This is a genomic window from Azonexus hydrophilus, assembly GCF_038368255.1.
Classification (GTDB): domain Bacteria; phylum Pseudomonadota; class Gammaproteobacteria; order Burkholderiales; family Rhodocyclaceae; genus Azonexus; species Azonexus hydrophilus.
Genome location: NZ_CP151406.1, coordinates 2,938,134 through 3,051,115 on the forward strand (window position 1 = coordinate 2,938,134; position 112,982 = coordinate 3,051,115).

Consider the following 112,982-nt stretch of genomic DNA (forward strand, 5'->3'; position numbering starts at 1 on the left):
TCCAGCTGGTACATGCGGTGCTTGGGGGCAATGCCGGTCGTCTTGAAGGAGCGATCCATCATCGCCTTGAACTCGGCATAGGTATCCCCCTGGTCGGCCCAGGCGCCCGGCAGGGCGAGCAGCAATACAGCCAGTGTGCTGATCTTCTTCATGTTCGCCTCCTTAGCGCTTGATACCGGGGGTCATGACCTTGCCGCCATTGGCCGTCGCAGCCAGATAGACGGACAGGGCGATGGTCACGTCGGAGCCGTAGATCGGCTCGGCCGTGCGTTGCTGCCGGTAGCAGTCGTTGAGACGGTGCTGCATGGTCCAGAACTGGCCATTCGACACCCGGTAGGCAGGCCAGCTTCCCCAGCCGGCGGCAGCGCCTTCCTGGGTGCGCAGATCAGGCAGTTCCTGCATGCGGATGCGCTTGCCCTGGTCACCGTGGCAGGTGGCACAGGAGAAGTCCATGGGACCGGCGCGATGGTAGAAAGCCAGCTTGCCCAGGTCGTACATCTTCTTCATCTCAGGATGACGCATGTCAACCTTGATCTTCTGCCCGTTCGATTCGGTCACGACGTAAGCGACCAGCGCTGCCATCTTTTCCTTTTCGCCCTTCAGCCAGCCAGCATTGACCACGGCCTTGGGATCCAGACCCTGCAGGGTTTCCATGCAGGTCATCAGGCGCGTCTCGAGATCCTGGACCTTGCCGGTATCCTTGAAGAAGCGCGGCAACTGCGCGGATGCGCCCTTGACCACGCCCGGTCCAAGGCCGAGGTCACATTTTTCCAGCGAGGCATTTTTCGGACCGCGCGGGGTTTTCCAGAGCTCTTCGCCTTCGGCGGCGACCAGTTCGGACGGGTTGCCATCGGCCAGGGCCTCGCGATAGGCGTTGATGCCTTCGAGCAGATCGTCGCTGGCTGCGGCGAGCAACGGTGCGCCCGCCAGCCCGACGGCCAGCGCAGCGACAAGATATTTCTGTCGGATTACCATGAACTCCTCCGTTCACTATGTGTGTTTTGCCGGTCACTGGTCTGTCGCCGTTTGACCGGGATGCAGACGGACAGCCGGCCACCCCCGACCGTCCGCCAGGCATTGCGACATCAGGCGATGGCAGCCTCGTCGGTGCGCGACTCGCCCTTGTTGTCCTTCCAGCTGATGGCAATCTTGTCGCCGGCCGCGCCGCCCTTGAAACGGAAGGCCAGATAGGGGTTCTTCGAGACCGCGGTACCGAACTCGGAAACCAGGACCGGCTTGCCGTTGTGCGTGGCGGTCAGTTCGGTGATGAACCAGGCCGGAATCACGGCGCCGTTCGCGTCCTTGCGCTGGCCGGTTTCCATTTCGTGCGCGATCAGCGCCTTGACTTCAGTGACGCCGTCCTTGACGGAGGCGCGAATACGCATGGGTTTCGTAGACATGTTTATCTCCTTGAATGCCTGTTGATCCGATCAGCCGCCGCAGCCGCCGAGGGTGACCTTGATTTCCTTGGTCGCCATGTAGAACTTGTCGCCGGCCTTGACCAGCGCGTAGACGTTCGAGGTCTGGCCCATCTTGACCCGGGTCTGCACGTTGGCTTCGGTCCCTGCCGGGAGCATGAAGCTGGCCGCCAGGGCATTCGGGTTCTTGTCGATCAGGATCGCGACCATGGTCGTGCCGGCGATCTTGGAATCGACACCGACCGGCACCACGGCACCGTTTTCGGCGATATCCGGGCCGGTGACCTGAACATCGCTGCTGTCGGCCGGCTGCACGGCGCCGAGCGCCTTCAGCGTATCGGCCATGCTCTTGGCTTCGAAGGCAGCCTTGTTCCAGGCGGCCAGGGCGACATTCGGGATCATGCCGGCAGCGGCCAGCGCGCCGAGAACGGCGGCACCGGTACCGGTCTTGAGTACATTACGACGTTGATTGTTCATGACTTCTCCTCTCGTTGAATTGGGGATCAATGCCCGGACTTGTGCGCCGGACCATCCACGGTGCGAACACCGCGGACAGGACCGAACGTACGGTTCTGCTCTTCCAGATTGCCGTGTGCCGTACGGGCGTAACCCGGCAGCACCGACCCTACCTTGACTTCCTTCTTGCAGTTCTTCATGCACGCCACGTTGGTCACATCCGGCTTGCCGCCATTGCCGATACCGCCCTTGGCTGCCGGCGCGCCCGGCCACATGCCGTGGTCGGTAGTCATGCCGTAGCGGTTGGGCATCAACTTCTGGACCTCGGCGATGTTCTGGTCGGACAGCACGAAGTTGTCCGGAACGATTTCCGCCAGGTTCAGGAAGTAGGCGAGGATGGCGTACACCTCGTCCGGCTTCAGCGACTTGGGCTCGGTCCAGGGCATGGCGCGGTAGATGTAGTCCCACAGCGTGGAAATGGTCGACACCTTGGTGAAGGTGGTGCGCTGCGGAATGCTGTCGGTCAGGAAACCACCGACCCGGCCGTTCTTGATGTCGTCCTTGGTGGTACCGCCGATCAGCGGGGTGAACACCTCGTTCGACTCGCCGAAGCTGCCGTGACAGGAGGCGCACTTTTCCTCGAACAGATCGTTGCCGACCTGGACGTTACCCGATCCCTTGGGCAGCCCCTTGAAATCGGGGCGGACGTCGATATCCCAGGCCTTGACCTCGGCCGGCGTGGCCTGACGACCGATACCCTTGTAGCTGTCAAAGGCAAAAGCGCTGCTGGCGATGGCCGCCGTGGCCAGAACGAGAATGGACTTAGAGAACCTGGACATTGCTGATCTCCCCGTTTTGCTCGACCTTCCAGGTCTGGATGGCATTGTTGTGATAGATCGACTTCGAACCGCGCACTGCACGCAACTGACCGTAGGTCGGCTGGACGTAACCGGTTTCGTCGATGGCGCGCGACTGCAGCATGGCTTCCTTGCCGTCCCACACCCAGTTGATGTTGAAACGGGTCAGGGCCTTGTTCTGGACCGGACCTTCGATGCGCGCCTGCTGCCAGTTGACGCCACCGTCGAAGGAAACATCGACGCGGGTGATCTTGCCGCGACCCGACCAGGCAACACCGCTGACGTTGTAGAAGCCCTTTTCCAGCAGACGCTGGCCGCCGGACGGCGTGGTGATGACCGACTTGCACTCCTGGATCGACGTGTACTGACGGTGCTTGCCGTCCGGCATCAGGTCGATGTAATGCACCGCCTCGTCCTTGGTCGCGTACGGCTTGTCACCGACTTCGATGCGGCGCAGCCACTTGACCCAGGACACGCCCTGCACGCCCGGCACCACCAGGCGCAGCGGATAGCCGTTTTCCGGCCGCAGCATTTCGCCGTTCATGCCGTAGGCGACGAACACTTCGCCGTTCTCGACCATTTCCATCGGGATGGTCCGGGTCATCGACGAACCGTCGGCCCCCTCGGCCAGCACGTAACGGGCCTTCTTGTAATCGACGCCGCAATCTTCCAGCAGCAGCTTGAGCGGCACGCCGGTGAACTCCGAGCAGGACAGCATGCCGTGCGTGTATTGCACCGTCGGCACGGCGACATTGCCCCATTCGAGACCGGTATTGGCGCCACACTCGATGAAGTGGATGCGCGACACCGACGGCAGGCGCATCAGATCATCCATGGTGTAGACCTTGGGCTTCTTCAGGAAGGCCGGATCGGAACCGTTGATCATCAGACGATGCACGGCGGGATCGACATCGACCCAACCCTGGTGATGGCGCTCGAAATGCAGGCCGGACGGCGTGATGATGCCGAACAGCCCCTGCAGCGGCGTAAACGACACCGAGGCCTGCGGCACCCGGGTCAGACCCGGCGACTCGCGGCGCAGCAACTGGCTCTCATACTTCGACGGCTGACCGTAGGGATTGAGCGCTACCGGCATGCCCAGCTGCTTGCTCCAGTCCGGCAGATTCAGAATTGCCGGATCGCCCTCGGCGGCACGCGCGGCCAGCGGTGCTGCCATCGCGGCCCCCGCCGCCATGAAACTCTTGCGCAGGAAATTGCGACGTCCTGCAGCAACGGCCTTGACCTGATCTTCCGTCAGGAAATTTTCCGGTGCACGTTGCAGGCGCCCCGGTTGTTTTGCTAAATCACCCATAGAGATTTCTCCCCTCCGCTCGATTGACTTCAAGTACTGCAACGCTCGGTCTTTATCCCCAGGTGTTCGCCAATGTCACGGCTGGCTACCGTGACGCTGACGGTCCTGCAGATATCGACAAAATTCGGATCGATGACGCGGTAGAACACGGAATTCCCTTCACGCCGCCTCGCCACCACACCGGCGCGGTAGAGGATGTTCAGATGCCGCGAAATATTGGCCTGCGTCAGACCGACCTGGTCGACCACCTCATGAACGGGGCGCTCCTCGCCGCACAGGCTGGAGAGGATGCGCAGGCGCGTCGGGTCAGCCAGAAGGCTGAAGTAATGCGCTACCTGTTCGAATACCTGGTTTGTCTCGTCCATGTCGTTTTATTGATCTAGGTCAACGGCAATGTATAACTGAGTATTTATATAGTCAACAACTAATATTGTTGCAACGCAGCATGTAATTATTCGAAAACTGCTATACCCTCTCGGTCACGCGGGCGCCAAAACATCCAAAAACCCGGGCATCCACGCTTAAATCGACAACACCCAGAGGAAGGAGAAGTCTCGATGAAACGACTTACCGCAATCGCCGCCGTCTGCCTGTTGGCTTCGGCCGGCGCGCATGCCGCCGACCCCAATCTTGGCCGCAATCTGGCAGCCACCTGCGCCAACTGCCATGGCACCAACGGCAAGGCCGTCCCTGGCGGCGGCATGGATTCGCTGGCCGGCGAAAGCAAGGCCAAGCTGCTGCAGAAGCTCGCTGATTTCAAGAGCGGCGACAAACCCGCCTCGATCATGCACCAGATCACCAAGGGCTACACCGACGAGCAACTGAGCCTGATCGCTGATTACTACGCAGCGCAGAAATAAGGGGGAAATGAAAATGATGCTGATGAAACGACGTGATTTCCTCAAAGCCGGTGCCGCTGCAGGCGCCATGGCTTCCCTTTATGGCTGTGCTGGCGGCAACAAGGCTGGCGGACACGTGGTGGTCGTCGGTGGCGGCTTTGGCGGTGCCACCGTGGCCAAGTATCTGCGCATGTGGAGCGAAGGCTCCGTCCAGGTCACCCTGATCGAACGCAATCCGGCCTTCGTCTCCTGCCCGATCTCCAACCTGGTGATCGCCGGCACCAAGTCGATGGAAGACATCACGGTCAGCTACGACAACCTGAAGAGCAAGTGGGGCGTCCGCGTGCTGCAGGACGACGTGCTCGCCGTCGACACTGCCAAGCGTTCGGTCAAGCTGGCCAAGGGTGGCGAGATGAGCTACGACCGCATCGTGCTGTCGCCGGGCATCGACTTCATGTTCGACCAGATCCCTGGCCTGAACAACGCCGCTGCCCAGGAAAAGATCATGCACGCCTGGAAGGCCGGTCCGCAGACCGTCACCCTGCGTAAGCAGCTCGAAGCCATGAAAGACGGCGGCACTTTTGCCATCGCCATTCCCAAGGCACCGTATCGCTGCCCGCCGGGACCGTACGAGCGCGCCTGCGTGGTCGCCGACTACTTCAAGAAGAACAAGCCCAAGTCCAAGGTCGTCATCCTCGACGCCAACGAGGACGTGCAATCGAAGAAAGGCCTGTTCGTCAAAGCCTGGAACGACCTGTACAAGGACACCATCGAGTACCGTCCGAACAGCGAAGTCAAGGACATCGAGGTGGCCAGCAACACCGCCATCCTCGAATTCGACAAGTTCAAGGCCGACGTGCTCAACGTCATCCCGCCGCACCGCGCCGGCAACATCGCCGCTCAGTCGGGCATCAAGCTGATCAACAACCGCTGGGTCGATGTTGACTGGCTGACGATGGAATCGACCAGCACGCCCGGCGTGCATGTCATCGGTGACGCGATCTTCCCGGCGCCGACCATGCCCAAGTCCGGTCACATGGCCAACCAGCACGGCAAGCTGACGGCAGCCGCGATCATCAACCTGCTCGCCGGCCAGGCGCCGAACCCGACGCCGGTGGTGATGAACACCTGCTACAGCTTCGTCGATGCCAAGAACGCCATCCACGTTGCCTCGATCCACCAGTACGACGCTGCCACCAAGCTGGTGCAGCCGGTCAAGGGCGCCGGCGGCGTCTCCGCTGCCCGCAACGAACTGGAAGGCAAGGCCGCGATGGGCTGGGCGAAGAACATCTGGGCCGACATGCTGGCCTGATCGCTACGCAACAATGAAAAAGGCCACCCGATCGGGTGGCCTTTTTTTGTCCGGCGCTTGCGAAACTCAGTCTAGCGTGGCGATGTAGGCGGCGACCGCGTGCGTCTCCAGCTCCGACAACTTGGACGCGACGGTGTGCATGACCGCGTTGTCGTTGGTCCGCTCACGACGATTGAACAGCTTGATCTGGTCTTCGGTGTAGCGCGGATGCTGGCCAGCCAGACGCGGCAGTTGCGGCGTGCCGTGGCCCTTGACCCCGTGACAGCTGGCACAGCTCGGCAGACCGGTGAATTGATTGCCGCGTTGGAAGATGTACTTGCCGACCGCTACCAGCTCGGCATCCTTGACCTCGCGCCCGGGAACCTGCTTGCTCTCGAAATAGTGACCAATCGCCTTCATCTCGGCAGGCGTCAGGTCTTCCGACTGCGGCTGCATGGTATCGCTCTTGCGCTTGCCCGACTTGAACTCGGCCAGCTGCTTGGCGGTGTATTCCCAGTGCTGCCCCGCCAGGCGCGGGAAGACGGCGCTGGCCGCCTCGCCTTCCATACCGTGGCAGAGAAAGCAGCGGCCGGAAACGATTTCCTCGGCCCGCGCCAGGTCAGCCGCCTGGACCGGCGCGATAACGGCCGCCGCCAGGGCAAAGCCCGCAAAAAACTTGTTCATGATCCCCCCGTTGTCTCGCTTCAAAAGTAGATCATTAAATCGTAATTTGCTTACATCCGGCTTTCAAGCCCCTCAGGCGTGCCCGGTGCTGCCAAACCCACCCTCACCGCGATCGCTGCTGGCGAAATCATCGACCACATTGAAGGCCACCTGCAGGACCGGCACGATGACCAGTTGGGCAATCCGCTCCAGCGGGGAAATGGTGAATGCGGCCGAACCACGATTCCAGACCGAGACCATCAGTTGCCCCTGGTAGTCACTGTCGATCAGACCGACCAGGTTGCCGAGCACGATCCCGTGCTTGTGACCGAGGCCGGAACGCGGCAGGATCATCGCCGCCAGTCCGGGGTCGGCCAGGTGAATGGCCATGCCGGTCGGCACCAGGACAGTCTGCCCGGGCAACAGTTCGAGCGGTGCGTCGAGGCAGGCGCGCAGGTCGAGGCCGGCCGAACCCGGCGTCGCGTAATGCGGCGGATTGTCGTTGAGTCGGGAGTCGAGAATCTTGACGTCGATACGGTGCATCAGTGGCTTCCTGTCAGTTTGGCAATATGGTCAACAAGCTGCGTGGCCAGCGCCGATTTGCTGGCCGGCGTCAGCGGATGGCTGCCCTGGTCGTCGAACAGGACCAGCCGGTTATCGTCACCGCCGAAACCATCCTGGATCAGGTTGCCGACGATCAGTGGAATCTTCTTCTTGTGCCGCTTGGCCTGGGCATAGGCTTCCAGGTTCTGGCTCTCGGCGGCGAAACCGACGCAGAACGGCCCATCGGCCAGCGCCGCAACCTCGGCCAGGATATCCGGGTTCTCGACCAGTTCGATGGCCGGCACACCGCCGTGATCCTTTTTCAGTTTGTGCTCGGCGGCATTGGCCACACGATAGTCGGCAACCGCCGCCACGGCGATGAAAATATCGGCCGTCGTCGCCCGCGCCATCACGGCGGCGTGCATGTCGAGGGCGCTGCGCACATCGATGCGCTCGACACCCGGCGGCGCTGCCAGGGCCACCGGACCGGACACCAGCGTCACCTCGGCACCGGCCTGGCGCGCCGCGCGGGCGATGGCGTAGCCCATGCGCCCGGACGACAGATTGGTGATGCCACGGACCGGATCGATGGCTTCGAAAGTCGGCCCGGCCGTGATCAGCAGCCGACGGCCAGCGAGCACCTTGGGCACGAAGAAATCGACGACGGCCTCAAGCAGCTCTTCGGGTTCAAGCATCCGCCCCGGCCCGGTCTCGCCGCAGGCCTGGACCCCGCTGGCCGGCCCGACCATGGCGATGCCGTCGGTGACGAGTTGGGCGACATTGCGTTGCGTCGCCGGGTTTTCCCACATCTGGCGATTCATCGCCGGCGCCAGCAACAAAGGACAATCGCGCGCCAGCACCATGGTCGCCAGCAGATCGTCGGCCATACCATTGGCGATGCGCGCCATGAAATCGGCCGAAGCCGGCGCAACCACGATCAGGTCGGCCTGCCGCGACAGGTCGATATGCGCCATCGCATTCGGCATCCGCGCATCCCACTGGTCAACGTACACCGGCTTGCCGGACAAGGCCTGGAAAGTCGTCGGCGTCACGAAACGGGTCGCGCCTTCGGTCATCGCCACCTGCACGTCGGCGCCCTGCTTGACCAGCAGACGGAGCAGTTCGGCCGCCTTGTAGGCGGCAATGCCACCCGTCACACCGAGCACGATGCGCTTGCCATTCAATTCCATAGTCATATTCGCTAAAATGATCGCTGCCACATTCTACTGGAGTCGGGCTCATGGCGATCACTGACTGGCCACAACAGGAACGCCCGCGCGAACGGCTGCTGGCCGGCGGCCCGCAGGCGCTGTCGGATGCCGAACTCCTGGCCATCTACCTGCGCGTCGGCGTCCGCGGGAAAAGCGCGGTCGACCTGGCCCGCGACCTGCTCCACCGACACGATGGCAAACTCGGTCGCCTGGTCAGCGCGTCAATCAAGGAACTCGCCTGCGTTCCCGGCATCGGCATCGCCAAGGCGGCCCAGTTGCAAGCCAGTTTTGAACTGGCGCGCCGGGCGCTGAACGAGGAAATGGAAGAGCGCGACAACTTCACCTCGCCAGGCGCCGTCCGCGACTGGTTGCGCCTGAAACTTGCACACAGCCAGCAGGAAATGTTCATGGCGCTGTGGCTCGATGCCCAGAACCGCTTGCTGCACAGTGAGGTATTGTTTACCGGAACGCTGACGCAGACTTCGGTTTACCCCCGCGAAGTGGTCAAACAGGCGCTGGCCCGCAACGCCGCCGCCGTGATCCTGGCGCACAATCATCCGTCAGGCGTTGCCGAACCTTCGGCTGCCGACGAAATGCTCACCCGCAGCCTGCGTGAAGCCTTGACCCTCGTCGACGTCAGGCTGCTCGACCATTTCATCGTTGCCGGCAACGCCCGGCCGCTCTCCTTTGCCGAGCGCGGTTTACTCTAACCAACGAAAAAACACTTGATCCATAAAGATGTTCCGGATAAAATCGCGGGCTTTCTTCTAGCAAATTCTGGAGCACCATCATGGCGCGAGTCTGCCAAGTAACGGGTAAAGGCCCGATGGTTGGGAACAACGTTTCCCACGCCAATAACAAAACGAAGCGCCGCTTCCTGCCGAATCTGCAGTATCGTCGCTTTTGGGTCGAAAGCGAGAACCGCTTTGTTCGCCTGCGCGTTTCCAACGCTGGTCTGCGTCTGATCGACAAGAAGGGCATTGATGCCATCCTGACCGATCTCCGCGCCCGCGGCGAAATCTAATCGAGAGGAATTGAAAAATGGCTAGCAAAGGCGGTCGCGAAAAGATCAAGCTGGAATCCACTGCGGGTACCGGTCACTTCTATACCACTTCCAAGAACAAGCGCACGACGCCTGAAAAACTGGAATTCATGAAGTACGACCCGAAGGCCCGCAAGCATGTGGCCTACAAGGAAGTGAAGCTGAAGTAAGCACTTCACGCTCGACAAAAAACCCGCCGCTGGCGGGTTTTTGTTTTTCTACGTGTTTTTTCTGCGCCTCGATCAACGCCCCGGATGTTTCATCAGGAGCAGCACATAGACGATCATGCCGGCGAAGAAGAGAGCCGACCAGTTGGCCATCGACAGACCGAGAAACACCCATTCCTTGCTGGTACAGAACCCGGTGGCAAGAAACAGCGACGGCCACTGCATGCCCAGCATGTCCACCAGGCGCTCGATCAGGTTGGGGTCGGTAAAGCTGCATTCCGGCGCCAGGTCAGGAAAAGCCTGCATCCAGCTTTGATAGGCGGCGACGCCAAATCCCAGCAGCGCCAGCAGGGCGATGGCGCCCAGCCAGAACAGACCCGCCGCCGGCATCATCAGCCCGAGCAGGGCGAGCACGCCGATCAGCAGGTAGAGCAAGCGCTGGAAGATGCAATAGGGACACGGCGCCAGACTCAACATGGTCTGCAGTTGCAGGCCGGCAAAAGCCACGCCAAGGCAGCCCGCCCCCAGCGCCCCGAACCAGGCCCGCAGCGGATAGCAAGCGACACATTTGCTCAGCAAACGGAACATCAAAACTCTCCAAAATTAACAATTAACACAACAATTCACAAAACATCTTGCAAAACCCGCACATCCGCCGGCAGAATGTTACAAAAAGCTTTCAAGAAACCACTTTCATAGCGGAGACAAGTTTTGCCAACCCCTTCTCACCCGTCTGAGAACCAGCGTCTGCTCGCCCTGCTTGCGGCGAGCAACACGGCGCGCCATCAGACCGGCGACGAAACCGCGATGCTACAGCAGCAATGTCGCCTGCTGGTGGAAACCGGCGGCTTTCGTAGCGCCAGTCTGGACATACAGCCCCGGAACATCGACAAGCCTGGCAAAGCCAAGCTGCAAAGGGCTGCCAGCTATCCGCCCGATGCAACGGTGAAATCAAAAACCAGCGCACTCAAGCTGACCTGGACCGATGCCCACCAGGGCAAAGGCGAACTGCACGTCGAATCCGTCAACGGCAATTTTACCGCCGAAGAGCGACTGGCCCTGCAGATCATTGCCGACAGCATCGGCGAAACCCTGCTGCAGATTCGCCAGGACGAGGCCAGCCAGCAGATGGAATCGCGCCTACGCCAGCTTTCCCGGGCCATGGATTCGAGCCTCAACGGCGTCATGATCACCTCGTCGACCCAGCTCGACCACCCCATCGTTTACGTTAATCCAGCCTTTGAACGGATCACCGGCTACAGCGCCGAAGAAGTGATCGGCCAGAGCGGCCGCTTCCTGGTCCGCGACGACTTCAACCAGCGCGGCCTCGGCACGATCCGCGAGGCCCTGCGTTGCCGCCGCGAGGCCCACGCCATCCTGCGCAATTACCGCAAGGATGGTTCGCTGTTCTGGAACGAGTTGTTCATCGCCCCGGTCCGCGATGAAAGCGGCAGCATGACCACGCATTTCGTCAGCATCCTCAACGACGTCAGCGAACGGATCAGCTACGAACAGCAACTGGAATTCCACGCCAACCACGATGCGCTGACCGGACTGGCCAACCGCAACCTGCTCAACGACCGCATTGCTCAGGCGCTCGCCCAGGCGCGCGCCGACGGGCTGATGGTCGGCGTACTGTTGCTCGACCTCGACCGCTTCAAGCTGATCAACGACGGCTTCGGCCATTCGCCGGCCAACGAATTGCTGAAATCGGTCGCCCACCGACTGAACCAGAGCGTACGCGACACCGACACCGTTGCCCGCCTGGGCGGCGACGAGTTCGTCGTTGTCATCGGCCGCCTGCAGTCGGCTGACGATCTGTCCATCGTCGCCGGCAAGATCCTGCGCTCGCTGAACCAGCCCTTCATCATGGAAGGCAAGGAGATCTTCGTCACCGCCTCGGTCGGCGCCGCGCTTTATCCGCGCGACGGCGATCACGGCGAAATCCTGCTGCGCAACGCCGACGTGGCCATGTACCGGGTCAAGGAACACGGCCGCAACAACTACCGTTTCTATGCGCCGGAAATGACGCACATGGCGATCGATCGCCTGGACATGGAAGGCAACCTGCGGCGGGCGCTCGAACGCGGCGAACTACAGGTGTACTACCAGCCGCTGGTCGATCTGGGCAGCGGCGGCATCGTCGGCGCCGAAGCGCTGGTGCGCTGGCAGCATCCACGCATCGGCATGATCCAGCCCGGTGAATTCATCCCGCTGGCCGAGGACACCGGCCTTATCATCCCGCTCGGGCAACTGGTGCTGCGCCAGGTGTGCGCCGACATCCTCGACTGGCAGGCTGCCGGCCTGCCCCCGGTGAAGATTTCGATCAACCTTTCGGCCCGCCAGTTCCGCCAGGACGACCTCTCAGCGACCATTCGCAACGTGCTCGATGAAACCGGGGTCGAGGGCGGTCGCCTCGCCTTCGAGCTGACCGAGAGCATGGTCATGCACGACGTGGAAAACACCCTGGTCACCTTGCGCGAACTGAAAAAACTGGGCGCAACGATTTCGCTCGACGATTTCGGCACCGGTTACTCCAGTCTGTCCTATCTGAAGCGCTTCCCCATCGACACGCTGAAGATCGACCGCAGTTTCGTGCGCGACATCCATGAGGACAAGGACGACGCGGCCATCGCCCACGCGGTCATCGCCATGGCGCACAAACTGGGCATCAAGGTCATTGCCGAGGGCGTCGAAACCCGCGATCAACTCCGACTGCTCAGTGAATTCAGTTGCGACGAAATCCAGGGCTACCTGTTCAGCCGCCCGGTTCCGGTCGGCGAATTCAGCCTGATGCTCAGCAAGCAGCGCAGCTTGGGCGATCTCGACAAGACATGAAGCAGAAACTGGACTACCGGCACGTAGACCGTGGCGAACTCGCCGACTACCTGGCCCAGCGCGACATCCTGTCGGCCGAAGCCCTGGATGGCAGTCATGTCTATCGCTGCCGGGACCAGCAGAGTGAAACCTTGGTTGTCGCCCTGCCGGGCGGCGACGCGCTGATCGTCAGCGTACCACCGGCACTACCAGTGGACCGTCGCCGCCGGGGTGGTTAAACTTGCGCGCATGACTACGCGCATCCTGCTCGTCGAAGACGACCAACGACTGGCTGAGCTGACAGCCGAATACCTCTCCCGCAACGACCTCGATGTCGCCATCGAGGCGCGTGGCGACGTCGCCGAAACCCGGATCCTGGCCGAACAGCCGGATCTGGTCATCCTCGACGTGATGCTGCCCGGCAAGGACGGCTTCGAAGTCTGCCGCGCCGTGCGCCAGCAATACCGCGGCGTGATCCTGATGCTGACAGCGCGCGACGAGGATTTCGACCAGATTCTCGGTCTCGAGCTCGGTGCCGACGACTACATCGCCAAACCGGTGCAACCCCGCGTCCTGCTCGCCCGTATCAAGGCCCTGCTACGTCGCCTGCCGACGCCCGGCGAAACCGATACCGGCGACAGCCAGGTCTTCGGCCAGTTCCGCATCAGCCAGGCGACCCGTACCGCCACGCTGAACGGCCAGGGCATCGACCTGACCACCGCCGAATTCGACCTGCTCTGGCTGCTCGCCTCGCACGCCGGCAACGTCCTGTCCCGCGACGACCTGCTGCAGGAGCTGCGCGGCATCGGTTTCGACGGACTCGACCGCTCCATCGACGCGCGCATCTCGCGCCTGCGCAAGAAGCTGAACGACGACCCGGAAAACCCGACCCGCATCAAGACCGTCCGCGGCAAGGGTTACCTGTTCAGCAAACATGACTGGAACTGATCCGGACACGCCGGACAACGCCCCCCCGGGGCGCCAGGGCCTGGCCCGATCCCTGTTCCGGGGCAGCTTGCCGCGCTGGCGCGGCGGGCGTTACAGCCTGTCCAAGCTGTTCCTCAACTTCTACCTGCTGGCGATGGGTTCCTTCGTCGCCATCGCCTTCACCGCCGACTTCATCATTTCCACCGCGCAGCAGGGCATTACCGACGACTACGCCCGGCGTTTCATGCGCGGCACGATCACGCTGATCGAAGACGAGCTGTTTCGCCATCCACGCCGGCAATGGGAACAGAAGATCCAGGATATCGACGGCAAGTTTTCCTACAAACTGGGCATCGTCGAACGGCGTACGCTCGACACCCGGCTGACCAGCGCCCAGGTCGCCAAACTGGATGCCGGCGATATCGCCATCGCCCACGATCACGACGTGATGTACCACCGCCTTGGCAACACCAGCAAGGTACTCGTCGTCGGCCCCTTGTCGGCCAGCCGCAACCCCGAGGAACACGCCGGCCTGCCCCTCGACCTGCGCCTGCGCCTGTTGACCTGGAGCCTGATCGGCGTGATCTTCGCCGTCGCCTTGTGGTTCTGGGTCCGCCCGGTCTGGCGCGACCTCGAAACCCTGCGCCAGAGCGCCCGCGATTTCGGCGACGGCAATTTCGACACCGGCAGCACCGTCGTCCAAACACAACTTTTCTCGCCGCTGGCCGACACGCTGAACAGCATGGCGGAACGGGTGCGCCAGTTGCTGGCCACCCATCGCGAACTTTCCTGTGGCATTTCGCACGAATTGCGCACGCCGATCGCGCGCATGCGCTTTGCCCTGGAAATGCTCTCGGAAACCGACGATATCGACGAACGCCGTCGCCTGTGGGCGATGATGGAAGCCGACCTCGACGAACTCGACCAGTTGATCGACACCAGCCTGACCTATGCCCGCTACGAGCGGGAAATCCCGGAAGCCCACTTTTCCAGTGTCCGCTTCGCCGACTGGCTGGCCGACGAGGTCGATTCAGTCCGCCTGCTCGGCCGGCAACTTCAGGTGACCGTCGACACTGAAAGCCTGCCCGAAAACCTGCACATCGACCTCGACCGCAAGGCCATGCCCTACGCCCTGCGCAACCTGCTGCGCAATGCCTTCAAGTACGCCGCCAGGGAAATCCAAGTCAGCGCCGAAATCCTCGGCGAACGCATCGCCATCCACGTCGACGACGACGGCATCGGCATCCCCGAAGAAGACCGGGAACACATCTTTTCTGCCTTCACCCGCCTTGACCGCTCGCGCGACCGTTCGACCGGCGGTTACGGACTGGGGCTGGCCATTGCCCGCCGCGTCCTCGAACTGCATGGCGGCACCGCCTTCGCCAGCAGCAGCCCGCTGGGTGGCGCACGCTTCACGCTGACCTGGCAGGCCCATCAGTAGGCGCGGTTACAGTTCGTCATTGATCAAGCGAGCAAGGTTACCGGTCCGCCACCGAGGCGCAACAGTCGCTACGCATCGCCTTCCTTAGAATGCATTCATGTCTTCAGTGCATGAGCAAACCAAGGAAAAGATGATGATCGAGAACAATATCCGCGAATTTCTGGCCGCCGCCCGCGCCTACCTGCTCGGCCTGGTTCCCAACACGCCGGAGAGCGGGATGCAGCTGGCGACCATCCCCGTCCGTCGCCAGTGATGGCCCTGCCCGACGACCTGCCGATCAGTGAAAGCCTGGCCGTATTCTTCGGCGTTGCCGGCTTTCAGTGGCTGGTTTCGGGCCAAGCCGGGCTGATCGACGCCATCGTGCCGGCGCTGCTGTTCGGCGCCAGCGTCTTCGCCATCCGTCGCTGGCGCGAGCGCAAGCGACGCGAAGACGAATCCTGAATGCCTCCCTCGAACACCCCCGGTTCGAGACTTCCTTCCCGCCCTTGAGGCGGGATTTTTTTAGCAGCGCTCCAGCCAGAACAGCGCCGTAATGGTTTTGGCATCGGTGATCCGGCCGTCGAATACGGCTTGGCGTGCTTCTGCCGGCGACAGTTCGACCACTTCGAGGAATTCGTTGTGGTCGAGTTCCTGCCGGCCCTCGCCCTGCAGATCGCGGGCAACGAAAATTTCGATGCGCTCATCCGAATAGCCGATACAGGGATGCATGACGCCCAGGTGCTCCCAACGGGCAGCCAGATAACCGGTTTCCTCGCGCAATTCGCGGCGGGCGGTTTCGGCCAGGGCTTCACCGGGATCGATCTTGCCGGCAGGCAATTCGAGGAACACCTGGCGCAAGGGGTAACGAAACTGGCGTTCGAACAGCAGCTTGCCATTCGGCAGGAAGGCCAGGATCACCACCGCGCCGGGATGATGGATGTACTCACGTACCGAGGTCGCGCCATTGGGCAGGCGCACGGTGTCCTTGCGTACCTTGAGCAGGCAGCCCTCGAAGACGCTTTCGGAACTCAGTTCTGATTCGATCAAATGCGCATCGGACATGTTCATCTTCCCCAATGGAAAACGCCCCGACTCGGCGGGGCGTTTGGCTGTTGTTACGACATCACAGTGAGCGCAGCAAGGCGTAGGCGCACAGCGACATGATCAGTTGCGGGAACAGGCCAAGCCCGGCCATCGCCAAACCGTTGGCGGAGATCAGGATGCGCATGTCGAGACCGGCCGAAATCGGCGTTTCCTCGACCGGTGCATCGAAATACATCAGCTTGACCACACGCAGGTAGTAGAAGGCGCCGATCAGCGAGAACAGCACGGCAACGACCGCCAGCCATAGGTAACCGGCCGCGACAACCGCCTGCAGCACCGAGAACTTGGCGAAGAAGCCGACGAAGAAGGGAACACCAGCCATCGAGAACATGATCATCAGCATGATCGCGGCAAACCACGGGCTGCGCTTGTTCAGCCCCTTGTAGTCGTCGAGTTCGTCGGCTTCGAAACCGGCGCGGGCCATCAGCAGGATCATGCCGAAAGCGGCTGTCGTGGTCAGCACATAGACGATCACGTAGAACATCGCCGAGCTGTAGGCATTCAGGGCGTAGCGGGGATCGCCGCCGACGACGCCGGTAACGATGCCGAGCAGCATGAAGCCCATGTGCGAGATCGCCGAATAGGCCAGCATGCGCTTGAGGTTGGTCTGGGCAATGGCAGCCAGGTTGCCGACGGCCATCGACAGCACCGACAGGATGATCAGCATGCCCTGCCAGTCTTCGGCCAGGGTGATCAGGCCGCTGACCAGCAGACGCATGACGATGGCGAAGGCGGCCAGCTTGGGGGCCGAACCGATGAGCAGGGTCACCGGGGTCGGCGCGCCGTGATAGACGTCGGGAATCCACATGTGGAAGGGAACGACGCCCAACTTGAAGGCCAGACCGGCGACCAGGAAGACCAGGCCGAAGATCAGCACGGTACGGTTGCTCTCACCCTGATACAGGACTTCGGCCAGTTCGGTGATTTCCAGCGTGCCGGTGGCACCGTAGATCATCGACATGCCGTAGAGCAGCATGCCGGACGCCAGGGCGCCGAGCACGAAGTACTTCATCGCCGCCTCGGTCGAGGCCAGCGAATCGCGGTTCATCGCCACCATCGCGTACAGCGACAGCGACAGCAGTTCGAGACCGACGTACAGGGTGACGAAGTTGTTGGCCGAAATCATGACCAGCATGCCCAGCGTGGCAAACAGCGCCAACACGTAGTACTCGCCCTTGTTCATTTCCGGGCGGTCGAACAGGTAAGCGCGCGAGTAGAACATGACGACGATCATGGTCATGTACAGGAACAGCTTCAGCAGGTCGGCCATCATGTCGTCGACGAACATGTTGCTGAAGGTGTAGGTGACTTCGCCGCTGCTCGTGTAGATCTGGATCGCTGCCGCACCGAGCAGGGTCAGCTGGGTCAGCACGAAGGTCACGGTGCGACGGCTGTCCTTGACGAAGAGATCGATCATCAGGATGGCCATGGCCATCGTCGCCAGGAAGATTTCCGGAGCAGCCGGCAGGAGGTCGGGAATAACGAAATTGTCGAACATGTCGGCTACCGTTTAGTGAATCTTGCTGACGGCCACGTGACGCAGCAGGTCATTGACCGAGGCGTGCATGACTTCGGTGAAAACTTGCGGGTACAGACCCATCCACAGCGTGCAGATGGCCAGCACGGCGAGGATGGCGAACTCGCGCCCGTTGATGTCGGTGAGTTCCTCGACATGCTTGTTGGCCACAGCGCCGAAGATCACCCGCTTGTACATCCACAGCGAGTAGGCGGCACCCATAATCAGCGAACTGGCGGCAAGGACAGCCACCCAGAAGTTGAATTCGACGGCAGCCAGGATGACCATGAATTCGCCGACGAAGCCGGAAGTCGCCGGTAGACCGGCATTGGCCATGGTGAACAGCATGAACAGCGCAGCGAACTTCGGCATGGTGTTGACCACGCCGCCGTAATCGGCGATCTGGCGGCTATGCACGCGGTCGTACATGACGCCGATACAGAAGAACATGGCGCCGGAGACGAAACCGTGGGAGATCATCTGCACCAGCGCGCCTTCGATGGCCAGCGCGCTGAACATGAAGAAACCGAGGGTGACGAAGCCCATGTGGGCGATCGACGAGTAGGCGACCAGTTTCTTCATGTCGGCCTGGATCAGGGCGACGAAACCGATATAGACCACGGCGATCAGCGACAGGACGATGATGAAGCCGGCCAGTTCCTGGGAGGCATCCGGCGCGATCGGCAGCGAGAAGCGCAGGAAACCGTAGGCACCGAGCTTGAGGCCGATGGCCGCCAGCACGATGGAGCCGCCGGTTGGCGCTTCGACGTGGGCATCCGGCAACCAGGTATGCACCGGCCACATCGGCACCTTGACCGCAAAAGCAATCAGGAAGGCAAGGAAGACCCAGATCTGTGGCGTCAGCTCGATCGGCAGCTTGTGCCAGTCGAGGATGGAGAAGCTGCCGCCGGACTGGAAGAACAGGTACATCAGCGCCAGCAGGAAGAGCAGCGAGCCGAACAGCGTGTAGAGGAAGAACTTGAACGCCGCATAGACGCGGTTGGCACCGCCCCAGACACCGATGATCAGGTACAGCGGAATCAGCGAGGCTTCGAAGAAGACGTAGAACAGGATGCCGTCGAGCGAGCTGAAGATGCCGTTCATCAGGCCGGACATGATCAGGAAGGCGGCCATGTACTGGGCGACCTTGTTCTGGATCACTTCCCAGCCGGCAGCGACGACGATGATGGTGATGAAGGCGTTGAGCACCACGAAGAGCATCGAGATGCCATCGACACCGAGGTGGTAGTTGATGTTGAAACGCGGAATCCAGTTGGCCAGTTCGACGAACTGCATGCCGCCCTGGCTGACGTCGAAGCCGAGCCACAAGGGCACGGTGACGAGGAAGCCGGCAACGGCGCCGGCGAGGGCGAGCATTCTGGCCAGCGGCGCATTGCGGTCACCGCCGGTCATCAGGACGAGCAGGCCCGCCCCGATGGGGATCCAGATGGCGAGAGATAGCAGCGGGTAATTCGACATGTTATTCCTTGCTGTTCTGCGTGCGATTCAGACTATGCGCGGTTGAGCCAGAGCGTCATCAGGGCAATCAGGCCGATGATCATCGCGAAGGCGTAGTGATAGACGAAACCGGTCTGGAAGAGGCGGCTGATGGAGGACACCCAGCCGACCAGTCGGGCCGAGCCATTGACGATCAGGCCATCGATCAGACCGACGTCGCCGCCGCGCCACAGGGCCTTGCCCAGCACGCGGGCGCCACCGGCGAAGACGAATTCGTTGATCTTGTCGAAGTAGTACTTGTTCTCGAGCAGCGTGTTGATGCCGGCGAAACGACGCTGGATCGCCGCCGGAATGTCCGGACGCTTCATGTAGAAGAACCACGACAGGGCGACACCGCCGAAGGCCAGGTAGAAGGCCGGGGTGACGAAGGCGTGCATGCCCATCGCGGCCGCGCCATGGAAGTGGCTGAGGAAGGTGGCCAGCGCCGGGTGGGCAGCCTGATCGACGTAGATCACATCCTTGAAGTAGTCACCGGCGAGCATCGGACCAACCGCGATGTAACCGACGATCACCGACGGAATCGCCAGCAGCACCAGCGGCAGCGTCACCACCCAGGGCGTTTCGTGCGGCTTCTGGCCGGGTGCCAGGCCGTGGTGATGATCGTCGCCGTGGTCGTCATGACCGTGACCATGGTCGTCCTTGCCGAAGCGCTCCTCACCGTGGAAGACCAGGAAGTACATGCGGAAGGAGTAGAAGGCGGTGACGAAGACACCAGCCAGCACGGCGAAGTAGGCAAAGCCGGCGCCCGGAATGTCGGAGAACTTGACCGCTTCGATGATCGAGTCCTTGGAGTAGAAACCGGACAGGAAAGGCGTGCCGATCAGGGCCAGCGAACCGATCAACGAGGTGATCCAGGTGATCGGCATGTACTTGCGCAGGCCGCCCATGTTGCGGATGTCCTGGTCGTGGTGCATGCCGATGATCACCGAGCCGGCGGCAAGGAACAGCAGCGCCTTGAAGAAGGCGTGGGTCATCAGGTGGAAGATCGCCACCGAGTAGGCCGAAGCCCCCAGGGCGACGGTCATGTAGCCGAGTTGCGACAGCGTCGAGTAGGCGACGACGCGCTTGATGTCGTTCTGGATGATGCCGAGGAAGCCCATGAACAGCGCGGTGATGGCGCCGATGACGATGACGAAGGACAGCGCCGTGGTCGACAGTTCGAACAGCGGCGAGGTCCGGGCCACCATGAAGATACCGGCGGTCACCATGGTTGCGGCGTGGATCAGTGCCGAGATCGGGGTCGGGCCTTCCATCGAGTCAGGCAGCCAGACGTGCAGCGGCACTTGCGCCGACTTGCCCATGGCGCCGATGAACAGGCAGATGCAGGTGACGGTCATCAGCGACCATTCCTGATCGCCCCAGATGTTGATCGTGGCGCTGGCGAATTCCGGTGCCTTGGCAAACACCGTGGCGTAGTCAAGCGTACCGAAGTGCGCCAGGACCAGGCCGATGCCGAGGATGAAGCCGAAGTCGCCGACACGGTTGACCAGGAAGGCCTTCATGTTGGCGAAGATCGCCGTCGGCCGGGTGTACCAGAAACCGATCAGCAGGTAGGAGACCAGGCCGACCGCTTCCCAGCCGAAGAAGAGCTGCATGAAGTTGTTGGCCATCACCAGCATCAGCATCGAGAAGGTGAACAGCGAGATGTAGCTGAAGAAACGGTTGTAGCCCGGGTCTTCCTTCATGTAGCCGATGGTGTAGATATGCACCATCAGCGACACCGAGGTGACGACCAGCATCATCGTCGCAGTCAGCGTGTCGATCAGGAAACCGACTTCAAAGGTGTAGGTGCCGGAGGTCAGCCAGGTATAGACCGTACCGTTGAAGGTGTTGCCGGCCATCACGTCCATGAAGATCACCACCGAGGCGGCGAAGGCAATGCCAACACCGGCGATGGTCGCGGTATGGGCGACCCAGCGCGGGATGATGCGGCAGAACAGGCCGGCGATGATGGCACCGACCAGCGGCGCCAGCGGTACGAGCAAGTAGAGCGATTTCATGTCCATGTTTAACCCTTCAGGCTGCCCAGGTCATCCACATGGATGCTCTTGAGGTTGCGGAACAGCACGATCAGGATGGCCAGGCCGATGGCGGCCTCGGCCGCCGCGACGGCAAGGATGAAGAAGACGAAGACCTGCCCGGAGAGATCGCCAAGGAAATGCGAAAACGCCACGAAGTTCATGTTGACCGCCAGCAGCATCAGTTCGATGGCCATCAGCAGCACGATCAGGTTCTTCCGGTTGAGGAAGATGCCGACCACGGCGATGGCGAACAGGATCGCGCCGAGGATCAGGAAGTGCGAAAGGGAAAGTGTCAGCATGGTCGCCCCGGTCAGTCCTTTTCAACAGGCATCTGGAGCACGCGCACGCGGTCCTTGGCCTTGACGAACACCTGCGTGTTCGGATTCGAGATCTTCGATGCCTTGCGGCCGCGGAAGGTCAGCACCACGGCAGCGATCATGCCGACCAGCAGGATCACGGCGGCGAGTTCGAAGGGGAAGACGTAGTCGGTCACCAGCAGCGCACCGATTTCCTTGGTGTTGGACACCCCGGCCGGAACCACGACTTCCGAGATCGGTACCTGGAAGTACTTGCTGCCGAGCACCAGACCCATTTCCAGCACCATGACCAGACCGAGCACGGCACCGAGCGGCAGGTAGCGCCAGAAGCCTTCGCGGATGCGGTCGATGTTGATGTCGAGCATCATCACGACGAACAGGAAGAGCACCATCACCGCGCCGACATAGACGACGATCAGCGCGATGGCGAGGAACTCGGCCTGCAGCATCAGCCAGAGACCGCCGGTGGTGAAGAAGGCGAGCATCAGGTGCAAGGCGGCATAGACCGGGTTGCGCGCGGTGATCACACGCAGCGCGGCAAACACCAGGATCGCCGAGAGGAAGAAAAAGACAGCGGTTTGAAAATCCATTACAGGCACCTGTCAGCGGTAGGGCGCATCGAGTGCGCGGTCTTCGGCGATCTGCTGTTCGTAGCGATCACCGTTGGCCAGCAGCATCTGCTTGGTGTAGTAGAGATCACCGCGCTTCTCGCCGTGATATTCGAAAATGCGCGTCTCGACGATGGCATCGACCGGGCAGGCTTCCTCGCAGAAACCGCAGAAGATGCACTTGGTCAGATCGATGTCGTAGCGCGTCGTCCGGCGCGAACCGTCGTCACGCGGCTCGGCCTCGATGGTGATGGCCATGGCCGGGCAGATCGCCTCGCACAACTTGCAGGCAATGCAGCGTTCCTCGCCGTTCTCGTAGCGGCGCAGCGCGTGCAGGCCGCGGAAACGGAAGGACTGCGGCGTCTTTTCTTCCGGATACTGGACGGTGATCTTGCGGGCGAAGAAATACTTGCCCGTCACCGACATGCCTTTCAGCAGCTCCTTGAGGAAGAGGCTGTTGAAGACTTCCTTCATCGAACCCATTCTTCTCTCCTCAATTCCAGATGTTCAGCGGGCTGATCATCCACGCGCCGACGATGATGACCCAGAAGAAACACAGCGGCAGGAAGACCTTCCAGCCAAGGCGCATCAACAGGTCGTAGCGATAACGCGGGAAGGTGGCGCGGAACCACAGGAACAGGAAGAGCACGAAGGACATCTTCGCGAACATCCACCAGATTCCATCCGGCAGGAAACCGACCGGCGACAGCCAGCCACCCAGGAACAGCAGGGAAGTGAGCGCCGCCACCAGGATCATGTTGGCGTACTCGGCGAGGAAGAACAGCGCGAAGGCCATGCCCGAGTATTCAACGTGGAAGCCGGCGACGATTTCCGATTCGCCTTCGGCGATGTCGAACGGTGCGCGGTTCAGTTCGGCGGTGCCGGAGATCAGGTACACCAGGAACATCGGCAGCAACGGCAGCCAGTTCCACGACAGGAAGCCCAGCCCCATGTCGGCGAACATGCCCTTGTTCTGACCATCGACGATATCGACGAAGTTCAGCGTACCGGCAATCATCAGCACGGTGATCAGGGCGAAGCCCATGGCGATTTCATACGACACCATCTGCGCTGCCGAACGCATCGCGCCGAGGAAGGCGTACTTGGAGTTCGACGCCCAGCCGGACAGGATCACGCCATAGACGCCCATCGAGGTGATCGCCAGGATGTAGAGCAGGCTGGCGTCGATATTGGCGAGAACCAGCGTGTCGGTGAAGGGGATCACCGCCCAGGCGGCCAGCGCCGGCGCGATGGCCAGCATCGGGGCGATGACAAAGACTGCCTTGCTCGAACCGCTGGGAACGATGATTTCCTTGAGCAGCAGCTTCAGACCGTCGGCGATCGGCTGGATCAGACCCCAGGGACCGACCCGGTTGGGGCCGATACGTACCTGCATGAAGCCGATGACCTTGCGCTCGAAGTAAGTCAGGTAGGCGACGCCCAGCATCAGCGGGGCGACGATCAGGACGATCTTGATCAGGGTCCACACGGCCGGCCAGGCGCCGCCGAAGATCCCTTGTCCGAAATTCATCAGTGCGTCCATTTATGCACGCTCCACGGTGATGTCGCCGAACATTTCGCCCAGCATCGCAGTCGTCGGATGCGCCGCAGCAACGCGGACGCAGCCGGCCGGCACCTGGTCGTCGAGACGGGCGACCAGCACGGTTTCGCCGTTGCCCTGGCGAACCCGCACCGAAGCGCCGGACTCGACACCGATCGCGGCCAGCGTTGCCGCAGCGGCGCGCAGCGTCGGGGCGACGCCATCGGCCGTCTGCAGCAATGCCGGCGCACGGCGGGCCAGCGGATCGGCAAAGTGAATGGGCACGTCGGCGATGCGTTGCAGACCGCTTGTCGCCGCAGCAGCTGGCAGGGCGATGGCAACGCCGTTAAGGCCGTTATCGAGACCGGCAGCGAATTCGGCACCGGCGCCGAGCACTTCGTCGCGGACCTGCTCGCTGCTGGTGTAAGCAAAGCCATCGAGATTGAGGACGTTGCCGAGCACGCGCAGCACCTTCCAGCCCGGACGGGTTTCGCCGCGCGGTTTGACGACACCGTTGAACGACTGGATGCGGCCTTCGATATTGACGAAGGTGCCCGAGGTTTCGGTGAAGGGTGCCACCGGCAGGATCGCGTCGGCGTATTCAAGCGCCGCCGGCGACTTGAACGGCGACATGACGACGACCATGGCCGCCTGCTTCAGCGCGGCCATGACCGGCTGCGGATTGGCGCAATCGAGTTCCGGTTCGACACCGTAGAGCACGTAGCCGCGACGCGGCTGCTCGAACATCTGGCGGGCGTTGGCCTGATTCGGCAGCGCCCAGGCCAGGTGGGCGCCGACCGTGTTGCCGCTCTCGCCGAGGAAACCGACAGTAGCCCCGGTGATGGCGCCAAGCTGGTTGGCCAGCGCGTGCAGTTGGGTGGCGTCGGCACACTGGGTGGCGACGTTGCCGAGGAAGATCGCGCGCTTCTCGCCTTCAAGCAGGCTGGCGGCAATCTTGCGGCTTTCGTCGCAGACGGCGGCGTTTTCCAGGCCGGCCGGCACGGCCACGCCCTTGGCCTCGGCGGCGGCGCGAACCACTGCGGCCAGCGCCAGCGCCAGTTGCGACGGCGCCACGGTGAGGCTGCCGTAGAGTTTGATCAGTTGATCGTCGCCGGCCACCGACAGCAGGCTGACCTTGGTCCACTTCTTGGCGGCCTGACGCAGGCGCTGTGCGATCAGCGGATGATCCTTGCGCAGGAAGGAACCGACTACCAGCGCGGCGTCGAGATCCTTGATCTCGGCCAGGCGCATGCCCAGCCAGGGCGCACCGGCGCGCTTGAAGTCAGTGCCGAAGTCGGACTGGCGGGCGCGGAAATCGATATTGCCGCTGCCCATGCCCTTCATCAGCTTGCCCAGCAGGAACAGTTCCTCGACCGTGGCATGCTGTGCAGCCAGCGCGGCGACGGCGTCACCGCCGTGATCGCGGACGATGTCCTTGAGGCCGTGAGCGACGTAGTCGAGGGCGACATTCCATTCGACCTCACGCCACTCGCCACCCTGCTTGACCATCGGTTTGGTCAGGCGGGCATCGGAATTCAGTGCCTGGTAGGAGAAGCGTTCCTTGTCGGAAATCCAGCACTCGTTGACCGCTTCGTTCTCGCGCGGCAGAACGCGCATCACGTTGTCGTGCTTGACCTGGACGACCAGGTTGGCGCCGACCGAATCGTGCGGGCTGACCGACTTGCGCCGTTGCAGTTCCCACGAGCGGGCGGTGTAGCGGAACGGCTTCGAGGTCAGCGCGCCAACCGGGCACAGGTCGATCATGTTGCCGGACAGTTCGGAATCGACCGAACGACCGACGAAGGTCATGATCTCGGAGTGCATGTTGCGGTTGGCCATGCCCAGTTCCATGATGCCGGCGACTTCCTGGCCGAAACGGACGCAGCGCGTACAGTGAATGCAACGGCTCATTTCCTGCATCGAGATCAACGGGCCGACCTCCTTGTGGAAGACGACGTGCTTTTCCTCGGTGTAGCGGCTCTGCATCGGGCCGTAACCGACCGACATGTCCTGCAGCTGACATTCACCGCCCTGATCGCAGATCGGGCAGTCGAGCGGGTGGTTGATCAGCAGGAATTCCATCACCCCCTTCTGTGCCTTGACGGCCAGATCGGAGTGGGTGAATACCTTCATCCCGTTGGTCACCGGCGTCGCGCACGCGGGCAGCGGCTTCGGCGCCTTTTCCACCTGGACCAGGCACATCCGGCAGTTGGCCGCGATGGACAATTTCTTGTGGTAGCAGAAGTGCGGGATATAGACACCCAACTGCTGCGCGGCATCCATCACCGTGCTGCCGTCGGGCACTTGCGCTTTCTTGCCGTCGATTTCGATTTCTAGCATGTCGCTACCTTGTAGCCAGTTCTTTCGTAACTAACGCGTAAGCCGTCAGGCCGGGATCTTGTGGAAGCCGCTGCCGGCCCACTGGACATCCTTCGGGACCAGACAGGTCTTGTGCTCGATGTGGTACTCGAATTCGCTGCCAAAATGCTTGAGGAAACTCTGCACCGGGAAGGCCGCTGCGTCGCCGAGCGCGCAGATGGTCCGGCCGGCGATGTTGCCGAGCACGCTGTTGAGCAGGTCGAGGTCTTCCGGCTTGCCCTGCCCGTTCTCGATGCGATGCACGACCTTGTACATCCAGGCCGTACCTTCACGGCAGGGCGTGCATTGGCCACAGGATTCCTCGTGGTAGAAGAAGGACAGACGCTCCAGCGCCTTGACCATGCACACCGTCTCGTCCATGACGATGACCGCGCCGGAACCGAGCATCGACCCGCCCTTGCTGATCGAGTCGTAATCCATGGTGCAGTCCATGATCACGTCGGCCGGCATGACCGGGGCCGACGAACCGCCGGGGATAACCGCTTTCAGCTTGCGCCCGCCGCGCATGCCGCCGCACATTTCGAGCAGGGTCGAGAACGGCGTGCCGAGCGGGATTTCGTAGTTGCCCGGGCGATTGACGTGGCCGGACACCGAGAACAGCTTGGTGCCGCCGTTGTTCGGCTTGCCCAGGTTGAGGAATTCCTCGCCGCCCATCTTCAGGATGAAGGGGATGGAGGCGAAGGTCTCGGTGTTGTTGATCGTCGTCGGCCGGCCGTACAGACCGAAGGACGCCGGGAACGGCGGCTTGAAGCGCGGCTGGCCCTTTTTGCCCTCGATCGATTCAAGCAGCGCGGTTTCCTCGCCGCAGATGTAGGCGCCGTAACCATGATGGGCAAACAGTTCGAAGCTGAACTGGGTGCCGAGGATGTTCTGGCCGAGCAGACCGGCAGCACGGGCTTCGTCGAGCGCTTCCTCGAAGCGCTTGTAGATTTCCCAGATTTCGCCGTGCACGTAGTTGTAGCCACGATTGGCGCCCATCGCGAAACCGGCGATGATCATGCCCTCGATGACCGCATGCGGGTTGTAGCGCATGATGTCGCGGTCCTTGAAGGTCCCCGGTTCGCCTTCGTCGGTATTGCAGACGACGTACTTGTCGCCAGGGAAGGAACGCGGCATGAACGACCACTTCAGACCGGTCGGAAAACCGGCGCCGCCACGGCCGCGCAGGACCGATTTCTTGACTTCGCCGATGACGTCTTCCTGGGTCATGCCGGTCTGCAGGATCCGCTTCAACTGCTCGTAGCCGCCACGGGCGACGTAATCCTTCAGGCGCCAACTGTCATCACCATTCAGGCCGGCCATCAGGACCGGATTGATTGCCCCCAACATGGCCATTATTTGCACTCCTCAAGGAGCTTGTCGATCTGTTCCGGATGCATGTGGCTGCACATCGAGCGGTTATTGACGATGAACACCGGCGCGTCGCCGCAGGCGCCCATGCACTCGCCTTCCTTGAGCGTGAACTTGCCGTCGGCAGTGGTCTCGCCGTAACCGACGCCGAGCTTCTGCTGCAGGTACTCGCCGGCGTGATAACCGCCGGACAGCGCGCACGGCAGGTTGGTACACACCGTGATCTTGTACTTGCCGACCGGCTTCAGGTCGTACATGTTGTAGAAGGAAGCAACCTCGTAGGCAGCGATCGGCGGCATGCCGAGATAATCGGCAACGGCTTCGATGGCCTCGGGCGGCAGCCAGCCCTTTTCTTCCTGGGCGTGGGCCAGACAGGCCATGACGGCCGACTGCTTCTGCTCGGCGGGGTACTTGGCGACCTCGCGGGCGAATTTCTGTAGGGTGTCAGCGGAAAACATCAGCGGTCAATCTCGCCAAAAACAACATCCTGGGAACCGATGATCGTCACGACGTCGGCCAGCATGTGGCCCTTCGCCATTTCGTCCATCGCCGCCAGATGCGCAAAGCCCGGCGCGCGGATCTTCATCCGGTAGGGCTTGTTGGCACCGTCGGAAACGAAATAGATGCCGAACTCGCCCTTCGGATGTTCGATCGCGGCATAGGCCTCGCCCGGCGGCACGTGGATGCCTTCGGTGAACAGCTTGAAGTGGTGGATCAGCTCTTCCATGTTCGACTTCATCGCCTCGCGGTTCGGCGGTGCCACCTTGTGATTGTCGGTGATCACCGGACCCGGGTTGGCGCGCAACCAGGCGATGCACTGCTTGATGATGCGGTTCGACTGGAGCATTTCCTCCATGCGCACCAGGTAGCGGTCATAGCTGTCGCCATTGACGCCGACCGGCACGTCGAAGTCGACCTTGTCGTAGGCCGCGTAGGGCTGCTTCTTGCGCAGGTCCCAGGCAATCCCGGAACCGCGCAGCATGGCGCCGGTGAAGCCGAGTTGCATGGCCCGTTCCGGGCTGACCACGCCGACATGGACCAGACGCTGTTTCCAGATCCGGTTGTCGGTCAGCAGCGTGTGGTACTCGGCATGGTATTTCGGGAAGCGGTCGGTGAAATCCTCGAGGAAGTCGAGCAGCGAACCACTGCGATTGTCGTTGAGTTCCTTGGCCTTCTTGGCGCTGGTCCAGGTGGACTCGCGGTACTGCGGCATGCGGTCCGGCAGGTCGCGATAGACGCCGCCCGGACGGTAGTAGGCCGCGTGCAGACGCGCACCGCAGACCGCCTCGTAGGCATCCATCAGGTCTTCGCGTTCGCGGAAGGTGTACAGCGCCATGGTCATCGCGCCGACGTCGAGGGCGTGACAGCCGATCCACAACAGGTGGTTGAGAATGCGCGTGACTTCGTCGAACATCGTGCGGATGTACTTGCCGCGCTCCGGCACTTCGAGCTGCAGCAGCTTCTCGACGCCGAGGCAGTAGGCGTGCTCGTTGCACATCGTCGAGACATAGTCGAGACGATCCATGTAGGGCACGGACTGGACCCAGGTCCGGGTCTCGGCCAGCTTTTCGGTGGCGCGGTGGAGCAGGCCGATGTGCGGATCGGCACGCTGGACGACTTCGCCGTCCATTTCCAGCACCAGACGCAGCACGCCGTGCGCGGCCGGGTGTTGCGGACCGAAGTTGAGGGTGTAGTTGCGGATATCAGCCATGTGCCGGATCCCCGTAGGTGTCTTCGCGGACGATGCGCGGCGTGTTCTCGCGCGGTTCGATGGTAACGGGCTGGTAGATCACGCGACCCTGATCCGGGTCATAGCGCATCTCGACATGGCCCGAAATCGGGAAATCCTTGCGGAAGGGATGACCGATGAAACCGTAGTCGGTCAGGATGCGGCGCAGATCTTCGTGACCGACGTAGGCGATGCCGTAGAGGTCGAAGGACTCGCGCTCGAACCAGTTGGCACTGGTCCACAGCGAGGTCACCGAATCGACCGCCGGGAAATCGTCGTTGTCGGCGAAGACGCGGACGCGCAGGCGGACGTTGTGGGCAATCGACAGCAGATGCACGGTCGTCGCAAAACGCTTGCCGGTCCAGGCGCCATCGCCCCAGGTCGAGTAATCGACGCCGCAGAGGTCGATCAATTCCTCGAAGGAAAGGCCGGCGTCGTCGCGCAGCGTCTGCATGAAGGCAAAATAATCGTTGGCGGCGACTTCCACGGTCAGCTCACCGAGGGCGAGCTTGGTCGACAGCAGCTTGTCTCCGAAACGATCCTGCAATTTCTGGCTAAGCGTTTCCAGCTTGGCGGACATAGGGATCAGCCTCGAAAGTTAGCGGGCAATGGTATTGGTGCGGCGGATCTTGTTCTGCAGCTGGATCAGCCCGTAAAGCAGGGCTTCAGCCGTCGGCGGACAGCCCGGCACATAGATGTCGACCGGGACGATGCGGTCGCAGCCGCGCACCACCGAGTAGGAATAGTGATAGTAGCCACCGCCATTGGCACAGGAGCCCATGGAAATGACCCAGCGCGGCTCGGCCATCTGGTCATAGACCTTGCGCAGCGCCGGCGCCATCTTGTTGGTCAGCGTGCCGGCGACGATCATCACATCGGACTGGCGCGGACTCGGCCGGAAGACGATGCCGAAGCGGTCCAGGTCATAGCGGGAACAGCCGGCGTGGATCATCTCCACGGCGCAGCAGGCCAGGCCAAAGGTCATCGGCCACATCGAGCCGGTGCGCATGTAGTTGATGAGCTTGTCAGCCGTGGTGGTGACAAAACCCTCTTGCAGAATACCTTCGATTGCCATTTGGCGCCCTCATTCCCACTCAAGCGCACCCTTGGCCCAGGCGTAGATATCGCCCAGTGCCAGAATGCCCATGAAGATCAACATTTCGACGAAGCCGAAAACCTTCAGCGAATCGATTGCCACCATGTCCGAGAAAACGACCGCCCACGGTACAAGGAAGGCGATTTCGAGGTCGAACAGGATGAACAGGATCGCAACCAGGTAGTAGCGCACGTCGAATTTCATGCGCGCGTCTTCGAAGGCCTCGAAGCCGCATTCATAGGGCGAGAGCTTTTCGGGATCCGGGCGACGCGGAGCGAGCACAAAGCCCATCGCCATCGGCAAGACACCGACCGCGACCCCCACGAGCACGAACATCAGGATTGGAAAGTAGGCTTCCATGATCCGCCGCCAAGTTGTAAGTTTTTATTCGGGACGACCGGATTGCAACGGCCAGCCCACTTTATATTTGGTGCCGACGGCGAGACTCGAACTCGCACAGCTTGCGCCACTACCCCCTCAAGATAGCGTGTCTACCAATTTCACCACGTCGGCACGTGTATTTTTCAACCCACCCGACGAGGACTCGTGCCGGGCGAATTTCCTTGCGTTACCTTGAAATTACTTCGGTACTTCCTGCGCCTTCGAACCCGCACCAGCAGGCGCTCCAGCGGCCTCAGCAGCAGCCGGGACCGCCGTCGAAACAGGCTGCGATTGTACAGCCTCTTGCATCAGACTACCAGCCGTTTTTGGCTTGTCGGAGGCAATGTAGGCCAGCGAAAGACTGGTCAGGAAGAACACCGTCGCCAGCACCGCAGTGGTACGACTGAGGAAGTTCGCCGACCCCGAAGCGCCGAACAGGCTGCCCGAGGAACCGCTACCGAAAGCCGCCCCCATGTCGGCGCCCTTGCCGTGCTGCATCAGCACCAGGCCGATGATCGCCAAGGCGACCAGGATATGGACCGTCAAAACCACAGAAAACAACCAGTTCATTTTTATGCCTATCAGTTTGCGGCGCGACAAATCGCCAAGAAATCTTCTGCCACCAAGGAAGCCCCACCGATCAGACCACCATCGATGTCCTGCTGCCCAAACAACTCCTGCGCGTTTTGCGGCTTGACACTGCCGCCGTAGAGGATGCGCACCTCCGCTGCCACTGCCGCATCGTGCGCCGCCAGACAGGCCCGGATATGGGCATGCACCGCTTGCGCCTGCGCCGGCGTCGCCGTCAGCCCCGTACCGATGGCCCACACCGGCTCGTAAGCCAGCACACCCCCCGACAGCGCGGCAACGCCAACACGATCCAGGACCGCCTGCAACTGCCGCGAGACAACCGCTTCCGTCTGCCCGGCCTCACGCTCAGCCAGGGTTTCGCCGAGACACAGCACCGGCACCAGACCGACGGCAAGTGCCGCAGCCAGCTTGGCCGCAACCACGGCATCGGACTCGCCGAACAGGCTGCGTCGCTCGGAATGACCAACCAGCACATAACGGCAGCCGAATTCCCGCAGCATTTCCGCCCCGACTTCACCAGTGAAGGCACCTGCCGGATGTTCGCTCAGCGTCTGCGCCCCCAGCCCGACCGGACTGGCCGAGAGCATGGCCTGCGCCTGCGCCAGATAGGGAAACGGCGGACAGGCCACGACTTCGCAGGTGACATCGCCCAGACCGGCGAGAATATCCGCCAGCAATCCGCCATTGGCGGAAAGGCTGCCGTTCATCTTCCAGTTTCCAGCGACTAGCTTGCGGCGCATGGCTCGGTGATTCCGATGGCTAAAACCTGAGGATTATATCGATTGGCCACCCGGCCGGTCAATGCTCACCCCTCGCCAGCCGCCACCCTGACCGCCGCCGCAATCTCTTCGGCAGCGGCAACAACCGCCTGCGCATCCTCGCCTTCGACCATCACCCGTAGCAGCGGCTCGGTCCCCGAAGGACGCAGCAGGACACGGCCACGACCGTCAAGACGCCGCTCGACGAGATCGCGGGCTGCCGCGATGGCCGGGCTGGCTTGCCAGTCGAAGCCGCGAACGACCGGGACGTTGATCAGTTTCTGCGGATAAAGCGGCAAGGCACCAAGCAGGGTCTTGAGGTCGCCGCCCGACTCGCGCAAGGCGGCCAGCACCTGCAGGCCGGCGATGATGCCGTCGCCGGTCGAATGACGGTCCAGAGCCAGGATGTGTCCGGAATTTTCGCCGCCGAACAGCCAGCCGTTGCGATGCAGCGCCTCGACCACATAGCGATCGCCGACTGCCGCCCGCACGAAGGGAATATTCATCCCGGCCAGCGCCCGCTCCAGCGAAAGATTGCTCATCAGCGTACCGACCACGCCATTGACCGGCCCCTTGGCGGCACGACTGCGAACGATGGCCATCAGTAACTGGTCGCCGTCGTAAAGATTGCCCTCGGCGTCGACCATCATGATGCGGTCGGCGTCACCGTCGAGCGCGATGCCGAGATCGGCGCGATTGACCAGGACCGCATCGCACAGCGCCTTCGGCGCGGTCGCCCCGACCTTCTCGTTGATGTTCAGGCCGTTCGGCTGGCCGCCGATCACCACCACCTCCGCCCCCAGTTCATGGAACACGTCCGGGGCGATGTGATAGGCGGCACCGTGCGCGCAATCGACAACGATCTTCAGTCCGCGCAGGTCGAAGTCGTTGGGAAAAGTGCTCTTGCAGAACTCGATGTAGCGACCGCGCGCATCGTCGATCCGGCGCGCCCGGCCAAGGTCTGGTGAGGGAACGCAGACGATTTCCTGGTCGATGCCGGCCTCGATGGCCTGCTCGACTTCATCGGGTAGCTTGGTGCCCTGCGCCGAGAAAAACTTGATCCCGTTATCGTAATAGGGATTGTGCGACGCCGAAATCACGATCCCGGCCTGCAGGCGCAGCGCCCGGGTCAGGTAGGCGATGGCCGGCGTCGGCATCGGTCCGACCAGGCAGACATCGACACCGGCCGCCGAAAAACCCGCCTCCAGCGCCGATTCCAGCATGTAGCCGGAAACCCGGGTGTCCTTGCCGATGAGCACGGACGGACGTTCGCCAGCGGGCATTTCGCCCTTGGCCAGCAGCACCTTGCCAGCTGAATAGCCGAGGCGCATCACGAAGTCCGGGGTAATCGGGGCCTGCCCCACCCGACCGCGCACGCCGTCGGTACCGAAATATTTTCTTGTCACCGTCACTCTCCCTATTTCAACGCCGACCAGACAGCCAGCGCATCTTTTGTTTCTGCGACATCATGAACCCGCAGGATCGCCGCCCCGCGCTCCGCCGCCAGCACGGCGGCGGTCACGCTGGCCGCCAGCCGTTCCTCAACCGGTCGGCCGGCAATCTGACCGAGCATCGACTTGCGCGACACCCCGACCAGCACCGGCAACGCCGCATCATCGCGGCGCATGGCCCGGAACAGCGCTACATTATGCTCGAGTTTCTTGCCAAAACCGAAGCCGGGATCGACGATCAGCCGCTCGCGCGCGATACCCGCCGCCAGGCAACGCGCCACGGTTGCCGCCAGCCAGTCATCAACCTCGGCAACGACGTCGGTGTAAGCCGGTGCCTGCTGCATCGTTCCGGGAACGCCCTGCATGTGCATCACGCACACCGCGCAGTCACTGCCGGCCACAGCTGACAAGGCCGCGTCACTGGCCATCCCGGCAATGTCATTGATCATGCTCGCGCCAGCTTCGAGCGCAGCACGCATGACCTCGGGCTTGTAGGTATCGACGGAAACCGGCACACCCCAGCGAGTAATCTCGCGCAACACCGGCAGCAGACGGCGCAACTCCTCGTCGACCGGAGTCGGTACGGCACCGGGACGCGACGATTCGGCGCCGATATCGAGAATATCGGCGCCAGCATCAAGCTGCGCTCGCGCATGAGCTATCGCCTGCTCGAGGTCGCCAGTCAGACCGTCGCCGGAAAATGAATCCGGCGTCAGGTTGACAATGCCCATGATCAGCGGGCGTTCACGCCCCAGCCGGTATTTGCCACAGTGGATGCTATTCATGATGAAAAAAGCCGGGAGCACGCTCCCGGCTTGTTCGATAGCTTTCGATCAGGCCGTTGCCGGCGCACTCGGCTCGGCATCCGGCTTTTCATCCGGCGGACTGGCAGGCTTGATGCCCTGCGTCGGCTTGGGCTCGCGCGGCGGCTTGCCGGCCATGATGTCGTCGATCTGGTCGGCATCGATGGTTTCCCATTCGAGCAGCGCCTTGGTCATGGCCTCGACCTTGTCGCGATTGTCTTCGAGCAATTGACGGGCAAGCGCGTATTGCTGGTCGATGATGCGACGAATCTCGGCGTCGACCTTCTGCATCGTCGCTTCAGAAACGTTCTTGTGCTGCGTCACCGAACGGCCCAGGAAGACCTCGCCCTCGTTCTCGCCATAGACCATCACGCCGAGATCGGACATGCCGTAACGGGTGACCATGTCACGCGCCATGGCCGTTGCCCGCTCGAAGTCGTTGGACGCACCGGTGGTCATCTGGTTCATGAACAGTTCCTCGGCGATCCGGCCACCGAACAGCACGGCGATCCGGCTCATCAGGTACTGACGGTCGTAGGCATAACGATCCTGCTCAGGCAACTGCATGGTCAGGCCGAGGGCGCGACCGCGCGGGATGATCGTGACCTTGTGCACCGGGTCCGACTTCGGCACCAGCTTGGCAACCACGGCGTGACCCGACTCGTGGTAGGCCGTGTTCATCTTCTCATCCTCGGTCATGACCATGCTGCGACGCTCGGCGCCCATCATGATCTTGTCCTTGGCCATTTCGAAGTCGTCCATGTCCACCAGACGCTTGTTGCGTCGCGCCGCAAACAGCGCCGCCTCATTGACCAGGTTGGCCAGGTCGGCACCGGAGAATCCCGGGGTACCACGAGCGATCACATCAGCCTTGATATCGCCGGCAATCGGCACCTTGCGCATGTGCACCTTGAGGATTTCCTCACGGCCGCGGATATCCGGCAACGGCACGACGACCTGGCGGTCGAAACGGCCCGGACGCAGCAGCGCCGGGTCAAGGATGTCCGGACGGTTGGTTGCGGCGATGACGATGATGCCCGAATGACCTTCAAAACCATCCATCTCGACCAGCAACTGGTTCAGCGTCTGTTCGCGTTCGTCGTTACCGCCACCCAGGCCAGCGCCGCGATGACGACCGACGGCGTCGATTTCGTCGATGAACAGGATGCACGGTGCGTGCTTCTTGGCGTTTTCGAACATGTCGCGGACCCGGGCCGCGCCCACGCCGACAAACATTTCAACGAAATCGGAGCCGGAGATGCTGAAGAAAGGCACCTTTGCTTCGCCGGCGATGGCCTTGGCCAGCAAGGTCTTGCCGGTACCCGGGTTGCCGACCATCAGCACGCCCTTGGGAATGCGACCGCCGAGCTTCTGGAATTTTGACGGGTCACGCAGGAAATCAACGATCTCCTGCACTTCTTCCTTCGCTTCGTCGCAACCGGCCACATCGGCGAAGGTGATGGCGTTGGTGGACTCGTCCATCATGCGCGCCTTCGACTTGCCGAAGGAGAACGCGCCGCCCTTGCCGCCGCCCTGCATCTGGCGCATGAAGAAGACCCAGACGCCGATCAGCAGCAGCATCGGGAACCAACTGACGAAAATGCTCATCAGGAAAGAGGGCTCTTCTTCCGGCTTGGCTTCGATCTTGACGTCGTATTTCAACAGATCGGAGACCAGCCAAAGATCCGGCGGCGCATAACTGGTGATACGACGGCCTTCGGTCGTCGTCGCCTTCAGCGTGCGGCCCTCCATGACCACCTTGGCGATACGCCCTTGCTTCACTTCCTCGAGGAATTGCGAATACTCGACGGCACCGGTCGCCACCTGACGGCTGTTGAACTGGTTGAACACAGTCATCAGCACCAGGCCGATCACCATCCAGATTGCGAGATTTTTGAACATGTTGTTCAAGCGTGCTCTCCTTCTGCTTCGTCGAGCGATAAAAACACCATTCTAAACAAAACCATCACCGCAATGTGCGGCCGAGCAAGTAAATCTCCGGGCTGCGGTCACGCGAAGCATCCGGTTTACGCACGGCGACGGTGCGGAAAGTCTCACGCATCGCCTTGACGAAAGCCTCGTAATCGCTGCCCTGGAAAACTTTGACCAGAAAAGCGCCATCAGGTTTCAAATGGGCCCGCGAGAACTCAAGCCCCAGTTCCGCCAAGTGCATCACCCGGGCCTGATCGACCAAGGGTACACCTGACATATTGGGGGCCATGTCGGACATTACAAGCCCTACCCGACGATCGCCGAGTTTTTCTTCGAGTTGCTGCAGGACCTCGTCCTCGCGAAAATCGCCCTGGATGAAGTGCACACCGTGGATCGGGTCCATTTCCAGCAGGTCGAGCGCGAACACCAATCCGCCGCCGCCAACCCGCTGCACCGCCACCTGCGACCAGCCGCCCGGCGTTGCGCCGAGGTCAACGACCACCTCGCCATGCCGCAGCAACTTGTCCTTGTCGTCGATCTCCATCAGCTTGAAAGCGGCTCGCGAACGCCAACCCTCCTTCTTGGCGAGCTGGACGTAGGGGTCGTTCACATGCTCGCGCATCCACGCCTTGCTGGTTCTGGTTCGTTTCATTCGGTAAAATGCCGTTTTTGAAAGGTTTTCACATGCAACAACTAAACTCTGCCCAGGTGCGCGAACTGCGCGCCCAGGCCCATGGCCTCAATCCGGTCGTCTCGATCTCCGAAAACGGCCTCACCGACGCCGTCCTCAAGGAAATCGACGTCTGCCTCAAGGCGCACGAACTGATCAAGATCCGCGTCTATGGCGACAGCCGCGAGGATCGCCTGGCCTACTACGAACGTATCTGCCAGGAACTTGCTGCGGCGCCGGTACAGCACATCGGCAAACTGCTGGTCGTCTATCGCGAAAATCCTGAAAGTTCTGCGCCGAAGAATACGGCAAAACCGCGTCCGGCGGCACCGCGCCGCACCAAGCGCAGCTTCCAGGGCTGATTCAGCGCAGGCCTCGCCCGCTCCACAACAGCAGCCACAGGCCGAGCAGGCTCTGGATCAGGTAAACGATGCTGGAGATGCCGTGCCAGGTGGCGAAGCGATCGCGGGTCACGCTTGCCATCGCCTCCTGGGCCACTGCCGCCAGCTTGAGCTGCTCCATCAGTGGCTGAATTCCGAACAACTGGGCGGCCGCCAGCACCGCCATCAGCAGAACCAGCCACAGTCCGGCGCCGCGCAAAGCACGCACGCCGTGCCGCGCCAACAGAAACACCACCAGATAAGCCGCCGCCCCCAGACCGATCCAGCCAATCAGCGCAAACAGCTTGCCGGCCACCATGCCGGCCAACTGTCGGTCACTGAGATTGGCGAACAGGACCGGCGCCACCAGATAGCCAATCACCCACAAACCACCGATCCACAGGGTGATCGCAAACAGATAGAGGGCTTCCGACAGGCGGCGCATGCTTATTCGTAGCGGATGTCGAGAATCTCGAATTCCCGGATACCGCCAGGCGCCTGCACCTGAGCGATATCGCCGGCGTACTTGCCGATCAGCGCCCGGGCCATCGGCGACGCCACCGACAGCTTGCCATTCTTGATATCGGCCTCGTCCTCACCGACGATCTGGTAAGTGAAGACTTCACCGCTGTCCTGATCCTCGATCTCCGCCGTGGCGCCAAACACGCAGCGACCGTCGGCATCAAGCAGTTTGGGATCGATGATCTGGGCGTTCGACAACTTGCCTTCGACTTCCTGGATACGCCCTTCGATGAAACCCTGGCGCTCCTTGGCGGCATCGTACTCGGCGTTTTCGGAGAGATCACCGTGGGCACGCGCTTCGGCGATCGCAGCGATCACCCAGGGGCGATCGACGGTCTTCAGCCGATGCAGCTCCTCGCGGAGTTTTTCGGCGCCAGTTACAGTCAACGGAACTTTGCTCATGTCTTTTCCCTGCAAAAGCAAAACCGCCGGCGCCCGGAAGGGACGACCCGGCGGTGGTTCTGGTTGGTCTCAGTGAAGCTGCGCGTGCAGCGCCTGAATTGGATACACCACGAGTTCGCCAAGGTTGCGGATGCCTTCGGCAGCCGCTTCGGCACCCCAGATCGTCGTATACATCGTCACCCGCGCCTGCAGGCCCGAGGTCCGGATCGAACGCGAATCGTTGATCGCGCCACGCTTTTCCTCGACGGTGTTGATGATCAGCGCAATCTCGTTGTTCTTGATCATGTCGACGATGTGCGGACGACCTTCGGTGACCTTGTTGACCGGCTGCACCGGCAGGCCGGCAGCCTCGATGGCCTGCGCCGTGCCGCGCGTGGCAACCAGCTGGAAGCCGGCCTCGTGCAGATGACGGGCGATCTCGACCGCCTTCGGCTTGTCGCTATCCTTGACCGACAGGAAGACCTTGCCCGACGACGGCAGCTTGACCCCGGCAGCCAGTTGCGACTTGACGAAAGCTTCGGCGAAGCTGACACCAACGCCCATGACCTCACCGGTCGACTTCATTTCCGGGCCGAGGATGGTATCGACGCCCGGGAACTTGACGAAGGGGAAGACAGCTTCCTTGACCGAGAAGTACGGCGGCACGACTTCCCTGGTGATGCCCTGGGCCTTGAGGCTCTTGCCCGACATGCAGCGGGCGGCGATCTTGGCCAACTGCAGACCGGTCGCCTTGGACACGTAGGGCACGGTGCGCGAGGCGCGCGGATTGACTTCGAGCACGTAGACGTCGTTGTCCTTGATTGCAAACTGCACGTTCATCAGGCCGCAGACGTTGAGCGCCTTGGCCATCAGCTTGGTCTGGCGACGCAGTTCGTCCTGGACGGCTGCAGACAGCGAGTACGGCGGCAGCGAGCAAGCCGAGTCACCGGAGTGCACGCCGGCCTGTTCGATGTGTTCCATGACGCCGCCGATGATCACTTCCTCGCCATCGGACAGCGCATCGACGTCGCATTCGACAGCGTCGTTGAGGAAGCGGTCGAGCAGCACCGGCGAATCGTTGGAGACCTTGACCGCTTCGCGCATGTAGCGCTCGAGATCCTTCTGCTCATGGACGATTTCCATGGCTCGACCACCGAGCACGTAGGACGGACGAACGACCAGCGGATAGCCGATTTCCTGCGCCAGACGCAGCGCATCCTCTTCGGTGCGCGCCGTGCGGTTGGGCGGCTGCTTCAGGCCGAGGTCGTGCAGCAGCTTCTGGAAACGCTCGCGGTCTTCGGCGATGTCGATCGATTCCGGCGTCGTGCCGATGATCGGCACGCCGTTGGCTTCCAGCGCCAGCGCCAGCTTGAGCGGGGTCTGGCCACCGTACTGGACGATGACGCCGACCGGCTTCTCGATGGCGCAGATTTCGAGCACGTCTTCCAGCGTCAGCGGCTCGAAGTAGAGGCGATCCGAGGTGTCGTAGTCGGTGGAAACCGTTTCCGGGTTGCAGTTGACCATGATCGTCTCGTAACCGTCTTCGCGCATCGCCATCGCGGCATGCACGCAGCAGTAGTCGAACTCGATGCCCTGACCGATGCGGTTCGGACCACCACCGAGAACCATGATCTTCTTCTTGTCGGTCGGCTGCGCTTCGCACTCTTCGTCGTAGGTCGAGTAGAGGTAAGCGGTGCCGGTGGCGAATTCGGCGGCGCAGGTATCGACGCGCTTGTACACCGGACGCACGCCCAGTTCATGGCGGCGCTTGCGGAACTCGGATTCGCTGGTCTTCAGCAGGTAGGCCAGACGACGGTCGGCAAACCCCTTCTGCTTCAGGAAACGGACTTCGTCGGCGGTCAAGGACGCAAATTCGCGCTTTTCCACTTCCAGTTCGAGATCGACGATCTCCTTGATCTGGGTCAGGAACCACGGATCGATCTTGGTCAGGTCGAAAACGCGCTCGACCGACATGCCGATGCCGAAGGCGTCAGCGACGTACCACAGGCGATCCGGCGTCGGCCGGGCCAGTTGCTCGTCGATGGTTTCCGGATCGACCGTCTTCAGGTTGAAGCCGTCAACACCCACTTCCAGACCGCGCAGGGCCTTCTGCAGCGATTCCTGGAAAGTGCGGCCCATGGCCATGACTTCGCCGACCGACTTCATCTGCGTGGTCAGGGTATTGTCAGCCTGCGGGAATTTTTCGAAGGCAAAACGCGGCACCTTGGTGACGACGTAGTCGATCGACGGTTCGAACGACGCCGGCGTCTTGCCGCCGGTGATGTCGTTGGTCAGTTCGTCGAGCGTGTAGCCGACCGACAGCTTGGCGGCGATCTTGGCGATCGGGAAGCCGGTCGCCTTGGAGGCGAGCGCCGACGAACGCGAAACGCGCGGATTCATTTCGATGACGATGCAGCGACCATCCTTGGGATTGATCGAGAACTGCACGTTGGAACCGCCGGTATCGACGCCGATTTCGCGCAGCACGGCGATCGAGGCATTGCGCAGGAGTTGATACTCCTTGTCGGTCAGCGTCTGGGCCGGGGCAACGGTGATCGAGTCGCCGGTATGCACGCCCATCGGATCAAGGTTTTCAATCGAGCAGACGATGATGCAGTTGTCCGCCTTGTCGCGGACCACTTCCATTTCGTATTCCTTCCAGCCGAGCAGCGACTCTTCGATCAGCAGCTCGTTGGTCGGCGAGGCTTCGAGACCGCGCTTGCAGATGGTCTCGAACTCTTCCATGTTGTAGGCGATGCCGCCGCCGGTGCCGCCGAGCGTGAACGACGGGCGGATGATGGTCGGGAAGCCGATCATCGCCTGCACCTGGTAAGCCTCTTCCATGCTGTGCGCCGTGGCCGAGCGGGCGGAACCGAGACCGATCTTGGTCATCGCGTCCTTGAACTTCTGGCGGTCTTCGGCCTTGTCGATGGCGTCCTTGGAAGCACCGATCAGTTCGACGCCGAACTTGGCCAGCACGCCTTCGCGGTCGAGATCGAGCGCGCAGTTCAGCGCGGTCTGGCCGCCCATGGTCGGCAGCAGCGCGTCCGGACGTTCCTTCTCGATGATCTTGGCGACGACCTGCCAGGTGATCGGTTCGATGTAGGTGACGTCGGCCATTTCCGGGTCGGTCATGATCGTCGCCGGGTTGGAATTCACCAGGATGACCTTGTAACCCTCTTCGCGCAGGGCCTTGCAGGCCTGGGCGCCGGAGTAGTCGAATTCACAGGCCTGGCCGATGATGATCGGGCCGGCACCAATGATCAAAACACTCTTGATGTCTGTACGTTTCGGCATCGTTATCTCTCTCTGTGCCGCTTATTGCGCGTTGTTGAGCGCAGCCACGCCGCGCGTCATGGTGTCGAGGAAGCGATCGAACAGGTAGGCCACGTCGTGCGGGCCGGGGCTGGCTTCCGGGTGCCCCTGGAAGGAGAAGGCCGGCACGTCGGTGCGGGCGATCCCCTGGTTGGAACCGTCGAACAGCGAGACATGGGTGACCCGCAGATTCGCCGGCATCGACGCCGGATCGACCGCGAAACCATGGTTCTGGCTGGTGATCAGCACCTGGCCGGTATCCATGTCCTTGACCGGGTGGTTGGCGCCGTGGTGGCCGAACTTCATCTTCAGCGTCTTGGCGCCGGAGGCCAGCGCCAGCAACTGGTGGCCGAGGCAGATACCGAAGGTCGGCACGCCGGCGGCGAGGATCTCGCGAATGGCGGCGATCGCGTAATCGCAGGGTTCCGGATCGCCCGGGCCGTTGGACAGGAAGACGCCGTCCGGCTGCATCGCCAGCACGTCGGCCGCTGGCGTCTGGGCCGGGACAACCGTCAGCTTGCAGCCGCGCTCGGCGAGCATGCGCAGGATGTTGCTCTTGACGCCGAAGTCGTAGGCAACGACGTGGAAACGCGCTTCGCCACGTTGCTGGTAGCCGTCGAGCGTCCATTCGGCCTCGCTCCAGGTGTAGCGCTCGGTCGCCGAGACGACCTTGGCCAGATCCATGCCGGCCAGCCCCGGGAAGGCGCGAGCGGCAGCCAGCGCCTTGGCTTCATCGACTTCACCGGCGAGGATGCAACCTGCCTGCGCACCCTTTTCGCGCAGGATGCGGGTCAGCTTGCGCGTATCGATACCGGCGATGGCGACGATGCCGTGCTTCTTCAGGTAGGTGCCGAGGTCGTCCTGGCAGCGCCAGTTCGAGGCCAGACGCGGCAGATCCTTGACCACCAGACCGGCAGCAAAATTGGCCCGTGACTCGAAGTCCTCGGCATTGCAGCCGGTATTGCCGATATGCGGATAGGTCAGGGTGACGATCTGGCGCGAATACGACGGATCGGTCAGGATTTCCTGATAACCGGTCATCGCGGTGTTGAACACCACTTCACCGCTGGTTACGCCGTCGGCGCCGATGGATTGGCCCTTGAAAACCGTCCCGTCGGCGAGGGCGAGGATGGCGGGTGTGAATGAGGGCAGCAGCGACACGTCAGCTCTCCTGTAATTTTTCTGCTCGTTCATGTGCCAAGCGGGAAGGCTCGCGCCTCCCCGCTTGTGCTTTTTTAACCTTCCCATTCTAGCCGAAAAGAGCCTTTTCAGGCAAATTCAAGGCATTACACGCGTCTCGACAAAAGCTTCCAGATGCGGACGGATACGTTCCATTTCCGCCGCCAGTGAGGCGAACAATTGCAGGCCAGCAGCCCAGTCGATGACTTCCGCCATCATGTCGTTTTCGATACGTGCAGACAGGCTGCGCGCCTCCTCGGCATGGAACATCGCCACCAGGCTTTTCAGGGTATGGGCATGCATGCGGGCATCGACGGCGTCCTGAGCTTCGATGGCCTGCTTCAACCGCTCCAGGTGCCCCTGCCACTCGGCCAGCAGCATTTCAGCCATGGTTGCCAGCAGGTCAACATCGCCAAGATTATCCAGCGCCGCCTGCAGGTTGATCCCCGACACGTGCGGGCGCACACTCACCGGGCCGATCACCGAGACACGCAGCGGATCGTCACCACTCGCGCGCTCCAGCGCGGCATAAAGCACCTCGGGCCGCAGCGGCTTGGCGACGTAATCGTTCATCCCCGCCGCCAGGCAGCGCTCGCGATCGCTTTCCATGACATTGGCCGTCATCGCGATGATGTAGATCGGCTTCAATTCGTGCGAGATCACCCAGCTCCGGCGCATTTCGTGCGAACGAATGGCCTCGGTTGCCTCGATCCCGCCCATGACCGGCATCTGCATGTCCATCAGGATAATGTCGAAGCTTCCCTGATCGAACATGTCGACCGCTTCCGCCCCGTTGTTCGCCACCTTGACTTGATAGCCTTCGCGCTCAAGCAGGCGCAGGGCCAGTTCCTGGTTGACCGGATTATCTTCGACCAGCAGCACGCGCTGGCTGCGTACCGCCGCCCGCCCCGCCGGCGCATCGACGTCGAAAGGCTCGAGTTCGACGACCGCCTGTGCCGAACCAGAGACTTCGGCCAGCCCCAGCGCCACTTCCACATCGCCGCCACCCACCGGCTTGACCAGGTGCACCGCCACGCCGAGTTCGCGCAGGCGAGCCAGATCCTGGCGCTGGTTCTCAGTCGTCAGCATCACCATCATGCGTTCGCGCTGGCCGCCAAGGCGCCAGTTCTCGACCATGGCCATGCCGGCCGGGGCGGCCATGGCCGCATCGACGAACAGGTAGTCGAAGGGGAAATCCATGGCCCGACTCTTGTTCATGACTGCCGCCGCCTGCACCGGGTCGCTCACCAGCGAAACCTGCATCCCCATGCTCTCGAGCATGCCCTGCAGGCAGCGACCAGCAACCGCGCTATCTTCGACGATCAGGGCACGGCGACCACGATAGGCAGCAACAGGCGCCGATCCGACCACCGGCGCCGCCGGATCGGCGCGCAAGCCGACGGTGAAATGAAAAGTCGAGCCTTGCCCTTCCGCGCTCTCCAGCCAGATGCGCCCGCCCATCAGCTGCACCAGCTTGGCACAGATCGCCAGGCCGAGCCCGGTGCCGCCGTAGCGCCGGGTCGTGGACACGTCGGCCTGCGAGAAAGCATCGAAAATCGCCTGCTGCTTGTCAGCCGGCACACCGATACCGGTATCGCGGACCGACACCAGGATTTCGGTTTCCTTGATCGACGCCTTGCTGACCGACACCGATACCTCGACCTCACCGGCCTCGGTAAACTTGATGGCGTTGCCGACCAGATTGATGATCACCTGGCGCAGGCGGGTCGGGTCGCCGACCATGCGCCCCGGCACCTCCGGGCGGATGTCGACGACCAGTTCCAGGCCCTTGCGATGCGCATTGACGGCAACCACGCGGACCGCTTCGAGAACGACATCGTGCACCAGGAAGGAAACTGCCTCGACTTCCATGCGCCCGGCTTCGATCTTGGAGAAGTCGAGAATGTCGTTAACGATGGTCAGCAGGGATTCCGCCGACGATTTCACGGTTTTCAGGTAATGGCGCTGCTCGGCATCCAGTTCGGTATCGAGCGCCAGTTCGGTCATGCCGATGATGCCGTTCATCGGCGTCCGGATTTCATGACTCATGTTGGCCAGGAAAGCACCGCGGGCCTTGTTGGCCGATTCGGCCGACTCCTTGGCCGCGATCAGGGCCGACTCAGCCGCCTTGATCTGGCTGATGTCGCGTTGCAGGACCAGCATGCGCACCGGCTCGCCATCGGCATCACGGGCGGCGACTGCGCCACGGATCATGAACCAGCGCCAGGCACCATCCTTGGCCTTGAGGCGACATTCCAGCTCGAACCAACGATCCCGGCTGCTTGCATGGCGGGCAATCCTGGACTGCAGGTTGCGCAGATCCTCGGGGTGCAGCAGACGCTGCCACTGGACGATGGAATTATCGAGATCCTCCTGGAGATAACCCAGCATCTCCTTCCATTGCCGACCGGCATCGATGGAGCCGCTGCGCAGGTTCCAGTCCACCAATGCGTCGCCCGACAGGGCGGTGGTCCAGTTGTTCAGACCGGCATAGGCCACGTAGGAAGCATCGACCCGCTCGATCAGCTTCTCGACAGCCTGCGCCAGAACCTGCCCCCCCTGCTGCCGCGCTGACTCAAGCAACTGCCGCAGGGTGGCTTCGCCATCACCCCCGAACAATTCCTCAATCTGGCGCTGCAGCAGTCGGGATTTCATGGCTGTCAGCGGAAGCCGAGCACGTCCTGCATGTCGTAAAGACCGCTCTGACGGCCGAAAATGAAGCGTGCCGCGCGCAGGCTGCCCAGCGCGTAGGGCATGCGGCTACTGGCCTTGTGCGTGACTTCGACGCGCTCGCCGAGACCGCAGAACATGACCGTATGGTCGCCGACGATGTCGCCACCGCGTACCGTGGCAAAACCGATGGTCGACGGATCGCGCTCGCCGGTAACGCCTTCGCGACCATACACCGCGCAATCGTCAAGATCGCGACCCAGTGCGGCAGCAACGACTTCGCCCATGCGTAGCGCCGTACCCGAAGGCGCATCGACCTTCATCCGGTGATGGGCTTCGACGATTTCGATGTCGTAACCTTCATTGAGGATGCGCGCTGCCGTATCGAGCAACTTGAAAACCAGATTGACGCCGATCGCCATGTTCGGCGCAAAAACCACCGGCACATCCTTGGCGGCGGCGGCGATGGTGGCCTTGCCGGCCGCGTCGAAGCCGGTCGTGCCGATGACCATGGCCACACCCGCCTGACGACAGATTTCCAGATGCTCCAGCGTCCCTTCCGGGCGGGTGAAATCGATCAGGCAGTCAATCTGCTTCATGCCCGCAACCAGGTCGCTGATGACCACGACTTCGCTGTCCATGCCAACCAGCGCCCCGGCACTGGCGCCGATCACCGGGCTACCCGGGATATCGAAAGCGGCACCGAGAACCACCGAGTCATCCTTGAGGACGGCCTCGATCAACATGCGGCCCATGCGGCCGCCGGCACCGACGATGCCGATACGTGCTTTGCTCATTGCTTACAATCCAATACGGTTCATCATGCGCCGGAGGAAACCCGGCTCTTCGGGCGGCGGCAGGGGTTCCGCAGCACCATCCTCGCCGATCGAGCCGAGATCGACCATGCGCATTTTCGACACCGGCATCGTCAGCTCTTCGACCGAGGCCAGTTCAACATCGCCGGCGACGCGCTCAAGCTGTCCGTTGGCGTCGAAAAACACGGAAAACTTGCGCGACTGGACCTGGCCGCTACGCCCTTCACGGAAGCGATAGACGTAGTCCCAGCGGTCGCGGTGAAAAATATCGGTAATCAGGGGCGAGCCGAGAATGAAGCGCACCTGCTCCCGGGTCTGTCCGGGTTTCAGCTGGGCCACCATGTCCTGGGTCAGCACATTGCCCTGCTGGACATCGATCTTGTACTCGTTGATGAAACTCGGCTTGTACGAACAGGCTGTCAGCAGCACGCAGGCGGCGACAAGCAACAGGGAGCGGGAACGGCGCATGCGGATTTCCGGAAGTTTCGTATCGACTGTGAAGCGGTATATCATACCCGAAATCCTCACACTCCCAGCCTCGCAAAAAGAACAGGAATCCCCACGATGAGCGACCCGCAGAGCCTCAAGAGCATCGGCCTGAAAGCCACCTTTCCCCGCCTGAAAATTCTTGAGCTGTTCGAAAAGGGCACGATGCGTCACATGACGGCAGAAGACGTCTACCGCATGTTGCTGGCTGAAAACATGGACATCGGCCTGGCCACTGTCTATCGCGTGCTCACCCAGTTCGAACAGGCCGGCCTGCTGGAGCGCCACTTCTTCGAATCCGGCAAGGCCGTTTTTGAAATCAACCGCGGCAAGCACCACGACCACCTGGTCTGCATCGACTGCGGCAAGGTCGAGGAATTCTACGATCCGGAAATCGAACGCCGGCAGAACATGATTGCCGAGGAACGCGGCTTCAAGATCCAGGATCACGCGCTCTACCTCTACGCGCACTGCACCAAGGAAGCCTGCCCGAACCGTACCCAGGTTCCTGCCGACGATACCGCCGACCACTAAGAGTCACCGATGATTGAGGCAATTCCGCCGGGCAGCGGTGCCTGGCTGTCGTCGGTCGGCACCACTTTCCTGGTCATCGGCCTGGCCGAATTCGGCGACAAGAGCCAGCTCGTGTGCATGACCCTGGCCTCGCGCCATCGCGGCCTGCCGGTCGCGCTCGGCGCCATCGCCGCCTTTGCCGTACTCAACCTGCTCGCCGTGCTATTCGGTGCTGCTGTTGCCGCCTGGTTGCCGGGCTGGCTGGTAGCGCTGGCCGTCGCCGTGCTGTTCGCCGTTTTCGGGATCAGCGCCCTGCGCTACCGTGAAGAGGATGAGGACGAGGAAATCGAGGAAAAACCGGGGCACGGCATCTTCGCCACCACCTTCCTGCTGATCTTTCTGGCCGAATTCGGCGACAAGACCCAGATTGCCGTCGCCGGCCTGGGCAGCACCGGCAGCGCCGCCGCCATCTGGACCGGCGCCACGCTGGCGCTGGCCACCACCTCGCTGCTCGGCATCATCGCCGGCCGCCGCCTGCTCAACCGCTTGCCGCTGGTCTGGATTCACCGTGTCAGCGGCGTCTTCTTCCTGTTACTGGCCGCTTTCGCCGCCACCAAGGTGTTCGCCTAAGCGTCCAGGCGCAACAGCTCACGGGCGTGCTGCAGGGTGATATCGGTAATCTCGACGCCGCCCAGCATGCGCGCGATTTCCTGGACCCGGCCATCGTCGTCGAGTGCCTTGATCGCCGACAGCACGACGCCGTCGCGCCCCGCCTTGCTCACCTGCCACTGCCAGTCGGCCTGCGCCGCCACCTGCGCCAGGTGGGTAACGCACAACACCTGCCGCTCACGGCCGAGTTCGCGCAGCAGACGACCGACGATTTCGGCGACACCGCCGCCGATGCCGACATCGACCTCGTCGAAGATCAACGTCGGCACGCTGGCCGAGCGCGAAGTCAGCACCTGGATGGCCAGGCTGATGCGCGACAGCTCGCCGCCGGAAGCGACCTTGGCCAGCGGCCTGGCCTCGTTGCCAGCGAGACCGCCGATCCTGAATTCAACCTGTTCGAGGCCGTAAACCGCACCGCCATCGACCGGCAACAGCGCCACCTCGAAACGGCCTGAGGACAGCGCCAGCTGGCGCATGATCTCGCTGACCCGGGCGCCCATCTCGTCGGCAGCCTGGCGCCGTCCGGCCGACAGCCGCCCGGCGACTTCCAGATAGGCACTGCGCAGCGCATCGACACGCGCCTGCAAGCCTTCGAGATCGGCCGCCGCCGACAGTTCGGCCAGCCGCGCCTGCCAGCCGGCGAGCAGCGCCGGCAACTCGACCGGCGGCACCCGGTGCTTGCGCGCCTGGGTCATGACTGCGTCCATCCGCGCTTCTACTTCGGCCAGCCGCGACGGATCGAGATCGGCGCGATCAGCATAGCGGCGCAGCGTGGACACGGCGTCCGACAACTCGGCCTGGACCGAACCGAGCAGTCCGGCAACCTCGGCCAGCGCCGGATCGTAGTCGGCCAGCCCGGCCAGCCGGGTGGCGACGCGGTCGATCTGGCGCTCGCAGGCGGCGTCGTCCTCGGCGAGCACGGCCAGCGCGTACTGGGCGCCCTCGATCAGGCTGGCCGCATGGCCGAGGCGGCGATGCTCAAGGTCGAGTTCGGCCCACTCGTCGGCGGTGAAGGCCAGCGCTGCCAGTTCGCCAACCTGCCATTCCAGTTGTTCGCGCTCACGCAGTAGCGCTGCCGCCCCTTCGCTCGCGCTCCGCCAGGCCTGCTCGGCATCACGCCAGGCCTTCCAGGCGCCACCGACCTCGCGCGCCAGATCGCCCAGGCCGGCATGACCGTCGAGCAACTGGCGCTGCGCATCGGCGCGCAGCAGTGACTGATGGGCGTGCTGACCGTGAATATCGACCAGCCATTCGCCGACTTCGCGCAACTGCTGGACGGTCGCCGACGAACCATTGATCCAGGCGCGCGAGCGGCCGTTGGCGTCAACTACCCGGCGCAGCAGCAGCTCGTCGCCGACGTCGAGCCCATTTTCATCGAGCCAGGCGGCGACTTCGGGCACGGCGGCAACCTCGAAGGTGGCGGCGATCTCGGCCTTGTCGCAGCCGGCGCGGACGACGCCGGCGTCGCCGCGCTCGCCGAGCGCCAGGGCCAGGGCGTCGATCAGGATCGACTTGCCGGCGCCGGTTTCGCCGGTCAGCGTGCCGAAACCGGCGGAAAATTCGAGTTCGAGGCGGTCGACAATGACAAAGTCGCGCAGAGTCAGGTGGCGAAGCATGCTTATCCCTTGGGCCGCTCGCTCCACTGCAGCTTCTGCCGCAGCATGGCGAAGTAGCTGTAACCCGGTGGATGCAGGAAACAGATGGTGTGTTCGGAACGGCGCAGACGGACGCTGTCGCCGGTCTGCAGGTCGAGCGTCAGCTGACCGTCGAAGTGCACCCGCGGGTCGTCGGCGTGAGTGACGCGCAGTTCGATGTCGGCGTTGTCATTGACGATCACCGGGCGGTTGGTCAGCGCGTGCGGGCACAGCGGCACCAGCGCGATGCCGGTCAGCGTCGGATGCAGGATGGGGCCGCCGGCCGACAGCGAATAGGCGGTCGAACCGGTCGGCGTCGACACGATCAGGCCGTCGGAGCGCAGGTTGTAGATGAACTCGCCGTCGATGAACAGTTCGAATTCGATCATGCGGCCGATCGCGCCCTTGTCGATGACGACATCGTTGAGCGCCATGTTGGTCGCCAGCTCCTTGCCGTCGCGGATCACCTCGGCCGCCAGCAGCATGCGGTTCTCGCGCAGGAAACGGCCGTCGAGCAGGTCGTCCATGCAACTGAGCATGTCCTGGCGGGCGATGTCGGTCATGAAACCGAGCCGGCCCTGGTTGACGCCGACCAGCGGCACGCAGTAGCGGGCCAGTCGGCGCGCCGCGTTGAGCATGGTACCGTCGCCGCCCAGGACGATGGCAACGTCGGCGTGGGCGCCGATGTCGTTGAAGCCGCAGGTGACCCAGCGCGACAGATCGACCAGCTTGCCGATGTGTTCGGCGGTCTCACGCTCGACGAAGACCGAGACGCCGCGCTCGTGCAGGTACTCAGCCAGGCGTCGCAGCGATTCGGCGATTTCCGGGCTGTGGTACTTGCCGACGAGGGCGATGGTTCGGGGTTGGCGCAGGCGGTTCATGGGTGCGAATTCTTGCATAAAAAACGGCTTGCCGTGCCGCCGCCGCTTTTGGGTAGAATCCACGCCATGCTTGATGATCGCTCGCGCACCCTGCTCAAGGCCCTGGTCGAACACTATATTGCCGACGGGCAACCGGTCGGCTCGCGCGCCTTGTCGAAATTTTCCGGCCTCGACCTGTCGCCGGCGACGATCCGCAACGTCATGGCCGACCTCGAGGAAGCCGGCTTCGTCGCCAGCCCCCACACCTCGGCCGGACGGGTGCCGACGGCGCGCGGCTACCGCTTGTTCGTCGACAGCCTGCTCACCATGCAACCGCTGGAGGCCCGCCAACGCGGCGAAATTCAGGAAGCACTGCATGGCCTGCCGTCAAACCAGGTCATTGCCAACGCCTCGCAACTGCTGTCCAGCCTGACCCATTTCGCCGGCGTCGTCATCGCGCCGCGCCGCGCCGCCAACCGCATCCGCCAGATCGAATTCCTCAGCCTGTCGGAAAAACGCATCCTGCTGATCATCGTCACCACCGACGGCGACGTACAGAACCGCATTCTGAGCAGCGACAAGGCCTACACGCCGTCTGAGCTAGTCACCGCCGCCAACTACCTTAACCAGAATTTCGCCGGCCTCGATTTCGAGCAGATCCGCCAGCGCCTGGCCGGCGAAATCCAGCAATTGCGCGAGGACATCAAGCCGCTGATGACGCTGGCGCTGGAAGCAGGCGACGCCGCGCTGTCGGAAAACGCTCAACCCTATGTCATTTCCGGCGAAAAGAACCTGCTCGATGTCGAGGAGTTGTCGTCGAACATGAAGCGCCTGCGCGAACTGTTCGAACTTTTCGAGCAGCGCTCCAGTCTGATGCGGCTACTCGATATTTCCAACCGCGCCGAAGGCGTCAAGATCTTCATTGGCGGCGAATCCGGCATCGCCACCCTTGACGAGTGCAGTGTCATCGCTGCCCCTTACAGCGTCGACGGCCAGATCGTCGGCTCGGTCGGCGTCATCGGACCGACCCGGATGGCCTACGAAAGGGTCATTCCCATCGTCGACATCACCGCCCGACTGCTGTCTTCAGCCCTCTCCTACAAAAACGACAACTGATGCCCCGCTTCCAGCCCGAACCGCCCTACCGCCACGGCACACCTGCCGGCACCGCGATCATCCTGGCCAACCTCGGCACGCCCGAGGCGCCGACCGCGCCCGCCTTGCGCCGTTACCTCAAGCAGTTTCTCTCTGATCCGCGCGTCGTCGAAATCCCCAAGGCGCTGTGGTGGCTGATTCTGAACGGCATCATCCTAAATATCCGGCCAAAGAAATCCGCCGCCAAGTACGCCACCGTGTGGACCGACGAAGGTTCGCCGCTGCGCGTGCACACCGAGCGCCAGGCCAAGCTGCTCAAGGGACTGCTCGGCGAGCGCGGCCACCGGGTCGACGTCGCCTGGGCAATGCGTTACGGCCAGCCCTCGGTCGGCGCCGTACTCGATCGCCTGAAAGCCGCCGGCTACCGGCGCATCCTGATCGTGCCGATGTACCCGCAGTACGCCGCCAGCACCACCGCCACCGTCGTCGACGAAGCCGCCCGCTGGCTGCTGCAGACGCGCAACCAGCCGGAGATGCGTTTCCTGCGCAACTACCACGACGACGCCGGCTATCTGGCGGCGCTCGAAGCCAGCGTTCGTCGCCACTGGCAGCAAGTCGGCCCGCTGGCCGACGGCGACCGGCTGCTCATGAGCTTCCACGGTCTGCCCAAACGCAGCCTCGACCTTGGCGACCCTTACTTCTGTGAATGCCACAAGACCGGCCGCCTGCTCGCCGAACGCCTCGGCCTGCGCGACGATCAGTACCAGATCTGCTTCCAGTCCCGCTTCGGCAAGGCCGAATGGCTGCAGCCCTACACCGCGCCGACCCTGCATGCCTGGGGCCAGGCCGGCGTGCGCCGGGTTGACGTGATCTGCCCGGGCTTCTCCGCTGACTGTCTGGAAACGCTCGAAGAAATCGCCCAGGAAGGCCGCGAAGACTTCCTTGCCGCCGGCGGCAAGGCATATCACTACATCCCGGCGCTCAACGAGGAACCAGACTGGATCGCCGCCCTCGCCGATCTCGCCGAACGCCATCTGGCTGGCTGGGAGACCCGGGCAGCGGATGACCCGCAAGCGCTCGCCAAGAGTCTGAGCGAAGCCAGAAAATACGGAGCAGCATCTTAATTTTCCGGCGCGCCTGCCGTTAACAATGTGTCAGACACATTGCCGGGAGGCCACCATGAAAATCGCCAGCGCCGAACTGCAGTTGGCCTCATCGCACAGCAGCATGCAGCGTCACGAGGTCAGTGAATCGCTGCGCGCCTGGGTTGGGCCCCAGCGCCCAGATTTCGAAGGCCGGGGCACGAACAATCCGACGCCGGCCCGCCCGCAAGTGGTCATCTCCGAGGCCGGCAAGGCCGCAGCGGCGAGCAGCATCGACCAGGACATCGAAGACCGCATCGACGAAGATCCGCGCATGCTGCTGATGCGCCTGATGCTCGAAGCACTGACCGGCAAGTCGACCCGCATCTTCGATGCGCGCGAACTCGCGGACCGCTCCCGTCCGGTCGATGTCCCAGCCTCGCCGGGCAACGCCGGTGGTCAGAATACGAACGCCCCGGCCGGTTTCGGCATCGAATACGACTATCACGAATCCTATACCGAACTTGAAGCCACCAGCTTTACCGCCAGCGGCACCGTCAAGACCGCCGACGGTAAGGAAATCCGCTTCGACGTCACCCTGATGATGTCGCGCGCCTATCACGAGGAAAGTTCGATCAGCCTGCGCCTGGGCGATGCGGCGCGCAAGGTCGATCCCCTGGTTCTCAACTTCTCGGGCAACGCCGCCAGCCTGCTGGATCAACGCTTCTCCTTCGACCTCGACAGCGATGGCAAGGAAGAGCAGATTTCCCGCCTGGCCAGTGGCAGCGTCTACCTGGTCTTCGATCGCAATGGCGACGGCAAGATCAACAACGGCAGTGAAATGTTCGGCCCGAATTCCGGTGACGGCTTTGCCGAACTGGCACAGCTCGACGACGACGGCAACGGCTGGATCGACGAGAACGACGAGGCCTGGCAGAAGCTGAGTCTGTGGCAGCCCGATGAAAAAAATGGTTCAGGCGAGCTGAAATCCTTGAGCGAAAGCGGCGTTGGCGCGATCGCGCTGGCGCGCGTGGCGACGCCATTTGACCTCAAAGGAAACACGAATACGCTTTTTGGACAAATTCGCACTTCAGGAATTTTTTTGCATGAGAATGGCGCTGCTGGCACAATCCAACAAATAGACTTGGCCGTCTGAGACAAACTGACCAAGTCGTCACAACAAGGGTTGATAAAAATGCCGCGCTTTGCCGACTTGAAAATCTGGGTTCGCCTGACTGCCGCCATCTGGGTTGTTCTTGCACTGATCTGGGCCGGAGCCATCGTCTGGATGACCAACGTCAATCGCGAAACCGCGATCAACCAGGCCAAGGATTTCTCGCAGAGCATTCACGAAATGACCATGGCCGGCCTGACCGGCATGATGATTACCGGCACCGTCGATCAGCGTGAGGTCTTCCTTGACCAGATCAAGCAGCTGTCGATCATCAAGGACCTGCACGTCGCCCGCAGCGAAGCCGTGATCAAGCTGTACGGCCCTGACACCAAGAGCAACCGCGAACTCGACGCGCAGGAGCAGAAGGTGATGCGCGAAGGCAAGCCTTACATCGCCGTCGAACATGAAGCCGGCAGCTCCTTCCTGCGTGTGATCAACCCGACCAATGCCTCACCCAACTATCTCGGCAAGGACTGCATCGTTTGCCACCAGGCCCCGGAAGGTACCGTCCTCGGTCTGGTCAGCATGAAGGTTTCGCTCGACTCGGTCGAGGCCGAAGTCGCCAGCTTCCGCCTGAAGATTGCCGGCGCCGCCCTCGGCGCCCTGGGCGCACTGCTGCTGATCATCTACTTCCTGACCCACCATTTCGTCACCGTACCGCTCGACCACCTGCGCAGCGGCCTGCGTGACATCGCCCGCGGCGAAGGCGACCTGACCCGTCGCCTGCCGGTCAAGGGACGGGATGAGGTCGGTCAGTCGGCCCAGGTATTCAACGAAATGATGGGCAACTTCCAGCAACTGGTCAGCCAGGTCCGCGATGCCGCGACTCAGGTTTCGGCCCGGGTTGCCGCGCTATCCGACAGCGCCGACCGGGTTTCCCAGAGCTCGCATCAGCAGAACGAAAAATCCAACGACGCAGCCTCTGCCGTCGAACAACTGGTTTCCAGCATCTCGTCGATCGCCCAGAGCGCCGAGCATGTCCAGCACCAGTCGCAGGAAAGCCTGGCCCGCGCCAACGAAGGCAGCCGCAACCTGCAGACCCTGCTCGGCGAAATGAACGTTGTCGAAGGCGCGGTCAAGGAAATGGCCGACTCGGTGAACAACTTCGTGCGCAACACCGAAGCCATCACCATGATGACCCGCGAGGTCAAGGACATTGCCGAGCAGACCAACCTGCTGGCGCTCAACGCCGCCATCGAGGCCGCCCGCGCCGGCGAACAGGGCCGCGGCTTCGCCGTGGTGGCTGATGAAGTCCGCAAGCTGGCCGAAAAGTCCTCGCGCTCGGCCAGCGAGATCGACACCATCACCGCCAGCCTGAGCGCCCAGTCGGTTGCCGTCCGCCGCAGCATCGAGGCCGGCATCCACCACCTGGAAAGCAGCCAGGCCGCCGTCGCTTCGGTCTCCAGCGTCCTGCAGGCGACCAACGGCTCGGTCAGCGAAGTCGGCCAAGGCCTCGACGCCATCGCTGCCGCCACCGAGCAGCAACGGCGCTTCTCCGGCGATGTCGAAACCAGCATCGAAGCCATTGCCGGCATGGCGCGCAGCAATACCGGCGCCGTCGAGCAAACGGCCGGTGCGGCACACGACCTCAAGCGTCTGGCCGATGGCCTGGCCAATCTGGTTGGCCGTTTCAAGGTCTGATTGTCAGGGCCCCGGCAGCGCCTTCGGCCTGCCGGACTGGATCAGTCGGGCGCCAGTTCGAGGTTGAAACCGCTGCCGTACTGAGAGCTTTTCTCCGGCTCAAGCGCCGCCTGCCCAAGACTGGCGGCAATCTTGTTCACCTCGCGCATGCGCTGGATCATCTTCGCCAGCAAGACGTTACGCATGCGCTCGACCAGCTCCTCCGACGACAGGGCCAGCGCGGCCGCATTGATTTCGAGGAACAGCGTCGGCTCGAGCGAAACCACGGTGGCGTGGCGCAGATCGCTCGACGGATGCAGGAAAGCCACCTCACCGACCGGTTCGCCGGCTGACAGCCGGCACAGGGCCTTGCCGGCGATCGAGATTTCGACGCAACCGGAAATGATGATCCCGAACAGTTTGTTGTTGCTGCCCTCGCGGATCAGCGCAACGTTCGGTGCAATTTCCCGCCACACGGAAACCCGCAACACTTCCCACAGTTCGATGTTCTCGAACTCGGTGAAGAACTGCAGCCGCCGCAACTGCTCGAAGCGACGGTTGTCCTGCTCGGTCTGGTCCTCTTCGAGCATCTGGTAACGAACGGCGGAAAGGTCCTTGGCCATTTCCGCTCCGTTCCGGTAGCGGCTGTAGAGGTCCTTCTCCAGCGCCTTGCGCAGGACGGCGTTGAGTCCTTCGGGCAGGTTCGGATTGAGCGAGGTGACCGCCGGGGCATCGGTGTTGACGATCTTGTACACCAGCGTCGCCTGGTTGTTCGCCCGGAACGGCAAGCGCCCGGTGAGCAACTGGAACAGCACCACGCCCAGCGAGTAGAGATCGGTCTTCTGATTGAGCGGATAGGCCTTGATCTGCTCGGGCGACATGTAAGCGGGCGAGCCGACCCCCATGATGAAGGTCGAGTCGCGGTCCATGTCCTTGTTCATGTTCAGGGCCAGGCCGAAATCGGCGATCTTGGCTTCGTCGTTGGCCGCAACCATGATGTTGGCCGGCTTGATATCGCGATGGATGATGCCCTGCCGATAGGCAGCATCGAGCGCCATGCAGCACTTGAAGATGATGCCGATGACCCGGTGCATGGGCAGCAGCTTGTCGATCCGGCAGTGCTGCTCAAGGCTGAAGCCGTCGACGTATTCCATCGCCAGATAGGCAAAATCGTCCTCGACCACGGCATCGTAGACGCGCACGATGTTCGGATGATCTAGCCGCTTCGAGACCATGCCTTCATTCTGGAACAGCTTGCGCATGCGCCGCGACATGGCGGCACAATCCTGGCCGAAACGGATGACCTTGACGGCCACCTGACGGTCTTCATCCGGGTCGTCACACAGGTAGACCGTGGCGGTCGCGCCCTTGCCCAACTCTCGAATTACGCGGTATTTGCCTATTGTTTCCATGGCCGACAATCTGAGGATGCCCTGCTGCCCGGATGCTAGCACGGGCGCCGCAGCAGCACTGTAAACAAGTGTGATCAAAAAGTTCCCGAAAGACTCTTGAAAACCAGCGAAGGACCCCCAACTGTTTCGACAGTCTTTTTGGAGAAACGTGCATGTCCAATCCGGAAACCCCGCAGGAAAACCAGCCTGACATCGAAGTCAATGACGCAGCACCGCAGGAATCGCATACCGACACCCTGCCCAGCATCGAAGAACAGATTCGCAACCTCGAACTCAAGGTCGCCGAGACCCACGATGCCTGGCTGCGCGCCAAGGCCGAAGGCGAGAACATCCGCCGCCGTGCCCAGGAAGACATCAGCAAGGCGCACAAATTCGCCGTCGAGAAGTTCGCCGGCGAACTGCTGGCCGTCAAGGACAGCCTGGAAGCCGCGCTGGCGGTTCCGGAACAGACCGTCGACAGCTTCCAGTCCGGCGTCGAGCTGACGCTCAAGCAACTGGTTGCCGCCTTTGAAAAGAACGCGCTGATCGAGGTCAATCCGGCTGGCGAGAAGTTCGACCCGCACAAGCACCAGGCGATCGGCATGGTCGATTCCGACCAGGAAGCCAACACCGTCGTCACCGTCCTGCAAAAGGGCTACCTGATCGCCGACCGCGTGCTGCGTCCGGCGCTGGTCATGGTCGCCAAGGGCAAATAATCCACTTGAAATCCGGGGCGACGCCCCCACTTCACGAACATCGGTAATTCACTTTCAGGAAAGAACATCATGGGCAAGATCATCGGTATTGACCTCGGCACCACCAACAGTTGCGTCGCCATCATGGAAGGCGGCACCCCCAAGGTCATCGAAAACGCAGAAGGTGCGCGCACCACGCCGTCGATCATCGGTTACACCGAAGACGGCGAGATCCTGGTCGGCGCCCCGGCCAAGCGCCAGGCGGTGACCAACCCGAAGAACACGCTGTACGCAGTCAAGCGCCTGATCGGGCGCCGCTTCGAAGAAAAGGAAGTGCAGAAGGACATCGCCCTGATGCCGTTCAAGATCACCAAGGCCGACAACGGCGACGCCTGGGTCGAAGCCCGCGACAAGAAGATCGCACCGCCGCAAGTTTCCGCCGAAGTGCTGCGCAAGATGAAGAAGACCGCCGAAGACTACCTCGGCGAGGAAGTCACCGAAGCTGTCATCACCGTGCCGGCCTATTTCAACGACAGCCAGCGCCAGGCCACCAAGGACGCCGGCCGCATCGCCGGTCTGGAAGTCAAGCGCATCATCAACGAACCGACCGCTGCTGCGCTGGCCTTCGGCATGGACAAGGTGTCCGGCAAGGACAAGAAGATTGCCGTCTATGACCTCGGCGGCGGCACCTTCGACATCTCGATCATCGAAATCGCCGACGTCGATGGCGAAAAGCAATTTGAAGTTCTGGCCACCAACGGCGACACCTTCCTCGGCGGCGAAGACTTCGACCAACGCCTGATCGACTACATCATCGATGAATTCAAGAAGGAATCCGGCACCGACCTGAAGAAGGACGTGCTCGCCCTGCAACGCCTCAAGGAAGCCGCCGAAAAGGCCAAGATCGAGCTGTCCTCGAGCCAGCAGACCGAAGTCAACCTGCCCTACATCACCGCCGACGCCTCCGGCCCGAAGCACCTGGCACTGAAGATCACCCGCGCCAAGTTCGAGTCGCTGGTCGACGAACTGATCGAGCGCACCGTCGCCCCGTGCATCACCGCACTCAAGGACGCCGGCTGCAAGATTGGCGACATCGACGACGTGATCCTGGTCGGCGGCCAGTCGCGCATGCCGAAGGTGCAGGAGAAGGTCAAGGAAGTGTTCGGCAAGGAGCCGCGCAAGGACGTCAACCCGGATGAAGCCGTCGCCGTCGGCGCCGCCATCCAGGGCGGCGTGCTGCAAGGCGAAGTCAAGGACGTGCTGCTGCTCGACGTCACCCCGCTGTCGCTCGGCATCGAAACCCTGGGCGGCATCATGACCAAGCTGATCCAGAAGAACACGACGATCCCGACCAAGGCCTCGCAAGTCTTCTCGACCGCCGATGACAACCAGGGCGCGGTGACCATCCACGTCCTCCAGGGCGAACGCGAAGTCGCTTCCGGCAACAAGAGCCTCGGCCAGTTCAACCTGGAAGGCATCCCGCCGGCCCCGCGCGGCACGCCGCAGATCGAGGTCATCTTCGACATCGACGCCAACGGCATCATGCACGTTACCGCCAAGGACAAGGCCACCGGCAAGGAAAACAAGATCACCATCAAGGCCAACTCCGGCCTCAGCGAAGAAGAAATTCAACGCATGGTCAAGGACGCCGAGCTGCACGCCGAAGAGGACAAGAAGGCGCACGAACTGGCCGATGCCCGCAACCAGGCCGACGGCATGGTGCACATGGTCAAGAAGTCGCTGACCGAATACGGTGACAAGCTCGACGCCGCCGAGAAGGAAGCCATCGAAGCCGCGATCAAGGACGTCGAGGACGTGTTGCGCGACGGCGACAAGGACGTCATCACTGCCAAGACCGAAGCCCTGTCGGCCGCCGCCCAGAAGCTGGGGGAGAAGATGTACGCCCAGCAGCAAGCCGAAGGCGCCGCCGCCGGCGCTGCCGGTGGCGAACAACCGAAGGAAAAGACCGTCGAAGGCGATGTCGTCGATGCCGAATTCACGGAAGTGAACAAGGACAAGAAGGCTTAAAACGGACGCCTGCGCGCCGTTTTAAGTGGCCGGATCAAAGCGGACGCCCCGGCGCCGCTTGATCCGGCCTTTGTGCAGTAACTGACGGGAACCAGTCATGTCTAAACGCGATTTTTACGAAATTCTCGGCGTCAACCGCGACGCTGCGGACGACGAAATCAAGAAGGCCTACCGCAAGCTGGCCATGAAGTACCACCCCGACCGCAACCCGGACAATCCGTCGGCCGAGGAAAAATTCAAGGAAGCCAAGGAGGCCTACGAAATCCTGTCGGACGCCCAGAAGCGCGCCGCCTACGACCAGTACGGCCATGCCGGCGTTGACCCTCAGGCGGGCATGGGTGGTTTCGGCGGCGGCGGTGGCGGCGGCTTTTCCGACGCCTTCGGCGGCATCTTCGACGAAATTTTCGGCAATCGGGGCGGCGGCGGTGGCGGCCGTTCGAATATCTATCGCGGCGCCGACCTGCGTTACAACCTGGAAATCACCCTCGAACAAGCCGCCCACGGTACCGAGACCAAGATCCGCATCCCGACCATGGAGGAGTGCGATGTCTGCCACGGTTCCGGCGCCAAACCGGGCACCCAGCCGAAAACCTGCCCGACCTGCGGCGGCTCCGGTCAGGTGCGCCTGCAACAAGGCTTCTTCTCGATCCAGCAGACCTGTCACAAGTGCCACGGCACCGGTCGCTTCATCGCCGACCCTTGCAAGAACTGTGGTGGCGCGGGTCGCATCAAGCAGCACAAGACGCTGGCGGTGAAAATCCCGGCCGGCGTGGATGAGGGCGATCGCATCCGGCTCGCCGGCGAAGGTGAGCACGGCGTCAACGGCGGCCCACCGGGCGACCTCTACGTACAGATCCACCTCAAGCAGCACCCGGTGTTTCAACGCGACCACAACGACCTGCATTGCGAGATGCCGATCTCCTTCACTACCGCTGCGCTCGGTGGCGAAATCGAAATTCCGACACTGGACGGCGCCGCTGCCATCAAGATTCCGCCGGAAACCCAGTCCGGGCGGGTCTTCCGTCTGCGCGGCAAGGGCATCAAGGGCGTGCGCAGCCATACGCATGGCGACCTGATGTGCCATGTCGTCGTCGAAACGCCGGTCAACCTGACCGACCGCCAGAAGGAATTGCTGCGCGAACTGGAAGAGTCCAGCAAGGACACCGACCACAAGCACAACCCCAGGGCCAAGTCGTGGATGGCCAAGGTGCGTGAGTTCTTCGGTGAATAAGTAGTCCGGCAGGACAGTCGCGGCACATTGTGTCGCCGCGACTGTCCTGCTTTGCCTTTCCACTGCTAGAATCACAGCAGGTTTCAGGGAGAGGAACGACAGCATGAGAGTTTTCAAGAAATTTGCCGCGGCCTGTGCCATGGCGCTTTCCACGGTTTGCTGGGCAGACCCCGGCCTGACCGACACCAGCATCACCATCGGCATGTCCGCCCCCTTCTCCGGGCCCAACGGCGCCTACGGCGAGGACATGCGGCAGACCATCCAGTCCTATTTCGAGCAACTGAACAAATCCGGCGGCATCAATGGCCGCAAGCTGCAACTGGTTGCGCTCGACGATGGCTACGAAACGGAACGCACGGTTGCCAACACGCGCAGCCTGATCAACGAAAAGAACGCCTTCGCCCTGCTCTCGTTCTATGGATCGAGCCCGACCACCGAGGCCATGAATTCGGTCTTCGGGCCGGCCAAGGTGCCGCTGGTCGGCACCATTTCCGGCGCCGAGACACTGCGCCAGCCGATCTCGGCCAATCCGAATTCGCGCTACATGTTCCACGTCCGCGCCAGCTATGCGGATGAAACCGAAGCCATCGTCAATCAGATGGTTTCGATCGGCCTGCGCAGCATCGCGGTCTTCTACCAGAACGACGGCTTCGGCAAGGCCGGCCTCGACGGTGTCACTGCCGCGCTGAAAAAGCACAACCTGACGCCCTCGGCGATTGGCACGGTCGAGCGCAATTCGCTCAACGTCAACGCCGCTGTCCAGTCGATTGCCAAGGGCAATCCGCAGGCAGTGGTCATGGTCACGCTGTACAAACCAACTGCAGCTTTTGTCCGGGCCATGAAGCGCGCCGGACAGAATCCAATGTTCATGACCCTGTCGCCGGTCGGCACCGAACAACTGGTCCAGGAACTGGGACCGGAAGCCCGCGGCATCGGCATTTCCCAGGTCGTTCCCTACCCCTGGAACGACATCGTGCCGGTCGTCCGCGATTACCAGAAACTCGGCGCCAAGGGCGGCAACTACTCCTACTACGGACTGGAAGCCTACCTGACCGCGCGCACCATGGTCGAAGGCCTGCGCCGCGCCGGCCGCGACCTGTCGCGCGAAAAACTGGTCACGGCCCTCGAGTCGATGAACGGCACCGATTTCGGCGGTTACCGCGTCAACTATTCGGGTACGGCGCGTCACGGCTCACGCTTTGTCGAACTGACCGTGATCGGCCCGGGCGGCAAAGTCCTGCGCTGAAACAGTCGCAATACCAATGAAAACGGCCCGCATCAGCGGGCCGTTTTCATTTCCGGGACGCTAGTTCAAGCCCGGCGCCAGGTGGTTCCCTGCGGACTGTCGTCGAGAACGATGCCGGCGGCCTTGAGTTCGTCGCGAACCCGGTCGGCAGTGGCGAAATCGCGGGCCTTCTTGGCTTCGGCACGCTGCACGATCAGCGCCTCGATTGCAGCTTCATCCAGGCCACCCGCAGCCGGACCGGCGCGCAGGTAGAGCAGTGGCTCGCGCTCGAGCAGACCGATGACGCCACCGAGCGCCTTGAGCAAGCCGGACAACTCGCCCGACTTCTGGCGATTGGCCTCGGCGGCCAGTTCGAACAGCACCGCAATCGCCCCGTGCGAATCGAAGTCCTCGTTCAGCGCAGCGGCGAAGCGAGCGGCATGCGCCTGCGCCCAATCGATCTCGACCAGCTTGGGCGGCACGTCACGCAACGTGAAGTAGAGGCTGTCGAGCGAACGCTTGGCGTCGTCGAGATGGGCATCGGAGTAGTTCAGCGGACTGCGGTAGTGCGCACGCAGGATGAAGAAACGAACGACTTCAGCATCGTAATTCTCGAGCACGGTGCGGATGGTGAAGAAATTGCCCAGGGATTTGGACATCTTCTCGTTGTCGACCCGCACGAAACCGTTGTGCATCCAGTAATTGACGTAGCTGCAGCAGTTGGCGCCCTCGGACTGGGCAATTTCGTTCTCGTGGTGCGGGAATTGCAGGTCCTGGCCGCCGCCATGGATGTCGAAGTGTTTGCCGAGCAGCGACGAACTCATTGCCGAGCACTCGATGTGCCAACCCGGCCGTCCATCGCCCCAGGGCGATTCCCAGGCCGGCTCGCCCGGCTTGGCATGTTTCCAGAGCACGAAATCGAGCGGGTCCTGTTTGGCATTATCGACCTCGACCCGTTCGCCGGCACGCAGATCGTCGAGCGACTTGCCCGAGAGCTTGCCGTAGCCGGGGAACTTGCGCACCGCGTAATTGACGTCGCCGTCGGCGGCCTGGTAGGCCAGTCCCTTGCTTTCCAGCGCGCGGATAATCTCCTGCATCTGCGGCACGAACTCGGTCGCCCGTGGTTCATGATCGGGACGCAGCACGCCCAGGGCGTCGGCGTCCTCGTGCATGTAGGCAATGAAGCGATCCGTCAATTGCTGGATCGTTTCGCCGTTCTCCAGCGCCCGCTTGATGATCTTGTCGTCGATATCGGTGATGTTGCGGACATAGGTGACGTCGTAGCCCGAGGCTTTCAGCCAGCGATAAACCATGTCGAAAACCACCATCACCCGCGCATGCCCCAGATGACAATAGTCATAAACCGTCATCCCACAGACATACATGCGAACCTTGTTGGCTTCGATCGGTTCGAAAATCTGCTTCTCGCGCTTGAGTGAGTTGAATATCTTTAGCATGACGGAATGAAAAGAAGTGCAGGGATGCCTTTGCAAACCTATGGCATCTCGCGCTTCTTTGATAGAATTGGGCGATTGAAAACCTCGGAAATTATAGCACGGCGATGACCACCAAATCCTTGTTCCAGCCTCGCTTCCGGGCACTTCGCGCCCTGGCATTCGGTCTCTCCATCGGCTTTGCCGCCCCGGTTTTTGCCGACAATCTGCCTGATATCCAGCGCCTGATCCGCCAAGGCCAGCATGCCCAGGCACTGGAAAAGGTCGATCAATACCTGGCCAGCCGCCCCAAGGACGCCCAGGGACGTTTCCTCAAAGGCCTGATCCTGACCGAAATGAACCGCCCGGCCGACGCCATCGGCGTGTTCACCAAGCTGTCCGAAGACTATCCGGAGCTGCCGGAGCCCTACAACAATCTGGCCGTGCTCTACGCCCAGCAGAAGCAGTACGACAAGGCCCGCACGGCGCTGGAAATGGCGATCCGCACGCACCCGTCCTATGCCATCGCCTACGAAAACCTCGGCGATGTTTACGCCAAGCTGGCCAGCCAGGCCTACGACAAGGCCCTGCAACTCGACGGCGCCAATGCCACGACGCAGAACAAACTGGCCTTGATCCGCGACCTGATCAGCACCTCCGGCAAGGGCAATGTCCGTCCGCCGGCCCCCACCCCGGCACCGACGCCGGTGGCAGCCGCCATCGCCCCGCAGCCGAAGCCGGCTGCCCCCGCACCGACGGCGACCGTCGTCGCGACGACACCGGCCGCTTCCAGCCCGGCTCCGGTTGTTAGCGAACCGCGTCCGGCACCGGCCCAGCCGGCACCTGTTCAGGACAGCGCCCGCGACGATGTGGCCAAGGCCATTGCCGCCTGGGCCCGCGCCTGGTCGCGCAAGGACATGAAGGGCTATTTCGCGGCCTACACCAGCGATTTCACCTCGGGCAAGGGCGGTCGCAAAGCCTGGGAAGAGGAACGCCAGCAGCGCATCGGCGACCGCTCGGGCAACATCTCCGTCACCTACGACGAACCGCGCATCACCATTGACGGCGATCGCGCCACCGCACGTTTCCGCCAGCACTACAAGGCACCCGGCCTGAATAGCTCCAGCAACAAGACCCTGGTCTTTGTCCGTACCGGTGGCAAGTGGTTGATCAAGGAAGAAAACGCTCGCTGATGCAGAAGTTGAAGCTGGTCCTGCCCGCCCTTCTGGGGCTGGCAGTCGTTGTTGCGATGGTGTTTTTTTTCCAGGGCGAGGAAGAACCCGATACTGCTGCGGCCGCTCCCGCCAGCCAAACCGGCGAACTGCCGGTGTGGCCGGTGCGCGCCGACACGGGTTCAGAGCCCACCGGTCTGCCACCCACGCTTGGCGACGCCGGACCGGAGTCGCAGCTGGCCCGGATTTTTCGGGAAATCGAGGGACGCAATCTGGGCAACGCGCTGCAGTTGACCGAGTCCCTGCTCCAGCAATACCCCAACTATCGCCTGGCCCACCTGATCAAGGGTGACCTCCTGCTGGCCAGGGCGCGTCCGCTCCAGGGCTTCGGCGCGCTGAACGGACTCCCCGCCGAGCAGGTCAATGATTTGCGCGCAGAGGCCTTGAAGCGCCTGCAAGCCTACCGGGAGAAGCCGCCCGCCGATTACGTTCCGCGCTACCTGCTGCAGATGCGGCCGGATCAACGCTACGCGGTGGTCGTCGATACCGAGCGCTCGCGCCTCTACGTCTACGAAAACGACCTGAGCAGCGGTCGCCCGCGCTTTGTTGCCGATTACTACGTCACCCAGGGCAAGCTTGGCGCCGACAAGTTCGTCGAGGGCGACAAGAAGACCCCGATCGGGGTCTATCACGTCACCGCCGACCTGTCGCGGCAAAAACTGCCTGATCTTTACGGCAACGGTGCCTTCCCGATCAATTACCCGAACGAATGGGACCGGCGCCAGGGGCGTGGCGGCAGCGGCATCTGGCTGCACGGCACGCCGTCCGACACCTTCGCCCGCCCCCCGCTCGCTTCCGACGGCTGCGTGGTGCTGACCAACCAGGACCTGGAAGCCATCCGCGAAAACCTGCAGGTCGGGCTGACGCCGGTCATCATCAGCAACAGTGTCGACTGGCTGTCGCTCGACGACTGGGCGCGGGAACGCGACGAACTGAACCGCAGCATCGAGAACTGGCGCGCCGACTGGGAAAGCCGTGACATCAAGCGCTACCTGTCCCACTACTCCCGCGAGTTCAAGGCCGGCGGTCAGGATTATTCGCAATTTGCCGCACAGAAGCAGCAAGTCAACGCCGGCAAGGAATGGATCAAGCTGGAACTGAAAAACCTGTCGGTTTTCCGCAATCCGGGCAAGGAAGAGGTCGTGGTCGTGACCTTCGACCAGGATTACCGCAGCAACAACCTCAACAACCGGATGAAAAAACGCCAGTACTGGCTGCGTGAAGGCGGCCAGTGGAAAATCATCTACGAAGGAGCCGCCTGAACATGAAGAAACTGATCGGCATCATCACCGCACTGACGCTGTCCAGCGCATCCGCCTGGGCCGCCCCGACGCTGGAACTGCAAACCAGCATGGGCCGCATCGTCGTCGAACTGGACGCTGAAAAGGCCCCCAAGAGCAGCGCCAATTTCCTGCAATATGCGCGCGATGGCTTTTACAACGGCACCATCTTCCACCGCGTCATTCCCGGCTTCATGATCCAGGGCGGCGGCTTCGACGCCAGCATGAACAAGAAATCGACCCGCGAGCCTATCGAGAACGAGGCGAAGAACGGCCTGAAAAACCGTCGCGGCACCATCGCCATGGCCCGCACCATGGACCCGCATTCGGCGACCGCCCAATTCTTCATCAACCACAACGACAACCTGCCGCTCGATTATCCGAGCCGCGACGGCTGGGGCTATGCCGTCTTCGGCAAGGTCACCGAGGGCATGGACGTGGTCGACAAGATTGCCAAGGTGCCGACCGCCAATGTCGGCATGCACGGCGATGTGCCGCGCACGCCAGTCGTTATCCAAAACGTCAAAATCATTTCCGAAAAATAAGGACTCCCCATGATCAAGCTCACCACCAATCACGGTGTCATCACCCTCGAACTCGACGCTGAAAAGGCACCGAAGACCGTCGAGAACTTCATTGCCTACGTCGAGGCCGGCCACTACAACGGCACCATCTTCCACCGCGTGATCAAGAATTTCATGATCCAGGGCGGCGGCATGGAGCCGGGTATGAACCAGAAGGAAACCCGCGACCCGATCGAGAACGAGGCCGCCAACGGCCTGAAGAACGTCCGCGGCAGCATCGCCATGGCGCGTACCAACGACCCGCACTCGGCCACCGCCCAGTTCTTCATCAACACTGTCGATAACGACTTCCTCGACTTCCGGGCACCGTCCGGCCAGGGCTGGGGCTACTGCGTCTTCGGCCAGGTTGTCGAGGGCATGGACGTGGTCGACAAGATCCGCGCCGTCGCCACCGGCAACAAGGGTTTCCACCAGGATGTGCCGAAGGAAGACGTGATCATCGAAAAAGCGGAAGTGGTTTGATCCTTTTCATTTCCGACCTGCACCTGTCGCCCCGGTCACCCGGGGCGACTTGTTTGTTCCTCGACTTTCTTGCCGGCCGCGCCCGCCAGGCCGAGCAGCTCTACATCCTCGGCGATCTTTTCGAAGCCTGGATCGGCGACGATGACATCGACGATCCCTACCACACGCCCATCATCGCCGCCTTGCGTGCCGCCAGCGATGCCGGCCTGGCCATCAGCGTCATGCATGGCAACCGCGACTTCCTGCTCGGCGACGGCTTTGCCGCCCGCGCTGGCGTCCGCCTGATCAGCGAACCTTATATTCTGTCCACCGCCGAATGGCAGTTCGTTCTCGCCCATGGCGACGCCCTCTGCCTCGACGATACCGACTACATGGCCTTCCGTGCCCAGGTCCGCGATCCGGCCTGGCAGGCGGCTCTGCTGGCCAAACCGCTGAGCGAACGCCGGGCCATCGCCGCGCACATGCGCGAAGTCTCCGAAACCAGCCAGCGCGCCAAGGAAAATCCCTACACCGACCTGCAGCCGGCAGCGACCGAGGACTTTCTTCGCCAGCACGGCTACGCCACCTTCATCCACGGCCATACGCACCAGCCGGCAAGGCACGATCACATCGTAGACGGCATCCACGTCGAACGCTGGGTGCTCTCCGACTGGCACGAGGACTGCGGCGAATGCCTGGCCTGGGACGGCGAAGCGCTACACCGCGAAATCCTGCGCCCGCTCGCCCAATGAAGCAGAACGGCAGCGCCCTCGACATCCTGCGCGATGTTTTCGGCTACCCCGCCTTCCGCGGCGAGCAGGCCGAGATCATTGCCCATGTGGCCGGCGGCGGCGACGCCCTGGTGCTGATGCCGACCGGCGGTGGCAAGAGCCTGTGTTACCAGATTCCGGCGCTGCTGCGCCCAGGTTGCGCCATCGTCGTCTCGCCGCTGATCGCACTGATGCAGGACCAGGTCGACGCACTGACCCAGCTCGGCGTGCGCGCTGCCGTGCTCAACTCGACGCTCGACCGGCGTGAAGCGCAAGCTGTCGAACAGGCGATCTTCGCCGGCCAGCTCGACCTCGTCTACATCGCCCCCGAACGGCTGATGCTCGACCGCACCCTGGCCATGTTCGACGCCCTCTGCGAAGCCGGCAAGCTCGCCCTGTTCGCCATCGACGAGGCGCACTGCGTGTCGCAATGGGGGCACGATTTCCGCCCGGAATACCTGCAACTGTCGGCGCTGCACGAACGCTACCCGCGGGTGCCGCGCATCGCGCTCACCGCCACCGCCGACCGGGCGACGCAGAACGAGATGCTGCAGCGCCTGGGCCTGGGCGAAGCGCGCGTCTTCCTGTCCAGCTTCGACCGCCCGAACATCCGCTACACCGTCGTCGAGAAGGACAACGCGCGCCAGCAGCTGCTCGTCTTCCTTGGCGGGCGCAAAGGCCAGGCCGGCATCGTCTATTGCCTGTCGCGCAAGAAGGTCGAGGAAACCGCCGCCTGGCTGTCCACTCAAGGCTACCCGGCACTGCCCTACCACGCCGGCCTGCCGGCCAACGAGCGGGCTGCCAACCAGCGCCGTTTCCTACGCGAAGACGGTCTGGTCATGTGCGCGACGATCGCCTTCGGCATGGGCATCGACAAGCCCGACGTGCGCTTCGTCGCCCACCTGGATCTGCCGAAGAGCATCGAAGCCTACTATCAGGAAACCGGCCGCGCCGGCCGCGACGGCGAGCCGTCGGAAGCCTGGATGGCCTACGGCATGCAGGATGTCGCCCTGCAGCATGCGCGCATCGCCGAATCGGGTGCCGGCGAAGGCCAGAAAATCCTCGAATCGCAACGCCTGACCGCCCTGCTCGCCTATTGCGAGGCGCCGCGCTGCCGACGCCAGGTGCTGCTCAACTATTTCGGCGAAGAGCGCCAGCCCTGCGGTAACTGCGACGTCTGCGCCGAACCGCCGGAACTGTGGGACGGCACCCAGGCCGCGCAGAAGGCCCTGTCGGCAATCTACCGCACCGGCATGCGCTTCGGCGTCAGCCACCTGATCGACGTGCTGCGCGGCAAATCCAGCGACAAGATGCGCCAATGGGGCCACGACCAGTTGCCGACCTTCGGCGTCGGCAGCGAACTCGACGAGCGCGAATGGAAGAGCGTCTTCCGCCAGCTCGCCGCTGCCGGCCTGGTCCATGTCGACATGACCGAACACGGCGCACTGCAACTGACCGAAGCGGCACGCGAAGTGCTCAAGGGCCAGCGCAGCGTGCAACTGCGCCGGCCAACGAAGAGACGCAGCGCACCGAGCAAGAGCAGCCGCGCCCCGCTGGTCGACCTGGCGCCCGCCGACGCCGCGCTGTTCCAGCGCCTGCGCCAGTGGCGCGCCGACACCGCGCGCGAACAGAGTGTGCCGGCCTATGTCATCCTGCACGACAAGACCCTGCGCGAACTCGCCGAATGCCGGCCGTTCAGCCACGGCCTGCTCGCCGGCATCACCGGCATGGGCAGCGCCAAGATCGAGCACTACGGCGAGGAACTGCTGCAACTGATCCGGGCATCGACCTGATTTCAGCAACAGGCCTAGCGCGTTTGCCTTGACGGCCTCCTGAGTTGCCTCGGCGCGGTCAAGGACATATAAATCACCCTGACGCTGAATTTAGTCTTTCAAGCCATATCACCAAATCAAATTCAAGGCAGTCTGCCACCCCTAACCAATCCGAATTTTTGTGACATTTATTCAAATCATTAATCAACACAATAAAATCGCCATCAATTTTTTCAATCAACTCATTTGCCATTACCGGAAGAAAGCCTGTTATTGCAACGCCTGCCTCCAGAGTCATACCCAAACGACACTGGACTGCGATATTACGAGCAGTCGATATCCATTCCGCGATATTATTCATGCAACAAGCTCCGGATGATAGTCTGTTCCCGCTATCCATGCCCCATCACGGCACGTGTTTAAAAAGATAACATCAGGATGCAATGCAACATAATCCTCCAAAGCACAAAGATAATTCCGCAGATTTGTTTGGGTCCCGACTCGTTTACCGTGGCCATTTAACACCCACTCCAATGGCTCCATATCTGGCGCTATTTCCCCAGGATCCCAATCAGCATGAAACTTACCTTCGACGTAGGAAAAATCAGCACCAAAAAGCACCAATCTCCGCACACCCATTTTCACAGCAAGATCAACCGCCGCATGCAATACACTGCCGCCAACAAATAGCTCCCCCTTAGGAACATCCCTCTTCAACTTTGAGTAAAGCGGGTTAGTTGAGTAAGCGGCATATCGAGGCCCCTTCCATGCCTCTAGCAGCGCAGGTTCAAGCAAAGGGAAATACACCAAGGGCAAACCATCCGAAATATCCGGGGGCAGGATATGTGCATTCATAAGCTTATCAATTGAAACCACAATATCCGGCCGAATTCCATGCTTGTGCAAAGGCACCAAAGCACTGTCCACCGCTATCAGAAACGGGGCACTTCCTTGATTACGTGACGCACAAATTTGTTCAAAATGCCGCTCCAAACTAGGGCCCGTGGCGATCACCCATGCTTCGTCACCTGGCCGGGAATTAAAGAATTCCGACACATCTCCATCACTGGCCAACAGCGTGCGATTACTCTCAACTCGCGCCAGAAGATTCAAGTCATTCGGTAAGAAATCCTTGTTCATGAATGGGGCTGTCATTTGACAGACAAGCCGATCACGGATTTTTGCATTTGTGTCACTGGCCAGAGTCAACTCAGGCGGCGAAGCAAAAAATGGCAGGAATATATTTCGATCATCTCCCGCCATTGCCAACGACACTCGAGGACTACCCAGCCAATCTGTCTGATCCACCAAGTGCATGACTAGCGCGAAAATTTTCTCATTTAGAATTCTAACTTCGAGTTTCTGCACATCAGACCTCTTCAGAAAAGCCCGGGGCAATTCACCAAGTCCAGGCCCGTAGAGATAAACAAATGGGCAACTCCCCTGGAGAGATTCAGCCTGTAAACGCGCTTCTCCTATTCTGTCATGGCGACTACTCAACTGGATACCATTAATAGTTATGGTAGATTCAATTCCCTTACGCAAATCCACTGCCAAAGACCCAATATCTTGAGCAAGCACCATCTGAGCCAAACTTGGCCATCGTTTTGCCAAAACCGCCAAGTTTTCACTAAAAATTTTTTCTTCACCTTCCATGTCTTTGCTCCTATTCGCTCAACTTAATCGCAGATGTTAACGGATGCATTTTGGCGGGCTGCTATGCCTCTTATCGAACGGGACCGAAGAAAAGTCATTCGCATAAACACGCCGGCGTTTCAGCCGACACCTCCCCCCCCTCTACACAAGATTGCCGATTGACGTAGGGAACCGGAGTCGAAGATACTAGCCGGAGAAGCGGTAGGCCTGCCAGCACCGCGTTACCAGCAGACAACGCAACAGGGCAAAATCAGCTTTGCACTGCTTTGTCGGGATCGACGAAAAGAATTTGTGCGAACGTATTCCAAGCCTTCTCGATCTGAACGCTTCGATTTTCTACAAATCATAGTCAGGCAGCCATGGCATTCAAGGGAAAAGTAGTAATTGCGCTGATTCCGGCGCGTGCAGGATCCAAGGGGGTCAAGCAGAAAAATTTACGCATGCTCCTCGGCAAACCCTTGTTGGCGCACACAATTCAAGCTGCACATGATGCTGCCCGGATCGACAGAGTCTACGTCTCCTCGGACGATGCCGATGCTCTCCGGCTGGCTCGTGAAATGGGAGCAGACGTCGTCCAAAGGGCAGCCAGTGCTGCCACTGATTCAGCGACTGCCAGCGAGGTTGTCTGGGATTTTGTACGTCAGATTCCAGAAGAGCTAACTGCCGAAAACCCGTATCTCGTTTTCCTGCAACCAACCTCACCATTGCGAACGGGGAATCACATTGACGCAGCTTTTACCGTAATGACGTCGACCGATAGCAACATCTGCCTTAGTGTCACCGAGTTAAAAAAGACGCCGTTCAAGTCCTTCACGTTGACGGCCGACGGGCGACTTCAATCATTGTTCGACGAGCACCTAACCAACGCTAACCGCCAGACTCTGCCTGTAGCTTTCCATCCCAATGGGGCGATTTACATCTTCCCGCTCGCCGAATTTCTCGCACGTACCAGTATCCCATCGAACGGCGGCGCCCCCTACATCATGTCCGAACAGGAAAGCATCGACATTGATACCGAAGAAGATTTTGCCATGGTGGAGAAACTATGTCGCGCGAATTGATCATCAATGGGCGTCGCATCGGCCCAGAACACCCGCCAGTCGTCATCGCCGAGATTGGTATCAACCACGAAGGCTCGCTCGAAACAGCGATCACCATGGCCGATGCTGCCATTGACGCCGGGGCTGAAATCATCAAGCACCAGACGCATATCGTCAATGACGAAATGTCCGAGGAAGCCCGGTGGGTCATTCCGGGCAACGCCGAGGAGTCTATCCATGAGATCATGGCACGCTGCTCGCTCGACGAAACTGACGAACGCGTGCTGATGGATCACATACTCTCGCGCGGCGCCATCTACATCAGCACACCATTTTCGCGTGCGGCGGCGGACCGGCTGATCAGCTTTGACGTGCCGGCCTTCAAGATTGGCTCTGGCGAATGCAACAACTACCCGCTTATCCGCCATATCGCGCAAGCCGGCAAGCCAGTCATCATGAGCACCGGCATGAACACCATCGATTCAATCAGCCCCTCAGTCGAGATACTGCGTGCAGCCAAGGTGCCGTTCGCGCTTCTCCACTGCACAAACGTCTACCCGACGCCACCTGAACTAGTCCGACTCGGCGCCATGCAGATACTTCAGGACGCCTTCCCCGACGCGATTGTCGGCCTGTCGGATCACACCGTCTCGAATTACACCTGTCTCGGCGCAGTTGCGCTCGGCGCATCTATTGTCGAGCGCCACTTTACCGATCACATGAGCAGGCCCGGACCGGACATCGTCTGCTCGATGGACCCCGCAGCGCTGAAAGATCTGATCACCGGAACCCGCGTAATCTGGTCCGCTCGCGGCGGCGAAAAAACCGCTGTCGCGGCGGAAAAGCCAACAATCGCGTTCGCCTTCGCGTCTGTCGTCGCGATTCGCGACATTTCCACCGGCGAGCCACTCAATGAGAATAACATCTGGGTAAAACGCCCCGGTGGCGGCGATTTCACGTCTGCCGACTACGAGTCCCTACTTGGCAGGAGAGCAGCAGCCAATATTCGCGCTGGCTTCCAGTTGAAAAGCACCGACGTTTCGCAATGAGCTCACTGCAGCGCCGCAAGATAATCTTCCTGACAGGAACCCGAGCTGACTTCGGCAAGCTCAAGTCACTCATGCTACGCCTGCAGGCTGACGAGCACTTCGAGGTGCATGTATTCATCACTGGCATGCACATGCTCTCCAAGTACGGATCGACTTGGGATGAGGTACGCAAAGCTGGCCTACTCAACCTCTACCGGTTCATCAATCAGAACGAAAACGATTCGATGGACCAGGTCCTGGCCAAGACCGTCGCTGGCTTATCCGACTACGTCAAGGAAATGCTACCCGAGATGATCGTTGTACACGGCGACCGGATCGAAGCACTGGCCGGCGCGCTTGTTGGTGCACTCAACAATATCCGCGTCGCTCACATCGAGGGAGGCGAGGTTTCGGGAACGATCGACGAAGTGATCCGGCACTCAATCTCGAAAATGTCGCATCTGCATTTCGTCGCCAACGAACAAGCCAGAAAGCGCCTAGTTCAACTCGGAGAGCGTAGCGAAACGATCCACGTCATCGGCTCACCGGACGTCGACGTCATGAACTCGGCGAATCTGCCATCACTTGAAGAGGTGCGAGGCTATTACGGCTTTGATTTCGGCGAGTACGCAATCCTTATGTTTCACCCGGTCACAACCGAAATCAAGCTGATTCGTCAGCAGGTTGCTGTGCTAGTCGACAGTATTCTCGAAACTGGGCAAAACTTTGTCGTTCTCTACCCAAACAACGATCACGGAACCGACATCATACTCAATGAATACACGCGTCTACGTAACAGCAATCGCATCGCCATCTACCCGTCGATGCGCTTCGAGTACTTCCTCACGCTGCTAAAGCACGCCCAGTACATTATCGGCAATTCTAGTGCGGGCATCCGGGAAGCCCCCCATTTCGGCGTACCCACGATCAACCTTGGCTCGCGCCAGCACAAGCGGGTACAGACGCCGTCTGTCATGGAGGTGATGATCACAAAGCGTGACATCCTTGATGCCATCGCACGCGTGCCATCGATCCCACGGACGCCGCGCACACTGTTTGGCGATGGCAACAGCGCCTTGGCTTTCCACCAGATACTGCGCGACATTGCGACTTGGGACAGAGACATACAAAAGTACTTCGTCGACTGCATGTAGGCCTATCCCCAGCGAATCTTCGACACCCAATTTGACCATGCCGAAATGAACTCCTCTCAGGACCGCAACAACCTCAAGCAAGAAGCTCAGGCCTTTGACTCCCAGATCGAGGAGCGAGTATCCAATGGCCACATACCAGACCTCCGCCGCGCGAAACCCTGCGACTATTTTTACAACAACTCCTGGCGCCGCCCAGAATTTGTAAAACTCGATTTCATTGAACAGTACGAACTGATTCGTGACGCCATCAAGCGTCTGACCGGGCGCAGCGCGGCTGAAGTGCGCGTGCTAGAGGTCGGCTGTGGTCCAGGCTATCTGAGCTTGGAACTGGCTCGTAGCGGCTTCGAAGTCGTCGGTTTGGACCTGTCAAGCAGGTGCATAGAGGTCGCCCAGCAGGTCGCCGACAGCGACCCCTGGAGAGGAGAACGCGGGGCACTGCACTACATCGCTGGCGATTATCTCTTCCATCCCGAACTACACACCGAGAGCTTCGATGCAATTGTCTTCCTCGGCGCACTGCATCACTTCACCGATCAGCGAGCCATCCAGCAACGGACGCGCGACCTGCTCAAGCCGGGCGGGCTGATATTGGTGCATGAGCCAGCGCGCGACCGCGTGGCAAAAAGCAACGCAGCATTCTCGTTGCTGCTCTCGACATTGCTCTCGTTAGGTAACAATTTCTACCGAGACATCCCCTTGCGTAGCGAACCCGACGCTATTGCGGCCGAAGTCGAGAAGCTTTACCACGGCCTGCGCTACGAATCAGAAGATGGTGGCAACCTGCAATCGGTAAACGATAACGAAGCAGGCTATACCCAAATGTATCCACTGCTCAACGAACTCTTTGCTCAAGTGCATTTCGAGTGGCGCTATGCATTCTTCCACGAATTCATTGGCGGCCTGCGCTACGACGAGACGACCAACGCGCTCGCCGCTAGCTTCCTCAAGGAAATGGACAGAATCCTTGTCGATACCGGAGCCCTGCCCGCAACCGAATTTTTCTTTGTTGGCCGTAAAAACTGATCATGTCTATTGCGTACTTTGGCTTACCCGAAGAGGTCTTGTTCTGCAAATGCTGCGTCATCTCCAATCAGCGTCCGAGCTCAACGGTTGAGTTCCAGCACAAGCGCGACGAAAAGAAAGCCACCATCGGCTTTGACGCGGACGGTGTGTGCGACGCTTGCCGTTACAACGATGCAAAGGCCTCGACAATTGACTGGGCTCGGCGTGAACAGCAGCTCGTCGCCCTCCTCGACAAGCACCGGAGCAACGGTAGCGGCTACGACGTGATCGTCCCGGGTAGCGGCGGCAAGGACAGTGCTTATACTGCCCACGTTCTCAAGTACCGCTACGGCATGAATCCGCTGACCGTAACCTGGGCACCGCACAAATACACCGAGATCGGCTGGAAGAATTTCGAGAACTGGATGCATATCGGCGGCCTGGATAACATTCTGTTTACGCCGAACGGCCGCCTTCACCGCTACCTGACGCGCATGGCCTTTCTGAACCTGCTGCATCCCTTCCAGCCTTTCATCGTCGGCCAACGCATCATCGGTCCACTGATGGCCACAAAATTCGACGTACCGCTGGTGATGTATGGCGAAAATCAAGCTGAATACGGCAACAACCCGGATGAAAACTACGTGCCGACGATGGACCGAAAGTTTTTTTCGGCGGGTCGCCCAGAAGACATTGTTCTCGGGGGAAAGTCGATTGAAGCAATCATCGCCGAAGGCGAGTTCAAGCCACATGACTTCGCGCCTTATATTCCGCCAAGCGCCGACTATCTGGAAAGCAAGGGCATCGAGGTGCACTATCTCGGCTATTACCTCAAATGGGATCCGCAAGAGTGTTACTACTACGCCGTTGAGAACACTGGCTTTCAGGCGAACACCGAGCGCACCGAAGGGACCTACTCCAAGTACAGTAGCATCGACGACCGAGTCGACATGTTCCACTACTACACAACGCTGATCAAATTCGGGATCGGCCGCGCCACCTACGACGCTGCACAGGAGATTCGTAACGGCAAGATCACGCGCGAAGAGGGTGTCCAGCTCGTACGTCGCTACGATCAGGAATTTCCTCGCAAATACTTCAAAGAGTTTCTCGATTACATCTCAATCAGCGAAGAAGAATTCCACGCCACCGTCGACAAATTTCGTTCCCCGCATCTGTGGGAAAAGCGCGACGACGAATGGCGCCTCAAACACGCAGTATGGAAGTCTGAGTGAGCAATACGCGCAACGTCCGGCTTATCGCGCGCTTGGACATCAAGGGCCCGAACTTGATCAAGGGCATCCACCTTGAGGGCTTGCGCGTGATCGGTTCGCCTCAAGAGTACGCACTCAAATACTACTTGCAGGGTGCCGATGAACTGATCTATATGGACTGTGTCGCCAGCCTCTACGGCCGTAATCACTTGGCCGACCTCATTGGGCTGGCGGCCCGCGACATTTTCATCCCGATGACGGTGGGTGGCGGCATCCGCACTGTCGATGACGCGACCCATGTTCTTCGTGCCGGAGCAGACAAGGTTGCCGTCAATACCGCTGCGTTAGCCAATCCCAGACTGATCTCCGACATCGCCAAACGTTTTGGCAGCCAGTGCATGGTGCTCTCAGTCGAAGCCAAACAAGTCGGGCCCGATCGATGGGAAGCCTACACCGACAACGGCCGCGAGCGGACAGGAAAGGATGTCGTCGACTGGGTCCGCGAAGCCGTTGCACTGGGTGCCGGGGAGATACTGCTGACATCCATTGATCGCGAAGGTACACGCAAGGGCTTAGACGTAGCACTAACCCTCGCCGTATCCTCGACCGTCTCGGTGCCGGTGATTGCAAGCGGCGGACTGGGACAGCCCGCCGACGTGGTGAGCGTCGTATTTGAGGGTGGCGCCGACGCCGTCGCCATGGCCGACATCCTGCACTACAACCGGGCATCTCTCGGAGACATCCGCGAAACGGCGCATCGCGCAGGAATCAATGTGAGGAAATATGCGCCCCCCTGAAGTCACCATCATCGATTACGGCATGGGAAATCTGCTCAGCGTCCAACGCGCCCTTGAGCATGTCGGCGCAAAGGTTCTGGTCAGCGCCGATCCACAGCTCATTCGGCTAGCCGACCGGATAGTACTACCTGGCGTTGGCGCCTTTCCCTACGCAATGGAGGAACTTGCCCGTCGCGGGCTCGTCGCGGTCATTCGCGAAATCGCCAACCGCGGAACACCTCTACTCGGGATTTGCCTAGGTATGCAACTACTCTTCGAGAAAAGCACAGAATTCGGTGAAACCGCCGGCCTTGCCCTGCTCCCCGGTAGCGTTGTGGAAATACCATCTCAGGGGGCCGACGGACAACCGAACAAGCTTCCTCACATCGGGTGGAAGGCGCTGCACCCATTTAATAGCTGCTGTTGGGAGGGAACAGTGTTAGCCGACATCAACCCTGGCGAGGCCGCTTATTTTGTTCATTCGTTCATGGCGCAGCCTAGCCAAGCCCTGCTCCGAATCGCTGATTGCCAATCTAGTGGAGGGGCCATCACGGCGGTAGTCAGCAACAAGAATGTGCTTGGTTGTCAGTTTCATCCCGAAAAAAGCGGGAACGTCGGCCTGAAGATTCTACGTCGATTCCTTATGCTCTAACCCCGAGGAAAACGATTTAAGGAAGCCACCGATCCGCCCAACACGATCGATGCGCACGGAAAAGGTCTCCCATTGCTGGCCAAAGGAAAGGTCACACTGAAGTTATGGCGCAGCCTGCTTCAATGAGACTTAGCCCTACTCAGGGCCGAACAAGCGTAAGCGCCCGGCAAACCCAGGTTGATTTCTGATTCAGGTGGCGGATTCTGGCTTCCAGCGATGCGGGAGCAACTCGCCGATCCGGCTGTTGGGCTGGGTTGGCAGGCGAGACAGGACGTCCTTCAGATAGAGGAAGGGATCATGGTCGTTGAGCTTGGCGGACTGGATCAGGCTCATGATGGCAGCCGCCCGTTTGCCGGCGCGCAGGCTGCCGGCGAATAGCCAGTTCTTCCGGCCCGTAGCAATCGGGCGGATGCGGTTCTCGATCCAGTTGTTGTCGATCGGCACCTGACCGTCGTCGATGTAATGGACGAGTGCCGTCCAGCGTTTGAGGCTGTAATCAATCGCCTTGGCCGTCGATGATCCACTGGGCACCTGCAATCGGTGGCGGGTCAGCCAGCCGTGGAATTCATCCAGAATCGGTTTGGCCTGCGCCTGGCGTATTCGTTGCCGTTCGTCAGGGCTCAGTTCGGCAACTTCCCGCTCCACCTGGTAGAGCTTCTGAATATAGACCAGCGCCTGCTGGGCAATCTGGCTCTGGTTGTTGGCGTGCAGATCGAAGAACTTGCGGCGTGCATGGGCCATGCAACCCGCTTCGGTCACGCCGTCGGCAATCAGCGCCTTGTAGCCTGCATAATCGTCGCAGACGAGTGTGCCGCGCCAGGTGTCGAGGAACTCCTGGGCATGCTTGCCGGCCCGGCTGTCGGCGAAATCGTAGATGACGGCCTTGATCGGTTCGAAAGCGCCGATGCTGTAGGACCACAGGTAGGCCCGATGCGTCTTTCCTTTGCCGGGGTCGAGCATCGCCACCGGTGTTTCATCGGCATGCAGTACCGGATAGCTCAGCATTTCGGTCTTCAGCGCATCCACCAGCGGTTGCAGGGTGACGCCCATCTGACCGACCCACTCGGCCAGGGTCGATTGCGGAATCGGCAGACCAGCCCGGCCAAAGATGCCTTCCTGACGATACAGCGGCAGGTGATCGAGATACTTGGCGATCAACACATGCGCCAGCAGGCCGGTGGTCGGGATGCCCTTGTCGATGACATGGGCGGGCACTGGGGCCTGGACCAGTGTTTCGCAGTGAGCGCAGGCCCATTTGCCACGGATGTGGCGTTCGACTGTAAAGGTGCCGGGCGTGTAATCCAGCTTCTCGGCGACATCTTCGCCGATGCGTTGCATTTGGCAGCCGCAGGTGCAGGTGGTCGACTCCGGTTCGTGGTGAATCTCGGTACGCGGCAGTTCCGGCGGCAGGGGTTTGCGCTTGGCTTGGCCCTTCGGTTTCGATTCGGAAAGCTGTGCCAGTTCTTCGGTGATCGCCGCCATGTCGGCAGCGAGGGTTTCTTCAAACAGTTGCCCTTGTTCAACCGGCAAGCGCTCTGCCTTGATGCCGAAGTAGTGACGCTTGTAGTACGCCACCTCATGCGTCAGCTTGTCGATCTTGATCTTGCGCCAGTTCAGTTCCCGATCATTGCGGGTAATGACCTCGGCTTGCTGACGAACCAGTTCGCGCAGTTCGTCGGCGCTGAGTTGATCGAGGTTGGCGGGCAAGGTCATGGCCGACATCATGCCGCCAGCAAGGCGAACTGGCTATCGTGGACTTCCCCAATAGTGGACGATCAAAGAACTCGAATCACCCCGCCATCGGCCAGACGTTCCCAGGGCAGGCCAAGAATCAGCGCATCAAACTGCCCCCGGGTGAGTCCGGTACGGCCATCGCCGGGGCGAAGCTGAAATCGCCCCTGGTTCAGTCGCCGGTTGGCCAGCCAAACGCCGTAGCCATCATGCACCAGCACCTTCAACCGGGTGCCGCGTCGGTTGGCAAAGAGGTAGGCATGGTGCGGCTGCGCCTCGCCAAATATCCGCACCACCTGAGCCAGGATTGTTTCCGTTCCTGCCCGCATGTCCAGCGGCCGGGTCGACAGCCACAAGGCATCAACCCGGATCATCGCAGCCAGTCGCGCAACCAGGCAGCGCAATCGCCGGACGCTTGGACCGGCCATTCGACCTTGATCGCGGTGTTGCCCCGGCGGACTTCGATCCGGATATCGCCCAATGTCGGCATGGCCGGGGCCATCGGCAATTGCACGAAGGCCGGTGCCGGCGTCGCTTCGAGCACAGGCATCGCTACGCGTCGCGTCGGCGGTTCAATACCGCGCTCACGCATCCAGCGCCGGACCTGATTGGCATTAACGCCATTCGCCATCGCAATGCCGGCGACCGAGGCACCTGGTTCGCAGCACGCCTCAATCACCGCCAGCTTGAATTCCTCCGGGTGATGCCGCCTGCGCCGACTTGGCTTCTGGATTTCCATCGAAAGTGTCCACCATCGTTTTTAAAGGGACACGATCTTCAAGGTCTAACGCGTCAATTTACAGATGGGTTTGCCGGGCGCTTACGAACAAGCAACAAAAACAGGACGCCCACATTGCTGCCCATGGCATGTAGAATCCGTGCATTGGGAATGCAACCATCAAACGCTCAGGAGATTCCACTGCTATTCCGAAGAATGGCTTTACACACGGTTTTTGGGTGTACCAGTCAGAATCAAACCACCTCCAAATGAGTATCACAAATCATCTGCACGACCTTCAAGGCATGGGATTGAAGCCGCGCCGAGTATTTAGCTGATCGACTGACTCTCGATATGAGCAACGCAGCAACCCCCTTCGAAATTGCCCGTGACACGCTCAAACAGCTGGCACAGCGCCGTATTGCGCCGACGCCAGACAATTACCAGACGCTGTATCACGAAATTGCTGGTACGAAACCTATCAGCAAGGACTTTCCGGAGAAGCACCTGCGCACACTCGCCGGCGCTTTGCCAAAAAGCTCCCCGGACCAGATGCGACTGGCACGTCAACTCGACGAAGCAGTCAAGGCACAGGATTGGGAAGCTTACCAAAAGCACCTCACAAGCTTCATAAACGGCCTCATTGACTCCCAAAAACTCGCCTGGGGTGAGCTCATTGGTGAACTGCTACGCCAGTGGGAAAGCAAGCACGCTGGCGTCACCGCTGCTCGTAAAAGGGAGTCACTCGAACATGTACTGAGCGGCAGCGCCAACAATCCAGACAACCTCTTCTCCCGCCTGCAAAGCCTGATGCGTTCTTGGGGACAAGGGCGAGAAGGCGAAAAGCCCACAGATATCGCTCAAGAAGAAAGCGGACCGGGTTCAGAAACTGTTTCCTCTGCCGCAGCATCCAACAATGACCCATTACTGCTCAGCGAATTGCGCGAACTGTTCGCCTTCACGCTGGAAACCGCCATTGCGACGCAACTGATCGAAAATCCCCAGCTCGCTCATGATGCCAAGCTGCTGGCAGAAAGTATCCGGCGTGCTCGTAAAGCCGATGAGCTCAAGGACTTTCTAGGTAGCCTCAAACGATTTGCTTTCAAGCTCGAACTTCTTGCCGAAGATCAGCAAGAACTGCGTAAAAGCCTGCTCGGGCTGCTGAGACTCTTGGTCGAGAACATGACCGAACTGGTGATTGATGATCACTGGCTCAGCGGACAGATTGAAGTCGTCCGCGACATCATCGAGAAGCCTCTCTCGCAACGAGCCATCGACGACGCTGAACGTCGCTTGAAGGAAGTGCTTTTCAAACAAAGTCAGCTCAAGGCCAGCCTGTTCGAAACCCGTGAAGCCATCAAGCAAATGCTGACTGGCTTTGTCGACCATCTAGCAGATTTTGCTGATGCAACCTCTGACTATCACGACAAGATCGAACGTTACGCGGACAAAATCAGCGCAGCTGACAACATCACTGAACTGGAAAACGTCATCGACGAGGTCATGCGGGAAACCCGCAACATCCAGATCAACGCGCAACGTTCCCGCGACGAACTTCGACTCACCCAGGAAAAGGTCAAGACATCCGAAGAGCGCATCCGCGAACTAGAAATGGAACTGGAAAAAACCAGCGACCTTGTGCGCCATGACCAGCTAACCGGTGTCCTTAACCGACACGGTCTGGAAGAAATGTTCAACAAGGAAGTGGCTCGCGCACAACGCCACGACACTGTGCTTTGCGTTGCTCTCCTCGATATCGACAATTTCAAGAAACTGAACGACGCTCTTGGCCATGACGCGGGCGATCAGGCACTCATCCATCTTGCAGCAGTCTGCCGCGAAACCTTGCGACCGCAGGACACGATTGCCCGATTTGGTGGCGAGGAGTTCATCATTCTTTTGCCAGAGACCCAGATTGGCGATGCTTCCCATGTACTGGCAAGACTTCAACGCGAGTTAACCAAACGTTTTTTCCTGCACGACAACGAAAAAATACTGATCACATTCAGCGCAGGTGTAACTCAGATGATAGACCAAGACAATCAGGCAAGCGTAATCAAACGAGCCGATGAAGCAATGTACGAAGCCAAGCAGACCGGGAAAAACCGGGTGGTTAGCAAATGAAGGCGGTCATTCTGGCTGGAGGACTGGGAACCCGCATCAGTGAAGAGTCCCATTTGAAACCCAAGCCCATGATAGAAATTGGCGGCAAGCCAATCATCTGGCACATCATGAAAATCTATTCTGCGCATGGAATCAACGATTTCATTATCTGCCTGGGATACAAGGGATATGTGATCAAGGAGTATTTCGCCAATTATTTTCTCCATACATCAGATGTTACATTTGACATGCAAAACAACCGGATGGAGGTGCATGAAAGGCATGCAGAACCATGGCGGGTGACACTAGTAGACACAGGAGAGAATACGCTCACCGGTGGCCGTCTGAAGCGCATTGCCCAGTACGTCCAAAATGAAGATGCTTTTTGTTTTACTTATGGCGATGGTGTCAGCGACATCGACATTCGGGCGAGCATCGACTTCCATCGCATGCATGGCAAAGATGCAACCATTACCGCGGTTCTTCCTCCCGGACGATATGGAGCACTAGAGTGTAGCGGCCACCGCGTAAACTCATTCGTTGAAAAGCCACGCGGCGATGGCGGCTTGATAAATGGCGGATTTTTCGTACTTTCCCCGAAATGCTTGAACCTGATTAAGAATGACCAGAGCAGCTGGGAGGAAACACCACTAACAAAGCTAGCAACGGACGGGGAGTTGATGGCTTTCGAGCACCACGGATTCTGGCAGCCTATGGATACACTGCGAGACAAGAATTTACTTGAGGAACTATGGGGATCAGGAAACGCCCCCTGGAAAATTTGGGAATGAAGCTTTTTGGTGACATTTATCGAGGCAAACGTGTGCTGGTCACCGGCCATACCGGCTTTAAAGGCAGCTGGCTTGTATTATGGCTTCAAGAACTTGGAGCAGAAGTCACGGGTATTGCGTTGGCTCCGGAAGCACATCCCAACCACTGGGAACTGCTCAATCTTGCGATTAATGATCGACGAATCGACATCCGCGAACCGCTCCCCCTAGAGCAGGCACTAGAAGAAAGCCAACCGGAAATCATTTTCCACCTAGCGGCTCAACCCTTGGTGCGAAGAGCCTACAAGGCCCCTCTGGAAACCTGGACAACCAACGTCATTGGCACGGCCAATTTGCTCGAAGCTTGTCGCGGGCTAGCCGCCCTACGAGCCATCATCGCCATTACCACCGACAAGTGTTACGAAAACCGCGAATGGCCATGGGGATATCGGGAAAATGATCGACTGGGTGGTCACGACCCATACAGCGCGTCCAAAGCCGGGGCAGAACTGGTCGCCGCAAGCTACCGCAGCGCTTTCTTCAATACGTTCTCATCCCCCCTTCTGGCAACAGCCCGAGCTGGCAATGTAATCGGCGGAGGGGACTGGTCAGAGGACCGCCTCATACCAGACCTGATCCGGACCCATGGCGCCGATAGCTCACTTGAAATCCGCTCGCCCCTGGCAACGCGTCCCTGGCAACATGTACTTGAATCCTTGAGCGGCTATTTAGTCCTAGGTCAGAAACTACTTGCTGGAGATATAGCTTTCGCGGAGGCTTGGAACTTCGGCCCAGATATAGAAGGCAACCGAACTGTCGTCGATGTACTTGAAAAGATGCGCCGACAGTGGCCTTCGCTGAAGTGGCATCTCACTGAAAACACGCAGCCGCACGAGTCGATGAGGCTTCATCTCGACAGCACCAAGGCAAGAACAATTCTTCGATGGCAACCTGTCTGGGACCTCGATACCACACTTGTCAAGACTGCGGAATGGTATCGCTCCTGGCTTGAGACAAAAACAATCATCAGTCGCGAACAACTAGGCACCTACATCGCCGATGCCATCCGAGCGAAATATGAATGGGCCCGTCCATGAACATCCAGCCGACGCCCATTCCCGGCTTGATGCTGGTAGAAACCTCACCGCACGAGGATGCGCGTGGAGTATTCACCAGGCTTTATTGTGAGCGCACACTGGCTCATCTGATTGGACAACGGAAAATTGTGCAGGTCAATCATTCGTGCACCTTCCTAACTGGTGCCATAAGAGGCCTACATTTCCAGTACCCACCGCACGCAGAAATTAAACTCGTCCGCTGCCTGAAAGGACGCATCTGGGATGTCGCAGTCGACTTACGGAGAGACTCGGCCACCTTCCTATGCTGGCACGCCACCGAACTAAGCCCATCCAATTCGCGGATGATGCTCATTCCGGAAGGATTCGCCCACGGTTTTCAGGTACTGGAACCGAACAGCGAACTACTCTACCTGCACACGGCATCTTACACCCCTGACGCAGAAGGCGGCCTTCGCTACGACGACCCGAAACTTGGCATTTCCTGGCCACTCAACGTCACCGACCTTTCAGCGCGGGATGCCAAGCACCCTTTGATTGATAGAAATTTCCGGGGACTAAGCCAATGAAGTGCCGCCATTGCGGAACTCAGCTCAAACACACTTTTCTCGATCTTGGATACGCACCTCCATCGAACGCGTATCTGACAGAGGCGGACCTAAGCCGCCCGGAAGTCTATTACCCGTTAAGGATCAAGGTTTGCCATGACTGCTGGCTGGTTCAAACCGAAGACTACGCACGAGCAGACAGCCTGTTCAATGCCGACTATGCATACTTCTCCAGTACATCAACTGGCTGGCTGGCCCACGCTGCACAGTATGCAAAAAAAATTACCCAGGCACTCGCGCTGAACGACAAGAGTTTCGTCATCGAAATAGCCTGCAACGATGGCTACCTGCTCAAGAATTTTATGGCCACTGGCATTCCCTGCTTGGGAATAGAACCAACGGCGAGTACCGCTACAGCGGCAGAAAAATTAGGTATCCCAGTTCTGCGGAATTTTTTTGGAGAAACCCTCGGCAGACAACTGGCCGCGGAGGGAAAACAGGCAGACCTGATTGCAGGCAACAACGTATATGCCCATGTTCCGGACATCAACGACTTCACCCGCGGGTTAAAGGCCGCACTCAAACCTGGAGGCACAATCACGCTGGAGTTCCCACACCTCCTGCAATTAATCCTGCACTCCCAGTTCGACACCGTTTACCACGAGCACTTCTCTTACTTATCGCTGGGAACTGTGCAACGGATTTTTCAGGCCGCCAGACTACGCGTATACGACGCAGAGATACTTGGCACCCACGGCGGAAGCCTGCGGGTATTCGGCTGCCATGCCGACGATACACGCCCCAGTACCACGGCGGTACGCGACATCTTGCAGAATGAGAAATCGCATGGACTACAAGAGCCAAACACATACACAAATTTCCAAGCCAACGCTGATCGCATCAAGAACGACCTGTTGTCGTTCCTAATAACGAAAAAGAAGGCAGGCGCGAAGGTGGCTGCCTACGGCGCTGCAGCAAAAGGGAATACTTTGCTGAACTATGCAGGCATCAAACCAGACCTGCTACCTTTCGTTTGTGACGCAGCACCTGCCAAGCAAGGTAAGTTTATGCCTGGTAGTCACATTCCAATTTTGCCCCCCGATGCGTTGCTCACCAATGTGCCGGACTATTTGCTTATCTTGCCTTGGAATATCGCGGAAGAAATCAGGCAGGAAAACGCTGAGCTGCTTGCCCAGGGAACGCGCTTCATCACCGCAATACCGCATTTGATCCTGCAGGATTAACTCCGATTTCGGGAATATCAATGGCCCATCGCATATCCGTGCCACCTTCACCAAGATGGATTAGGCTACTCAATCGCCACCTGATTAGAAAGATGCTCTGGAGATCAACAAGATCTGCGCCAGGTATCGAACTCTGGGATACGTCGATCTAAGTTATGAGAGTTCTACTGACAGGCGCCAACGGATTCATCGGGCGACATCTTCTCAGCCAGCTCAAAAATGCAGATATTAATACTGTCGTCGTTGGGCGTTCTCGTCCCGATGCTTATAAAGGTGATTATATTGAAGCGGATTTATTGCAGACGCAATGCTGCAATCAGCTCGTTCAATCCGCTGAAGCAACCCACCTCATCCATTTGGCTTGGTACACCGAGCATGGACAGTATTGGAGCTCCCCCTTAAATCTTCGATGGCTGGAAGCCTCAGTGCGCCTGGTAGACTCTTTTTGCGCGGTAGGCGGCAAGAAAGTCATTGCGGCGGGCACGTGCGCTGAATATGACTGGGAATTCGGATTTTGTCGAGAAGACAGCACACCATTGAATCCGGCAACACTGTATGGCACGGCAAAGGATGCGACCCGCCGTTTACTCGAGATGATTTGCAAAAACCACCAAACCCAATTCGTCTGGGCGCGCATGTTCCTGCCTTATGGAAAAGGAGAAGACCGTCATCGTCTGATCCCGGCATTATTTGAGGTTTTTCAGGGGAAACGCCCCCCATTCGGCGTGAATGCAAACGCCTACCGCGATTTTCTCCATGTGAAGGACGTTGCGAATGCCTTCATTCAATTGCTATTGTCAGACGCCGAAGGGAACTACAACATTGCGTCGGGGCAACCAACGCAAATCGCCGAAATAGTGTACGCGATAGCAAATGTCTTTAACAGCAACCCGCATGTCGTCTTAGACTTATCCAGTAATCGGCCTGGCGAGCCAGAAATACTCATTGGAGATAGCCAAAAGCTGAGGATGCTAGGCTGGCACCCCATGCACTCAATCAAGCCGATTTGCCTCAGCCAGGAGCTGCCATTTGAATAACTTTCATGAGCTTTATCGGGTAGCGCAGTTGCCTATCTTCCAGAACCGGATGTATGACACGGCCGAGGAAGCCCGCACTTGCCCCAAGGGTGACATGCTACTGGTGGAAGACTTGAGAACAGGGCTGGTATACAACGCAGCATTCCGTCCCGAACTGATGGTTTATGACAAATGCTACCAGAACGAACAGGCATGCAGCAGGCTCTTTCAGCAGCATCTGGAAAAAGTAGCATGTATTATTGATCAGCGTATTGGTCGAGAACAGATCGTCGAAATCGGGTGCGGCAAAGGACATTTTTTAGAAACGCTATTGGCAAAGGGGTTTGATATAAATGGGTTCGACCCTGCCTACGAAGGATCCAATCCACGAATTCAAAGAGAATACTTTGCACCTGGCGCGATCGAAAAGGCCAAGGGTTTAATTCTTCGCCATGTACTTGAACACATCGAAAACCCGGTGAATTTTCTAGAACAATTAAAAATAGCCAACAACAACACCGGGTTAATATACATTGAAGTACCATGCTTTGACTGGATCTGTAAAAACAAGGCTTGGTTTGACGTATTTTACGAACACGTCAACTATTTCCGAATAACTGATTTTGATCGAATTTTTGGCGAAGTCATTGAAAGCGGTCATTTTTTTGGTGGCCAGTACATTTATGCCATCGCCGAGCTAGCCTCCTTAAGAGCGCCTGTGATAAACAACAATGACCGAGTTAAATTCCCAAAAAATTTCACCAAGGAAATTACAACAAAAAAATGTCAAACAATCTGGGGCGGAGCTTCAAAAGGAGTTATTTTTTCTCTGCTCATGGAGCGTAGCGGATTTCCAGTTGAAATGGTCATTGACATCAATCCAGAAAAACAGGGGAAATTTCTTCCAGGCACTGGTTTGGTGGTCAAATCTCCCGAGCAGGGCCTAGCAGAACTTCAAGATGGCTCTACAATTTGCGTTATGAACCCACTCTATCTTGAAGAAATAAATAATTTATCCGGCAACATTTTTAACTGCGTAGGAATCAATGATGAGTGAATTCCAAGAAGAAGTAGCCGAACGGATTGCAGCGACACTCGACAACACCCAATTATGCGAGGCCGCAGCTAATTTCATGCGAACCTCTACCACACCAAAGTACTCTTACAATTTTAGTTGGCAGGGCCGCCCCATAATACAGTACCCACAAGACATGGTCGCCATGCAGGAAATAATTTGGCAAGTAAAACCTGACCTGATTATTGAAACGGGTATTGCGCACGGAGGGTCGTTGATTTTCAACGCATCAATGCTCGCGATGCTAGATATAGCTGATGCCATCAACGCGGACTGCACTTTCAACCCAAAGCAATCCAAACGGAAGGTGCTGGGCATCGATATTGATATTCGCCCACACAACCGCACCGCCATCGAGTCCCATCCGATGGCCTCGCGCATCCAGATGATCCAGGGTTCAAGCGTTGCCCCAGAAGTCATCAGACAGGTCCAAAGACTGGCACAAGACTACCAGCGCGTACTTGTCTGCCTAGATTCGAACCACACCCACGAGCACGTCCTGGCAGAATTACATGCCTATGCTCCGCTCAGCAGTGTTGGAAGTTACTGCGTGGTGTTTGACACTATTGTCGAAGATCTGCCTAAGGAAGCATTTCCCGACCGTCCTTGGGGGCCCGGCGACAATCCGAAAACAGCGGTGTGGGAATACCTGAGAACGCATCCAGAATTCGAAATTGACAAGCGTATTCAGAATAAATTGCTGATTACTGTCGCCCCAGACGGATATCTGAAGCGGACAAAAGCATGATCTCGCAGAACCAGAATTCATATACATCAGCTAGTACACTCCAATTCGTCGGACAGGGAAAACTTGCCATCCTGATCCCTACCGTGCGCTGGAATCCCAGAGCAAAGGCATTGCTTGCCACTTGTGCGGCAATTGCCAATGATGAAATCAGGGTAATCATCGGTAACAACAGCAATATTCCGGAGAAAAAAGACTTTCTCGAGCAGCTTTGCCTATCAAACCCCTTCGTCACCGCGATTACCCACCCCGAAGACATTGGCGCCAGCGCCAATTTTTTCTTTCTGTATGATCAATCCAAGGGTTTTGAATACTGCGCTCTCATCGGCGACGACGACTGGATGACGCCCTGCTACTTCCCCGCGGCACTAGCATCGCTGAAACATAATCCCGCCGCCAGTTGCTGCGAGACCGGCGCCGCGCTCGCCGATTTTGGTGACGGCAAGTACACCGACATCAGCCAGCCATCAATGACCGGCAAGAACATGCTCGAACGCCTAAGCAGTTGGAGCGCAGTCAACGCACGGGTAACGATGTACAACGCCTCCCGGCGGAATACGGTACAAGCCGCATTGGATTATCTGAATGCTACGCCGGTGCAGGGACTGACCATGACGGAGAATCTCCTGGAGTTAAGCCGGCTGGCGCAGGGAGATTTCGTTCGTATCCCGGCGAGTAGCTATTTCATCCACTACCCAGCCCACGCAGCCAAAACCGGCGACCCTTCCGAGCGTTTTTACAAGCTCTTATGCAGAGATGCCGGCTTATCGCGCGCGGCACTGGATTTCATGGATATGTCTTCCGCTATCCAGTGCGCGATGTTCCTTATGGGAAAGTATTCGCCGATAAAGAACGACGATGAAAAGTATGCATGCGGACAAGCCGCATTCCAGCATATCTATACGCAACAATTCCTGCCAAAATTTCAGACACAGGAAAACAAGGCACAGATTCTGGGCAATATCTCCGATCCAGCATTGATGCGCCGCATGCAGGAATTTATTTCGCCTGCGTTCGCAGCAAAACCAGTAATCCATGACGACCTGATCACCTTATTCACCGACCTGCTCGCACATTTTCAGGCGGACCTCAGCAAGCCCGCAATTGCCCAAAGATTCAAGGACTTCTTCAGGGAGATGCTCCCTCGCGGCATCTCGGGCACGGCTACCGGAGCCATTAAATTTCCTGAGTCTCCTCGCCATAAGCAATCATTGAGCACGGTTAACAAGAACGGGACGTTTGATCTGCCGGACTATGCAAGCTGGTTGGCCAAGCGCACCGTCATCCCGGAGGAAATCCAGGCAATCGAACAGCAAGCGGCACTGTCGAATCCTCATGGTTTCCACATACTCATACGCCTGGCGCCGGGAGAAGAATCCGGACTAGCAGATTCACTCGACAGCATCAGCGGTCAATTCTATCCAGCCTGGCGGCTGGATATCATCACAGAGCTTTCAGCACCGGACGGCCTCGAGAATATCCCCTGCATCGGCTGGCACTCGGTAGGGGAAACACAGCACAAATGCATCATTGACAAACTTGTCGAAACACACGCCCTGGACTGGTGTATTGAAATTCCGGCCGGCGCCAAGCTTGATCCACTTTACCTTTGGCGATTAAGCATTGAAGCTCAGAAGTCTCCTGAGGCACGCTGCTTTTTCGTCGACGACGACTGTTATGATGCCTCCGGGGACACTCGCCACTCCCCTCGCTTTAAGCCAAGCGTCAACCAGCGCGCTTTGGAATCTTCAGATATGGCCGGGCCAATCTGCCTCTCCCGGGAGGCCTGGCAATCGACTGGAGGCGCCTCACCATGCAGCGGCAGCCCATGGTTTGCTCAGCTTTTACAAGTTTCTCGGCATTACGGCTGGCAATCGATCAAGCACGTACCCGACGTACTCATCTCTTATCCGGACTATTTTCCAGCAGATAGCAAATCTTGTACGACGGCACTTTCTGAATATCTCGCTGATAAAAACACGGACGCAGAAATCATCCGGCTGACACCGAGAAGCTGGTCATACCGCAGCATCTTGCATGTCACACCACACGTCACTGTCGCGATCGTCTTCAACGGCAACCGCGACTTTCTGCTCAGGTGCGCCGAGAGCATTCTAGCCAATACTGATTATCCATCCTACGAGCTCATTGTCATCCACAGCTCAGACGAACTCCCCGCGTCAATCAACGTTCTCTCAAAGCTTGTTCCTTGCCATCGCACAACACTGCCCGCAGCCAGTCACGCCTCTCGTTGCAATCTCGCCATGGAAAAAGCAAATGGTGAACTGCTGCTTCTTATCGATGAGGCCGCGCAAGTCGTACAGAATTCATGGCTGACCGAACTGGTTCGCACCGGACTGCAAGACAATATCGTTTGTGTCGTACCCCGGCTGATCCAACCGGGCACAACCCAGATTGAGAGCATTGGCCCAATTATTGGCCTCAACGGTATCGCAGACTCTCCTTATCGGGGTATTGCCAAACTCGGCGACCACGGCTATCTGGACTCTATCGACACGCCCAGGGATCTGAGCGCCATGTCGGCTGCATGTTTTCTCATCACCAAAGCAGCCTGTCAAAAAATGGGCGGGATGGACGCAACGAACTTTGGAGACCACCTAGGGGAGTTGGACCTCAGTCTGAGACTTATCCGCGCAGGCCATCGACTGATTTACCAGCCGCTGTCTAATGTAGTCTACCAAAGCCAAACAACTCCGGATTTCTGGAAAAACCCAGAAGATATTCTCTCGGAGCATCTAAACAGCGTACTTGCGGAAAAGGCCTTCAAGAACAAGTGGTGGCCCTCTCTGGCCGTAGACCCCTTTTGGAACAGCAAGCTTTCGCTTTCCGAGCAGAAGCCCTCGGCAGAGATTGAGTTCATCCCCCCCTGGAACACCCTACCGACATCGCTGCCAAAAATTTTGGCAATTGCCGTCTCCAACGCCCAAGGCGATTATCGGATTACCTCTTATCTCAATGCGGCACGAGTTTCCGGCAAAGCAGCCGGCCTAGTTTATCGAGAGGGTCGTCGCAGGCTCAGCCTTCCGGAAATCATCAGGATCAATCCAGACAGCCTCATCATCCAGAATTTCATTCACGATAGTTCAGTCAAATTCGCCAAAGCTTGGCCCAACCGTGATAGCAGGCCATTTTGTGTTTACGCCCTGGACGACCTGATCACTGGACTGGACAAAACCAACCCATTCAAGCAGAACATTCCGGATGATTCTTGGGGACGCCTGAGCTACATCCTAGGTGCATGCGACAGGCTTGTCGTATCAACCAATTATCTAGCCGAAACCTACCAACACCTAATTAAAGACATCGTCGTTCTACCCAATCGGCTTGAACAGGAAAAATGGCTACCACTGAGAAGCCAGAAACGCACCACGCCCAAACCGAGGATTGGCTGGGCAGGTGGTACGACGCACCAAGGCGATCTACTGCTGCTAGAAGAAATCATCAGGAAGACACGCGACGAAGCAGACTGGGTGTTCTTCGGCATGTGCCCGGCCGAAATTCGTCCGCTGATCAAGGAGTTTCATCCGAGTGTCGGATTCGACATCTACCCAGCTCACCTCGCCTCCCTGAATCTTGATATCGCAGTTGCGCCACTGGCCACCACTGCCTTCAATCGAGGAAAAAGCAACCTGCGACTCCTTGAGTACGGAATTCTCGGCATACCGGTTGTATGCACCGATATCGAGCCGTACCAAGAGAGTCCTGCATGCCGCGTTCCGAATCTTCCGGAGCTTTGGGTTTCGGCACTGCGGGACAGGATCCATAACGCCGACGCTCGGGAGACCGAAGGAAAAATACTGCGCCAGTGGGTATTGGACAATTTCCTGCTGGAAAACCATATTGACGAATGGCTGCGGGCCCATTTGCCATCATGATAGAAAAGAGAGGCTAAAGTTTCCCCAAGATTGGTCGTTAATTAATCTGTACGAGCTATGAAACCGGCGTCCTCAGCTTCCGAGAACACTCGGCAACTGCGCTGACAATCATCATCAAGGAGATTCAAAATGGCACAGATCAACACCAACACCTACTCGCTCAACGCACAACGCAACCTCGCCAAGAATTCCCTTGGCCTGTCGTCCGCCATTGAGCGACTCTCCTCCGGCCTGCGCGTCAACTCCGCCAAGGACGACGCCTCCGGTCTGGCTTCCGGCATGCAGAAGGAAGCTTCGGCACGCGTCACCGCTGTCGAAATCCGTCAGGCTCAGGATGCAATCTCCGCCGCACAGATCGCTGATGGCGCTCTCTCTGTCGTTGGCGACATCGTCACCCGCATCATCGAGTTGAACAAGATGGGTGGCGGCACCGCCGAAATCAACCTGCTGACCGCTCAAGCCTCGACAATCCAGACGGATGCTATTGCCAAGGGCGCTGCACTGACGGCCGTAGCCGTTACCTCTGCCGCAGACACCACCACCCTGACCAATGTCTCTGACGCCCGCGCCACCGCCGGTGCGACGATGAACAATCAGGAATATGCCATCCAGGCATTGCGCGTCAGCTACGAAAACCAGCAAGCCGCCCGTAGCCGTATCATGGACGCCGACTTCGCCGAAGAAACCTCGCGATTGTCTCGCTTCCAGGTTCTGCAACAAGCCGGTACCGCGATGATCGCCCAGGCCAACGCCATCCCGCAGAACGTGCTGAGCCTGCTGCGCTAACTCGCACCAATGACACCATGAACATGCAGCCATTAACGGCTGCATGTTTTTTTGGAAAAACCCAAGCCCCCCTCTAAAGCTTTCTGTTAGCGTGCCGTTATTCAACCTGTCACAGGAAGCCTGATAGACCTGAGGTCTTCCAGAAACACCGCGATTGCGCCGATAATCATCATCAAGGAGATTCAAAATGGCACAGATCAACACCAACACTTACTCGCTCAACGCGCAGCGCAACCTAGCCAAGAATTCGCTTGGTCTGTCCTCCGCCATTGAGCGACTCTCCTCCGGCTTACGTGTCAACTCCGCCAAGGACGACGCCTCCGGTCTGGCAACGGGTATGCAGAAAGAAGCCTCTGCACGCGTCACTGCCGTCGAAATCCGTCAGGCTCAGGATGCTATCTCCGCCGCACAGATCGGCGACGGCGCTCTCTCCGTCGTTGGCGACATCGTCACCCGCATTATCGAACTGAACAAGATGGGTGGCGGCACTGCTGAGATCAATCTACTGACCGCACAAGCCGCTACGATCCAGACTGACGCTGCTGCGAAGGGCGGGGTTTTCACCTCGGTCAACGTAACGGATGCCGCAACATCTGCCACGCTCACAGAAGTATCAAACTCTCGGGCCACCGCCGGTGCGACGATGAACAATCAGGAATATGCCATCCAGGCATTGCGCGTCAGCTACGAAAACCAGCAAGCCGCCCGTAGCCGCATCATGGACGCCGACTTCGCCGAAGAAACCTCGCGACTGTCCCGCTTCCAGGTTCTGCAACAAGCCGGTACCGCGATGATCGCCCAGGCCAACGCCATCCCGCAGAACGTGCTGAGCCTGCTGCGCTAATCGTTCAAAATCCATTGGAACATGGTGCAGCAGCTCGCCTAGGAGCGCTGCACCTTTGTTCATGAGGAGTCGGAAATGAACATTGATTCTGTAAATACTGGCACGGTATCACCTCCGCCCGCTCGCAGCGAAATGCCTCAGGGTTCACCTCGAAACGCGGTCCCTGCTGCCTCAACCAGCACCAATAACGAACGAGCGATCACGACGCGTAACGAACAGGACCAGCGAACCGACAACGGGCAAAATGCCCCGTCCAGAGACGAGGTCGAGGGAGCTGTATCGCGCTTATCCAAGTTTGTGGCACCAAATCAATCGGAAATCAATTTCTCGGTTGACGAATCGTCGGGCATTCGTGTGGTCAAGATCATTGACCGGAATTCAAACGAAGTCATCCGGCAAATGCCCTCCGAGGAAGCCGTAGCTCTGGCCCGTGCTCTAGACAAACTGCAGGGTTTGTTGATCAAGGACAAGGCTTAGTCATAACTGCCTGGAGGAAACATCATGGCAAGCGTCAGCTCACTCGGGATCGGCACAGGTGTCGATCTGCAAACCATGCTCACCAAGATTCTGGCGGCTGAACGTGCGCCGATCACACGTATCGACGCCCAGATATCCTCCGCCAAGAGCAAGATTTCGGTTTACGGCACGCTGAATTCCAAACTGGACAGCCTAAAAACCGCTGCCGAAACCTGGCAGTTTCCCTCGCGCCTGTCCGCCATGGGTGCAACCTCCAGCGACACCAAGGTACTCACCGCGTCCGCCAGTTTCAATGCGGCAGGAGGTTCCTACACGATGGAAGTCACGCAACTGGCCAGCGCACAAAAAAGCTATTCCGACACCTACGCTGCAGGAACAACGTTTTCCGCCGGCAACATCGAGATCAGTGTAGGCGGAGAATCACCTGTCAACGTTGCCATTGACGCAGGTTCGACGCTGGCGCAGGTCAGCGCCCAGATCAATAGCGCCAAGGCGGGTATTACAGCAACAGTCGTCACCACTGGCGACGGTAGCCAGCGCATGATTCTTACCGGAGACAAACCCGGTGCGTCGAATAGTTTCACCCTGACATCGACTGCTGTACCTTCTTCCGGGCAGCCGCTTGCAGTCACGGTCATGAACGATGCGGACATAGCAATTGCCAATGCCGCTGACGGGCTGATGCGTAGCTCTGCAAAGGATGCCACGATGAAGATCGACGGCATTGAAGTGACTTCGAGCACCAACACCTTCAGCACTGCAATTCAGGGCCTAACGCTGACCGCTACATCGGTCGGCACCTCGAACATTACAGTCAAAACAGACACCGCCAAGATTACTGCTGCAGCCCAAGCCTTTGTGGATGGCTATAACGAGGTGGCAAAGCTCATTAAGTCGAACAGCAGTTATGATGCTGCCACAAAAACGGGCCAAGTCCTGAGCGGCGATAGCGCAGCGCGCTCGGTCATGTCTGTCCTTGGCTCAGTCCGAACCACCGTTCCTGCTGAGCTTTCAGGCGCAACACTGACAGCCCTCCATCAAATCGGCATCACCATCCAGCAGTCCGGAGAACTCAAGCTCGATACCGCAAAGTTGGAAAAGGTTGTCGGCGAAACGCCAACCGATGTAACAAACGTGATGCAGGCTTTCGGCAAGGAATTTGCAAACACCATCACCAACCTGCAAAGCAACAGCGGAACAATTGGCAATAGAATCAGTAGCCTGAACGACTCCGTCTCGCGTTTCAACATCAGCAAGGAAAACATGGAAGCACGAATTTCGCTTGTCGAGAAGCGCTACCGTGCTCAATTCACGGCGCTCGACAAATATGTGAACTCCATGCAGACTACCAGCGGTTACTTGGGGCAGCAACTTGCCATGTTTACTAAGTGACTTATTGTTCGCCTGCCTGAGTTTTCACTTTTTCCGAATGCACCACCATGTTTTCAAGCCCCATTGCTGCTTACAAGCAGATTGATCTTGAGTCCGAAATCCGTGGCGCAGACCCGCACCGGTTGATCATATTGTTGTTTGATGGCGCTGAAAGCGCCATGCACCAGGCGCTGGCTTGCATTGAAGCCAATGATATTCCTGGCCGCTCGAACGCGCTGATGAAAGCCATCGACATCATCCTCAGCGGCCTCTCGGCCAGTCTGAACGTCGAGGAAGGCGGAGAGTTGGCCCAGAATCTCAAGGCGCTGTACGACTATATGGTCTCCCGCTTGATTCATGCCAATGTTCACCAAGATCCCAATGCCATCCGCGAGGTGCAGAAGCTGCTTGGCGAAATTTCGGGTGCTTGGCGTGAGATGGGTGAAAATCTGCGTAAAGGCGCCGCTTGACCAATATCGGGGAAACAGCCGTGCCCACGCCCACAGACGCTCTTTCCTCGCTGGACAAGCAACTGGACACCTTGATGAGCATGCTCAACAACGGTGAATGGGAGAGGCTGCCAGACCTCGAGCCTGCCTTGCTCGGTGCCCTGACCGCTGCCAACCGCCCCTTGCCTTCGGGAAGCGTCACACGTCAGCAACTGGAATCCCTGCAAGTCAAGTTGACACAGGCAATTGAGGCCTGCATTACGCGCAAGGAACAAATCGCTCCGCTGGTTAACGCGCTGAGCAAACCAAAAATCCAGCCATGATTCCGCCGGATGTAGCCAGCGCCCTGCGCCCCACCCTGGCCGATTCGAGTAGCACGCAGCAATCTCAGCAGACTCAGCCGGTTGCCCCGGCACAACGAATTGCGGATGTCCTCAGCAATCTCGTTCCCGGCCAGCGCATATTTGCCGAAATACAGGCGCTGTTACCCAATGGCAGTTACCGCGCTCTGGTCGCCCAGCGCGACGTCACGTTGGCGCTGCCCTTTGCCGCAAAACCCGGGGATAGCCTGGAACTCGAGGTCGCGGAGTCCAATGGCAAACTGACACTGGCTTTTGTAGCCAACCGCACGGATGCCCAGGCCAAGACAGCAGACCCTTCCGTTGCCACCTACCTGAGCCGTGCCGGCAAACTGATTGGCGACCTGATGCAAGGCATTGACGGCGAAGGCAAGCGAGCACCGGCCGCCCCCCTGAACGGCAACCAGGCGCTGGTGTCGACCATGCCAAGGGATGGCGCCACGCTCGCCCCCCTGCTCAAGCAGGCCCTGAGCCAGAGCGGCGTATTTTACGAAGCCCACCAGGCACGCTGGATCAGCGGCAAGTTGCCCGCCGAACAGTTGCAGATGGAGCCTCAGGGTAAACTCTCTCCGGCAATCAATTCAGGACAGCCCACGGCAACCACAAGCAATCCGGCATCAACCGCCAACCCGCGTGCCGAATCGACTGCGGGACAGACCGCGCTCACCGGTGGCGTCCCCCGGGAAATCGCCCCCATCGTCCAGCAACAACTTGACGGCCTGGCCAACCAGAGTTTTGCCTGGCAAGGACAGGTCTGGCCAGGCCAGAAAATGTGGTGGGAAATTGGTGAAAACCCGGAAGATCGTCAGATGACCGGCGAGGAAGCCAGCGCCCGCTGGCATACCCGCCTGAAACTGCAATTGCCCCTGTTGGGCGATATCGACGCCCGGCTGCATCTGCAGCCCGGTGGAGAGCTCGGCATCCGCATCCTGTCCACCTCGAGCGATGGCGAATCCCGCCTGCGCGATTCCCTGCCTGCATTGCAGAAACAACTTGAAGCGGCCGGCCTGACGGTCCGCCAACTCCTCGTCGACCATGGCACAGATCAATCCGAACGACCCGGTACGTGAGGCCATCGCCCTGGCCTACCGGCAAACCGACGCGGCGCCTCGCGTCGTTGCCAAGGGCAAGGGACTGGTTGCCGAGGAAATCATCGCCAAGGCCAAGGAGCACGGCGTATTCGTTCATGAATCGCCCGAGCTTGTCGCCTTGCTAACCCAAGTGGATATTGACGAACACATCCCCCCGCAGTTATACATGGCGGTAGCCGAGCTGCTGGCTTGGCTGTATCGTGTTGAACAGGGTGAGACCCTGGAACCACCGACAGTGTGATCAATTGGATAGCCTCGGGCAAATGATGCCAGTCTCTGAAGAAACCTCCGTTCCAGTTTTCGAAATCGACCAACCGGAAAATTACGGTCAGTACATTCTCGGCAACCCGCTGGAAATCTTGCGCCACCTGCGCACCCTCCAGGAGCAGCGCCACTTCATCACGCTCTATCTGGATAACGGCCAGCGCTTTTTCCTGACCACCATCCTGGCTATCGACGAAGACGGGCAACGGCTGGTGCTTGACCCACCCGGCCAGGCAACACTCCTGCAGCCAGCACTGGACGCCACCCAGAGCACGACGATGACCCTGGTCGACCGGGTCAAGATACAGTGGCGTCAGGCCCCACTAAAGATGACGCAACACGAGGGGCGGCCGGCACTGACGGCGCCACTGCCGACCCGGATATTGCGTCTGCAGCGCCGGGAGTTTTTCCGCATCGAGACGCCCAAGCTGTCGCCTCTGCACTGCAAATTCGCGCGGGTACACTCCGATGGACGCGCCGAAGCCTTCGACTTTCCCTTGTTTGACATCAGCGGTGGCGGCATGTGCCTGACCGGACCGATCAGTCACGCCGACAAGTTCTCCCTCGGCGAACTGTTTGCTGACTGTCGCCTGGATATTCCCGGCGAGAGCGTATTGTCGGTCAACATCCGCATTCGCGAGATCTCGCGCATCGAGACAGCAAGCAACGAACAGCTATTGCGCCTCGGATGCGAATTCATCAACCTGCCCGGTACGCGACAGACCCTGATCGAACGCTACATCACCCGTCTTGAACGGGAGCGCAAGTTGCGCCACCAGGCGCTTGCCTGACGCCCTTGGCAAGTACGCCAGCGCTGACTAGAATGCGCCCCTTCCGTCGAACTAGTTCACCAAGGCATGCAACCCAGCAGCATTCAGTACCAACACTTCTGGATTGAACTCGTTCTCGGCATCACGATGATCATCGTGCTTGCCATCAACCCACTGGAGAAAGCCCTGATCGCCACAGTCGTATTGGGCGCAGGAATCCTCGCCAGCCGGACAATCCACAAGGGCCGACTGGCCGCGGCAAAACTTGCCGAAAGACGGCGCGCGCAGAAAGAAGCCTACGAGCGAGCCGAAGAGGCGCGTCGCCAGAAACAGGAAGCATTGCTGCGCGCACAGCGTGAAGCCGCTGAAAAATACTTAACTTGAGGGATAAGTCCTTCCGATTAGCCTGTCTTCGCTTACCATTGCGCTCATCATCATGAACTTCTGGTCGAAATGACAGGGAAAAGAGCTCTCGCGCTCCACCACTACACCAAATTTGAGTGCATCGGTTCAAGCTGCGAGGACTCCTGCTGTGGCGGCTGGCAAATTGCAATCGATAAAGCCACATATCTTGCCTACAAAAAGAATAAAGATCCCACTCTCTCAAAACTGTTCTCACAAACGATAAAACTTCCTTCACATTCGACAGGCATACATGACTTTGCCTTGATCGTAATGGATGCAGACAATTCCTGCCCCTTCCTCGACGCGCAAAATCTCTGCCGAATTCACAAGGAAATGGGGCACGCAGCGCTCAGCACCACCTGCTCGAGCTATCCTCGAACCGCCAACTTATTCGGTAACGAGTTCGAGTACTCGCTGACACTATCCTGCCCAGAAGCCGCCCGGCAGATACTGCTTGACCCAGAGCCGATACATTTCGTTGAAGTGACGAACAACGCCATTCTGGAACAACCCACTGCACTGCTTGGAAAGCTTTCCGGAGACGCACTTGACGACGATGCGATCGCCAACATGAATGACCTGCGCGCCGTCATTGTTGCCATCCTTCAGATTCGCACGATCAGTCTTGAAGCACGCCTGCTACTTCTGGGACGCCTCCTGGCGGAGAGTGAATCGGCAATGCAACTAGGCCCACAGGGAATCAGCAAACAACTGCCGAACGTCTTAGGCAAGTATGTTCAGATGCTCCCACACGCCCATGTCATTCAGGAGCAAATCGAGGCACTGCGCCCTAATCCCGTTCAGCGCCTACGACTTTTCCAGACGATTCTCACCGATCTTCAACCCGATATTCAGCAGCCAGTACTCAAGCGCTGCTTTGACGAAGCCTGTCGTGGTCTGTCGTGGAAACCCGGCGAATCTTCAGACGATAGCGAGCTCATCGCCTTGCACGAAGATATCTACCGAAAGTATCTCGGACCTTTCCTGGTCGATCATCCCTTCGTGCTGGAAAACCTACTAATTCACCACGCATTTCGTTCGCTCTTTCCCTTCAGGGGCAACGGCCTCTGCAGCCAATATCGCGAACTGGTTTCCCTGTATCTTATTTCACATACCTTCCTGCTCGGGCTGTCGGGATATCGGCAAGCCACGACTCGGGAAATGATCATCGAGTTCTTCTACTCATTTTTCCGGCTGGCTTCACATAGCAAAAACTATCTGGGCCAAGTGGCCGATTCCCTGGGAAAGCGGCTCGGCATTGGCATCGGCGACCTCGCCGGATTAATGATCGTGCGAGACAAGGGCTAGGAAGTCCTCAAGCAGCCCGAGAGGGCATCAAACCTGCATGTTCATCATGTCCTGGTAAGCCGTAACCAGTTTGTTACGCACCTGGACCATTTCCTGGAAGGAAACGCTGGCGGTCTGCAGGGCAATCATCACTTCGTGCAGGTTTTGCGTGGTGTCGCCGGCGACCATTTTCTCGGCCATCTGATTGGCGGACTTCTGCGTATCGTTGACCTTGTCGATGGAGTTTTTCAGGACTTCGGAGAAATCGGCAACGCCCGCCACCCCTGCAGAAGAATCTGCCGGCTTGCCGGATGCCTGCGCTGCGGTGGACCGCAGCACGCTCAACATTTGTTCGATACCCTTGGTGTCCATGATTCCCATCCTCCAACTGCGGAATACAGAGCAATAAACGGACCAGGATCAATCCCGGTAATGCCCTTCTTCCCGATACTGCTGAAGCTTGTAACGCAAGGTTCGCTCGGAGATCCCCAGGCGCTCGATCGCCAGCTTACGTGAACCACCGACTTCGGCCAGGGTCTGCAGGATGTGCTCGCGCTCCAAGTCCTTGATGTTCATATTATCCCCCCTTTTTTCGTCGACGGTCACGGCGATTGAGGCAGGAGCCACCACCTGACCAAGCAGGTTCAGGTGCTCGGGTTCGATGCGCTGGCCTGGCGCCATGATCAGCGCGCGCTGGACAACGTTTTCCAGTTCGCGCACATTGCCCGGCCAGCCATACGATGTAAGTGCTTGCTCTGCCACTTGAGACAGCTGCATGCCGGTTCGCCCAAAACGAGCACCGTGCTCAGCGATGAAATAACGGGCGATCGGCAGGATGTCCAGCGGACGCTGACGCAGTGCCGGAATGGCGACGGGGAAGACATTCAAACGGTAATAAAGGTCCTCACGGAAAACACCGCGGGCAACGGCTTCCGCCATATCCCGGTTGGAGGTGGCGACGATGCGGATATCGAGCTCGACCGGTTTCTTGCCGCCGACCCGTTCGACTTCCCGCTCCTGCAGCACACGCAGCAGCTTGGCTTGCAGCCCCATGGGCATTTCGGTCACTTCGTCCAGCAACAGGGTGCCATGCTGGGCCTGCTCGAACTTGCCGGCCTGGGCCTGCTGCGCACCGGTAAATGCCCCCTTTTCATAGCCGAATAGTGTCGCTTCAAGCAGACTATCGGGAATGGCCGCGCAGTTGATGGCAACGAATGGGCCGTCACAACGAGCCGAATTGCGATGAATGAAGCGAGCGACCACTTCCTTGCCCACCCCGGATTCACCGGTCAGCAACACGGTCGCATCGGTCTGCGCCACACGCTTGGCCATGGCAAACATGTCGCGGCTGGCCGTATCTTCGGCAACCACGCCGGCATCGTCACGATGCGTCGCCAGCTCGTACTTGTTGATGTACCCCAGCAGGGCTTGCGGTTCGAAAGGCTTGAGCAGGAAATCACAGGCGCCGGAACGCATGGCGTCGACCGCCTTGTCCACCTCGGCATAAGCCGTCATCAGCACCACCGGCAGGTAGGGCAGGCGGGCACGTATTTCCTTGAGCAGGGTGATGCCGTCCATCGGCATCATGCGTACGTCGCTGACGACGATCGAAAACGCCTGGTTCTCAAGGGCACGCAAGGCGGCCTCGCCACCATCGACGGCGACATAAGGCAGACCGGCCAGTTCCAGCGTATCGCCGATAGCTTCGCGCAGACTGGGATCGTCCTCGACGACAAGAATTGGCAAACTGTTTTCGCTCATTGATCGACTTCCGTGGTAGCCACCCCGGCCGGCAGCGTCATGACAAACTCGGCCCCGTCGGCGACCGACGGAGAAATTTCTATCGTACCGCCGTGCGCCCGGGCAACGCCCAGCGCGATCGCCAGCCCCAGCCCGGTCCCCTGGCCTTTGGTCGTGTAAAACGGTTCGAAGATACGGTCGCGCTTTTCCGGGGGAATGCCCGGCCCGGTATCGCGCACCGAAAAGCGCAGGCTTTCGCCGGAAAAATTGCCGCCCAGGCAAATTTTGCCGGCAGCCGGCGTCGCCTGCAGGGCATTCTCGAGCAGATTCACCAGGGCGCCAAACAAAGCCTTCCGGCTGCCGACCAGGCGCCCATCCAGGCAATCATCAAGGACGACGAAATCGACGCCCTGTTCGCGCATCAACGGCTCCATGGTCTGGGCTGCCTCGGCGAGCAATTCGCTGGCAACGATCACGTCGGCACCGATGCTCTCGCCTCGGGCGAATAACAGGACATCTTGAATCAAACGCTCCAGGCGACGCAGTTGCCCGGTTGCCTTGTCGGAAAACCGGGCACGCGCTTCCTCGCTCATGCCGGGCTGACCAAGGTTGGAAGCGTAGAGCAGTGCCGCTGCCAGTGGCGTTCGCAATTGATGCGCCAGCGACGCCGCCATTTCTCCCATCGCCGCCAGCCGCTGGCTGCGCTCCAGCTCTTCCTTCATCCGCTGCGCGGTGCTGATGTCGTGCAGCAGCAGAATTTTTCCATCACCGGACGGCAATGCACTTTCCGCGATGGACAGGCGACTCTCGCCGAGCATCCACTCACCGATGGTCAGGGTCGGTTCCAGGCAGCGATTGACGACATCGCCCCAGTGCGCCCCGAGCACCTGTTCACCGAACATCTCGATGGCCGCCGGATTGACTGCCGCCACCCGCGCCGAAGCATCGAGCAGCACCACGCCCGCCGGCAAAGCATCGAGCAGCGAAGAGAGACGCTCGGACAAGGCTTCCTTCTCTCGGTACTGACGACGCAATTCGCCGTTGGCCACCGCCAACTCCTCGGTCAGCGAGGCCACCTTGCCCTGCAGGGTTTCGTAAGCCTGCGTCAACTCTGCAGAAACCTGGTTGAACATGGCGAAAGCGCGCTGCAATTCGGCCGCTTTGTCGGCTGGCGCGGCGTCGCTGGAGGCTGGCTGAGGGTTTGTCATTAAAAAGTTAGGGTGCATTCGGCGCCGGTAATAGTAGAATATTTCTAGGAAAATTTGGCTTCCCGATTGATTCTTCTTCTGTTTCCCATAACCCGACCTGGCATTTGATGGCAGCTAGCACTGAAACCACAGCAGGAAATACCCCGGCGGAAAACCCGACGGATCGCCTGCGCGAGGCTTTCAACCGCCTGAATGACCAGCAGAAGATCGGTCTGGCCGTTGCCATCGCTGCCATCATCGCGGTCATCGTCGGCACCATCCTGTGGAGCCAGCAGCCCGACTTCAAGGTCCTGTTCTCCAACCTGAACGAAAAGGACGGCGGCAGCATCGTTGCCGCGCTGGAACAACAGAACATCCCACACCGCATGTCGAGCTCGGGCGCCATCATGGTACCCAACGAACGGGTGCACGAAGTCCGCCTGAAGCTGGCTTCGCAAGGCTTGCCGCGCGGCGGCAATGTCGGTTTCGAACTGATGGAGAACCAGAAATTCGGCATCAGCCAGTTCGCCGAACAGGTCAATTATCAGCGCGGACTGGAGGGCGAACTGGCGCGTACCATCATGTCGATCGGTTCGGTCCAAGCCGCCCGGGTACACCTGGCCATTCCCAAGCCCTCGGTATTCGTCCGCGAGGAACAGAAACCAACCGCCTCGGTCATGCTCAACCTCTACCCTGGCCGCACGCTTGACGGCGCCCAGGTCGCCGGCATCACCCACCTGATCTCGTCCAGCGTGCCGCAACTGCAGTCGAGCAATGTCAGCATCCTCGACCAGAACGGTGCGCTACTGTCCTCGCTGAAAAACCGCCTGACCGAAGCCGGCCTTGACGCGACGCAACTGAAGTATGTCCGCGAGGTCGAGAACAGCATCGTCGGGCGCATCGAACAGATCCTCAAACCGGTACTCGGCGAGGACAACTTCCGTGTCCAGATTGCCGCCGACATCGATTTCTCGCAAAGCGAACAGACGGCCGAGACCTTCCGCCCCAATTCTGCGCCCGACGCAAGCGTGATCCGCAGCCAGCAAAGCAACGAGACCGCCAGCGTCAACGAAGCCGTCGGCGGCGTCCCCGGCGCACTGACCAACCAGCCGCCGGTACCGGCAACCGCCCCGCTGACCGCCCCGGCTGTCGGTGGCACCCCGGGCCAGCCTGACGCTCAGGGAAACATCCCCGGGCGCATCGACGCCGCAGGCATTACCGCCCCCCTCAACGCCGCCGGTCAACCGATCAACACCAGCAAGAACTCGACGATCAATTACGAAGTCGATCGCACCATCCGTCACACCAAGCAGGGAATGGGCGCCGTCCGGCGCCTGACGGCCGCCGTGGTGGTCAATCACCGCAAGGGCGTAGACGCGAAGAGCGGCCAGGAGGTCAGCCGTCCGCTGCCGGAAGCGGAAATGAAACAGATCAACGACCTGGTCCGCGAGGCCATGGGCTTCAGCCAGGAGCGTGGCGACTCGATCTCGGTCGCCAACGCGCCGTTCGCCAGCGTCGAGAAAACCGATCTGTCGATGCCGATCTGGAAGGATCCGGACAACATCGATTACGCCAAGGAACTGATCAAGTACCTGCTGATCATCGGCGTTATCGCTTTCCTGTATTTCAAGGTCATCCAGCCTTCGCTGAAAACCATGTTCCCGGCGCCCTCGACCGGCGACGACCCGACCACGGCGGACGGCGTCGCCGGTGCCATCGGCCATGTTGCGGTCATCGGCGAGGACGGAGAACCCGAGGACATCGTGCAGATCGACCACTATGCCGCCAAGGTGCAGAAGGCGCGCGACCTCGCGCAAGCCGACGCCAAGGCGGTCGCAAACATCATCAAGGACTGGATAGGCGCCAATGCCGGGTGACGACGGACTGGAAAAGAGCGCGACGCTGCTGATCGCGCTGGGTGAAGACCACGCGGCCGAAGTGCTCAAGCACCTCGGGCCTCGCGAGGTCCAGAAGCTCGGTCATGCGATGGCCGCGCTGAAGACCGTACCGCGGGCAACGGTCGAAACCGTGCTCGACGAATTCCACAAGAACATGGAAGAGCACGCGGCGGTACACGTCGACACCGACAATTACATCCGCTCGGTGCTGACCAAGGCGCTCGGTGACGACAAGGCATCGAACCTCATCTCGCGCATCCTCCAGGGTGGCGAAACTTCGGGGATCGAAGGGCTGAAATGGATGGATGCCCAGACCGTTGCCGACCTGATCAAGAACGAGCACCCGCAGATCATCGCCACCATCCTGGTTCACCTCGAACACGATCACTCCAGTGAAATCCTCAACCATTTCACCGAACGCCTGCGCAACGACGTGGTCCTGCGTATCGCCACGCTGGAAGGTATCCAGCCGGCTGCGCTGCGCGAACTGAACGAGGCCATGCTACGCATCCTGTCCGGCTCGACCAGCATCAAACATACCGCCATGGGCGGGGTGCGGACGGTCGCGGAAATCCTCAACTTCATCGGCACCGCCAACGAGACCTCGGTGGTCGACGCGATCCGCGAATACGACCCGGATCTGGCACAGAAGATTCTCGACGAGATGTTCGTGTTCGAGAACCTGCTGGACATCGACGACCGCTCGATCCAGATGATCATGCGCGAAGTCCAGTCCGACTCGCTGGTCCTGGCGCTGAAGGGTGCTTCACCGGAATTGCGCGAGAAGATTTTCAAGAACATGTCGCAGCGGGCGGCGGAAATGCTGCGCGAAGACCTGGAGTCCAAGGGACCGGTCCGCCTCTCCGAAGTCGAAGCCGAGCAGAAGGAAATCCTCAAGATCGTCCGCCGCCTGGCCGACGAAGGACAGATCGTGCTCGGCGGCGCCGGCGGCGAACAGATGGTCTAACCCATGGCTGGCGTCATCCCGAAAGAACAACTGGCCGCTTACCAGCGCTGGCAGGCGAATGCCTTCGATGCGCCGGACGAGGTCGTCGAGGCGCCGGCAGAGGCCCCGGCCGAAGTGACCGAGGTCGTGGAAGAGGAACAGGGAGAAGCTGTCGCCGGACCGCTCAACTTGCCGACTGCCGACGAGATAGAGCAGATTCACGAGCAGGCGCGCCAGGAAGGTTATCAGGCGGGCTACGAGGAAGGCCTGCAAGCCGCCGCCGAGGCCATGCAGACCGCCCGCGACGAGGAAATCGCCCGGCTGCGCGCCCTGATCGAAAATTTCCAGCAGTCCCTGGGCGAACTCGACCAGGCCGTCGGCGAACAAACACTGGACCTCGCCCTCGAAGTTGCCTCACTGGTCCTCGGCAGTACGCTGGCAACCCGCCGCGACCTGTTGCTCCCGATCGTGCGCGAAGCCCTGCAGGCCTTGCCGCTGCATCACGGCAACCTGGCCCTGCATGCCAACCCGGACGATCTCGAAGCCCTGCGGGCCGGCCTTGTCGAACTCGGCCCACCGGGCAGCATCAATCTGGTTCCCGACAGCACCCTGAGTCCTGGCGGATGCCTGCTCAAGGCCGGTCACAGCGAGATCGATGCAACGCTGGAAACACGCTGGAAACGCATCCTTGAAGCCATCGGCGTCGAGCCCGAAAAATGGCTGATCCGCTGAACCCGCCCGACCATCGCCAGCGCTGGCAGGAGTTCATCGACGGTTGCCGGCAGAGCGCCGGCAACGCCCAGGCAATCTGGCCCAGCGGCCGACTGACCCGGATCAACGGCCTGGTCATGGAAGCCTCGGGACTCAAACTACCACTGGGCAGTACCTGCCGCATCCACCCCACAATGGGCGCCCCCATCGAAGCCGAAGTCGTCGGTTTTGCCGGCGAAAAACTCTTCCTGATGCCTTCCGACGAGGTTTTCGGTCTGGCCCCCGGCACCCGTGTCGTTCCCTTCGATGCCCCCAGCCCGCCACCGCAGGTCGATCAGCCCGGCCACCTTAAACGGCGCGCCATCGACCGCGCCAAACAGGTACCGGTTGGCGACGAACTGCTTGGCCGGGTGCTCGATGGTGTCGGCCGGCCGCTCGACACCAAGGGCCTGCTCCGTGCCAGCCAGGCCCGGCCGCTGCAAAGCCGGCCGATCAATCCGATGAGCCGCGCTGCCATCGAACGCCCGCTCGACGTCGGCATCCGCGCGATCAACGCCCTGCTGACGGTCGGTCGCGGACAACGCATGGGCCTCTTTGCCGGCTCCGGCGTCGGCAAGTCGGTCCTGCTCGGGATGATGGCCCGCTACACCGAAGCGGAAGTGATCGTAGTCGGACTGATCGGCGAACGCGGCCGTGAGGTCAAGGAGTTCATCGAACACATTCTCGGCGAGGAAGGCATGCGCCGGGCTGTCGTCGTCGCCGCCCCGGCCGATACCGGCCCACTGATGCGTCTGCAGGGTGCGGCCTACGCCACGACCATCGCCGAGTACTTCCGCGACCAGGGCAAGCACGTCCTGCTGATCATGGATTCGCTGACCCGCTACGCCATGGCCCAACGGGAGATTGCCCTGGCTATCGGCGAACCGCCGGCCACCCGCGGTTATCCGCCATCCGTCTTCGCCCGTCTGCCGCAACTGGTGGAACGCGCCGGCAACGGCGTCGAAGGCGGCGGCTCGATCACCGCCTTCTACACCGTACTGGCCGAAGGCGACGACCAGCAGGACCCGATTGCCGATTCGGCACGCGCCATTCTCGACGGCCACATCGTGCTCACCCGGACGCTTGCCGACGCCGGCCACTATCCGGCCATCGACATCGAGCAGTCGATCAGCCGGGCCATGGTCAATCTGATCGACGACAACCAGCTCGACCACATCCGCCGCTTCAAGGTCCTGTTCTCCCGCTACCAGCGCTCCCGCGACCTGATCGCCGTCGGCGCCTACGCGCCCGGCTCGGACCCGGTACTCGACCAGTCGATCGCCATGTACCCGCGCATGGAAGCTTTCCTGCAGCAGAAACTGAGCGAAAAATCGGATTACCTGTCCAGCGTCGGCCAGTTGTCCGGCCTGTTCAGCTGACGCGTTAAACCATGGCGTCCAATTTCTCCCTGCAGCCGCTCTTGGAACTGATGCAGAACCGCACGGACGAAGCCACACGCAATCTGGGCAAGCTCATTTCTGCCGAGCAGAACGCCAGAAGCCGGCTGGAAATGCTTGAGCAATACCGTGCCGAATACGCCGACAAATTGCGGGACGCCACAACCCAGGGACTGACCCGCCAGGTCCTGGCCAACTACCAGGATTTCCTCGGCCGGATTGACGAGGCCATCGGCCAGCAACGCGATATCGTCCGCCAGAGCGAGGCCGGCACCCGCCGTGGCCAGGAACACTGGAAACAGCAGAACACCCGGCTCCAGGCCATCGGCACCCTGGCAACCCGGCATGAGGCCCGGGAAAAGCAAAAAGAAAACAAACAGGAGCAGAAATTACTGGATGAGTTCTCCGCCCGGAAATTCGTCGCCGACACGAAAAGCGACGAGAAATAGCCCGGCACGCTGTTTGCTTTTAGTGGGCAGGCACTTTTGATCTGGAACTCACATGAGCATCTCCGTCATTCCGACTGCAGCACTTTCCGGCAATGCAGCCACCGATAACACGTCTTCGGCCTTGCCAGGCCTGGATGCCGGCGCAATCGACTTTGCCGCCCTGCTGGCCGGACAACTCGGTGACTTTACCCAGATGCTCAACAGCATGAGCAATGGCGCTGCGTTGCCGAACGCACTGGATCGTCAGATCGGCTCCGGTAGCAAGGATCGCGATGCCGCACTGCTCGGCGCCAATGGCGAAGAGGCCGGCGAAGGTTCGCCGCTGGCTGCGCTGAACATTTTCGAGATGATCGCCCAACGCCCCGGCAACGACACCGATGTGCGCGGCGACCGCGCCGCCCGTGCCGATACCGGGCTTGGCAAGGCTTTTGTGCCGACCGACGACAAGGCGGCCGCCGGCAACCCGGCAATGCTCGCCGCCCGGGCGGCGGCAAGTGATGCGCTGGCCGTCAGCAGCGAAACGGCAAATCTTGCCGGCAAGACCGAATCCACGAACTCACTGCTCTTCAACCCGGCAACTGCCGGCGAACGTCTGCAGGGCACCGGCAAGGGTGAAATGCAACACCACGTTCCGGCACCGGTCCATGATCCCCGCTGGGCGCAGCAATTCAGCGAGCGGGTTGTCTGGCTGGCGCGCGGTGATGTTCAGAATGCCCAGATCAATGTGAATCCGGCACAACTGGGTCCGATACAGATCAACATCAGCCTCAATGGCGATCAGATGACCGCGCACTTCGCGGTTGCCAACCAGGAAGTCCGCCAGGCCATCGAAGACGCCATGCCCAGGCTGCGCGAAATGCTCTCTGGCGCCGGGATCAACCTGGGACAGTCGAACGTCGGCTCACAGGCGCAGCAACAACAGCAAGCTCAGCAGGAATCCTCGCAACAGACCGGCAACGCCCCCCGCTTCGACGGTGAAGAGGCTATACTTTCGCCCGACCAAGCAACACATTCCGGAACCTCCGGGCTACCTGCCCGTCAAGGCAGGGGAATGGTTGATCTGTTCGCCTGACACCAGAAGATAGAAAGGGAGAAGCATGGCCAAGGATAGCAAGCCTGCCGAAGAGGGCGCCGAAGCAGCGCCGAAGAAAAGCAAGAAGCTCTTGATCATCATTGTGCTGGCTGTCGTTTTGTTGCTTGCCGCCGGCGCTGGCGCCTTCCTGATGATGAGCGGTAGCAAGGACGACGAACACCTGGACGACGACGAAGTGGCGCAGGAAACCGCCAAGAAACCTGCCAAAAAGAAAAAGGACAAGACCGCGCCACCAGTATTCGTCAACCTTGATCCATTCACGGTAAACCTCGTTCCGGAAGTCGGCGATCAGTACCTGCAGGTCGTACTCTCCGTCGAACTGGATGAACCGCCTTCGCAGGCAACGCTGGCCATGATGATGCCGCGCATCCGCAATAACGTGACCCTGCTGCTGTCGAGCAAGAAGGCCTCCGAACTCCAGTCCAAGGAAGGCAAGGAGCAACTGGCCACAGAAATCCAGACCGAAATCAACTCGGCCATCGAGCCGCCGACCAAAAACAAGCGGGGCGAGATCATCCCGCCGGAAGGTCCGGTCGTGTCCGTCCTGTTCACTTCCTTCATCATTCAGTAAGGAGCCATGGCCGGCGACTTTCTCTCCCAGGACGAGGTTGACGCCCTGCTCAAGGGCGTCACCGGGGAAACCGACGAGCCCGAAGAGCACGGCGGCGACGATGCCTCCATTCGCGCCTACAACCTTGGCACGCAGGAACGCATCGTCCGCGGCCGCATGCCGACGCTCGAACTGGTCAACGAGCGTTTTGCCCGCTACCTGCGTATCGGGCTGTTCAACTACATGCACCGCAATGCGGAAATCTCGGTCGGACCGATCCGCGTGCAGAAATACAGCGAGTTCATCCGCAACCTGGTGGTGCCGACCAACCTGAACCTGGTTGCTGCCAAGCCCCTGCGCGGCACAGCGCTCTTCGTCTTCGATCCCAATCTGGTCTTTCTGGTGGTCGACAACATGTTCGGCGGCGACGGGCGCTTCCATACCCGCGTCGAAGGCCGCGACTTCACGGCCACCGAGCAGCGCATCATCCAGGGCTTGCTCGGGGTCGTGTTCGCCGAGTATTCAAAATCCTGGAAACCGGTCTACGACATCAGTTTCGAGTACATCCGCTCGGAAATGAACTCGCAGTTCGCCAACATTGCCACGCCATCGGAAATCGTCGTCTCGACGTCGTTCACGCTGGAGTTTGGCGGCGCCACGGCCGACATGCACATCTGCTTCCCATACTCGATGCTCGAGCCGATCCGGGATCTGCTTTACAGCACCATGCAGAGCGATCAGTTGTCGACCGACAAGCGCTGGATCATCACCCTGCGCAAGCAATTGCAAGGTGCCGAAGTCGAAATCGTCGCGCAACTGGGCTCGGGTACCGTGTCCTTGCGCGACATACTCAAGCTCAAACCGGGCGACGTGATTCCGATCACCATTCCACCGCGCGTCGAAGCCCTGGTGGATAATGTCCCGCTGATCGAATGCAGCTATGGTCAGCAGAATGGCCAATATGCCTTGCGCGTTGAAAAGTTCATTGCCACGCCGCCTGAGACGGGTTCGGGAGATGTCGTAGCAGGAGGAAAGAATGTCTGAAGATATGGAAAACATCGAAAACGCGGCCGCCGAAGAGCAGATCAGTGAAGACGACTGGGCAGCCGCCATGGCCGAACAGACGACGATCGACGCAGCGCCGGCTGCCGCGGCACAACCTGCCGACATCTTTCCTTCCTTTGCACCGCCAACCGGGGCCGGCGGTGTCATGAACGAACTGGACATGATCCTGGACATTCCGGTCCAGATCACCGTCGAACTCGGCCGTACCAAGATCACCATCAAGAATCTGCTGCAACTGGCCCACGGCTCGGTCGTCGAACTTGACGCAATGGCTGGCGAGCCGATGGATGTGCTGGTCAACGGAACCCTGATCGCCCAGGGCGAAGTCGTCGTCGTCAATGACAAGTTCGGTATCCGGCTGACCGACATCATCACGCCCTCGGAGCGGATGCGCAAAATCAACCGCTGAGCACGCCAACGCTGCGGCGGCGGTATTTGGGTTTAAGATAGCGCATCCCGAAACCCGACGACGACCCTCCCTTGCTGCGCGCCCTTCCTTTATTGCTGACCCTGCCTGCTCCGCTGCTGGCAGCCGAGAGTGCCCCGCCGGTGGTTTCCGCCGGTACCTACCTGCAGGCCACCCTGGCCCTGCTGCTCATTGTCGGCCTGTTATTCGCCGCCACCTGGGCCGCGCGCAAGGTTTCCGGCGGCAAGATGTTCGGCCAGGGCAACATGCGAGTGATCAGCGGCATCGCCCTTGGCCCCAAGGAACGCATCGTTCTGGTCGAGGTCGAGGACAATTGGCTGGTCATCGGCATCGTTCCAGGGCAGATCCGTACCCTGCACACGCTGCCCAAGGGCACAAGCACAACGCCAGCCGGCGGCCAGGGACCGGCCTTCGGTGACTGGCTCAAAGCCATCCGGGAGCGCCAAAATGCAGCGCAATAAGCTGATTCTGCTGGCGCCGCTGCTACTACTCGCGGCGCCAGTACTGGCCCAGACGGCAGGCGGCCTGCCGGCCATCACCAGCACCCCGTCCGGTGCCGGCGGCACGACCTACAGCCTGACCATCCAGACACTGCTGCTGCTGACCGCGATGAGCTTCATCCCAGCGGCCATGCTGATGATGACCAGCTTCACACGCATCCTGATCGTGCTCTCGCTATTGCGACACGCCATGGGCACCCAGACCGCGCCGCCAAACCAGATCCTGGTC

At 60.1% G+C, this 112,982-nt stretch carries 117 protein-coding genes and 1 tRNA gene (2 of these 118 cut by a window edge); 66 read left to right on the forward strand and 52 right to left on the reverse strand.

Annotated elements, in window-relative coordinates:
- The 7 genes from soxX to AADV58_RS14185 form a co-directional block, all read right to left on the reverse strand.
- Positions 1-152 carry the 5' end (the start) of a sulfur oxidation c-type cytochrome SoxX gene (soxX, locus tag AADV58_RS14155; RefSeq protein WP_028994613.1) on the reverse strand. It extends 454 nt beyond the left edge of the window, so the window shows 152 of its 606 coding nt (coding positions 1-152); its start codon is at positions 150-152; the stop codon falls past the left edge of the window.
- 10 nt (positions 153-162) lie between these two features.
- On the reverse strand, positions 163-975 hold the full coding sequence (soxA, locus tag AADV58_RS14160) for a sulfur oxidation c-type cytochrome SoxA (protein WP_043420955.1): 813 nt from the start codon (positions 973-975) through the stop codon (positions 163-165).
- Positions 976-1,085: 110 nt separating this feature from the next.
- A complete protein-coding gene (gene soxZ, locus AADV58_RS14165; RefSeq protein ID WP_245580512.1) occupies positions 1,086-1,400 on the reverse strand; it encodes a thiosulfate oxidation carrier complex protein SoxZ in 315 nt (104 codons plus the stop codon).
- 30 nt (positions 1,401-1,430) lie between these two features.
- Positions 1,431-1,895 carry a thiosulfate oxidation carrier protein SoxY gene (gene soxY / locus AADV58_RS14170; protein WP_028994610.1) on the reverse strand — a complete coding sequence of 155 codons (465 nt, stop codon included), beginning with the start codon at positions 1,893-1,895 and terminating at the stop codon, positions 1,431-1,433.
- Positions 1,896-1,921: 26 nt separating this feature from the next.
- Complete coding sequence (locus AADV58_RS14175; RefSeq protein ID WP_157272454.1) at positions 1,922-2,713, reverse strand: c-type cytochrome; 792 nt, start codon at positions 2,711-2,713, stop codon at positions 1,922-1,924.
- On the reverse strand, positions 2,697-4,043 hold the full coding sequence (soxC, locus tag AADV58_RS14180) for a sulfite dehydrogenase (protein ID WP_028994609.1): 1,347 nt from the start codon (positions 4,041-4,043) through the stop codon (positions 2,697-2,699). Before soxC ends, AADV58_RS14175 begins: the two co-directional genes overlap by 17 nt.
- 29 nt (positions 4,044-4,072) lie before the next feature.
- The gene (locus tag AADV58_RS14185; protein ID WP_043420952.1) at positions 4,073-4,408 is read right to left on the reverse strand and encodes an ArsR/SmtB family transcription factor; all 336 of its coding nucleotides are present in this window, start codon (positions 4,406-4,408) and stop codon (positions 4,073-4,075) included.
- Positions 4,409-4,600: 192 nt separating this feature from the next.
- On the opposite strand from AADV58_RS14185, the gene AADV58_RS14190 reads away from it, so the two are divergent.
- Together AADV58_RS14190 and AADV58_RS14195 are read left to right on the forward strand one after the other, a co-directional pair.
- A complete protein-coding gene (locus AADV58_RS14190) occupies positions 4,601-4,903 on the forward strand; it encodes a c-type cytochrome (protein ID WP_028994608.1) in 303 nt (100 codons plus the stop codon).
- A gap of 13 nt (positions 4,904-4,916) precedes the next feature.
- The gene (locus tag AADV58_RS14195; RefSeq protein ID WP_281983397.1) at positions 4,917-6,194 is read left to right on the forward strand and encodes an NAD(P)/FAD-dependent oxidoreductase; all 1,278 of its coding nucleotides are present in this window, start codon (positions 4,917-4,919) and stop codon (positions 6,192-6,194) included.
- A gap of 66 nt (positions 6,195-6,260) precedes the next feature.
- Here the strand turns inward: AADV58_RS14195 and AADV58_RS14200 are convergent, their stop codons facing one another.
- The 3 genes from AADV58_RS14200 to coaBC all read right to left on the reverse strand — a co-directional run bounded on the left by AADV58_RS14200 (position 6,261) and on the right by coaBC (position 8,569).
- On the reverse strand, positions 6,261-6,857 hold the full coding sequence (locus tag AADV58_RS14200; RefSeq protein WP_043420951.1) for a c-type cytochrome: 597 nt from the start codon (positions 6,855-6,857) through the stop codon (positions 6,261-6,263).
- Between the two features lie 72 nt (positions 6,858-6,929).
- Entirely contained in the window at positions 6,930-7,379 is a 450-nt protein-coding gene (gene dut, locus AADV58_RS14205; protein WP_028994605.1) for a dUTP diphosphatase, read from the reverse strand.
- The gene (coaBC, locus tag AADV58_RS14210; protein WP_341743487.1) at positions 7,379-8,569 is read right to left on the reverse strand and encodes a bifunctional phosphopantothenoylcysteine decarboxylase/phosphopantothenate--cysteine ligase CoaBC; all 1,191 of its coding nucleotides are present in this window, start codon (positions 8,567-8,569) and stop codon (positions 7,379-7,381) included. Before coaBC ends, dut begins: the two co-directional genes overlap by 1 nt.
- Before the next feature lie 50 nt (positions 8,570-8,619).
- Here coaBC and radC point away from each other — a divergent pair, with 50 nt between their 5' ends.
- The 3 genes from radC (at position 8,620) to rpmG (ending at position 9,802) form a co-directional block, all read left to right on the forward strand.
- The gene (gene radC, locus AADV58_RS14215) at positions 8,620-9,300 is read left to right on the forward strand and encodes a RadC family protein (RefSeq protein WP_281984621.1); all 681 of its coding nucleotides are present in this window, start codon (positions 8,620-8,622) and stop codon (positions 9,298-9,300) included.
- 80 nt (positions 9,301-9,380) lie between these two features.
- A complete protein-coding gene (gene rpmB, locus AADV58_RS14220) occupies positions 9,381-9,614 on the forward strand; it encodes a 50S ribosomal protein L28 (protein ID WP_028994602.1) in 234 nt (77 codons plus the stop codon).
- Between the two features lie 17 nt (positions 9,615-9,631).
- On the forward strand, positions 9,632-9,802 hold the full coding sequence (gene rpmG / locus AADV58_RS14225; protein WP_028994601.1) for a 50S ribosomal protein L33: 171 nt from the start codon (positions 9,632-9,634) through the stop codon (positions 9,800-9,802).
- A gap of 72 nt (positions 9,803-9,874) precedes the next feature.
- Here the strand turns inward: rpmG and AADV58_RS14230 are convergent, their stop codons facing one another.
- Positions 9,875-10,387, reverse strand: a complete 513-nt coding sequence (locus tag AADV58_RS14230; RefSeq protein WP_051295310.1) for a disulfide bond formation protein B — start codon at positions 10,385-10,387, stop codon at positions 9,875-9,877.
- Positions 10,388-10,510: 123 nt separating this feature from the next.
- Here AADV58_RS14230 and AADV58_RS14235 point away from each other — a divergent pair, with 123 nt between their 5' ends.
- The 6 genes from AADV58_RS14235 (at position 10,511) to AADV58_RS14260 (ending at position 15,425) form a co-directional block, all read left to right on the forward strand.
- Positions 10,511-12,637: a putative bifunctional diguanylate cyclase/phosphodiesterase gene (locus AADV58_RS14235; RefSeq protein ID WP_051295309.1), complete on the forward strand. Its 2,127-nt coding sequence runs from the start codon at positions 10,511-10,513 to the stop codon at positions 12,635-12,637.
- Positions 12,634-12,855: a hypothetical protein gene (locus tag AADV58_RS14240; protein ID WP_028994599.1), complete on the forward strand. Its 222-nt coding sequence runs from the start codon at positions 12,634-12,636 to the stop codon at positions 12,853-12,855. Before AADV58_RS14235 ends, AADV58_RS14240 begins: the two co-directional genes overlap by 4 nt.
- 10 nt (positions 12,856-12,865) lie before the next feature.
- A complete protein-coding gene (locus tag AADV58_RS14245) occupies positions 12,866-13,564 on the forward strand; it encodes a winged helix-turn-helix domain-containing protein (protein WP_028994598.1) in 699 nt (232 codons plus the stop codon).
- Entirely contained in the window at positions 13,551-14,984 is a 1,434-nt protein-coding gene (locus AADV58_RS14250) for an ATP-binding protein (protein WP_341743488.1), read from the forward strand. Before AADV58_RS14245 ends, AADV58_RS14250 begins: the two co-directional genes overlap by 14 nt.
- A 97-nt stretch (positions 14,985-15,081) precedes the next feature.
- Positions 15,082-15,237, forward strand: a complete 156-nt coding sequence (locus AADV58_RS14255) for a hypothetical protein (RefSeq protein WP_157272453.1) — start codon at positions 15,082-15,084, stop codon at positions 15,235-15,237.
- The gene (locus AADV58_RS14260; RefSeq protein WP_341743489.1) at positions 15,237-15,425 is read left to right on the forward strand and encodes a hypothetical protein; all 189 of its coding nucleotides are present in this window, start codon (positions 15,237-15,239) and stop codon (positions 15,423-15,425) included. The genes AADV58_RS14255 and AADV58_RS14260 overlap by 1 nt, the downstream gene beginning before the upstream one ends.
- Positions 15,426-15,485: 60 nt before the next feature.
- Here AADV58_RS14260 and AADV58_RS14265 read toward each other — a convergent pair whose 3' ends face one another.
- The 22 genes from AADV58_RS14265 to rlmE form a co-directional block, all read right to left on the reverse strand.
- Positions 15,486-16,025 (reverse strand): NUDIX hydrolase, encoded by a 540-nt coding sequence (locus tag AADV58_RS14265; protein ID WP_341743490.1) that lies wholly within the window; start codon positions 16,023-16,025, stop codon positions 15,486-15,488.
- A 61-nt stretch (positions 16,026-16,086) separates the two neighbouring features.
- Positions 16,087-17,565 (reverse strand): NADH-quinone oxidoreductase subunit NuoN, encoded by a 1,479-nt coding sequence (nuoN, locus tag AADV58_RS14270; protein WP_281984634.1) that lies wholly within the window; start codon positions 17,563-17,565, stop codon positions 16,087-16,089.
- A 12-nt stretch (positions 17,566-17,577) separates the two neighbouring features.
- The gene (locus AADV58_RS14275; protein ID WP_028994593.1) at positions 17,578-19,062 is read right to left on the reverse strand and encodes an NADH-quinone oxidoreductase subunit M; all 1,485 of its coding nucleotides are present in this window, start codon (positions 19,060-19,062) and stop codon (positions 17,578-17,580) included.
- Between the two features lie 32 nt (positions 19,063-19,094).
- On the reverse strand, positions 19,095-21,107 hold the full coding sequence (gene nuoL / locus AADV58_RS14280; protein WP_341743491.1) for an NADH-quinone oxidoreductase subunit L: 2,013 nt from the start codon (positions 21,105-21,107) through the stop codon (positions 19,095-19,097).
- Between the two features lie 2 nt (positions 21,108-21,109).
- Positions 21,110-21,418 (reverse strand): NADH-quinone oxidoreductase subunit NuoK, encoded by a 309-nt coding sequence (gene nuoK / locus AADV58_RS14285; RefSeq protein WP_211226400.1) that lies wholly within the window; start codon positions 21,416-21,418, stop codon positions 21,110-21,112.
- A 14-nt stretch (positions 21,419-21,432) separates the two neighbouring features.
- Positions 21,433-22,029, reverse strand: a complete 597-nt coding sequence (locus AADV58_RS14290) for an NADH-quinone oxidoreductase subunit J (RefSeq protein ID WP_028994590.1) — start codon at positions 22,027-22,029, stop codon at positions 21,433-21,435.
- Between the two features lie 12 nt (positions 22,030-22,041).
- Positions 22,042-22,530: an NADH-quinone oxidoreductase subunit NuoI gene (nuoI, locus tag AADV58_RS14295; protein WP_028994589.1), complete on the reverse strand. Its 489-nt coding sequence runs from the start codon at positions 22,528-22,530 to the stop codon at positions 22,042-22,044.
- 10 nt (positions 22,531-22,540) lie between these two features.
- Complete coding sequence (gene nuoH / locus AADV58_RS14300; RefSeq protein WP_028994588.1) at positions 22,541-23,590, reverse strand: NADH-quinone oxidoreductase subunit NuoH; 1,050 nt, start codon at positions 23,588-23,590, stop codon at positions 22,541-22,543.
- Complete coding sequence (gene nuoG / locus AADV58_RS14305) at positions 23,591-25,927, reverse strand: NADH-quinone oxidoreductase subunit NuoG (RefSeq protein ID WP_341743492.1); 2,337 nt, start codon at positions 25,925-25,927, stop codon at positions 23,591-23,593.
- Positions 25,928-25,972: 45 nt separating this feature from the next.
- A complete protein-coding gene (gene nuoF / locus AADV58_RS14310; protein WP_341743493.1) occupies positions 25,973-27,301 on the reverse strand; it encodes an NADH-quinone oxidoreductase subunit NuoF in 1,329 nt (442 codons plus the stop codon).
- Positions 27,301-27,774 carry an NADH-quinone oxidoreductase subunit NuoE gene (nuoE, locus tag AADV58_RS14315; RefSeq protein WP_028994585.1) on the reverse strand — a complete coding sequence of 158 codons (474 nt, stop codon included), beginning with the start codon at positions 27,772-27,774 and terminating at the stop codon, positions 27,301-27,303. The genes nuoF and nuoE overlap by 1 nt, the downstream gene beginning before the upstream one ends.
- Positions 27,774-29,027 (reverse strand): NADH-quinone oxidoreductase subunit D, encoded by a 1,254-nt coding sequence (locus AADV58_RS14320; protein WP_298399159.1) that lies wholly within the window; start codon positions 29,025-29,027, stop codon positions 27,774-27,776. Before AADV58_RS14320 ends, nuoE begins: the two co-directional genes overlap by 1 nt.
- On the reverse strand, positions 29,020-29,625 hold the full coding sequence (locus tag AADV58_RS14325; RefSeq protein WP_341743494.1) for an NADH-quinone oxidoreductase subunit C: 606 nt from the start codon (positions 29,623-29,625) through the stop codon (positions 29,020-29,022). The genes AADV58_RS14320 and AADV58_RS14325 overlap by 8 nt, the downstream gene beginning before the upstream one ends.
- An 18-nt stretch (positions 29,626-29,643) precedes the next feature.
- Positions 29,644-30,120, reverse strand: coding sequence for a NuoB/complex I 20 kDa subunit family protein (locus AADV58_RS14330; protein ID WP_028994582.1), 477 nt, complete (start codon positions 30,118-30,120; stop codon positions 29,644-29,646).
- Between the two features lie 9 nt (positions 30,121-30,129).
- Positions 30,130-30,504, reverse strand: coding sequence for an NADH-quinone oxidoreductase subunit A (gene ndhC / locus AADV58_RS14335; RefSeq protein ID WP_366940785.1), 375 nt, complete (start codon positions 30,502-30,504; stop codon positions 30,130-30,132).
- A 65-nt stretch (positions 30,505-30,569) separates the two neighbouring features.
- Positions 30,570-30,654, reverse strand: a tRNA-Leu gene (locus tag AADV58_RS14340).
- A 66-nt stretch (positions 30,655-30,720) separates the two neighbouring features.
- On the reverse strand, positions 30,721-31,092 hold the full coding sequence (secG, locus tag AADV58_RS14345) for a preprotein translocase subunit SecG (RefSeq protein ID WP_341743495.1): 372 nt from the start codon (positions 31,090-31,092) through the stop codon (positions 30,721-30,723).
- An 11-nt stretch (positions 31,093-31,103) separates the two neighbouring features.
- Positions 31,104-31,853, reverse strand: a complete 750-nt coding sequence (tpiA, locus tag AADV58_RS14350) for a triose-phosphate isomerase (protein ID WP_341743496.1) — start codon at positions 31,851-31,853, stop codon at positions 31,104-31,106.
- Between the two features lie 65 nt (positions 31,854-31,918).
- Positions 31,919-33,277, reverse strand: a complete 1,359-nt coding sequence (gene glmM, locus AADV58_RS14355; protein ID WP_341743497.1) for a phosphoglucosamine mutase — start codon at positions 33,275-33,277, stop codon at positions 31,919-31,921.
- Positions 33,278-33,288: 11 nt separating this feature from the next.
- Positions 33,289-34,107: a dihydropteroate synthase gene (folP, locus tag AADV58_RS14360; protein ID WP_341743498.1), complete on the reverse strand. Its 819-nt coding sequence runs from the start codon at positions 34,105-34,107 to the stop codon at positions 33,289-33,291.
- A 48-nt stretch (positions 34,108-34,155) separates the two neighbouring features.
- A complete protein-coding gene (ftsH, locus tag AADV58_RS14365; RefSeq protein ID WP_281984024.1) occupies positions 34,156-36,036 on the reverse strand; it encodes an ATP-dependent zinc metalloprotease FtsH in 1,881 nt (626 codons plus the stop codon).
- Positions 36,037-36,091: 55 nt separating this feature from the next.
- Entirely contained in the window at positions 36,092-36,709 is a 618-nt protein-coding gene (gene rlmE / locus AADV58_RS14370) for a 23S rRNA (uridine(2552)-2'-O)-methyltransferase RlmE (RefSeq protein ID WP_028994575.1), read from the reverse strand.
- 32 nt (positions 36,710-36,741) lie between these two features.
- On the opposite strand from rlmE, the gene AADV58_RS14375 reads away from it, so the two are divergent.
- On the forward strand, positions 36,742-37,089 hold the full coding sequence (locus AADV58_RS14375; protein ID WP_028994574.1) for a YhbY family RNA-binding protein: 348 nt from the start codon (positions 36,742-36,744) through the stop codon (positions 37,087-37,089).
- A 1-nt stretch (position 37,090) separates the two neighbouring features.
- Here the strand turns inward: AADV58_RS14375 and AADV58_RS14380 are convergent, their stop codons facing one another.
- The 7 genes from AADV58_RS14380 to AADV58_RS14410 all read right to left on the reverse strand — a co-directional run bounded on the left by AADV58_RS14380 (position 37,091) and on the right by AADV58_RS14410 (position 46,457).
- A complete protein-coding gene (locus AADV58_RS14380) occupies positions 37,091-37,552 on the reverse strand; it encodes a DUF4149 domain-containing protein (RefSeq protein ID WP_341743499.1) in 462 nt (153 codons plus the stop codon).
- A gap of 2 nt (positions 37,553-37,554) precedes the next feature.
- Positions 37,555-38,031 carry a transcription elongation factor GreA gene (gene greA / locus AADV58_RS14385; protein WP_028994572.1) on the reverse strand — a complete coding sequence of 159 codons (477 nt, stop codon included), beginning with the start codon at positions 38,029-38,031 and terminating at the stop codon, positions 37,555-37,557.
- 69 nt (positions 38,032-38,100) lie between these two features.
- Positions 38,101-41,307, reverse strand: a complete 3,207-nt coding sequence (gene carB, locus AADV58_RS14390) for a carbamoyl-phosphate synthase large subunit (RefSeq protein WP_341743500.1) — start codon at positions 41,305-41,307, stop codon at positions 38,101-38,103.
- A 21-nt stretch (positions 41,308-41,328) separates the two neighbouring features.
- Positions 41,329-42,477 (reverse strand): glutamine-hydrolyzing carbamoyl-phosphate synthase small subunit, encoded by a 1,149-nt coding sequence (gene carA, locus AADV58_RS14395; RefSeq protein WP_341744556.1) that lies wholly within the window; start codon positions 42,475-42,477, stop codon positions 41,329-41,331.
- A 126-nt stretch (positions 42,478-42,603) separates the two neighbouring features.
- Positions 42,604-45,159, reverse strand: coding sequence for a response regulator (locus tag AADV58_RS14400; protein WP_341743501.1), 2,556 nt, complete (start codon positions 45,157-45,159; stop codon positions 42,604-42,606).
- 5 nt (positions 45,160-45,164) lie between these two features.
- Positions 45,165-45,971 carry a 4-hydroxy-tetrahydrodipicolinate reductase gene (gene dapB, locus AADV58_RS14405; protein WP_028994569.1) on the reverse strand — a complete coding sequence of 269 codons (807 nt, stop codon included), beginning with the start codon at positions 45,969-45,971 and terminating at the stop codon, positions 45,165-45,167.
- Between the two features lie 3 nt (positions 45,972-45,974).
- The gene (locus tag AADV58_RS14410; protein WP_051295343.1) at positions 45,975-46,457 is read right to left on the reverse strand and encodes an outer membrane protein assembly factor BamE; all 483 of its coding nucleotides are present in this window, start codon (positions 46,455-46,457) and stop codon (positions 45,975-45,977) included.
- A gap of 96 nt (positions 46,458-46,553) precedes the next feature.
- On the opposite strand from AADV58_RS14410, the gene fur reads away from it, so the two are divergent.
- Together fur and AADV58_RS14420 are read left to right on the forward strand one after the other, a co-directional pair.
- Positions 46,554-47,009 (forward strand): ferric iron uptake transcriptional regulator, encoded by a 456-nt coding sequence (fur, locus tag AADV58_RS14415; protein ID WP_028994568.1) that lies wholly within the window; start codon positions 46,554-46,556, stop codon positions 47,007-47,009.
- A gap of 9 nt (positions 47,010-47,018) precedes the next feature.
- Positions 47,019-47,618 carry a TMEM165/GDT1 family protein gene (locus AADV58_RS14420; RefSeq protein ID WP_043420943.1) on the forward strand — a complete coding sequence of 200 codons (600 nt, stop codon included), beginning with the start codon at positions 47,019-47,021 and terminating at the stop codon, positions 47,616-47,618.
- Here AADV58_RS14420 and recN read toward each other — a convergent pair.
- A complete protein-coding gene (recN, locus tag AADV58_RS14425) occupies positions 47,615-49,273 on the reverse strand; it encodes a DNA repair protein RecN (RefSeq protein ID WP_028994566.1) in 1,659 nt (552 codons plus the stop codon). The two genes, AADV58_RS14420 and recN, sit on opposite strands and share 4 nt — an antisense overlap.
- Positions 49,274-49,275: 2 nt before the next feature.
- Complete coding sequence (locus AADV58_RS14430) at positions 49,276-50,190, reverse strand: NAD kinase (protein ID WP_081700124.1); 915 nt, start codon at positions 50,188-50,190, stop codon at positions 49,276-49,278.
- Between the two features lie 48 nt (positions 50,191-50,238).
- Here AADV58_RS14430 and hrcA point away from each other — a divergent pair, with 48 nt between their 5' ends.
- From hrcA to AADV58_RS14450, 4 genes are read left to right on the forward strand one after another with little or no spacing between them, the layout of a single operon-like run.
- Positions 50,239-51,267, forward strand: coding sequence for a heat-inducible transcriptional repressor HrcA (gene hrcA / locus AADV58_RS14435; RefSeq protein WP_028994564.1), 1,029 nt, complete (start codon positions 50,239-50,241; stop codon positions 51,265-51,267).
- Complete coding sequence (hemH, locus tag AADV58_RS14440) at positions 51,267-52,370, forward strand: ferrochelatase (RefSeq protein WP_028994563.1); 1,104 nt, start codon at positions 51,267-51,269, stop codon at positions 52,368-52,370. The genes hrcA and hemH overlap by 1 nt, the downstream gene beginning before the upstream one ends.
- Positions 52,371-52,425: 55 nt before the next feature.
- A complete protein-coding gene (locus AADV58_RS14445; protein WP_341743502.1) occupies positions 52,426-53,484 on the forward strand; it encodes a VCBS repeat-containing protein in 1,059 nt (352 codons plus the stop codon).
- 39 nt (positions 53,485-53,523) lie between these two features.
- Positions 53,524-55,143, forward strand: a complete 1,620-nt coding sequence (locus tag AADV58_RS14450; RefSeq protein WP_281983313.1) for a methyl-accepting chemotaxis protein — start codon at positions 53,524-53,526, stop codon at positions 55,141-55,143.
- Positions 55,144-55,184: 41 nt separating this feature from the next.
- Here AADV58_RS14450 and AADV58_RS14455 read toward each other — a convergent pair whose 3' ends face one another.
- Complete coding sequence (locus AADV58_RS14455) at positions 55,185-56,534, reverse strand: protein kinase domain-containing protein (protein WP_043420941.1); 1,350 nt, start codon at positions 56,532-56,534, stop codon at positions 55,185-55,187.
- 152 nt (positions 56,535-56,686) lie between these two features.
- On the opposite strand from AADV58_RS14455, the gene grpE reads away from it, so the two are divergent.
- The 4 genes from grpE (at position 56,687) to AADV58_RS14475 (ending at position 61,713) form a co-directional block, all read left to right on the forward strand.
- Positions 56,687-57,229, forward strand: a complete 543-nt coding sequence (grpE, locus tag AADV58_RS14460; protein ID WP_028994559.1) for a nucleotide exchange factor GrpE — start codon at positions 56,687-56,689, stop codon at positions 57,227-57,229.
- Between the two features lie 69 nt (positions 57,230-57,298).
- Positions 57,299-59,236, forward strand: a complete 1,938-nt coding sequence (dnaK, locus tag AADV58_RS14465) for a molecular chaperone DnaK (protein WP_341743503.1) — start codon at positions 57,299-57,301, stop codon at positions 59,234-59,236.
- A gap of 97 nt (positions 59,237-59,333) precedes the next feature.
- Positions 59,334-60,467: a molecular chaperone DnaJ gene (gene dnaJ, locus AADV58_RS14470; protein ID WP_281983320.1), complete on the forward strand. Its 1,134-nt coding sequence runs from the start codon at positions 59,334-59,336 to the stop codon at positions 60,465-60,467.
- A gap of 103 nt (positions 60,468-60,570) precedes the next feature.
- Entirely contained in the window at positions 60,571-61,713 is a 1,143-nt protein-coding gene (locus AADV58_RS14475; RefSeq protein WP_341743504.1) for an ABC transporter substrate-binding protein, read from the forward strand.
- Between the two features lie 65 nt (positions 61,714-61,778).
- Here the strand turns inward: AADV58_RS14475 and cysS are convergent, their stop codons facing one another.
- Complete coding sequence (gene cysS, locus AADV58_RS14480) at positions 61,779-63,149, reverse strand: cysteine--tRNA ligase (protein WP_341743505.1); 1,371 nt, start codon at positions 63,147-63,149, stop codon at positions 61,779-61,781.
- 104 nt (positions 63,150-63,253) lie between these two features.
- Between cysS and AADV58_RS14485 the strand changes: the two genes are divergently transcribed.
- The 6 genes from AADV58_RS14485 to recQ are packed head-to-tail and all read left to right on the forward strand — an operon-like array spanning position 63,254 to position 69,225.
- Positions 63,254-64,318: a nuclear transport factor 2 family protein gene (locus tag AADV58_RS14485; protein WP_028994554.1), complete on the forward strand. Its 1,065-nt coding sequence runs from the start codon at positions 63,254-63,256 to the stop codon at positions 64,316-64,318.
- Positions 64,318-65,619, forward strand: coding sequence for a L,D-transpeptidase family protein (locus tag AADV58_RS14490; protein WP_028994553.1), 1,302 nt, complete (start codon positions 64,318-64,320; stop codon positions 65,617-65,619). The genes AADV58_RS14485 and AADV58_RS14490 overlap by 1 nt, the downstream gene beginning before the upstream one ends.
- A gap of 2 nt (positions 65,620-65,621) precedes the next feature.
- The gene (locus tag AADV58_RS14495) at positions 65,622-66,182 is read left to right on the forward strand and encodes a peptidylprolyl isomerase (protein ID WP_341743506.1); all 561 of its coding nucleotides are present in this window, start codon (positions 65,622-65,624) and stop codon (positions 66,180-66,182) included.
- 9 nt (positions 66,183-66,191) lie between these two features.
- The gene (locus AADV58_RS14500) at positions 66,192-66,683 is read left to right on the forward strand and encodes a peptidylprolyl isomerase (protein WP_028994551.1); all 492 of its coding nucleotides are present in this window, start codon (positions 66,192-66,194) and stop codon (positions 66,681-66,683) included.
- A gap of 53 nt (positions 66,684-66,736) precedes the next feature.
- Complete coding sequence (locus AADV58_RS14505; RefSeq protein WP_341743507.1) at positions 66,737-67,414, forward strand: UDP-2,3-diacylglucosamine diphosphatase; 678 nt, start codon at positions 66,737-66,739, stop codon at positions 67,412-67,414.
- Entirely contained in the window at positions 67,411-69,225 is a 1,815-nt protein-coding gene (gene recQ, locus AADV58_RS14510) for a DNA helicase RecQ (protein WP_341743508.1), read from the forward strand. The genes AADV58_RS14505 and recQ overlap by 4 nt, the downstream gene beginning before the upstream one ends.
- Positions 69,226-69,298: 73 nt before the next feature.
- On the opposite strand, the gene AADV58_RS14515 is transcribed toward recQ, so the two are convergent.
- Positions 69,299-69,565 carry a hypothetical protein gene (locus tag AADV58_RS14515; protein WP_341743509.1) on the reverse strand — a complete coding sequence of 89 codons (267 nt, stop codon included), beginning with the start codon at positions 69,563-69,565 and terminating at the stop codon, positions 69,299-69,301.
- Positions 69,562-70,860, reverse strand: coding sequence for a motility associated factor glycosyltransferase family protein (locus AADV58_RS14520; protein WP_341743510.1), 1,299 nt, complete (start codon positions 70,858-70,860; stop codon positions 69,562-69,564). The genes AADV58_RS14515 and AADV58_RS14520 overlap by 4 nt, the downstream gene beginning before the upstream one ends.
- A gap of 359 nt (positions 70,861-71,219) precedes the next feature.
- Here AADV58_RS14520 and AADV58_RS14525 point away from each other — a divergent pair, with 359 nt between their 5' ends.
- From AADV58_RS14525 to hisH, 7 genes are read left to right on the forward strand one after another with little or no spacing between them, the layout of a single operon-like run.
- Positions 71,220-71,921, forward strand: coding sequence for an acylneuraminate cytidylyltransferase family protein (locus tag AADV58_RS14525; protein ID WP_341743511.1), 702 nt, complete (start codon positions 71,220-71,222; stop codon positions 71,919-71,921).
- Complete coding sequence (locus AADV58_RS14530; RefSeq protein ID WP_341743512.1) at positions 71,906-72,949, forward strand: N-acetylneuraminate synthase family protein; 1,044 nt, start codon at positions 71,906-71,908, stop codon at positions 72,947-72,949. Before AADV58_RS14525 ends, AADV58_RS14530 begins: the two co-directional genes overlap by 16 nt.
- Positions 72,946-74,082 (forward strand): UDP-N-acetylglucosamine 2-epimerase, encoded by a 1,137-nt coding sequence (gene neuC / locus AADV58_RS14535; protein ID WP_341743513.1) that lies wholly within the window; start codon positions 72,946-72,948, stop codon positions 74,080-74,082. The genes AADV58_RS14530 and neuC overlap by 4 nt, the downstream gene beginning before the upstream one ends.
- A gap of 45 nt (positions 74,083-74,127) precedes the next feature.
- Positions 74,128-75,105, forward strand: a complete 978-nt coding sequence (locus AADV58_RS14540) for a class I SAM-dependent methyltransferase (RefSeq protein WP_341743514.1) — start codon at positions 74,128-74,130, stop codon at positions 75,103-75,105.
- 2 nt (positions 75,106-75,107) lie between these two features.
- The gene (locus AADV58_RS14545; protein WP_341743515.1) at positions 75,108-76,319 is read left to right on the forward strand and encodes an N-acetyl sugar amidotransferase; all 1,212 of its coding nucleotides are present in this window, start codon (positions 75,108-75,110) and stop codon (positions 76,317-76,319) included.
- A complete protein-coding gene (locus AADV58_RS14550; protein WP_341743516.1) occupies positions 76,316-77,095 on the forward strand; it encodes an imidazole glycerol phosphate synthase cyclase subunit in 780 nt (259 codons plus the stop codon). The genes AADV58_RS14545 and AADV58_RS14550 overlap by 4 nt, the downstream gene beginning before the upstream one ends.
- Positions 77,082-77,726, forward strand: a complete 645-nt coding sequence (gene hisH, locus AADV58_RS14555) for an imidazole glycerol phosphate synthase subunit HisH (RefSeq protein WP_341743517.1) — start codon at positions 77,082-77,084, stop codon at positions 77,724-77,726. The genes AADV58_RS14550 and hisH overlap by 14 nt, the downstream gene beginning before the upstream one ends.
- 189 nt (positions 77,727-77,915) lie before the next feature.
- On the opposite strand, the gene tnpC is transcribed toward hisH, so the two are convergent.
- From tnpC to AADV58_RS14570, 3 genes are all read right to left on the reverse strand, one after another.
- Positions 77,916-79,439 (reverse strand): IS66 family transposase, encoded by a 1,524-nt coding sequence (tnpC, locus tag AADV58_RS14560; protein WP_341743362.1) that lies wholly within the window; start codon positions 79,437-79,439, stop codon positions 77,916-77,918.
- A 62-nt stretch (positions 79,440-79,501) separates the two neighbouring features.
- Positions 79,502-79,831: an IS66 family insertion sequence element accessory protein TnpB gene (gene tnpB / locus AADV58_RS14565; protein ID WP_341743361.1), complete on the reverse strand. Its 330-nt coding sequence runs from the start codon at positions 79,829-79,831 to the stop codon at positions 79,502-79,504.
- Complete coding sequence (locus AADV58_RS14570; RefSeq protein ID WP_341743518.1) at positions 79,828-80,196, reverse strand: transposase; 369 nt, start codon at positions 80,194-80,196, stop codon at positions 79,828-79,830. The genes tnpB and AADV58_RS14570 overlap by 4 nt, the downstream gene beginning before the upstream one ends.
- A gap of 333 nt (positions 80,197-80,529) precedes the next feature.
- Between AADV58_RS14570 and AADV58_RS14575 the strand changes: the two genes are divergently transcribed.
- The 20 genes from AADV58_RS14575 (at position 80,530) to fliB (ending at position 100,772) form a co-directional block, all read left to right on the forward strand.
- Complete coding sequence (locus tag AADV58_RS14575) at positions 80,530-82,299, forward strand: diguanylate cyclase (RefSeq protein WP_341743519.1); 1,770 nt, start codon at positions 80,530-80,532, stop codon at positions 82,297-82,299.
- The gene (gene rfbF, locus AADV58_RS14580) at positions 82,296-83,069 is read left to right on the forward strand and encodes a glucose-1-phosphate cytidylyltransferase (protein ID WP_341743520.1); all 774 of its coding nucleotides are present in this window, start codon (positions 82,296-82,298) and stop codon (positions 83,067-83,069) included. The genes AADV58_RS14575 and rfbF overlap by 4 nt, the downstream gene beginning before the upstream one ends.
- Entirely contained in the window at positions 83,066-84,145 is a 1,080-nt protein-coding gene (gene rfbG, locus AADV58_RS14585; protein ID WP_341743521.1) for a CDP-glucose 4,6-dehydratase, read from the forward strand. The genes rfbF and rfbG overlap by 4 nt, the downstream gene beginning before the upstream one ends.
- The gene (gene rfbC / locus AADV58_RS14590; protein WP_341743522.1) at positions 84,142-84,693 is read left to right on the forward strand and encodes a dTDP-4-dehydrorhamnose 3,5-epimerase; all 552 of its coding nucleotides are present in this window, start codon (positions 84,142-84,144) and stop codon (positions 84,691-84,693) included. The genes rfbG and rfbC overlap by 4 nt, the downstream gene beginning before the upstream one ends.
- Positions 84,690-85,916, forward strand: coding sequence for a class I SAM-dependent methyltransferase (locus tag AADV58_RS14595; protein ID WP_341743523.1), 1,227 nt, complete (start codon positions 84,690-84,692; stop codon positions 85,914-85,916). The genes rfbC and AADV58_RS14595 overlap by 4 nt, the downstream gene beginning before the upstream one ends.
- A gap of 155 nt (positions 85,917-86,071) precedes the next feature.
- Entirely contained in the window at positions 86,072-86,953 is an 882-nt protein-coding gene (locus AADV58_RS14600) for an NAD(P)-dependent oxidoreductase (RefSeq protein ID WP_341743524.1), read from the forward strand.
- Positions 86,946-87,989 carry a class I SAM-dependent methyltransferase gene (locus AADV58_RS14605; protein WP_341743525.1) on the forward strand — a complete coding sequence of 348 codons (1,044 nt, stop codon included), beginning with the start codon at positions 86,946-86,948 and terminating at the stop codon, positions 87,987-87,989. Before AADV58_RS14600 ends, AADV58_RS14605 begins: the two co-directional genes overlap by 8 nt.
- Entirely contained in the window at positions 87,982-88,755 is a 774-nt protein-coding gene (locus tag AADV58_RS14610) for a cephalosporin hydroxylase family protein (RefSeq protein WP_341743526.1), read from the forward strand. Before AADV58_RS14605 ends, AADV58_RS14610 begins: the two co-directional genes overlap by 8 nt.
- The gene (locus AADV58_RS14615; RefSeq protein ID WP_341743527.1) at positions 88,752-92,648 is read left to right on the forward strand and encodes a hypothetical protein; all 3,897 of its coding nucleotides are present in this window, start codon (positions 88,752-88,754) and stop codon (positions 92,646-92,648) included. The genes AADV58_RS14610 and AADV58_RS14615 overlap by 4 nt, the downstream gene beginning before the upstream one ends.
- Positions 92,649-92,777: 129 nt before the next feature.
- Complete coding sequence (locus AADV58_RS14620; protein WP_341743528.1) at positions 92,778-93,434, forward strand: flagellin; 657 nt, start codon at positions 92,778-92,780, stop codon at positions 93,432-93,434.
- Between the two features lie 187 nt (positions 93,435-93,621).
- A complete protein-coding gene (locus tag AADV58_RS14625) occupies positions 93,622-94,278 on the forward strand; it encodes a flagellin (RefSeq protein WP_341743529.1) in 657 nt (218 codons plus the stop codon).
- A 75-nt stretch (positions 94,279-94,353) separates the two neighbouring features.
- The gene (locus AADV58_RS14630) at positions 94,354-94,755 is read left to right on the forward strand and encodes a flagellar protein FlaG (RefSeq protein WP_341743530.1); all 402 of its coding nucleotides are present in this window, start codon (positions 94,354-94,356) and stop codon (positions 94,753-94,755) included.
- A 24-nt stretch (positions 94,756-94,779) separates the two neighbouring features.
- A complete protein-coding gene (gene fliD / locus AADV58_RS14635) occupies positions 94,780-96,147 on the forward strand; it encodes a flagellar filament capping protein FliD (protein WP_341743531.1) in 1,368 nt (455 codons plus the stop codon).
- 47 nt (positions 96,148-96,194) lie between these two features.
- A complete protein-coding gene (gene fliS, locus AADV58_RS14640) occupies positions 96,195-96,596 on the forward strand; it encodes a flagellar export chaperone FliS (RefSeq protein ID WP_341743532.1) in 402 nt (133 codons plus the stop codon).
- The gene (locus tag AADV58_RS14645; RefSeq protein ID WP_341743533.1) at positions 96,593-96,898 is read left to right on the forward strand and encodes a hypothetical protein; all 306 of its coding nucleotides are present in this window, start codon (positions 96,593-96,595) and stop codon (positions 96,896-96,898) included. Before fliS ends, AADV58_RS14645 begins: the two co-directional genes overlap by 4 nt.
- Positions 96,895-98,004, forward strand: coding sequence for a flagellar hook-length control protein FliK (locus tag AADV58_RS14650; protein ID WP_341743534.1), 1,110 nt, complete (start codon positions 96,895-96,897; stop codon positions 98,002-98,004). Before AADV58_RS14645 ends, AADV58_RS14650 begins: the two co-directional genes overlap by 4 nt.
- Positions 97,970-98,266, forward strand: coding sequence for an EscU/YscU/HrcU family type III secretion system export apparatus switch protein (locus AADV58_RS14655; RefSeq protein WP_043420927.1), 297 nt, complete (start codon positions 97,970-97,972; stop codon positions 98,264-98,266). The genes AADV58_RS14650 and AADV58_RS14655 overlap by 35 nt, the downstream gene beginning before the upstream one ends.
- 22 nt (positions 98,267-98,288) lie before the next feature.
- Entirely contained in the window at positions 98,289-99,080 is a 792-nt protein-coding gene (locus AADV58_RS14660; RefSeq protein WP_341743535.1) for a flagellar brake protein, read from the forward strand.
- 66 nt (positions 99,081-99,146) lie between these two features.
- A complete protein-coding gene (locus AADV58_RS14665) occupies positions 99,147-99,443 on the forward strand; it encodes a hypothetical protein (protein WP_341743536.1) in 297 nt (98 codons plus the stop codon).
- A 69-nt stretch (positions 99,444-99,512) separates the two neighbouring features.
- Positions 99,513-100,772, forward strand: coding sequence for a flagellin lysine-N-methylase (fliB, locus tag AADV58_RS14670; protein WP_341743537.1), 1,260 nt, complete (start codon positions 99,513-99,515; stop codon positions 100,770-100,772).
- Between the two features lie 27 nt (positions 100,773-100,799).
- Here the strand turns inward: fliB and fliE are convergent, their stop codons facing one another.
- The 3 genes from fliE to AADV58_RS14685 are packed head-to-tail and all read right to left on the reverse strand — an operon-like array spanning position 100,800 to position 103,699.
- Positions 100,800-101,123, reverse strand: a complete 324-nt coding sequence (gene fliE, locus AADV58_RS14675) for a flagellar hook-basal body complex protein FliE (protein WP_028994526.1) — start codon at positions 101,121-101,123, stop codon at positions 100,800-100,802.
- A 48-nt stretch (positions 101,124-101,171) separates the two neighbouring features.
- Positions 101,172-102,512 carry a sigma-54 dependent transcriptional regulator gene (locus tag AADV58_RS14680; protein ID WP_341743538.1) on the reverse strand — a complete coding sequence of 447 codons (1,341 nt, stop codon included), beginning with the start codon at positions 102,510-102,512 and terminating at the stop codon, positions 101,172-101,174.
- Positions 102,509-103,699: a sensor histidine kinase gene (locus tag AADV58_RS14685; RefSeq protein WP_341743539.1), complete on the reverse strand. Its 1,191-nt coding sequence runs from the start codon at positions 103,697-103,699 to the stop codon at positions 102,509-102,511. The genes AADV58_RS14680 and AADV58_RS14685 overlap by 4 nt, the downstream gene beginning before the upstream one ends.
- Before the next feature lie 107 nt (positions 103,700-103,806).
- Between AADV58_RS14685 and fliF the strand changes: the two genes are divergently transcribed.
- The 11 genes from fliF to fliP all read left to right on the forward strand — a co-directional run.
- On the forward strand, positions 103,807-105,555 hold the full coding sequence (fliF, locus tag AADV58_RS14690; RefSeq protein WP_341743540.1) for a flagellar basal-body MS-ring/collar protein FliF: 1,749 nt from the start codon (positions 103,807-103,809) through the stop codon (positions 105,553-105,555).
- Entirely contained in the window at positions 105,545-106,543 is a 999-nt protein-coding gene (fliG, locus tag AADV58_RS14695) for a flagellar motor switch protein FliG (RefSeq protein ID WP_028994522.1), read from the forward strand. Before fliF ends, fliG begins: the two co-directional genes overlap by 11 nt.
- A 3-nt stretch (positions 106,544-106,546) precedes the next feature.
- A complete protein-coding gene (locus AADV58_RS14700) occupies positions 106,547-107,254 on the forward strand; it encodes a flagellar assembly protein FliH (RefSeq protein ID WP_341743541.1) in 708 nt (235 codons plus the stop codon).
- Complete coding sequence (gene fliI, locus AADV58_RS14705; protein ID WP_341743542.1) at positions 107,239-108,651, forward strand: flagellar protein export ATPase FliI; 1,413 nt, start codon at positions 107,239-107,241, stop codon at positions 108,649-108,651. The genes AADV58_RS14700 and fliI overlap by 16 nt, the downstream gene beginning before the upstream one ends.
- Before the next feature lie 11 nt (positions 108,652-108,662).
- Positions 108,663-109,118 (forward strand): flagellar export protein FliJ, encoded by a 456-nt coding sequence (gene fliJ / locus AADV58_RS14710; RefSeq protein WP_341743543.1) that lies wholly within the window; start codon positions 108,663-108,665, stop codon positions 109,116-109,118.
- A gap of 52 nt (positions 109,119-109,170) precedes the next feature.
- Positions 109,171-110,190 (forward strand): flagellar hook-length control protein FliK, encoded by a 1,020-nt coding sequence (locus tag AADV58_RS14715; RefSeq protein ID WP_341743544.1) that lies wholly within the window; start codon positions 109,171-109,173, stop codon positions 110,188-110,190.
- A 25-nt stretch (positions 110,191-110,215) separates the two neighbouring features.
- The gene (locus tag AADV58_RS14720; RefSeq protein WP_341743545.1) at positions 110,216-110,782 is read left to right on the forward strand and encodes a flagellar basal body-associated FliL family protein; all 567 of its coding nucleotides are present in this window, start codon (positions 110,216-110,218) and stop codon (positions 110,780-110,782) included.
- 6 nt (positions 110,783-110,788) lie between these two features.
- A complete protein-coding gene (fliM, locus tag AADV58_RS14725; RefSeq protein WP_341743546.1) occupies positions 110,789-111,805 on the forward strand; it encodes a flagellar motor switch protein FliM in 1,017 nt (338 codons plus the stop codon).
- The gene (fliN, locus tag AADV58_RS14730) at positions 111,798-112,235 is read left to right on the forward strand and encodes a flagellar motor switch protein FliN (RefSeq protein WP_028994514.1); all 438 of its coding nucleotides are present in this window, start codon (positions 111,798-111,800) and stop codon (positions 112,233-112,235) included. The genes fliM and fliN overlap by 8 nt, the downstream gene beginning before the upstream one ends.
- Before the next feature lie 71 nt (positions 112,236-112,306).
- On the forward strand, positions 112,307-112,714 hold the full coding sequence (gene fliO, locus AADV58_RS14735; protein WP_341743547.1) for a flagellar biosynthetic protein FliO: 408 nt from the start codon (positions 112,307-112,309) through the stop codon (positions 112,712-112,714).
- On the forward strand, positions 112,701-112,982 hold the beginning of the coding sequence (gene fliP, locus AADV58_RS14740; protein WP_341743548.1) for a flagellar type III secretion system pore protein FliP. It continues 468 nt past the right edge of the window; 282 of the gene's 750 nt are visible here — the first part of the coding sequence; its start codon is at positions 112,701-112,703; the stop codon falls past the right edge of the window. Before fliO ends, fliP begins: the two co-directional genes overlap by 14 nt.

Excerpts from the sequence above, each read along its gene's own strand:
- AADV58_RS14485 (WP_028994554.1), top strand. The coding sequence starts at position 63,254 with ATGACCACCAAATCCTTGTTCCAGCCTCGCTTCCGGGCACTTCGCGCC.
- AADV58_RS14715 (WP_341743544.1), top strand. The coding sequence starts at position 109,171 with ATGAGCATCTCCGTCATTCCGACTGCAGCACTTTCCGGCAATGCAGCC.
- rfbG (WP_341743521.1), top strand. The coding sequence starts at position 83,066 with ATGAAGCTTTTTGGTGACATTTATCGAGGCAAACGTGTGCTGGTCACC.
- AADV58_RS14530 (WP_341743512.1), top strand. The coding sequence starts at position 71,906 with ATGTCGCGCGAATTGATCATCAATGGGCGTCGCATCGGCCCAGAACAC.
- nuoH (WP_028994588.1), bottom strand. The coding sequence starts at position 23,590 with ATGGACGCACTGATGAATTTCGGACAAGGGATCTTCGGCGGCGCCTGG.
- AADV58_RS14250 (WP_341743488.1), top strand. The coding sequence starts at position 13,551 with ATGACTGGAACTGATCCGGACACGCCGGACAACGCCCCCCCGGGGCGC.
- AADV58_RS14680 (WP_341743538.1), bottom strand. The coding sequence starts at position 102,512 with ATGAGCGAAAACAGTTTGCCAATTCTTGTCGTCGAGGACGATCCCAGT.
- soxZ (WP_245580512.1), bottom strand. The coding sequence starts at position 1,400 with ATGTCTACGAAACCCATGCGTATTCGCGCCTCCGTCAAGGACGGCGTC.
- greA (WP_028994572.1), bottom strand. The coding sequence starts at position 38,031 with ATGAGCAAAGTTCCGTTGACTGTAACTGGCGCCGAAAAACTCCGCGAG.
- rlmE (WP_028994575.1), bottom strand. The coding sequence starts at position 36,709 with ATGAAACGAACCAGAACCAGCAAGGCGTGGATGCGCGAGCATGTGAAC.
- AADV58_RS14420 (WP_043420943.1), top strand. The coding sequence starts at position 47,019 with ATGATTGAGGCAATTCCGCCGGGCAGCGGTGCCTGGCTGTCGTCGGTC.
- AADV58_RS14595 (WP_341743523.1), top strand. The coding sequence starts at position 84,690 with ATGAAGTGCCGCCATTGCGGAACTCAGCTCAAACACACTTTTCTCGAT.
- AADV58_RS14650 (WP_341743534.1), top strand. The coding sequence starts at position 96,895 with ATGATTCCGCCGGATGTAGCCAGCGCCCTGCGCCCCACCCTGGCCGAT.
- coaBC (WP_341743487.1), bottom strand. The coding sequence starts at position 8,569 with ATGGAATTGAATGGCAAGCGCATCGTGCTCGGTGTGACGGGTGGCATT.
- fliN (WP_028994514.1), top strand. The coding sequence starts at position 111,798 with ATGTCTGAAGATATGGAAAACATCGAAAACGCGGCCGCCGAAGAGCAG.
- AADV58_RS14240 (WP_028994599.1), top strand. The coding sequence starts at position 12,634 with ATGAAGCAGAAACTGGACTACCGGCACGTAGACCGTGGCGAACTCGCC.
- rpmB (WP_028994602.1), top strand. The coding sequence starts at position 9,381 with ATGGCGCGAGTCTGCCAAGTAACGGGTAAAGGCCCGATGGTTGGGAAC.
- nuoF (WP_341743493.1), bottom strand. The coding sequence starts at position 27,301 with ATGGCCATGTTGGGGGCAATCAATCCGGTCCTGATGGCCGGCCTGAAT.
- AADV58_RS14330 (WP_028994582.1), bottom strand. The coding sequence starts at position 30,120 with ATGGCAATCGAAGGTATTCTGCAAGAGGGTTTTGTCACCACCACGGCT.
- AADV58_RS14620 (WP_341743528.1), top strand. The coding sequence starts at position 92,778 with ATGGCACAGATCAACACCAACACCTACTCGCTCAACGCACAACGCAAC.
- fliD (WP_341743531.1), top strand. The coding sequence starts at position 94,780 with ATGGCAAGCGTCAGCTCACTCGGGATCGGCACAGGTGTCGATCTGCAA.
- AADV58_RS14500 (WP_028994551.1), top strand. The coding sequence starts at position 66,192 with ATGATCAAGCTCACCACCAATCACGGTGTCATCACCCTCGAACTCGAC.
- AADV58_RS14655 (WP_043420927.1), top strand. The coding sequence starts at position 97,970 with ATGGCACAGATCAATCCGAACGACCCGGTACGTGAGGCCATCGCCCTG.
- AADV58_RS14625 (WP_341743529.1), top strand. The coding sequence starts at position 93,622 with ATGGCACAGATCAACACCAACACTTACTCGCTCAACGCGCAGCGCAAC.
- fliM (WP_341743546.1), top strand. The coding sequence starts at position 110,789 with ATGGCCGGCGACTTTCTCTCCCAGGACGAGGTTGACGCCCTGCTCAAG.
- hrcA (WP_028994564.1), top strand. The coding sequence starts at position 50,239 with ATGCTTGATGATCGCTCGCGCACCCTGCTCAAGGCCCTGGTCGAACAC.
- AADV58_RS14445 (WP_341743502.1), top strand. The coding sequence starts at position 52,426 with ATGAAAATCGCCAGCGCCGAACTGCAGTTGGCCTCATCGCACAGCAGC.
- AADV58_RS14255 (WP_157272453.1), top strand. The coding sequence starts at position 15,082 with ATGTCTTCAGTGCATGAGCAAACCAAGGAAAAGATGATGATCGAGAAC.
- AADV58_RS14260 (WP_341743489.1), top strand. The coding sequence starts at position 15,237 with ATGGCCCTGCCCGACGACCTGCCGATCAGTGAAAGCCTGGCCGTATTC.
- rfbF (WP_341743520.1), top strand. The coding sequence starts at position 82,296 with ATGAAGGCGGTCATTCTGGCTGGAGGACTGGGAACCCGCATCAGTGAA.
- soxY (WP_028994610.1), bottom strand. The coding sequence starts at position 1,895 with ATGAACAATCAACGTCGTAATGTACTCAAGACCGGTACCGGTGCCGCC.
- fliE (WP_028994526.1), bottom strand. The coding sequence starts at position 101,123 with ATGGACACCAAGGGTATCGAACAAATGTTGAGCGTGCTGCGGTCCACC.
- AADV58_RS14175 (WP_157272454.1), bottom strand. The coding sequence starts at position 2,713 with ATGTCCAGGTTCTCTAAGTCCATTCTCGTTCTGGCCACGGCGGCCATC.
- AADV58_RS14190 (WP_028994608.1), top strand. The coding sequence starts at position 4,601 with ATGAAACGACTTACCGCAATCGCCGCCGTCTGCCTGTTGGCTTCGGCC.
- AADV58_RS14630 (WP_341743530.1), top strand. The coding sequence starts at position 94,354 with ATGAACATTGATTCTGTAAATACTGGCACGGTATCACCTCCGCCCGCT.
- tnpB (WP_341743361.1), bottom strand. The coding sequence starts at position 79,831 with ATGATCCGGGTTGATGCCTTGTGGCTGTCGACCCGGCCGCTGGACATG.
- nuoG (WP_341743492.1), bottom strand. The coding sequence starts at position 25,927 with ATGCTAGAAATCGAAATCGACGGCAAGAAAGCGCAAGTGCCCGACGGC.
- nuoE (WP_028994585.1), bottom strand. The coding sequence starts at position 27,774 with ATGTTTTCCGCTGACACCCTACAGAAATTCGCCCGCGAGGTCGCCAAG.
- fliJ (WP_341743543.1), top strand. The coding sequence starts at position 108,663 with ATGGCGTCCAATTTCTCCCTGCAGCCGCTCTTGGAACTGATGCAGAAC.
- nuoL (WP_341743491.1), bottom strand. The coding sequence starts at position 21,107 with ATGGACATGAAATCGCTCTACTTGCTCGTACCGCTGGCGCCGCTGGTC.
- hemH (WP_028994563.1), top strand. The coding sequence starts at position 51,267 with ATGCCCCGCTTCCAGCCCGAACCGCCCTACCGCCACGGCACACCTGCC.
- fliB (WP_341743537.1), top strand. The coding sequence starts at position 99,513 with ATGACAGGGAAAAGAGCTCTCGCGCTCCACCACTACACCAAATTTGAG.
- AADV58_RS14495 (WP_341743506.1), top strand. The coding sequence starts at position 65,622 with ATGAAGAAACTGATCGGCATCATCACCGCACTGACGCTGTCCAGCGCA.
- nuoN (WP_281984634.1), bottom strand. The coding sequence starts at position 17,565 with ATGTTCGACAATTTCGTTATTCCCGACCTCCTGCCGGCTGCTCCGGAA.
- AADV58_RS14610 (WP_341743526.1), top strand. The coding sequence starts at position 87,982 with ATGAGTGAATTCCAAGAAGAAGTAGCCGAACGGATTGCAGCGACACTC.
- AADV58_RS14515 (WP_341743509.1), bottom strand. The coding sequence starts at position 69,565 with ATGAATAATATCGCGGAATGGATATCGACTGCTCGTAATATCGCAGTC.
- AADV58_RS14290 (WP_028994590.1), bottom strand. The coding sequence starts at position 22,029 with ATGGATTTTCAAACCGCTGTCTTTTTCTTCCTCTCGGCGATCCTGGTG.
- AADV58_RS14720 (WP_341743545.1), top strand. The coding sequence starts at position 110,216 with ATGGCCAAGGATAGCAAGCCTGCCGAAGAGGGCGCCGAAGCAGCGCCG.
- AADV58_RS14200 (WP_043420951.1), bottom strand. The coding sequence starts at position 6,857 with ATGAACAAGTTTTTTGCGGGCTTTGCCCTGGCGGCGGCCGTTATCGCG.
- grpE (WP_028994559.1), top strand. The coding sequence starts at position 56,687 with ATGTCCAATCCGGAAACCCCGCAGGAAAACCAGCCTGACATCGAAGTC.
- AADV58_RS14275 (WP_028994593.1), bottom strand. The coding sequence starts at position 19,062 with ATGTCGAATTACCCGCTGCTATCTCTCGCCATCTGGATCCCCATCGGG.
- AADV58_RS14525 (WP_341743511.1), top strand. The coding sequence starts at position 71,220 with ATGGCATTCAAGGGAAAAGTAGTAATTGCGCTGATTCCGGCGCGTGCA.
- AADV58_RS14615 (WP_341743527.1), top strand. The coding sequence starts at position 88,752 with ATGATCTCGCAGAACCAGAATTCATATACATCAGCTAGTACACTCCAA.
- AADV58_RS14265 (WP_341743490.1), bottom strand. The coding sequence starts at position 16,025 with ATGTCCGATGCGCATTTGATCGAATCAGAACTGAGTTCCGAAAGCGTC.
- AADV58_RS14600 (WP_341743524.1), top strand. The coding sequence starts at position 86,072 with ATGAGAGTTCTACTGACAGGCGCCAACGGATTCATCGGGCGACATCTT.
- AADV58_RS14400 (WP_341743501.1), bottom strand. The coding sequence starts at position 45,159 with ATGAAATCCCGACTGCTGCAGCGCCAGATTGAGGAATTGTTCGGGGGT.
- AADV58_RS14430 (WP_081700124.1), bottom strand. The coding sequence starts at position 50,190 with ATGCAAGAATTCGCACCCATGAACCGCCTGCGCCAACCCCGAACCATC.
- fliF (WP_341743540.1), top strand. The coding sequence starts at position 103,807 with ATGGCAGCTAGCACTGAAACCACAGCAGGAAATACCCCGGCGGAAAAC.
- recQ (WP_341743508.1), top strand. The coding sequence starts at position 67,411 with ATGAAGCAGAACGGCAGCGCCCTCGACATCCTGCGCGATGTTTTCGGC.
- AADV58_RS14660 (WP_341743535.1), top strand. The coding sequence starts at position 98,289 with ATGATGCCAGTCTCTGAAGAAACCTCCGTTCCAGTTTTCGAAATCGAC.
- folP (WP_341743498.1), bottom strand. The coding sequence starts at position 34,107 with ATGAATAGCATCCACTGTGGCAAATACCGGCTGGGGCGTGAACGCCCG.
- AADV58_RS14380 (WP_341743499.1), bottom strand. The coding sequence starts at position 37,552 with ATGCGCCGCCTGTCGGAAGCCCTCTATCTGTTTGCGATCACCCTGTGG.
- AADV58_RS14685 (WP_341743539.1), bottom strand. The coding sequence starts at position 103,699 with ATGACAAACCCTCAGCCAGCCTCCAGCGACGCCGCGCCAGCCGACAAA.
- dnaK (WP_341743503.1), top strand. The coding sequence starts at position 57,299 with ATGGGCAAGATCATCGGTATTGACCTCGGCACCACCAACAGTTGCGTC.
- nuoI (WP_028994589.1), bottom strand. The coding sequence starts at position 22,530 with ATGGGTTCGATGAAGGAAGTCTTCAACAGCCTCTTCCTCAAGGAGCTG.
- tnpC (WP_341743362.1), bottom strand. The coding sequence starts at position 79,439 with ATGACCTTGCCCGCCAACCTCGATCAACTCAGCGCCGACGAACTGCGC.
- fliG (WP_028994522.1), top strand. The coding sequence starts at position 105,545 with ATGCCGGGTGACGACGGACTGGAAAAGAGCGCGACGCTGCTGATCGCG.
- fliS (WP_341743532.1), top strand. The coding sequence starts at position 96,195 with ATGTTTTCAAGCCCCATTGCTGCTTACAAGCAGATTGATCTTGAGTCC.
- AADV58_RS14410 (WP_051295343.1), bottom strand. The coding sequence starts at position 46,457 with ATGCGCCGTTCCCGCTCCCTGTTGCTTGTCGCCGCCTGCGTGCTGCTG.
- AADV58_RS14185 (WP_043420952.1), bottom strand. The coding sequence starts at position 4,408 with ATGGACGAGACAAACCAGGTATTCGAACAGGTAGCGCATTACTTCAGC.
- AADV58_RS14230 (WP_051295310.1), bottom strand. The coding sequence starts at position 10,387 with ATGTTCCGTTTGCTGAGCAAATGTGTCGCTTGCTATCCGCTGCGGGCC.
- AADV58_RS14545 (WP_341743515.1), top strand. The coding sequence starts at position 75,108 with ATGTCTATTGCGTACTTTGGCTTACCCGAAGAGGTCTTGTTCTGCAAA.
- dapB (WP_028994569.1), bottom strand. The coding sequence starts at position 45,971 with ATGAGCAAAGCACGTATCGGCATCGTCGGTGCCGGCGGCCGCATGGGC.
- secG (WP_341743495.1), bottom strand. The coding sequence starts at position 31,092 with ATGAACTGGTTGTTTTCTGTGGTTTTGACGGTCCATATCCTGGTCGCC.
- radC (WP_281984621.1), top strand. The coding sequence starts at position 8,620 with ATGGCGATCACTGACTGGCCACAACAGGAACGCCCGCGCGAACGGCTG.
- AADV58_RS14700 (WP_341743541.1), top strand. The coding sequence starts at position 106,547 with ATGGCTGGCGTCATCCCGAAAGAACAACTGGCCGCTTACCAGCGCTGG.
- AADV58_RS14570 (WP_341743518.1), bottom strand. The coding sequence starts at position 80,196 with ATGGAAATCCAGAAGCCAAGTCGGCGCAGGCGGCATCACCCGGAGGAA.
- fliI (WP_341743542.1), top strand. The coding sequence starts at position 107,239 with ATGGCTGATCCGCTGAACCCGCCCGACCATCGCCAGCGCTGGCAGGAG.
- rfbC (WP_341743522.1), top strand. The coding sequence starts at position 84,142 with ATGAACATCCAGCCGACGCCCATTCCCGGCTTGATGCTGGTAGAAACC.
- carB (WP_341743500.1), bottom strand. The coding sequence starts at position 41,307 with ATGCCGAAACGTACAGACATCAAGAGTGTTTTGATCATTGGTGCCGGC.
- AADV58_RS14325 (WP_341743494.1), bottom strand. The coding sequence starts at position 29,625 with ATGTCCGCCAAGCTGGAAACGCTTAGCCAGAAATTGCAGGATCGTTTC.
- AADV58_RS14195 (WP_281983397.1), top strand. The coding sequence starts at position 4,917 with ATGATGCTGATGAAACGACGTGATTTCCTCAAAGCCGGTGCCGCTGCA.
- neuC (WP_341743513.1), top strand. The coding sequence starts at position 72,946 with ATGAGCTCACTGCAGCGCCGCAAGATAATCTTCCTGACAGGAACCCGA.
- AADV58_RS14245 (WP_028994598.1), top strand. The coding sequence starts at position 12,866 with ATGACTACGCGCATCCTGCTCGTCGAAGACGACCAACGACTGGCTGAG.
- AADV58_RS14450 (WP_281983313.1), top strand. The coding sequence starts at position 53,524 with ATGCCGCGCTTTGCCGACTTGAAAATCTGGGTTCGCCTGACTGCCGCC.
- AADV58_RS14455 (WP_043420941.1), bottom strand. The coding sequence starts at position 56,534 with ATGGAAACAATAGGCAAATACCGCGTAATTCGAGAGTTGGGCAAGGGC.
- AADV58_RS14520 (WP_341743510.1), bottom strand. The coding sequence starts at position 70,860 with ATGGAAGGTGAAGAAAAAATTTTTAGTGAAAACTTGGCGGTTTTGGCA.
- tpiA (WP_341743496.1), bottom strand. The coding sequence starts at position 31,853 with ATGCGCCGCAAGCTAGTCGCTGGAAACTGGAAGATGAACGGCAGCCTT.
- cysS (WP_341743505.1), bottom strand. The coding sequence starts at position 63,149 with ATGCTAAAGATATTCAACTCACTCAAGCGCGAGAAGCAGATTTTCGAA.
- rpmG (WP_028994601.1), top strand. The coding sequence starts at position 9,632 with ATGGCTAGCAAAGGCGGTCGCGAAAAGATCAAGCTGGAATCCACTGCG.
- AADV58_RS14540 (WP_341743514.1), top strand. The coding sequence starts at position 74,128 with ATGAACTCCTCTCAGGACCGCAACAACCTCAAGCAAGAAGCTCAGGCC.
- soxA (WP_043420955.1), bottom strand. The coding sequence starts at position 975 with ATGGTAATCCGACAGAAATATCTTGTCGCTGCGCTGGCCGTCGGGCTG.
- AADV58_RS14375 (WP_028994574.1), top strand. The coding sequence starts at position 36,742 with ATGCAACAACTAAACTCTGCCCAGGTGCGCGAACTGCGCGCCCAGGCC.
- dnaJ (WP_281983320.1), top strand. The coding sequence starts at position 59,334 with ATGTCTAAACGCGATTTTTACGAAATTCTCGGCGTCAACCGCGACGCT.
- dut (WP_028994605.1), bottom strand. The coding sequence starts at position 7,379 with ATGCACCGTATCGACGTCAAGATTCTCGACTCCCGACTCAACGACAAT.
- fur (WP_028994568.1), top strand. The coding sequence starts at position 46,554 with ATGAGCGACCCGCAGAGCCTCAAGAGCATCGGCCTGAAAGCCACCTTT.
- hisH (WP_341743517.1), top strand. The coding sequence starts at position 77,082 with ATGCGCCCCCCTGAAGTCACCATCATCGATTACGGCATGGGAAATCTG.
- AADV58_RS14575 (WP_341743519.1), top strand. The coding sequence starts at position 80,530 with ATGAGCAACGCAGCAACCCCCTTCGAAATTGCCCGTGACACGCTCAAA.
- AADV58_RS14665 (WP_341743536.1), top strand. The coding sequence starts at position 99,147 with ATGCAACCCAGCAGCATTCAGTACCAACACTTCTGGATTGAACTCGTT.
- AADV58_RS14490 (WP_028994553.1), top strand. The coding sequence starts at position 64,318 with ATGCAGAAGTTGAAGCTGGTCCTGCCCGCCCTTCTGGGGCTGGCAGTC.
- recN (WP_028994566.1), bottom strand. The coding sequence starts at position 49,273 with ATGCTTCGCCACCTGACTCTGCGCGACTTTGTCATTGTCGACCGCCTC.
- AADV58_RS14475 (WP_341743504.1), top strand. The coding sequence starts at position 60,571 with ATGAGAGTTTTCAAGAAATTTGCCGCGGCCTGTGCCATGGCGCTTTCC.
- AADV58_RS14320 (WP_298399159.1), bottom strand. The coding sequence starts at position 29,027 with ATGGCTGATATCCGCAACTACACCCTCAACTTCGGTCCGCAACACCCG.
- soxC (WP_028994609.1), bottom strand. The coding sequence starts at position 4,043 with ATGGGTGATTTAGCAAAACAACCGGGGCGCCTGCAACGTGCACCGGAA.